Origin of the sequence: Butyricimonas faecihominis, from assembly GCF_033096445.1 — a bacterium.
Classification (GTDB): Bacteria; Bacteroidota; Bacteroidia; order Bacteroidales; family Marinifilaceae; genus Butyricimonas; species Butyricimonas faecihominis.
This window is the reverse complement of record NZ_AP028155.1, coordinates 1,924,976-2,040,318: the sequence shown is the minus strand read 5'-3', so window position 1 is coordinate 2,040,318 and position 115,343 is coordinate 1,924,976. Positions and strand designations below refer to the sequence as shown.

Annotated in this window: 90 protein-coding genes and 3 tRNA genes (2 of these 93 running past the window's edge); 60 read left to right on the top strand and 33 right to left on the bottom strand. The window is 43.4% G+C overall.

Going from position 1 to position 115,343, the window contains the following annotated elements:
- The 8 genes from R8806_RS08540 to R8806_RS08505 form a co-directional block, all read left to right on the top strand.
- Positions 1-320, top strand: the 3' portion of a protein-coding gene (locus tag R8806_RS08540) for an RNA polymerase sigma factor (protein WP_124315646.1). Its footprint begins 226 nt before the window's first position; 320 of the gene's 546 nt are visible here — the last part of the coding sequence; its start codon lies beyond the left edge, outside the window; the stop codon is at positions 318-320.
- 192 nt (positions 321-512) lie between these two features.
- Entirely contained in the window at positions 513-1,697 is a 1,185-nt protein-coding gene (locus R8806_RS08535) for a FecR family protein (RefSeq protein ID WP_124315647.1), read from the top strand.
- Between the two features lie 87 nt (positions 1,698-1,784).
- A complete protein-coding gene (locus tag R8806_RS08530) occupies positions 1,785-5,195 on the top strand; it encodes a SusC/RagA family TonB-linked outer membrane protein (protein WP_167513932.1) in 3,411 nt (1,136 codons plus the stop codon).
- An 11-nt stretch (positions 5,196-5,206) separates the two neighbouring features.
- A complete protein-coding gene (locus tag R8806_RS08525; RefSeq protein WP_124315649.1) occupies positions 5,207-6,703 on the top strand; it encodes a RagB/SusD family nutrient uptake outer membrane protein in 1,497 nt (498 codons plus the stop codon).
- 20 nt (positions 6,704-6,723) lie between these two features.
- The gene (locus R8806_RS08520) at positions 6,724-7,461 is read left to right on the top strand and encodes a DUF4843 domain-containing protein (RefSeq protein ID WP_164719534.1); all 738 of its coding nucleotides are present in this window, start codon (positions 6,724-6,726) and stop codon (positions 7,459-7,461) included.
- A gap of 45 nt (positions 7,462-7,506) precedes the next feature.
- Entirely contained in the window at positions 7,507-9,084 is a 1,578-nt protein-coding gene (locus R8806_RS08515; protein WP_164719535.1) for a PKD-like family lipoprotein, read from the top strand.
- Positions 9,085-9,096: 12 nt separating this feature from the next.
- Entirely contained in the window at positions 9,097-10,098 is a 1,002-nt protein-coding gene (locus R8806_RS08510) for a hypothetical protein (protein WP_124315652.1), read from the top strand.
- Between the two features lie 60 nt (positions 10,099-10,158).
- Positions 10,159-11,196, top strand: coding sequence for a TlpA disulfide reductase family protein (locus R8806_RS08505; protein WP_124315653.1), 1,038 nt, complete (start codon positions 10,159-10,161; stop codon positions 11,194-11,196).
- Between the two features lie 83 nt (positions 11,197-11,279).
- Here the strand turns inward: R8806_RS08505 and R8806_RS08500 are convergent, their stop codons facing one another.
- Positions 11,280-11,777 carry a hypothetical protein gene (locus R8806_RS08500; RefSeq protein ID WP_124315654.1) on the bottom strand — a complete coding sequence of 166 codons (498 nt, stop codon included), beginning with the start codon at positions 11,775-11,777 and terminating at the stop codon, positions 11,280-11,282.
- Positions 11,778-12,001: 224 nt separating this feature from the next.
- Between R8806_RS08500 and R8806_RS08495 the strand changes: the two genes are divergently transcribed.
- The 14 genes from R8806_RS08495 (at position 12,002) to R8806_RS08430 (ending at position 32,457) form a co-directional block, all read left to right on the top strand.
- Positions 12,002-12,559: an RNA polymerase sigma-70 factor gene (locus R8806_RS08495; protein ID WP_124315655.1), complete on the top strand. Its 558-nt coding sequence runs from the start codon at positions 12,002-12,004 to the stop codon at positions 12,557-12,559.
- A gap of 289 nt (positions 12,560-12,848) precedes the next feature.
- Positions 12,849-14,018 carry a FecR family protein gene (locus R8806_RS08490; protein ID WP_124315656.1) on the top strand — a complete coding sequence of 390 codons (1,170 nt, stop codon included), beginning with the start codon at positions 12,849-12,851 and terminating at the stop codon, positions 14,016-14,018.
- A gap of 98 nt (positions 14,019-14,116) precedes the next feature.
- Positions 14,117-17,440: a SusC/RagA family TonB-linked outer membrane protein gene (locus R8806_RS08485; RefSeq protein WP_124315657.1), complete on the top strand. Its 3,324-nt coding sequence runs from the start codon at positions 14,117-14,119 to the stop codon at positions 17,438-17,440.
- A gap of 20 nt (positions 17,441-17,460) precedes the next feature.
- Positions 17,461-18,858 (top strand): RagB/SusD family nutrient uptake outer membrane protein, encoded by a 1,398-nt coding sequence (locus R8806_RS08480; RefSeq protein ID WP_164719536.1) that lies wholly within the window; start codon positions 17,461-17,463, stop codon positions 18,856-18,858.
- Between the two features lie 119 nt (positions 18,859-18,977).
- Entirely contained in the window at positions 18,978-20,240 is a 1,263-nt protein-coding gene (locus R8806_RS08475; RefSeq protein WP_124315659.1) for an FG-GAP repeat domain-containing protein, read from the top strand.
- A gap of 7 nt (positions 20,241-20,247) precedes the next feature.
- Complete coding sequence (locus R8806_RS08470; protein ID WP_124315660.1) at positions 20,248-20,805, top strand: protein-disulfide reductase DsbD domain-containing protein; 558 nt, start codon at positions 20,248-20,250, stop codon at positions 20,803-20,805.
- A 17-nt stretch (positions 20,806-20,822) separates the two neighbouring features.
- Entirely contained in the window at positions 20,823-21,923 is a 1,101-nt protein-coding gene (locus R8806_RS08465) for a TlpA family protein disulfide reductase (RefSeq protein ID WP_124315661.1), read from the top strand.
- Positions 21,924-21,934: 11 nt separating this feature from the next.
- Positions 21,935-22,594: a DUF4369 domain-containing protein gene (locus R8806_RS08460; RefSeq protein WP_151412100.1), complete on the top strand. Its 660-nt coding sequence runs from the start codon at positions 21,935-21,937 to the stop codon at positions 22,592-22,594.
- A 204-nt stretch (positions 22,595-22,798) separates the two neighbouring features.
- Positions 22,799-23,362 (top strand): RNA polymerase sigma factor, encoded by a 564-nt coding sequence (locus tag R8806_RS08455; protein ID WP_124315663.1) that lies wholly within the window; start codon positions 22,799-22,801, stop codon positions 23,360-23,362.
- Between the two features lie 106 nt (positions 23,363-23,468).
- On the top strand, positions 23,469-24,650 hold the full coding sequence (locus R8806_RS08450; RefSeq protein WP_124315664.1) for a FecR family protein: 1,182 nt from the start codon (positions 23,469-23,471) through the stop codon (positions 24,648-24,650).
- 98 nt (positions 24,651-24,748) lie between these two features.
- The gene (locus R8806_RS08445; protein ID WP_124315665.1) at positions 24,749-28,441 is read left to right on the top strand and encodes a SusC/RagA family TonB-linked outer membrane protein; all 3,693 of its coding nucleotides are present in this window, start codon (positions 24,749-24,751) and stop codon (positions 28,439-28,441) included.
- Positions 28,442-28,473: 32 nt separating this feature from the next.
- The gene (locus R8806_RS08440) at positions 28,474-30,078 is read left to right on the top strand and encodes a RagB/SusD family nutrient uptake outer membrane protein (RefSeq protein ID WP_164719537.1); all 1,605 of its coding nucleotides are present in this window, start codon (positions 28,474-28,476) and stop codon (positions 30,076-30,078) included.
- 24 nt (positions 30,079-30,102) lie between these two features.
- Positions 30,103-31,275 (top strand): TlpA disulfide reductase family protein, encoded by a 1,173-nt coding sequence (locus tag R8806_RS08435; RefSeq protein ID WP_124315667.1) that lies wholly within the window; start codon positions 30,103-30,105, stop codon positions 31,273-31,275.
- Positions 31,276-31,296: 21 nt separating this feature from the next.
- Positions 31,297-32,457: a TlpA disulfide reductase family protein gene (locus R8806_RS08430; protein ID WP_124315668.1), complete on the top strand. Its 1,161-nt coding sequence runs from the start codon at positions 31,297-31,299 to the stop codon at positions 32,455-32,457.
- 131 nt (positions 32,458-32,588) lie between these two features.
- Here R8806_RS08430 and R8806_RS08425 read toward each other — a convergent pair whose 3' ends face one another.
- The 4 genes from R8806_RS08425 to R8806_RS08410 all read right to left on the bottom strand — a co-directional run bounded on the left by R8806_RS08425 (position 32,589) and on the right by R8806_RS08410 (position 37,483).
- Positions 32,589-34,067 (bottom strand): glycoside hydrolase family 10 protein, encoded by a 1,479-nt coding sequence (locus R8806_RS08425; RefSeq protein ID WP_124315669.1) that lies wholly within the window; start codon positions 34,065-34,067, stop codon positions 32,589-32,591.
- 133 nt (positions 34,068-34,200) lie between these two features.
- Positions 34,201-36,069, bottom strand: a complete 1,869-nt coding sequence (locus R8806_RS08420; protein WP_124315670.1) for a hypothetical protein — start codon at positions 36,067-36,069, stop codon at positions 34,201-34,203.
- A 111-nt stretch (positions 36,070-36,180) separates the two neighbouring features.
- Positions 36,181-37,239 carry a BF3164 family lipoprotein gene (locus R8806_RS08415; RefSeq protein WP_164719538.1) on the bottom strand — a complete coding sequence of 353 codons (1,059 nt, stop codon included), beginning with the start codon at positions 37,237-37,239 and terminating at the stop codon, positions 36,181-36,183.
- A 10-nt stretch (positions 37,240-37,249) separates the two neighbouring features.
- Positions 37,250-37,483 (bottom strand): hypothetical protein, encoded by a 234-nt coding sequence (locus tag R8806_RS08410; RefSeq protein WP_124315672.1) that lies wholly within the window; start codon positions 37,481-37,483, stop codon positions 37,250-37,252.
- 157 nt (positions 37,484-37,640) lie between these two features.
- Between R8806_RS08410 and R8806_RS08405 the strand changes: the two genes are divergently transcribed.
- The 3 genes from R8806_RS08405 to R8806_RS08395 all read left to right on the top strand — a co-directional run bounded on the left by R8806_RS08405 (position 37,641) and on the right by R8806_RS08395 (position 40,732).
- Positions 37,641-39,014 carry a sensor histidine kinase gene (locus tag R8806_RS08405; RefSeq protein WP_167513935.1) on the top strand — a complete coding sequence of 458 codons (1,374 nt, stop codon included), beginning with the start codon at positions 37,641-37,643 and terminating at the stop codon, positions 39,012-39,014.
- An 18-nt stretch (positions 39,015-39,032) separates the two neighbouring features.
- Positions 39,033-39,731 (top strand): response regulator transcription factor, encoded by a 699-nt coding sequence (locus R8806_RS08400; protein ID WP_124318146.1) that lies wholly within the window; start codon positions 39,033-39,035, stop codon positions 39,729-39,731.
- 71 nt (positions 39,732-39,802) lie between these two features.
- On the top strand, positions 39,803-40,732 hold the full coding sequence (locus R8806_RS08395) for an Rpn family recombination-promoting nuclease/putative transposase (protein ID WP_244980149.1): 930 nt from the start codon (positions 39,803-39,805) through the stop codon (positions 40,730-40,732).
- A gap of 19 nt (positions 40,733-40,751) precedes the next feature.
- Here R8806_RS08395 and R8806_RS08390 read toward each other — a convergent pair whose 3' ends face one another.
- A complete protein-coding gene (locus R8806_RS08390) occupies positions 40,752-41,726 on the bottom strand; it encodes an N-acetylmuramoyl-L-alanine amidase family protein (protein ID WP_087421217.1) in 975 nt (324 codons plus the stop codon).
- A 218-nt stretch (positions 41,727-41,944) separates the two neighbouring features.
- On the opposite strand from R8806_RS08390, the gene R8806_RS08385 reads away from it, so the two are divergent.
- Positions 41,945-42,199, top strand: coding sequence for a hypothetical protein (locus tag R8806_RS08385; RefSeq protein WP_317715803.1), 255 nt, complete (start codon positions 41,945-41,947; stop codon positions 42,197-42,199).
- Positions 42,196-42,810 carry a NigD1/NigD2 family lipoprotein gene (locus tag R8806_RS08380; protein ID WP_317715802.1) on the top strand — a complete coding sequence of 205 codons (615 nt, stop codon included), beginning with the start codon at positions 42,196-42,198 and terminating at the stop codon, positions 42,808-42,810. The genes R8806_RS08385 and R8806_RS08380 overlap by 4 nt, the downstream gene beginning before the upstream one ends.
- A 336-nt stretch (positions 42,811-43,146) precedes the next feature.
- Here the strand turns inward: R8806_RS08380 and R8806_RS08375 are convergent, their stop codons facing one another.
- The 3 genes from R8806_RS08375 to R8806_RS08365 all read right to left on the bottom strand — a co-directional run bounded on the left by R8806_RS08375 (position 43,147) and on the right by R8806_RS08365 (position 51,729).
- Positions 43,147-45,450, bottom strand: coding sequence for a TonB-dependent receptor (locus tag R8806_RS08375; protein ID WP_124318113.1), 2,304 nt, complete (start codon positions 45,448-45,450; stop codon positions 43,147-43,149).
- A 236-nt stretch (positions 45,451-45,686) separates the two neighbouring features.
- On the bottom strand, positions 45,687-46,049 hold the full coding sequence (locus R8806_RS08370) for a hypothetical protein (protein WP_124318112.1): 363 nt from the start codon (positions 46,047-46,049) through the stop codon (positions 45,687-45,689).
- Positions 46,050-46,263: 214 nt separating this feature from the next.
- The gene (locus tag R8806_RS08365; protein WP_229783023.1) at positions 46,264-51,729 is read right to left on the bottom strand and encodes an alpha-2-macroglobulin family protein; all 5,466 of its coding nucleotides are present in this window, start codon (positions 51,727-51,729) and stop codon (positions 46,264-46,266) included.
- Positions 51,730-51,862: 133 nt separating this feature from the next.
- On the opposite strand from R8806_RS08365, the gene R8806_RS08360 reads away from it, so the two are divergent.
- Positions 51,863-53,185, top strand: coding sequence for a UDP-glucose dehydrogenase family protein (locus R8806_RS08360; protein WP_124317962.1), 1,323 nt, complete (start codon positions 51,863-51,865; stop codon positions 53,183-53,185).
- 99 nt (positions 53,186-53,284) lie between these two features.
- Positions 53,285-54,193, top strand: coding sequence for a diacylglycerol/lipid kinase family protein (locus R8806_RS08355; protein WP_124317961.1), 909 nt, complete (start codon positions 53,285-53,287; stop codon positions 54,191-54,193).
- A 15-nt stretch (positions 54,194-54,208) separates the two neighbouring features.
- On the opposite strand, the gene R8806_RS08350 is transcribed toward R8806_RS08355, so the two are convergent.
- Both R8806_RS08350 and R8806_RS08345 read right to left on the bottom strand, forming a co-directional pair.
- Positions 54,209-54,685: an Lrp/AsnC family transcriptional regulator gene (locus R8806_RS08350; RefSeq protein ID WP_087421230.1), complete on the bottom strand. Its 477-nt coding sequence runs from the start codon at positions 54,683-54,685 to the stop codon at positions 54,209-54,211.
- Positions 54,686-54,695: 10 nt separating this feature from the next.
- Positions 54,696-55,319, bottom strand: coding sequence for a hypothetical protein (locus tag R8806_RS08345; protein WP_027202309.1), 624 nt, complete (start codon positions 55,317-55,319; stop codon positions 54,696-54,698).
- Between the two features lie 161 nt (positions 55,320-55,480).
- On the opposite strand from R8806_RS08345, the gene R8806_RS08340 reads away from it, so the two are divergent.
- Positions 55,481-57,049: an alkaline phosphatase family protein gene (locus tag R8806_RS08340; protein ID WP_229783024.1), complete on the top strand. Its 1,569-nt coding sequence runs from the start codon at positions 55,481-55,483 to the stop codon at positions 57,047-57,049.
- 219 nt (positions 57,050-57,268) lie between these two features.
- On the opposite strand, the gene R8806_RS08335 is transcribed toward R8806_RS08340, so the two are convergent.
- From R8806_RS08335 to R8806_RS08320, 4 genes are all read right to left on the bottom strand, one after another.
- Positions 57,269-58,105: an IS3 family transposase gene (locus R8806_RS08335; protein ID WP_164720063.1), complete on the bottom strand. Its 837-nt coding sequence runs from the start codon at positions 58,103-58,105 to the stop codon at positions 57,269-57,271.
- Positions 58,102-58,527 carry a hypothetical protein gene (locus tag R8806_RS08330; RefSeq protein ID WP_124318325.1) on the bottom strand — a complete coding sequence of 142 codons (426 nt, stop codon included), beginning with the start codon at positions 58,525-58,527 and terminating at the stop codon, positions 58,102-58,104. Before R8806_RS08330 ends, R8806_RS08335 begins: the two co-directional genes overlap by 4 nt.
- A 161-nt stretch (positions 58,528-58,688) precedes the next feature.
- Positions 58,689-60,026, bottom strand: a complete 1,338-nt coding sequence (gldE, locus tag R8806_RS08325) for a gliding motility-associated protein GldE (protein WP_124318324.1) — start codon at positions 60,024-60,026, stop codon at positions 58,689-58,691.
- A 158-nt stretch (positions 60,027-60,184) separates the two neighbouring features.
- Entirely contained in the window at positions 60,185-60,598 is a 414-nt protein-coding gene (locus tag R8806_RS08320; protein ID WP_027201489.1) for a single-stranded DNA-binding protein, read from the bottom strand.
- A 314-nt stretch (positions 60,599-60,912) separates the two neighbouring features.
- On the opposite strand from R8806_RS08320, the gene R8806_RS08315 reads away from it, so the two are divergent.
- The 3 genes from R8806_RS08315 to R8806_RS08305 all read left to right on the top strand — a co-directional run bounded on the left by R8806_RS08315 (position 60,913) and on the right by R8806_RS08305 (position 65,145).
- Positions 60,913-61,221: an HU family DNA-binding protein gene (locus R8806_RS08315; protein WP_158582627.1), complete on the top strand. Its 309-nt coding sequence runs from the start codon at positions 60,913-60,915 to the stop codon at positions 61,219-61,221.
- A 187-nt stretch (positions 61,222-61,408) separates the two neighbouring features.
- Positions 61,409-62,956 (top strand): Rne/Rng family ribonuclease, encoded by a 1,548-nt coding sequence (locus R8806_RS08310; RefSeq protein WP_087421328.1) that lies wholly within the window; start codon positions 61,409-61,411, stop codon positions 62,954-62,956.
- 161 nt (positions 62,957-63,117) lie between these two features.
- The gene (locus R8806_RS08305) at positions 63,118-65,145 is read left to right on the top strand and encodes a protein-disulfide reductase DsbD family protein (protein ID WP_118304776.1); all 2,028 of its coding nucleotides are present in this window, start codon (positions 63,118-63,120) and stop codon (positions 65,143-65,145) included.
- A 63-nt stretch (positions 65,146-65,208) separates the two neighbouring features.
- On the opposite strand, the gene R8806_RS08300 is transcribed toward R8806_RS08305, so the two are convergent.
- Complete coding sequence (locus tag R8806_RS08300; protein WP_124317865.1) at positions 65,209-66,444, bottom strand: MFS transporter; 1,236 nt, start codon at positions 66,442-66,444, stop codon at positions 65,209-65,211.
- A gap of 339 nt (positions 66,445-66,783) precedes the next feature.
- On the opposite strand from R8806_RS08300, the gene R8806_RS08295 reads away from it, so the two are divergent.
- The 8 genes from R8806_RS08295 to R8806_RS08260 all read left to right on the top strand — a co-directional run bounded on the left by R8806_RS08295 (position 66,784) and on the right by R8806_RS08260 (position 79,035).
- On the top strand, positions 66,784-68,910 hold the full coding sequence (locus R8806_RS08295; protein ID WP_124318320.1) for an HRDC domain-containing protein: 2,127 nt from the start codon (positions 66,784-66,786) through the stop codon (positions 68,908-68,910).
- An 88-nt stretch (positions 68,911-68,998) separates the two neighbouring features.
- Positions 68,999-69,559 carry a sigma-70 family RNA polymerase sigma factor gene (locus R8806_RS08290; protein ID WP_124318375.1) on the top strand — a complete coding sequence of 187 codons (561 nt, stop codon included), beginning with the start codon at positions 68,999-69,001 and terminating at the stop codon, positions 69,557-69,559.
- 70 nt (positions 69,560-69,629) lie between these two features.
- Positions 69,630-70,790, top strand: a complete 1,161-nt coding sequence (locus tag R8806_RS08285; protein ID WP_124318374.1) for a FecR family protein — start codon at positions 69,630-69,632, stop codon at positions 70,788-70,790.
- Between the two features lie 137 nt (positions 70,791-70,927).
- Positions 70,928-74,284, top strand: coding sequence for a SusC/RagA family TonB-linked outer membrane protein (locus R8806_RS08280; RefSeq protein ID WP_164719923.1), 3,357 nt, complete (start codon positions 70,928-70,930; stop codon positions 74,282-74,284).
- A gap of 32 nt (positions 74,285-74,316) precedes the next feature.
- Positions 74,317-75,753, top strand: coding sequence for a RagB/SusD family nutrient uptake outer membrane protein (locus R8806_RS08275; protein ID WP_124318010.1), 1,437 nt, complete (start codon positions 74,317-74,319; stop codon positions 75,751-75,753).
- Between the two features lie 26 nt (positions 75,754-75,779).
- Entirely contained in the window at positions 75,780-76,511 is a 732-nt protein-coding gene (locus R8806_RS08270; RefSeq protein ID WP_124318487.1) for a DUF4843 domain-containing protein, read from the top strand.
- A gap of 18 nt (positions 76,512-76,529) precedes the next feature.
- On the top strand, positions 76,530-78,041 hold the full coding sequence (locus R8806_RS08265) for a PKD-like family lipoprotein (protein ID WP_124318017.1): 1,512 nt from the start codon (positions 76,530-76,532) through the stop codon (positions 78,039-78,041).
- 115 nt (positions 78,042-78,156) lie between these two features.
- The gene (locus R8806_RS08260; protein WP_124318018.1) at positions 78,157-79,035 is read left to right on the top strand and encodes a carbohydrate kinase family protein; all 879 of its coding nucleotides are present in this window, start codon (positions 78,157-78,159) and stop codon (positions 79,033-79,035) included.
- Between the two features lie 5 nt (positions 79,036-79,040).
- Here the strand turns inward: R8806_RS08260 and R8806_RS08255 are convergent, their stop codons facing one another.
- Positions 79,041-79,970 carry a DUF1848 domain-containing protein gene (locus tag R8806_RS08255; protein WP_124318016.1) on the bottom strand — a complete coding sequence of 310 codons (930 nt, stop codon included), beginning with the start codon at positions 79,968-79,970 and terminating at the stop codon, positions 79,041-79,043.
- 139 nt (positions 79,971-80,109) lie between these two features.
- Here R8806_RS08255 and R8806_RS08250 point away from each other — a divergent pair, with 139 nt between their 5' ends.
- Positions 80,110-81,192, top strand: a complete 1,083-nt coding sequence (locus R8806_RS08250; protein ID WP_124318015.1) for a tyrosine-protein phosphatase — start codon at positions 80,110-80,112, stop codon at positions 81,190-81,192.
- A 177-nt stretch (positions 81,193-81,369) separates the two neighbouring features.
- Positions 81,370-82,287: an SH3 domain-containing protein gene (locus R8806_RS08245; protein ID WP_124316369.1), complete on the top strand. Its 918-nt coding sequence runs from the start codon at positions 81,370-81,372 to the stop codon at positions 82,285-82,287.
- 5 nt (positions 82,288-82,292) lie between these two features.
- Here the strand turns inward: R8806_RS08245 and R8806_RS08240 are convergent, their stop codons facing one another.
- From R8806_RS08240 to R8806_RS08225, 4 genes are all read right to left on the bottom strand, one after another.
- Positions 82,293-83,027, bottom strand: coding sequence for a class I SAM-dependent methyltransferase (locus tag R8806_RS08240; protein WP_124316368.1), 735 nt, complete (start codon positions 83,025-83,027; stop codon positions 82,293-82,295).
- A gap of 44 nt (positions 83,028-83,071) precedes the next feature.
- On the bottom strand, positions 83,072-83,707 hold the full coding sequence (locus tag R8806_RS08235; protein WP_124316367.1) for a flavodoxin family protein: 636 nt from the start codon (positions 83,705-83,707) through the stop codon (positions 83,072-83,074).
- Positions 83,708-83,766: 59 nt separating this feature from the next.
- A complete protein-coding gene (locus R8806_RS08230; RefSeq protein WP_124316366.1) occupies positions 83,767-84,660 on the bottom strand; it encodes a DUF4261 domain-containing protein in 894 nt (297 codons plus the stop codon).
- A 150-nt stretch (positions 84,661-84,810) separates the two neighbouring features.
- Entirely contained in the window at positions 84,811-85,032 is a 222-nt protein-coding gene (locus R8806_RS08225) for a sigma factor-like helix-turn-helix DNA-binding protein (protein ID WP_124316365.1), read from the bottom strand.
- A 150-nt stretch (positions 85,033-85,182) separates the two neighbouring features.
- On the opposite strand from R8806_RS08225, the gene R8806_RS08220 reads away from it, so the two are divergent.
- The 5 genes from R8806_RS08220 to R8806_RS08200 all read left to right on the top strand — a co-directional run bounded on the left by R8806_RS08220 (position 85,183) and on the right by R8806_RS08200 (position 90,242).
- Positions 85,183-86,448 carry a uracil-xanthine permease family protein gene (locus tag R8806_RS08220; RefSeq protein ID WP_124316364.1) on the top strand — a complete coding sequence of 422 codons (1,266 nt, stop codon included), beginning with the start codon at positions 85,183-85,185 and terminating at the stop codon, positions 86,446-86,448.
- Positions 86,449-86,494: 46 nt separating this feature from the next.
- Positions 86,495-87,217: an MBL fold metallo-hydrolase gene (locus tag R8806_RS08215; protein ID WP_124316363.1), complete on the top strand. Its 723-nt coding sequence runs from the start codon at positions 86,495-86,497 to the stop codon at positions 87,215-87,217.
- Between the two features lie 54 nt (positions 87,218-87,271).
- Positions 87,272-87,652: a VOC family protein gene (locus R8806_RS08210; RefSeq protein WP_124316362.1), complete on the top strand. Its 381-nt coding sequence runs from the start codon at positions 87,272-87,274 to the stop codon at positions 87,650-87,652.
- Positions 87,653-87,777: 125 nt separating this feature from the next.
- Positions 87,778-88,974, top strand: coding sequence for a DUF4272 domain-containing protein (locus tag R8806_RS08205; RefSeq protein ID WP_164719596.1), 1,197 nt, complete (start codon positions 87,778-87,780; stop codon positions 88,972-88,974).
- A 74-nt stretch (positions 88,975-89,048) separates the two neighbouring features.
- Complete coding sequence (locus tag R8806_RS08200) at positions 89,049-90,242, top strand: DUF4272 domain-containing protein (RefSeq protein ID WP_124316360.1); 1,194 nt, start codon at positions 89,049-89,051, stop codon at positions 90,240-90,242.
- A 15-nt stretch (positions 90,243-90,257) separates the two neighbouring features.
- Here R8806_RS08200 and R8806_RS08195 read toward each other — a convergent pair whose 3' ends face one another.
- From R8806_RS08195 to R8806_RS08185, 3 genes are all read right to left on the bottom strand, one after another.
- Entirely contained in the window at positions 90,258-91,025 is a 768-nt protein-coding gene (locus R8806_RS08195; RefSeq protein ID WP_124316359.1) for a TIGR03915 family putative DNA repair protein, read from the bottom strand.
- A gap of 64 nt (positions 91,026-91,089) precedes the next feature.
- Entirely contained in the window at positions 91,090-92,349 is a 1,260-nt protein-coding gene (locus tag R8806_RS08190; protein ID WP_124316358.1) for a putative DNA modification/repair radical SAM protein, read from the bottom strand.
- A 303-nt stretch (positions 92,350-92,652) separates the two neighbouring features.
- Positions 92,653-93,711: a class I fructose-bisphosphate aldolase gene (locus R8806_RS08185; RefSeq protein WP_124316357.1), complete on the bottom strand. Its 1,059-nt coding sequence runs from the start codon at positions 93,709-93,711 to the stop codon at positions 92,653-92,655.
- A 111-nt stretch (positions 93,712-93,822) separates the two neighbouring features.
- Here R8806_RS08185 and R8806_RS08180 point away from each other — a divergent pair, with 111 nt between their 5' ends.
- The 3 genes from R8806_RS08180 (at position 93,823) to R8806_RS08170 (ending at position 97,394) form a co-directional block, all read left to right on the top strand.
- Complete coding sequence (locus R8806_RS08180; RefSeq protein WP_229783033.1) at positions 93,823-95,268, top strand: alpha-L-fucosidase; 1,446 nt, start codon at positions 93,823-93,825, stop codon at positions 95,266-95,268.
- Positions 95,269-95,390: 122 nt separating this feature from the next.
- Positions 95,391-96,287 (top strand): DUF2156 domain-containing protein, encoded by an 897-nt coding sequence (locus R8806_RS08175; RefSeq protein WP_124316356.1) that lies wholly within the window; start codon positions 95,391-95,393, stop codon positions 96,285-96,287.
- 48 nt (positions 96,288-96,335) lie between these two features.
- Positions 96,336-97,394 carry a GNAT family N-acetyltransferase gene (locus R8806_RS08170; protein ID WP_124316355.1) on the top strand — a complete coding sequence of 353 codons (1,059 nt, stop codon included), beginning with the start codon at positions 96,336-96,338 and terminating at the stop codon, positions 97,392-97,394.
- On the opposite strand, the gene R8806_RS08165 is transcribed toward R8806_RS08170, so the two are convergent.
- Positions 97,391-98,167 (bottom strand): hypothetical protein, encoded by a 777-nt coding sequence (locus R8806_RS08165; RefSeq protein WP_124316354.1) that lies wholly within the window; start codon positions 98,165-98,167, stop codon positions 97,391-97,393. The two genes, R8806_RS08170 and R8806_RS08165, sit on opposite strands and share 4 nt — an antisense overlap.
- Positions 98,168-98,382: 215 nt before the next feature.
- Here R8806_RS08165 and feoB point away from each other — a divergent pair, with 215 nt between their 5' ends.
- Entirely contained in the window at positions 98,383-100,863 is a 2,481-nt protein-coding gene (feoB, locus tag R8806_RS08160) for a ferrous iron transport protein B (RefSeq protein WP_124316709.1), read from the top strand.
- A 41-nt stretch (positions 100,864-100,904) separates the two neighbouring features.
- A complete protein-coding gene (locus tag R8806_RS08155) occupies positions 100,905-101,066 on the top strand; it encodes a FeoB-associated Cys-rich membrane protein (protein ID WP_124316708.1) in 162 nt (53 codons plus the stop codon).
- Between the two features lie 17 nt (positions 101,067-101,083).
- Here the strand turns inward: R8806_RS08155 and rpmH are convergent, their stop codons facing one another.
- Positions 101,084-101,242 carry a 50S ribosomal protein L34 gene (rpmH, locus tag R8806_RS08150; RefSeq protein WP_071595963.1) on the bottom strand — a complete coding sequence of 53 codons (159 nt, stop codon included), beginning with the start codon at positions 101,240-101,242 and terminating at the stop codon, positions 101,084-101,086.
- A 287-nt stretch (positions 101,243-101,529) separates the two neighbouring features.
- Here rpmH and R8806_RS08145 point away from each other — a divergent pair, with 287 nt between their 5' ends.
- From R8806_RS08145 to pdxT, 3 genes are all read left to right on the top strand, one after another.
- Positions 101,530-102,399, top strand: coding sequence for a sigma-70 family RNA polymerase sigma factor (locus R8806_RS08145; protein ID WP_087421268.1), 870 nt, complete (start codon positions 101,530-101,532; stop codon positions 102,397-102,399).
- 407 nt (positions 102,400-102,806) lie between these two features.
- Complete coding sequence (gene pdxS, locus R8806_RS08140; RefSeq protein WP_118261140.1) at positions 102,807-103,676, top strand: pyridoxal 5'-phosphate synthase lyase subunit PdxS; 870 nt, start codon at positions 102,807-102,809, stop codon at positions 103,674-103,676.
- Positions 103,677-103,768: 92 nt separating this feature from the next.
- Positions 103,769-104,335: a pyridoxal 5'-phosphate synthase glutaminase subunit PdxT gene (gene pdxT, locus R8806_RS08135; RefSeq protein ID WP_164719626.1), complete on the top strand. Its 567-nt coding sequence runs from the start codon at positions 103,769-103,771 to the stop codon at positions 104,333-104,335.
- Positions 104,336-104,364: 29 nt separating this feature from the next.
- Here pdxT and rfaE1 read toward each other — a convergent pair whose 3' ends face one another.
- The 3 genes from rfaE1 to R8806_RS08120 all read right to left on the bottom strand — a co-directional run bounded on the left by rfaE1 (position 104,365) and on the right by R8806_RS08120 (position 109,759).
- Positions 104,365-105,306, bottom strand: coding sequence for a D-glycero-beta-D-manno-heptose-7-phosphate kinase (gene rfaE1, locus R8806_RS08130; RefSeq protein ID WP_124316707.1), 942 nt, complete (start codon positions 105,304-105,306; stop codon positions 104,365-104,367).
- 103 nt (positions 105,307-105,409) lie between these two features.
- Positions 105,410-106,502, bottom strand: a protein-coding gene (gene prfB / locus R8806_RS08125; protein ID WP_118304733.1) for a peptide chain release factor 2 whose coding sequence is annotated in 2 segments (ribosomal slippage) — positions 105,410-106,438 and positions 106,440-106,502 — 1,092 coding nt in all. Because the reading frame shifts where the segments join, the coding sequence is not laid out codon by codon here.
- A 68-nt stretch (positions 106,503-106,570) separates the two neighbouring features.
- On the bottom strand, positions 106,571-109,759 hold the full coding sequence (locus tag R8806_RS08120; protein ID WP_124316706.1) for a glycosyltransferase family 117 protein: 3,189 nt from the start codon (positions 109,757-109,759) through the stop codon (positions 106,571-106,573).
- Positions 109,760-109,947: 188 nt separating this feature from the next.
- Here R8806_RS08120 and R8806_RS08115 point away from each other — a divergent pair.
- The 3 genes from R8806_RS08115 (at position 109,948) to R8806_RS08105 (ending at position 111,177) form a co-directional block, all read left to right on the top strand.
- Positions 109,948-110,018, top strand: a tRNA-Gln gene (locus R8806_RS08115).
- A gap of 67 nt (positions 110,019-110,085) precedes the next feature.
- Positions 110,086-110,169, top strand: a tRNA-Leu gene (locus tag R8806_RS08110).
- A 102-nt stretch (positions 110,170-110,271) separates the two neighbouring features.
- Positions 110,272-111,177: a HEPN domain-containing protein gene (locus tag R8806_RS08105; protein WP_124316705.1), complete on the top strand. Its 906-nt coding sequence runs from the start codon at positions 110,272-110,274 to the stop codon at positions 111,175-111,177.
- 538 nt (positions 111,178-111,715) lie between these two features.
- Here R8806_RS08105 and R8806_RS08100 read toward each other — a convergent pair.
- Positions 111,716-112,570: an AraC family transcriptional regulator gene (locus tag R8806_RS08100; protein WP_124316704.1), complete on the bottom strand. Its 855-nt coding sequence runs from the start codon at positions 112,568-112,570 to the stop codon at positions 111,716-111,718.
- A gap of 127 nt (positions 112,571-112,697) precedes the next feature.
- On the opposite strand from R8806_RS08100, the gene R8806_RS08095 reads away from it, so the two are divergent.
- Positions 112,698-113,327, top strand: a complete 630-nt coding sequence (locus R8806_RS08095) for a nitroreductase family protein (RefSeq protein WP_124317742.1) — start codon at positions 112,698-112,700, stop codon at positions 113,325-113,327.
- 110 nt (positions 113,328-113,437) lie between these two features.
- On the opposite strand, the gene R8806_RS08090 is transcribed toward R8806_RS08095, so the two are convergent.
- The 3 genes from R8806_RS08090 to R8806_RS08080 all read right to left on the bottom strand — a co-directional run.
- Positions 113,438-113,522: transfer RNA gene (locus R8806_RS08090), tRNA-Ser, on the bottom strand.
- A gap of 35 nt (positions 113,523-113,557) precedes the next feature.
- A complete protein-coding gene (nhaA, locus tag R8806_RS08085) occupies positions 113,558-114,901 on the bottom strand; it encodes a Na+/H+ antiporter NhaA (RefSeq protein ID WP_124317741.1) in 1,344 nt (447 codons plus the stop codon).
- Between the two features lie 60 nt (positions 114,902-114,961).
- On the bottom strand, positions 114,962-115,343 hold the end of the coding sequence (locus tag R8806_RS08080) for an EFR1 family ferrodoxin (protein WP_124317740.1). The gene runs 440 nt beyond the window's last position; only the last 382 of its 822 coding nucleotides appear in the window; its start codon lies beyond the right edge, outside the window — the gene reads right to left on this strand; its stop codon occupies positions 114,962-114,964.

Genomic DNA, 115,343 nt, shown 5'->3' with positions numbered 1-115,343 from the left:
GTGTCCGGGAGAAACCCAAAAGCGTTGTGGATGTGGAAGTAATGACAGATCAACTGGTCTATTATTTTCAGCCGGAATCAGAAGATGATTCCAAGATTGATTTGTTGATGAAAGCCGTTAAAAATTTGCCTGTTAAGTGTCAGCAAGTACTTGTTGCGATCTGTTTCAATGAAAAAAAATACAAGGATGTGGCAGAGGAAATGCAAGTCTCTGTTAATACTGTTAAGACCCAACTGGCGAGGGCTTTGAAGTTGTTAAGGGAGAATTTGAACAGAGAGGATTTCGAGTTATTTCTTACTTTTTTTGTATTTTCTTACTAATTCTTTTCACCCATTTTTCGTTTTTTTCGTTGTATTAATAAACGATCCTTTAATAATAGCTAAAAATTAGCTATATAGAATACTGTTGTTTAACAATCCAAATATCTTTTCACGCTCGTAATCAATTAATTGTAAAAAAGTCTTTTTCCCTACGTTTCTTTCTCAATAATTGATCGTTTATTTAGATTTTATATGAACCAAAATTGGGAAGAAATTATATGGAGAGCCTTGCGGAACGAGTGTTCATCGGAAGAGCTGATGAAGTTACAGGAGTGGCGTAATGAGACTCCCGATAATGAACAGATGTACGAGGATATAAAGGGAATTGCAGGGATGGGAAACTTTTTGAAGGGGATTGATTCCTTGCACAAGGAAAATGCTTTGGAAAATATTCTGAAAAGAACGAGGCAGAGATCATTGGGGCATTCTCGACTTTTGAAATATGTGGCGGTATTTCTTTTACCTTTGTTGTTAGGTGGCACGTTATTTTATTTTCTCAAGTTTAAACAACAAGCTGGCGAAAAACTTCCTGTATCTGTAGCTAAACAGATCCTACCGGGAGGACCTAAGGCGATTCTTTACCTTTCAGATGGTCAAGTGATTGATTTGAACCGGACCATTGATTCGGTTATCGTTGATAAACATTCAGGACAGGAAATTACGTTATCAAAGGATATAAACGCCTTGAATTATAGTGGTGTGACAGGGAATACCACTCAACCAAAAGAGTTAGCATACAATCGAATCGAAGTTCCGAGGGGAGGCGAGTATATGTTGGTGTTATCTGACGGAACAAAAGTGTGGCTAAATTCAGAAACCCGCTTAGAGTACCCGCTTACATTCGGAGAGTATAGCCGGGATGTACGTTTAAGCGGAGAGGCTTATTTTGAGGTGACAAAGGATGAGGCAAGGCATTTTAACGTCATCATGGAGGGGGCGACAATCGAGGTTACGGGAACCTCTTTTAACGCATCTTGTTACCCGGGAGAAGGACAATGCAAGGCCGTGTTGGAAAGTGGTAAGATCAATTTAAGAACAGAGTATGGGGTGGCAGCCGTTGACGTGGGCGAGTGTGCCTCTTATGATATTGTTTCGGGTAAAGTGACCGTGGAGGCCGTTGACTTGAAATACTTCACCTCGTGGCGATACGGTACATTTTATTTTTACAACACGCCCTTATCCGAGATCGTTCAGAAGTTGGGACGCTGGTATGATGTGAATTTTAAATTTGCTGATGAATCCTTGCGAGACGTGTGTTTTTCCGGAGCTGCACTACGAAGTAAATCAATTGATTTTATGTTAGAATTGTTGGCGAGTACGCAATCATTGAACTTTGATATACAGGGTGATGGAACAATCATGATATATAAAAAATAAAAGAGGAAGAATTGGTCCTCTTCCCCTTTTCTATTTAGCTAAATCTCTCCGGCAAGAGAGAATTAATAATTAATGGTACACAAATCTATGAAAAAAAAATCAAAAGATGGCACATCCCGGTGCGGGAAAGTGACATGCAAATTTTGGAAAGTTATGCGATTGCAGCTATTAATGATTTTTGTGACACTATTTCAGTTACATGCTGAAAATAGTTACACGCAACAAAAGGTGAGTATCCTGTTTAAGGATGCCGCGATCGAGGAGGTAATCAAGGCGGTCGAGGCTCAATCCGGTTACGTGGTGGTGTATAACAATACACTGTTGAAGACTGTAAAACGGGTTACCGTGACTTTACGGGATGTGAATGCCGTGGAGGCTTTGAATGAGGCTTTAAAAGGAAGTGGTTTACATTGTAAGCTGGTAGAAAATTTCTTGGTAATCGCCAAGGATAACGTAAAAACGGCTCCGGAAGATGATAAGGGGAGAAGGATTGAGGGGAAGGTGACGGATAAGGATAAAATGCCACTTCCGGGTGTAACCGTGCTGGTAAAGGGTACGAAATTGGGTGTGGTGACTGATACGGCCGGAAAATTCCAGTTAACATTACCACTAGAGAAAGAGGTAACCTTACAATTCTCTTTTATTGGAATGAAGGCTCAAGAAGTGAAAATTAAGGATTATAAACCGCTTTCAATTGTGTTGGAAGAAGAGGCAACAGAGGTTGAGGAGGTCGTTGTGAATGGTATTTTTCAACGGAAAGCGGGAAGTTTTACCGGTTCAGCTTTGACGATGAAAGGGGAGGATTTGAAACGAGTAAGTAACTCGAACGTGTTTGCCAGTTTGAAAAATTTGGACCCGTCATTGATGATTTTTGATAATTTAGAATTTGGTTCTGACCCCAATAAGATGCCGACGATGGCTTTGCGAGGTAAAACTGCTTTTGATTTAGGATCGGATGATATTGATTTGAAGGGAAGTTATGCAAATGACCCGAACGCTCCTTTGTTTATATTGGACGGTTTCGAGGCCTCTGTTCAGAAAATTGCCGATTTGGATATGAATCGTGTGGAGTCGTTGACGATTTTGAAGGATGCCTCGGCAAAAGCTATTTATGGTTCCAAGGCGGCTAACGGTGTGATTGTAATCGAGACTAAAAAAAATACCGAATCTTCTTTGCGAATCTCGTATAGCGGAAGCGTGGAAATTCAGGCTCCCGATCTTTCTTCTTACAACCTGACGAATGCGGCGGAAAAGTTGGAGATAGAGAAAGATGCCGGATTGTATTACGATAAAAATCTTTCGACCTTGTTTAATTTGCAAAAGGATTATAATAAAAAACTGGCGGCAGTGGTTTCCGGGATTGATACGGATTGGTTATCAAAACCATTGCGTAATGGTGTCGGGACGAAACATGGTATTTCTTTCGAGATGGGAAATGAACGGTTGAATTTGATTGTCGGGTTTAGCTATAATAACGTTCAAGGAACAATGAAGGGTTCCGACCGTACGAATTACGAGGGTAGTGTGTCTATTTCATATCGTTACAAAGGACTGAATTTCCGAGATAATTTAACGATTACATCCAACGTGGCAAATGATTCACCTTACGGGGCTTTCAGCGAGTACGCGGTTTTGAATCCTTATCTTTCCCCGTATGATGAAAAGGGAAATTTGGTACAGAATGCCAGTATCATTCCCGGGGCGGATAATTTTGAGGCAAACCCCTTGTATAATGCCTCTTTGAATACGAAGTTAACAAGTAAGTATCTTGACGTGACGAATAATTTCAGCGTGGAGTGGATGATCGTGATGGGATGGAAAGTAACGGGACGTTTTGGAATTACGGAAAAAAGAGTGCGGGCAGATGAGTTCTATCCAGCGAACCATCTGAAGTTCAGAAGTTATTCGGGAGAAGATTTGTTCCGAAAAGGAAGTTACCAAATGAATGAAGGGGAAGAGAAACGGATGAGCGGTGACGTCAATATGCAGTTCTCGCAACAATTTGGAGATAAACATTACGTGTTTGCCAATGCCGGCTTTACTTTGTCGGAGGCTTATTACGAGGAGTTGATTTACAAGGCAGAAGGTTTCCCGCATGACCGGATGAACGATATGATGTTTGCCCGTCAATACGTGAAGGATACCAAACCGACGGGGCGGGAATCCACAATTCGGGATATTGCTGTGTTGTTTGCCGGTAACTATGCCTATGATGATCGGTTTCTTGTGGATGGTTCTTTCCGGACGAGTGCTTCCAGCCAATATGGAAAGAATAACCGTTGGGGACAATTTTGGAGTGTCGGTGTGGGGTGGAACATACATAATGAGGTGTGGTTGAAAGACTCTAAAATACAGCAATTGAAATTGAGAGGTTCTGTTGGATATACCGGAGCGCAAAGTAGCGAGGCCTACGCATCTTTGGCTACTTATGAATATGATTTGGAACGGGTGTACATGGGATTTCTGGGGTCGAAGTTGAAGGCGATGCGGAATGAAGATTTGAAGTGGAAGGAAAAGTTTGATTATAATGTGGGTTTGGATTTTAATATCGGACGTTTGTTTAGTATGAAGTTTGATTATTATATCGGAAAGACAAAAAATAATTTATTGGATTTTGACATTCCGACATACACGGGTTTTAAAACGGTAAAAGAAAATGTGGGTGACGTGGAGAATAAAGGATTTGACCTGCGGTTGAGTATAACTCCGTGGAATATGCCTCGGGAACGAGCCTATTTCACAATTACCACGGCTATTTCCCGAAACAAGAATAAGATAACGGGAGTATCGGCAGCTATGCAAAATTATAATGACAAGCAGGATGAGGTTGCAAGTAGTGTTTTCTATAACAAACCGGTGCAAAAGTATTATGACGGGGTTTCTTTGGATGCAATTTGGGCGGTTCGTTCTTTAGGGATAGACCCGACGAATGGGCAGGAGATTTATTTAGATAAGAAGGGGAACCGAACTTACACTTACCGGGTGTCCGATCAGGTCGTTTGTGGAGATAAGTTACCGGATTTCCAAGGAACAGCCGGGTTCATGTTTAGTTATAAGGGGATTGAATTGAATGCGACTTTCCGTTTCCAGTACGGGGCGCAAATGTATAACCAGACGTTGGTAGATAAGGTAGAGAATGCCTCGTTGAAAGGGAATGTGGATAAACGTGTGTACGACGGTCGTTGGCGTAATCCCGGTGACTTGAAACCGTATAAAACTTTGGGAAACCAATGGGTTGCAGAGGAGGGGGAGTACAAGGATGAAAAAACGCAGGCTACCTCCCGTTTCGTGCAGGATCGGAATGAATTGAGTCTCTCTTCTCTGAGGGTAGGGTATGATTTCTGGAAACATAATTTTATCAAAAAAGTCGCCATGGAGCGTTTGAGAGTAGAATTCTACATGAATGATGTATTTATGTTATCGTCGATTAAGACGGAAAGAGGTACGGCTTATCCTTTTGCAAGATCGTTCAATTTTGCTATACAAGCTACATTTTAACACTAGTGATTATGAAGAAAGTACGTGATATATTTTGTGTTTTACTGTTACTCTGCACGACAATGTCTTGCGAGAATTGGTTGGATGTGGACCCGAAGACAGAAATCAAATCCGAATTGATGTTTCAATCGGTGAGCGGGTTCAAGGATGCTTTGATGGGGGTTTACCTGACATTACGTGATCCGGAATTGTACGGAAAGGAAGCCACGTGGGGTTTTGTGGATGCTATTGGGCAACAAACGGATATTCAGGATCAGGCAGCCGCTTATTATAATGCGAGCCGTTATAATTATTCCCAGACTTCGGGAGTTTCAGATGCTCTTTGGGCCAAGGCTTTCAACGCTATTGTGAATCTGAATAATATGTTGGAAAATTTAGATAAACAACAGAATTTGTTTACCCCAGCAACTTATGGGGTGTTGAAAGGGGAAGCCTTGGGATTGAGGGCATTCTTGCATTTTGATTTGGTGCGCTTGTTCGGTTGGGGTAATTTGGCGAAGAAACCGGAAAATTTGGAGAAATTGTGTATGCCATACATGACAAAATATGATAAGGTTTTGACGAAACAATTGACTGTTGGTGAAGTTTTGGCTCATATTGAAGAGGATTTATTGGCATCGATAGAATTGCTGAATAATAGTGATCCTTACGGATTGGCACCTAAGCAGGATGATTATGATTTACCAAACGAAGATAAGTTTTTCGATAATCGTGAAAAGCGTTTTAATTATTGGGCGGCAGTTTGCACGTTGACCCGTGTATATATGTGGATGGGACGAAAAGGGGAAGCCTTGACGTTGGCAAAATCTTTTATTGACAAGGGCGGTCGGACTTCTTGGATTGATTCGTACACGATTGACGCTTACTACGAGAAAGATCGGGACCTGACCTTTTCCAGAGAACACGTGTTTGCCTTGGATATAGCAGAGCTTTTCGAGAGCGTTAAACATTATATTGATCCCAATGCAAACAAGCCTAACCGGAATGCCGATTTGTTATATCATTCGAGCGAGCGGGCTAATAAGTTATTCGAGGCTGTTAATGGTGTAAGCACGGATTATCGTTATAAACGGTGGTACAATAAGGTGAATGATTTTTTTGACGGCTGGGCTTTCTATAAGTACTGGGAGGTTGAGGAGTACTCGCATGGGAGCGTGTTACCTCTAATTCGGAAACCGGAGATGTATTACATGGCGGCGGAATGTCTGTTGGAAACGGGTAACGATGCCGATCGGATAAAAGCAATCGAGTATCTTAACACGGTGAGGGACAACCGGGGAATTGCAAAACTCGGTAATGACATGACGGCGGGAACCGTGCAAGACGAGATCACGAAGGAGTATCAGCGTGAATTTATAGGGGAAGGTCAGTTGTTTTATTACTATAAACGGTTGGGGTTCGAGAAGATTCCTTACTCGACCAAGCCGGGTAACGATGCGGTTTACGTGGTCCCGTTACCCTCTGGAGATGTCGGCTTGGGTGGAATGGAAGATTACAAGAAAAAATAACGGATTAAAAGAGTATGTGTATGAAACAGATGATAATTAGGTTAATGATAGCGGCATTGGCAATAAGTTTGTGGGTGTCGTGTGATCAGGAGAAGACCATAATGTACCGGCAAGAGGCCGGAGTGCGGTTTATGTATCAAGCTGAGGATGAATATAGTTTCGTGGATAATTATGGCGAGACGGTACATTTGTATTATATCACGGTTGCGACAACGGGAGATTCCGTTGATTATGAACGAAAGGTGTCGATTGCCGTGGTCGAAAATGATACGAATTACGTGAACACGGCTCGTCCGGAACAATATAAATTGTTGGAAGGTGTGGTTCCTGCCGGGTCTTTCTCTGGTGAGGTTCCGGTGGAAATTCATTGTACACCGGATATGAGTGACAGTAGTTTTGTGGTAAATATAAAATTGGTTCCCAATGAAGACTTCCCACTTGCCGGTTTTGACAATCGTTATTTCGAGCTGTCGATGACGAATCAGTTGGTTAAGCCCAAGAACTGGGGGAATCTTGCTTTTTATTTTGGTCAACAATTTTCTATAAGTTGGTACCGTTTTATTCTGAATGTGTTGAATGTATCATACATTCCTTATCCTTCAGCTCAAGAGGGGGATGAAAAGTGGAGTTATAATCAGTTATTGGCTAATGCCGGGAAGGTAAAGGCTGCATTGCTCCAGTATAACCGGGAACATCCGAATGATCCTTTGCGGCATGAAGATGGGGATTATGCGGGTGACGAGGTAAAAATGCCTTAACGGGATGTTTATAGAGTGATGTTTAATTCAGTAAAGAAGAAAACAATGAAAAGAATATCGATATTTTTATTATTATACATGGCTTTCGTGGCGATGTCTTGTTACGAGGATCATTCTGCCAAAGATTTTAAAATCATAAAGCCTATCGTGATCGAATTTGCCGGGGCGGAAACAGCCGTGAAGATTTTTCAATTTGATACGTTGGAGATTAACCCGATTATTTACAAGAACGGGGTGTCCGACGAGAATTTGACGTACGAATGGAAGATTCAGGGGAACGAGTATCCTGAGACCGTATTATCGAATAAAATGACTTTCCGTGAGCCTATTTCGGCTGCACCGAATAGTACTGCGTATGATCTTATTCTGACGGTTACGGATAAGACTACTGACATTCAGGAATTTTCCCGAATATCCGTGACAGTTGAAAGTTCTTTGGGTGAGGGACTGTTGGTTGCCGATACACGGGATGGGGAGACGGGAGATGTGTCATTGATTATGTCTATGAATTTTACTCGTGGTTTGTTGGAAAAGAATACTCGGTTTTATCGGAATGTTTATTCTTCCGTGAATCAACATAACCTGAACGGTTTGGTGAAAGATATGCAATCGTTCGTGAAATCTGATTCCCGGACACTGACGATCTTGACAGATAAGGATATTTACCGGGTTGATCCATTCGAGTTTGCGGATTGGGAAATGAATAACGACCTTTTCTTCGTGCCGATTGACGGTGATCTTCAGCCTAAGAATATGATGTTGTGGGATTATTGGGGAGTTGAATTCTTGAATGTGAATGGGAAGGTATATCCAAGAAATTCATCTTGGGGTAATTTGTATTACAATTTTTACATGTACACTCCTGATTTGGCTGACTATGATGTAAGCCAGATGATCGTCTGTGGGACATATTACTATGCTGTACCTTATGCTTTTGATGAAAACAAGAATCGATTCCTTCAAGTCAATAGTCGTTATGATGGCTTCCTGCAATTTAGGGAACAGAACCCGGGATTGTTGTTTGACGTGAACAACGTGGGTGCGTATGACGCTATATACATGGGTGAGGGTGAAAATGCCCAGTTAATGACTGTTTTCAAAGCTGAAAAAGGAAATGATTATTGGCTGGCTGCTATGCAGACCAAAGAGGAAGATACTGGAAGTAATTTACCGAAAGGACGTTATGTTTTGACGAACTGTCCCGGAATAAACGAAGCCGTGGGTTTTGCTGCATCTCCGATCTCGACAGATTTTTATTATGCAACAAAAGATCAGATATACACGATAGCCTTGGGTGATTCCCAGAATGTGACAGCGGAGAGCCGTTATATTGTGGATAGAGAAAGAGACGGGGAAATTACTTCTCTAACGATGTGGCGGGGGGAATATGGTCGGATGAATGTGAGTAGTGAGACGAGTTCTACCGGGATGACCACGCAAAATGCTCAATACCGGATGTTGATTATTACGACTTATAAAGAATCAACCGGAGAGGGGAAAGTACTAACAATTCCTATAGTCAAACTGACGAGTGGAACTCTGGAACCTAATCGTGAGATTCACGGAAGATATGAAGGATTTGGCCGGATTACGAAAGTGGCCTATAATAAAGTGGGTAACTAAAATAAGCGATTTATGAGAACAATATTAAGAAATATGATCTGCCTGTTATTACTGACAATGGGTTGGGTGGCTTGTAATGATGACGATGATAATATCGAGGTAGGGGTACGCCCGATTAATCCGGTTCGGGTGAGCGAAATTACCGGACATAACGATCATTGGGGGGATTACACGTTGAAAATTCAATACGTGAATGATAAGTTGGAAAATATGAGTCGTTATGATAAAAACGGTCGCCGAAAAGGAGGACTTTCAGTGACGAAAGAACAAGGTGTTATTACCTATGCCGTGAATGATTACGTGTATAACGTGGATGCCGATTCTATCGCTCGTTTGGATTTGTGGCTGAAAGAAAAATATGGGACGGGGAATTATTCTTTGGAAGATAGTATTCCCGTGATAGCAAGAACTTTGTACAAAGTGGATGTGACTCTTGATGAAGAGAGTATGGTTACACAGCAAGTATTTAGTTATTATATTCCTAAAACCGATTTCGGGTTGGGCGATGATTTTGATAATACCTATACACTGGATTATAAGGAGACTTTTATTTATGAGTATGGGGAAGGTACTTCAATTGTAAATGTCCGTTCATTTTATGATACATTTGTCCCGGATGATGCTAAAAATTATGAAACTCGTACGCTTTATAAATATGAATATGTGTATGATGGAAAGCGAATCGTGACGAATCGGATTTATCAGGTGAATAAGCACAGCGAGTTAAGTTGGGATTTAATAAATGAGCGTGGGTACACGTATTCCGGTGGTTCTTTGATCTCGGTGAAAGGTGACGGGTATTTGTTGGAAAAAAATTATAGTGACACCCGGACATTGTCGTTGAATTTGAATGGAGAAATGACTTCTTGTGCGTTGGATGAATATGGTTTCCTTGTTAAAAGTGATAATGGTAAGGGAGAGGTGATAAACGTAACTTATGAACCCGGAAACGGTAATTTTTATCATTTGTATCGTTTGGATCGGGAGCAGGAAGGATTTCCGGTTACAAAATAGTGATGAATGTAGTTTCGAGGAGTCGCTTGCGACTCCTTTTTTACTTGTAAATGAGAAAATATGACGAATTATTTGAAATGCCTGATATTGCTTTTGTTCGTGGGAAATCTGGCTATTGCGGGGGAGAAAAAGGTTCGTTGCGTGATTCATGGCGAGTTGATCGGTATGGAGGCAAAAGAAGTACTTTTAGTGGATGCCACGGTGGATTCCCGTTACCACGGGACGTACGTTCCGGTAGAGGATGGACGTTTTAAATACGTGTTGGAATTACCGCACGTGGAGGGTTACAAATTGATCTTTGTAACTAAGAATCCGAGAGTGTGGTACACTGTTCCGTTTATCGTCGAGAACGGAAAATTGCATATCACGGTGAATGCCGATAAAAGCTACGAGATACGGGGAGGGGTTTTTAATGATAGATACCGGAAATACCAAGAATTGCAACAACAGGAGATCGGCTGGAAACGTTTTTCTTTCATGCATAAATTCTGTGCGGGGCAATGGGATGAGTTGTACTATTTCCTTGTGGTGGATGAATTACAACGGCGTCAGGTGTATCAGGCGGAGCTGGACGATGAATTGGAAAATGCTTATCACGTGTTGGCAGAAAAATTCGCATCCAGTAAATATACCTGTTTGGGCAAGATGTTAATCGACGGTTTTCATTCCGTGAAACCGGGCGGGCATTACGTGGAATTTGAGGCTCCAGATTTGGAAGGGCGTGTGGTAAATGTTCCGGAGGTGATCAATGGGAAAATTGCGATCATTGATTTATGGGCCTCATGGTGTATGCCTTGCCGGGCAAAGGCGAAAATGATGATCCCGATTTACGAGAAGTATAAGGATAAAGGTTTCGAGATTGTCGGTGTTGCTAGGGAATTCAAGAATACCGAACGGATGAAGCAGGCTATTGCTCAGGATAAATACCCTTGGTTGCAACTGGTCGAGCTGGATGATGGGCAGAAATTGTGGACCCGTTATATGTTGGGAAATGCCGGGGGCGGTGTCTTTCTGGTCGATCGGGACGGGACGATTCTTGCCGTGAATCCGAAGCCGGAAGAAGTACAGAAGGTTTTAGAGCAGAAATTGGGGGAGTAGAGGATTTTTATTCATAAATGAAGCCGAATCATTTTCTCGTTAGCAGAAATGATTCGGCTTTATGATTTGATCGATATATAGGATTACTTGTGTTTGCCACAACCACCGCAACCGTTACATTCGTGGTCTTCATTTACAGTAGCAGGATCGCCATGGCCGCCTCTTTGTCCGCCACGTTTATCCATCATCTCTTTCCGGCGTTTTTCCATTTCTTGTTTTCTCTTTTCCAGATTAGTCAAGTAAGTTTTATATTGCTCTTCTGTCAAGATTTTCTTTAGGGAAAGGTTTTGCTGCTCTTCCATCTTTTTCATATTGACCATCACGGGATCCCGTTGGCCTTGATATTTTTTCATGAGCTCACCTCTCTGTTTGATGTTTTCGGTAAGCAAATCTTTTACCTGTTTTTCTTGTTGTTCGTTGAGTTTCAACTCGGTTTTCATTTGTTCAACCTGTTTTTTTACCATTTCTTCGGGGTTCATGTGACCTCTTTGCCCGCGATGTTGTGGGCCGTGTTGTTGTGCGCTTACTCCTAGTGCCATGAAAAGAAAAAGCGACGAGATAATTAGGGTTACTGTTTTCATACTTTCTTTTATTAACGTTTGTAATGGCATGGAATTTAGAATTTTAAGTGGCCGGTAAATTTCATGCGTTTTTAAAATGCATTTACATTTAAGACAAAACGAGGGAGAAAAGGTTTATCATCGAGTCTCTCTATTTTTATATTTCGTTCTGAAATAAAAGTTTTATCTTTGTAAACGGTAGGGAAAGGAAAAAGTTGAATTGTGTCGTTTTAAATAATATCAATTTGGGTGATAAAGAGCTAGATATTATCATTGATTTTTCTCAAGGGGACGAGAAGGCTTTCCGTGTCCTGTATGACAAGTATGCGGTTGCGTTACGTTATTTTGCCGCGAAGTACTTGAACGAGGATACGATGATTGATGATGTCGTGCAGGATGCTTTTGTCGATTTATGGGAGAAGAGGGCTGATTTCCGGGGGGAATATGCCGTGAAGGCCTATTTGTATAAAGCCGTGCGGAATGACTGTCTCAATTTGATGCGCCATCAGCAGGTGGAGGATAAATATGCTAGGCGGGTGGTAACAGAGGGGGAGGATTCCGAGTCATTTCTGGATCGGATTCTGGAATCGGAGATATTTCAAACCCTATCGGATGTCTTCAATGAATTACCCCCGGCGTGTAAAGAAGTTTACCAGATGAGCCTCGATGGAAAAAGTCATGAAGAGATCGCACAAACATTGAATATATCGGTCAACACGGTCAAAAAGCATAAGAATAATGCCAATCATTATATGAGGGAACGGTTGAAAAACGTTCTTTCTCTACTTACTTGGATTTCCTGAATACCTACTAATACTAGGGTTTTACTACTGTAATACTAGGGTTTAACTACCAAACGGGCGTTACAAGACCTATTCTTTAACCTTTCCTCGTCCTTCCTGAACGGCGATGAAAGGGTGATGAAAGGGAGATGGAAGGGCGATGGGGCATTATAATCTTGTGAAAAGGGTTACTTAACCCTTGAAATAGGGTATAATTAGAAAAATATTTTGATTCGAGTAAAAAATAATTGGTTTTTGTATTACACCAAATGAAAGTTTGCGTGCTTTAGTATAAAATGAATATCAGAATATGGAGATTCAGAATAATGACCGGATAAAACAATTGAGCGTTCGCTACGTGAAAGGAGAGTTAAGCGAGGGGGAGATGGATGAGTTAAAGCGTTGGAGAGACGAGCGAGCGGAACATGAAGAGTTGTTTCGTAATGTGGTTTCCATGGAACGATTGGAGAGTGGAATTCGTCGTTTCGTGAAGACCCCGGAACAGCAAGAACTGGAATGGAACCGGATTTTAAGCCGGACAGTACGGAAAAAACGACGTTCTCGGAAAATGGTATGGATGCGTTATGCCGCTCTGTTTATTTTGCCTTTGCTGGTAGGTGGGATCGTGTATTTTTCATGGGATACTGCACGGGAAACGGGGCCGGAGATGATTTCTCCCCGGATTGTTCCCGGTGTATCTATCGCCGAGTTGGTATTGCCTGACGGTACGAAAGTGATGTTGGATCGGGAAATGGACCGGGCTTTGGAAGAGGGGGTGAGGAATAGCGGTGATACGTTGAATTACACGGAGGTTGCTTCGGGTAGGGTGCAAGATTCCTGCGAGATATATCATACCTTGCGTGTTCCTCGCGGGGGTGAGTATACTTTGGTGTTGGCTGACGGAACGACGGTTTATCTGAATGCCGAATCGGAATTGAGATTCCCGAAACAATTTAGGGGAAAGAATCGGAAAGTGTACTTGACGGGAGAGGGATATTTTGACGTGCAGCGTAACGAGAAACAGCCTTTTATTGTCGAGGCACAACAGGTGGAGGTTCGGGTGTTGGGAACGTCGTTCGGGGTACGGGCTTATACGAAGGAGGAGAACGTGTTGACAACTTTGATACAGGGACGGGTAAACGTGGAGGCTGACGGGCAACAGGTGGAATTGAATCCCGGACAACAGGCTGATTTTAATCGGGGAAATGACAGGTTAACCGTGGCTGAGGTAGATGTAGAACAATATGTGGGGTGGAAGGATGGTCGTTTAGTGTTTGATAACAAGCCTTTGGAATTTATTCTGGAGGAATTGGGACGCTGGTATTCGTTTGACGTGTTTTACACGAACAAGGAGTTGAAAGAAATTCCTTATTCGTTGAACATCAAGAAACATGAGGATATTGCCCACGTGTTGAAATTTATCGAGCGAACCGGGAAAGTGAAGTTTGAAGTGAATAAAAACACGATTATTGTGAAATAAAAACAAAGAGCAGTGCTGCAAACACTGCCCCTTGTCAAACTCTTTCAATCCTGCTGCAAACAGGAATTGAATTATTGTCGAATCTTAATTACAAAGTTATGAAAAAAAATCTTTATGCCTGCATGGACAGGCATAGAAAAGTAATGAAGCTTATTTTAATGATGAAGGCGACGTTTATTTTATCGGTTTTGTTTGCGCTGCAAGTACACGCCGGGGTTTATTCCCAGCAGGTACGGTTGAGCATGACGTGGGAAGAAGCGTCAATCAAGCAAATTATTAGTGAGATTAAGAAAAATTCTGAATTCAGTTTCGTGTATAGCGATGCGGATATTGCTGGAGTAAAGTGCAAAAATGTTTCTTTTAAAGACGAGACGGTGGAGAGTATTCTGGCCATTTGTTTGAAAGGAACGGGATTGAATTTTGCCATTGAGGAGAAAACGATCGTGATTTGGAAAGGAAATCCCGTGAAGCAGATCGTGGAAAAAGAATGGGTGTTGAAAGGGTTGGTCGTTGATGAAAAAGGACAACCACTTCCCGGGGCAACGGTAATCCTGAAAGGTACGGCTTTAGGGGTTGTCACGGATACGGCCGGGATATTTAAAATTGCATTACCGGACGGAGACAAGCATGTACTGGTGGTTTCTTTCGTGGGGATGAAATCACGTGAGATCGTGGTGACTCCGGATGTTAAGTCTGTGAACGTGACGATGGAAGAGGACGTGGAAAGTTTGGATGACGTGGTGGTAACAGGATATATGAAACGTTCAAAATCTTCTTATGCCGGGGCCGTACAGACGATGAAATCCGATGATTTGGTTGCTACGGGTGCGACCAGTTTGATCGAGAGTTTAAAGGGATTGGTTCCGGGAGTGGAGGTTCGACAATCCGGGTTGATCGGACGAAATCCGACAATAAAAATTCGGGGATGTAATCGTTTGGAAGAGAGTACTATTACCGGAACTTCAGCACCATTATTCGTAATTGACGGTTTTATCATGAATGATATGTCCTGTTATAATATGTTGAACCCGAAAGATATCGAGACGATGACCGTGTTGAAGGATGCCGAGGCAATGGCATTGTACGGGTCACGTGGGGCGAACGGGGTAATCGTGATCGAGACGAAAAAGGGCAAGAGTGATCAGTTTCAAGTGAAGGTAGATGCTATGTATGGCGTGGTGGATTTAGGTAAACAACTTGATTTCATGTCTCCGCGGGAGACATTGGAATGGGAACGGTTGTTGTACGTGAATTATTACAACGAGTACTACGATGATAAGATTACAGTGGATGGAGAAAAGGCATTGAAATTCAGACCTGATAGTATGTTAGAGAATACAACAGATTGGTTTGATGAGGCTTTGGGAGGCAGTTCGACAACGGATATTAGCTTGTCAGCATCCGGGGGAAATGCACGAACAAAATTCTTTATTCAAGGATCATACACGCATCAGGCGGGAATAATTAAAAAGAATGATATGGATCGTTTCGGGTTGACGGCAAACCTGCAGCATCGGGCGAATGATCGAGTGAGTTTTTCATTTAACACGAGTGCCTACCGTACGGAGACCAAGAATACGAATGCTGCCGATCGTTTATACGAGGGAATTCAGAAAATGTCTCCTTTGACGGGCGCTTATGATCCGGAGACCGGGGAATTACTGGATGGCACGCAGGATCAGTTTGAAGAGAATGAAGGGAATCCTTTATTTGATTATTCCGTGAATCATGACGAGGATGTGAATTATCGTTTTTCGGGAGGCTTGACGGCAGATATACAATTATTGCCTTTTTTGAACTGGAACTCACAGTTGGGATATGAGGTGACGAATACATCCAGCACGTTCTTTGAAGATCCGAGAACGAAACATGACCAGTATTTTTCGCAATTAGGTTCATTGTCTGAAACCTCTTCCAAACGAAATAGTTTTTCTTGGAGAAGTATGTTGAGTGTGAACAAGTTTTGGGAAAATCATTCTTTGACAGGGTTCGCATCCGTGGAGTATCAATACGAGGATTACGATTACACGAATATTAGAGGAGAGTTTGAGGAGTCGTTGCTGATTGAAAATTTGGCATCAATTGATAAAGGGGAGCCGAAAAAAGATATGAGTAAATCTAATTTCATGGGAATTGTGTTCCAAGCGGAATACGGATATAAGGGGAAATATTATGTTTCCGGAAGTGTGCGTACGGATGGTTCTTCTCGTTTCGGGGGAAATAATAAATGGGGTACATTCGGTTCCGTGGGGTTAGCTTACAATATGAAGAACGAGTCTTTTATGGAGAACGTGGGGTGGTTGGATATTTTGAAATTGAGAGCTACTTACGGTAAGGTGGGAAATGCTAATTTCGGTAGTTCCTTCTCGCATTACACGGTATATAAAAATGGATCTTATAATTATGCGGATAAGTACCCGACTTATTCCATGGATCACTATAAAAACGAGGATTTGAAATGGGAAATGACCGACGTGTATAACGTGGGGGTGGATTTCGGATTCTTTGGAGACCGTTTGTCCGGAAATATTGATTACTATTACAAGAAAACGACCGGGTTGTTGGAAACGTTTTATTTACCTCTTTCCGCGGGGATAGATAGCCAGATGCAAAATACGGCAAGCGTGCAGAATCAAGGGTTGGAGGTTTTCGTGCAATCCCAGAATATCCGGAGAGCATTCCGTTGGTCCACGAATTTCAATATCAGTTTGAATCGGAACAAGGTGTTGAAGTTACGGAATGGGGTTGACGAGATCGAGGATTTCACGTTCTATGCTAAGGTGGGAAAGACGATGGAGTGCTATTTTATTCCGGAATGGGCCGGGGTGGATCCGGAGACGGGAGGTCCGTTATGGTACGACACAGGGGGGAACACGACAACGGATTATTATTCTGCTCAAAAGGTGTTTGTTTCCCGTGAAGACAAATATCGGGGAGGTTTGAACAATTTCTTCTCTTGGAATGGCATAAATCTGGGCGTGAATATTATATTCGCTAACACGACGATGATGGACAACTTGGCTCAGGGGTACACGGATTCTGACGGAGCTAATTTTGGTGGTGTTTATTTGAAAGATGCGGCGAAGGGATATTGGCAGAAACCGGGGGATGTGGTTTCCCGTCCGAAGCCGATGCGTTACGGGAATAATGATTCTAATCAGAGTTCCACGCGTTATATTATCAGTGGTTTCTTCGCCCGTATTCAATCCATGAACTTGTCTTATGATTTGCCGGAGAAGTGGATGGGCAAAATATTGAAGTCCGCGACCGTTTATTTCAGGGGGAATAATTTATGGTACATTTATTCCGATCATCCGAATTTGGACCCGGATGCAAAATCAGGAATGTTGTCTATTCTCTCGAATGGGGTGTCCGTGCCGGCAGGGAGGAATTACCAGTTTGGAATTAATTTAGTGTTTTAGGTTTGTAAAAATATATGTTTATGAAACGATTGATATATTACATGATGTTGCTGGCCTTAGGGGCGGGATGTGACATGACATTATTGCCGGAAACAGAGATCACGGAGGAAGATATTTTGAAGAATGTGATTGATGTACGAAAGACTTTTATAGCTGCTTACGAGTTGCATGATGCGATTAGTGCCAAAATTGATTGTGATCGGGGATTGGCTGATGATATAATTCCGGCTTACGAATCTGCAGATCAGGCCATTGATTTTTATGAGATGGATGCAAGTGGTATGTACAAGAATCAGAATGTGAGTTCACTGTATGGCGGTTTTTATGAATCTATTGCCATTTGTAATCAAACATTGAACTTGTTGGATAAATGTGTCATTACGGACACGGTGTTGTGGAGACAGGTACGGGGAGAGGCCTTAGCGTTAAGAGCGTTTGACCATTTTTCACTGGTAAATTATTTCGGTCGTCCGTATTACGATCAGCCGGAGACGAATCTGGGAATTGTGTTGAAAACAAAATTTGATTTGGGAGAGGCTGCCCGTACGAGCGTGAAGACCGTGTACGACACGATCGTGAGCGACTTGAACCGAGCTCGTGATTTGATGACGTTGGAGGAGGATGGACCGGCTCGTTTCACAGCAGATGGTGCCACGGCTCTTTTGAGCCGGGTGTACCTTTTTATGAATGATTGGGATATGGTGGTTGAAGAGGCTAGTAAACTGATTGGTAAATATGAATTCCCTTCAGATCCTGCTGGACAATTTGAGGAAATTAATGGTGAAGGAGAGATTTTTACGTTGGATTTCTCGTACTATTCATCCGGATTTTACTACCCTTACGGACAACCAGCCGGACAGTTTAAAGATATTTTCCATGATGGAGATTATCGTTTTGATAGTTATATTGTCGAAGATATTGATTTTGCCTTGGATGAAAATGGTGATTATATGTTTGATGATGAGGGGAATCTCGTATTAATAGAGATTTCTAAATTTGATAAGATCCGGTTGACCTATAAAGCATTACGAATTGCAGAAGTGTATCTGAACCGGGCGGAGGCCTATTGTGAGTTAGGAGAATATGATCTGGCACGGGCAGATTTGTTGGAAGTGGCTAGTCGTTCCGGGGCAGACGTGACCTATGTGAATACTCTTACCGGAGATGCTTTGTTAGAGGAAATTTTGATGGAACGCCATCGGGAATTGGCCGGAGAAGGGCATCGTGCTTCTGATTTACTGCGGAAAGGATTGCCTGTTGTCCGGTATTATACGGAAGAGGATACTTGGACGGAAGAGCCGGTTCAGACGATTGCGGCGGACAATTTTAGTCGGATTTTACCGATCCCTCATCAAGAATGTTATTTGAACACGAAAGTGCAACAAAATCCGGGGTACCCGAGGGACACGAAGTTGTGATAGTTTAAAATTTAAAGTAAAACAGATTTAGTGATTGCCGATTTAATGATTCATTGACTTGTTGGGTGGCGGGTGGAAATTATGGAGTCGGGAATCACTAGATCAAGAAATTGTATGTTATGAAGTATGTTTTAAGTTTAGTTGTACTGGTATGTATTGGGTGGCATTCCGGTTACGGGCAGGCGAAATACGAGAAGTATTTTTCCCGGTACGAGATATTACACATGTCAGATTCTTCCGTGTTGAAGATTAACACGGGAAGTTGTGGTGCCACGTTTTATGATATGAATGGGGATGGAAAGGATGATCTGGTTGTCGGGGAATTTGGAGAGGTTTTGTGTCCGGGACAAGATCCTAAGGAAAAGAAACCTTTCGTGCAGGGGCGTTGCCGGGTGTATTTGAATTACGGGACAAAAGAATGCCCTGTGTATAAGGATTTCAAATGGCTGGAGACGAACGGTCAACCGTTGTACGTGCCGATCACGTGTTGCGTACCCATGGTTCCGGCTTTTGCAGATATTGACGGGGATGGCGTGGATGAATTGTTTTCTGGATGTTATCCCGGGGATATTTATATGTGGAAAAAGGGTGCTAATGGCGAATATGTAGATCAGGTAATTATCAAGTTGGCGGATGGGAAACCAATTAATATCGGGAATGCCTCAACGGTGTTTCCGGGAGATGTGGATGGTGACGGGAAAATTGATTTATTGATTGCCGGTTTATACGATGGTTTATTTTGGGCTCGTAACACGGGAACGAAAGAAGTCTTTCGTTTTGAGAAGGTTGAACGGATGAATTGCAATTTAGGTGAAGAAAAGATTGGAGTGAATCATGCCGTGTTGTATGATTGGGATGGTGACGGGAAGTTGGATATCGTGTTCGGGGCCGGTTATGGCGGAAACGTGAGCTGGTGTCGAAATCTGGGTGACGGGACGTATGCAGAGCCGGAAATATTGGTTGAGCGTCCAGAAGAGGTGAGTGCTGGGCTGGAACCGGGCCAAGGGCATGGTGATAAGCCGAAGATTTGTATTTACGATTATGACGGTGATGGGAAGGAGGATTTGGTGTTGGCAACGGAAGTATGGGAGAACACTGGATGTGAGATGACTCCGGATTTGTTTGAAAAGTTGATAAAGGATGAGCGTTGGGTGAAACCGAGGAAAACGTTGGATGCGCTGGTGAAAAAGATGCGAAAGTACACGGATAATATTCCTGAAAATAGTTATACGGAACCGGATAGTCGAATCCCGAAGGATTTATACGAAAAGTGGCTGGCTGCGAATAACGAGTACGACGGTTTAATGCAACGGATCATGAATGAGTTGACCGGTGGAAGTACGAATTTGAATGGTATTATTTGGGTTTATTATAGGAAATAGGTGATATATGAAAAAATGGATTTGTTTGGCGGTATTATGCTTGATGGGTGTGGTGCTGCAAGCACAAGAACACGTGGCTTTGAATGCCAAGGAGGTGATGAAGATCATGAAATCAATGAATTATACCAATCACCAGCACGTGAGGATATATGCCTGTTCCGATTTGGAATCGGTGAAAGAGGGGGACGTGGTGAAAGTGGGGATTTATTTCAGTATTGAAGAGGGATGGAATATCTATGATAATAACCCGGAAGGACACGGGTATTTGCCCACGAGGGTGGAGTGGAACGTGCCGGAGGGATGTAAGGTTGAAAAAGTGGAATGGCAGAAACCGGTGAAGCTTTCCGAGGGTATGGATAAGATGGGGTATTTCCACGGTTGTTTCGTGGTGGTAACGATTCGGGTAGAGAAATTGCCGAAAACGGCTTTCGAGGTGGTGGCCGATTGCGAGTGGCAAATGTGTGACGATCGTCAATGTATTCACAAGAAGGGGACGGCTACCGTGAGAATTGCTAATGAAGGGACGAAAAAGACAGAGTTTTACGGGATATTGAAAAAATGGTGAAGGACAACGATTAAAAGATGATGATGATGAGATTACTGATAAGTTTGTTATTAATAGGGTTAATTGCGTGTGCGGAACAACCCAAAGGATTTACTTTTAAGTTGAGAGGGGATTTTATCAATGTAGATACGGCAACCGTGAACGTGCTTTCCCCGGAAGATGAAGTGTTGCTGTCAACAAGAATGAAAGACGGAAAATTTGTGTTACAAGGAACTCTTCCCGGCCCGGGATATTATGCTATCGATATGGGAAATCAACGGAAAGTGAAAGTCATGTTGGATGCACCGGATATGTATTGGCCGTCGGATTATAATATGGTAGATGCGAGATATGTAAAAAATTCTCCGGGAACGAAGAGTATGTTGGATATATTGGGGGTAGTTCGGGAGACGTACGAGATACCGACGAGGGCTCTTTATGATGAGTATTACGAAAAGGTTGGGAGCCGGAATTTATCTCCGGAGCAAGAGGCCGAGTTGGAAAAGCTTGCCGGACAGAAATTTATTGAACGTGGAGAGACGATTCTGGCTTACGTGAAAGAGCATGCAAATGATTTGTATATGCCTGTATTTATAGAAGATCAGTTGTCCGAGTACGATTACGATTGGGGGAAGAGAGGGTATGATTTGTTGAGCCCGGAGATACAGGCTAGCCAGCCGGGACGGTTACTGAAGGAAAAACTTGATAACTTATCACATACTGTCGTGGGTGCGACGTTTCCTACATTTGCCGTTCAGGATGCCAAAGGGAACATGGTGGACTTGAAATTTGGAGACGGGAAGGTGTACGTGATTGATTTCTGGGCTTCTTGGTGTGGTCCATGCCGTGCCATGATGCAACAGTTGAAAGAGCTGTACAAGACGTATGCCGGACAATCGGTTGATTTTATCAGTATCTCGTTGGATTACACGGAGAAGGCTTGGCTCCCGGCACACGAGGAAGAACAAATTCCTTGGGGAAGTTATTGGTTGAAAGAGAATTTTAAATCGATGATTGCCGAACAATTGGGGATTGAGGCGATTCCTTTTATTGTGGTGGTGGATCAGAAAGGCCGGATTGCCGGGAAGAATTTGAGAGATCAGAAGTTAATCGATAAGGTGAATGAATTGTTGAAATAAAGATACTGGTAATGAAACAAGTTGTATTATTTATATTATTGAGCATTATGGCACATGCCGCTTCGGCTCAGAAGTATTCTTTCACACTGAAAGGAGATATTATAAATGTGAAGGATGGCAAGGTTTGTTTGTATTCTCCAGTAGATAGTGTACGAGCGTTATTGACGACGGATATGAAGGACGGGTTATTCACGCTTGCGGGAGAGTTGGATGAGCCCGGACTTTATACGTTGGATGTGGCGGGAGCTCGATTTGCGATTGTGCTGGATGGCAGGGAGATGATGCTTTACGGTGATTATCTGGAACCGGATACCAAGTTATTGAAAGGCTCGGATGCCGTGAAAACTCGTTTGGCATTGGATCAATTGCACTACGAGAGTTTTGATATGGTGGTGAATGAGGGATTGGGGAAATATTATGAAATGATAGAAAACGAGCAAATCGAGGAGGCTGAGGGGTTCATTGGGCAGGTAATTCGGGATGCTAGTGCAAATTGGCGAACTCATCTTTTAGAGTTTGTGAAAACACATCCGGACGATTTGTATGTTCCCGTGCGGCTGATGGAGGAGGTGAAAAAAGCTTCTGAATGGGGGAAGAAAGCATATGAGGCCTTGACCCCAAAGATACAGGCTAGCCAGCCGGGAAGATTGTTGAAGGAAATGCTGAAATAAAAGCGTGTACAAAATGAACAGCGATAAATTTCACTATGGTGAAATTTATCGCTGTTTATTTTTATTCTTTTTGATTCAAGGTGAAGTTGGTCGATAGTAGTAATCACATAACGATATTATTTCGATAACAAATCAAAAACTTGTAGAAATTATCCGCTAAACAGAATATTTCAATAACTTTGTTTTCAGTAAACGTGTTAGTTCATGGATTCAAATGATGTGTTGCTGGTGAGACAATTGAAGGACAGGAAAGAAGAAGCTTATGTTTTCCTGTTTAGGCAATATTATAATCGTTTGTATCGTTTTGCTGCCCATTATTTATGTGATCCGGATGCAGCTCATGATATAGTGCAAGGGTTGTTTGCGGATATTTTCGAGAAGAGTGCGGAATTGAATATCACTACCTCGGTGAAGTCTTATCTTTTCATGGCAACTCGCAATCGTTGTCTGAGTTTTTTGAGAAGTTTGAATATCAAGGATTCGTATAATCAGAATTTGTTGGAGGCTCATCTTTATTCGGATACGGTGGATGCGATAGAGAATTCTTCGCTACTCGAAGAGTTGCAGGTCGTGGTGGATAGGATGCCTCCTAAGATGAAGGAAGTTTTTCGTTTGCGGGTGATTGAGGTTTATAAATTCAAAGAGATTGCCGAGGAATTGGGGATTACGGAGAATAATGCCAAGGTGCAGATGAATGGTGCGATTCGTATGATCCGTGAGAAATTGCCAGATCTGAAAAAGCGTTTGTTCTTTTTGATAATCTGGTAGTTGGTGTGTGATTGGAGAAATTATTTTAATTTTTTTGAAAATATTTGTATTTCGTTTTAACCTTTTGTTTTTCCCAAGCGTCTTAGGAATAAATTAAGGCAGAGCTATGGAAAAATCAAACGATGAATCTTTGGAATGGACGTTGATCAAACGCAGTTTGACAGAGGAATTGACCACGGAGGAAAGGTTACAATTAGAAACGTGGTTGAATGAGTCTTCCGCTCACCGGAGATATTATGATCGGATTGTCGGTTTTGATCCTTCAGAGGGCGTGTCCGGATTGTCAGGAGAGCAATGCGAGGAAGAGCTTGCCCAATATGTAACATTGATCCGGAAAGGAAAACGGGAGCAACAGAAAAAGCATTTCATCATTTTCACGAGATATGCGGCTGTGTTATTTGTTCTGTTGACCGTGGGGATTTATTTTTGGTATCAAGAAAGAGGTGTGTCGGAAACATCTCAGAAAACGATGGTGTTGGCTGTAAAGGGAAAGGTCCAACCGATTTTGGTGACGGAGGAAGGAACACGCATTGAGTTGGAGCAGCAGGGAGGTTTATTGCAGAAGATTTCAGACGGAAGGATTACTTCAGAGGAGAACGCGATTGTTTACAACCAGCCGACCGGGGGAAAAGGACAAGCTGTGGCAGGACTGCATACATTGATAATCCCGCGGGGGGGAGAATATCGAGTGACGCTGGCGGACGGGACGATCGTGTGGTTGAACGCTGAGACGGAGTTCAGTTATCCGGTAAGTTTCACGGATTCGCTTCGGGCGGTGAAGTTGAAAGGTGAGGCTTATTTTGAGGTGGCTAAAGATGCAAAACCTTTTGAAGTACAGGTGAATGACGTGTACGTGAGAGTTTACGGAACTCATTTTAATGTGAACGGGTACGATAATGAGCGGGTTCAAACGGTTTTGCTGAGTGGAAGCGTGGGGGTAAGTTCTTTAAAAAATCCGAGTGTGGAGCAGATGATTCGGCCGAATGAGATGGTGGAAGTAAATGTATCCACGGGAGTGTGTGAAGTGAAGACCGTGGATGCGGCCGCATATGTTGCTTGGAAAGAGGGGTATTTTTCTTTTGAGCAAGAGACTTTGGAACAGATTATGGCAAAGTTGAGTCGTTGGTACGATGTACAGGTGGTGTTTGAGAACGAGGAGGTTAGAACACAACGTTTCACCGGACGGGTGGATCGAAATGAAAACTTTCAGGGGGTGTTGAACTTGTTGCAACGAACTCTTTTGGTGAAATTCAAGGTTGAAGGAAATAGAATTATAGTTTCTAAATAGAAAAGACGGAAAGTGTTCGCGGCACTTTCCGTCCAATAAATTAATCGCCTAAACTCTGTCGTTTAGGTAATTTAAACATCTTAATAATCAACAAGAGTATGAAAAATTTGCGAGAAAAAAAAGCTTTTTCGGGAATTTATTGCAGAGTGTTTATGTTGTTGGCGGTGGGTTTGTGTTCGATAACAACACTTTGGGCATCTTCCAATTCGGGGTCCCCGCAACGGGTGACAATTAATCTTAAAGATGCGGAAATAAAGCAGGTATTTGCCGAAATTCGTAAACAAACGACTTACAATTTCGTGTATAGTGATGATCAGATGGATCAAATGAAGAAGGTGACGGTAAACGTGAAGGATGAAGTGGTGGAAAAGGTGTTGGATCTGATTTTATCCGGTACGCCATATACTTACACGATTGAAGGGAATGCGATTGCGATCGTGGCCAAAAGTGAGGCGGTGGAAAAAGTGAAAAAGATAACGGTTTCCGGTCGTGTGGTGGATAAGGCCGGGATACCTTTGCCGGGAGTTTCCGTGGTGATAAAGGGTACGACTCTGGGAGTTCCCACGGATATTGACGGTAAATTCTCGTTGTCATTTGCGGAGCAGTCGAATGTGGTATTTGTGTTTTCTTTCGTGGGAATGAAAAAGCAGGAGATTTCGGTGACCGATAAGGAATTTATTGAAGTTGTACTGGAAGAGGATAGAGAGGCATTGGCAGATGTGGTGGTGACTGGATACCAGACGATTGCCAAGGAGCGGGCAACGGGGGCTTATTCGATCGTGGATGAGGAGACGTTAAAGAAGAAACCGACGTCCAATCTTGCACAAGCGTTGGTTGGGTTGGTGCCGGGATTAACAGTAGTCAGCGCCCCCGTGGATGGGCAGGTGCGGTTTGCTATTCGGGGGCAGGGTACCATATCGCAAGTCTCTATGGGAAATGCTAATTTTAAGCCGGACAACGATCCATTGATCGTGGTGGACGGGTTCCCGATCAGTGGATATAGGCTTGATAGCGATCCATTTTCAACGATTAACCCGAATGATGTAGAATCGGTGACGGTGTTGAAAGATGCGGCGGCAACTTCTATCTACGGTGCACGTGCTGCCAACGGGGTGATCGTGATCACCACGAAAAAGGGACGAACGGGGAGTAAGTTGGAGATTGCGGCAGATGCGTACTGGTCTGTGAGTTCACGGACAGATTTGGACTATTTGTTCAATATGGCTTCGGCGGAGAATCAATTCCGTTTCGAGGAATTGATGCATAAATATAATCCGATTAATCTTGCAAGTAATGATCCTTACACGAAACTTTCCTCCCGGAGGCGATATATGTCGGCTCCATTCGGTATGCTGTACGAGCGGGATAATAAAAAGAATCTCTCAGCGGGAGATTATGAGGCTAAAAAACAGGAGCTTATCGAATTAGGAAACCGGGAGGTGTGGAAAGATGATTTGAACGAGTATATGTTCCAGCGGATGATGCGTCAGCAATATAACGTGTCGTTGCGGGGAGGTTCGGAGAAGTTGGATTACGCATTCTCGGCTTCTTATGATGATGAAGATAGTTACTTGCAAGAAAATGGCAAGCGACGTATGTTGTTGAACTTGGCGAGTAATGCCCGGTTGACGAAGAACTTGACGTTCGAGTTTGCGGTGAGTACTATGTTTGATCGGGATGAGAACAATGGGACGAGCATTGAAAGTATGCGGGGGTGGCTTAGTCCGTGGACGAGACTGACGGATGACGAGGGAAATTTCGTACACGTGGCAACCTCTCAGACGGTATATGAGCCTTTGTTGATGTCGGGGGAATATTATGCAGGAAAGACTCCGACGGACTGGACGTACAATCCTGCTGCCGACCGGAAATACACGGATAACTATTCGAAAACGATGAATTACAGGGTACAGGGAGGTTTTGAATACCGGACAAATTGGGGATTGAACATGAGTGCCAAGGGACAATATGAACAGCGAAGATATACCAAGCACGTGTCTTACGAGCCGGAATCGTTTTACGTGAGAAATTTGTATAACACGTATGCCGAGCCGTTAGAGTCCGGGAGGTACGTTTCTTATTTCCCGACCGGGGGCGTGTTTTCCAACGAGGGACACACGTATGAGGCTTATAATTTGCGCGGGCAGGTGGACTATACGATGATAAAAGATAAACATATGTTCAATGCCTTGGTGGGGACGGAGGTTATTTCCGCCACGACGGAGGTGGATCCGAAAGTGACACGCTACGGGTATAACAAATACACTAATTCCGTGTTGACAGAGTTGGATTACGTGACGAAACGGAATAATATTTTCGGGGTATCCGAGTATATGCCTTTCGAAAAATTGGGAAGTCTGTCAACATTGGAGGATCGTTTTTTCTCGGTGTACGCGAATGCGTCATACACTTATGACGATCGTTATTCGGTGACTGCCAGTTTCCGTACGGATGCGTCCAATTTTCAAGCGGAAGACGTGCGTGATAAATTCTCCCCGTTTTGGTCGATGGGAGCTAGTTGGTTGATTTCGAACGAGCGTTTCATGCAAAAGGTCTCTTGGGTGGATCAGTTGAAGTTGCGGGTATCATATGGTATTGCGGGTGTGGCAGCCGGTAAACAGGGAACGTCCAGTGTGACGACGGTGGCTGTATATCCGGGTAGCTTGGTTTATTCTGGTAACGAGTCTTTTAATACGATTGCGGCACGCGGAAACAACACGTTGACGTGGGAAAAGTCGAGGACACTGAATATCGGTGCGGACGTGGCGTTTTTCGGGCATAAGTTGAGCGGTAGCATAGAGTTTTATAACAAGTTTTCGTACGATGTACTGGCGAACACGACGGTGCCGGTGATTTCACAGGGAGAGACATCCATGTTGTTGAATAATGCAGAGATATTGAACAGGGGAATCGAGTTTACTATCGGTTCGGATCTTCCGGTAGCGGGGAATTTGAGTTGGAGCGGGATGTTGAATTATTCCTATAATCATAATGAGTTGAAAAAATTCGGTTACACGGGGCCTTATATGCCGGTGGGACCTTCATACGTGGTGGGACACCCGATCGGTTCTGTGGGAGTGCTGAAAGCGGTGGGGTACACGCAGGAAGGATACGTGTTGCTGGAAGGGAAAGACGGTACACGAGAGACTATCATGGATTATAATTCCTCGCACGTGATGGATTTCGTGATACCTCGGGAAGGAGAGACGTTTAATGATAGTAATTGGGCTTATTATTTGGGAACGTTGGCCCCGACGAGTTCATTGAGTTTTAGTAACCAGTTTAGCTGGAAAGGATTGACACTCTCTTTCATGATCACGGGGCAGTTTGGTTATTATGTCAGTACGACTTCTTTTGACAGTTTTTCGCCCGATAGTAGAAATTCGGCAGCCTATTCTAAACGCTTGAACCGGGCTTTGGAGGTATATGACGAAGGATATACCAATCAGACGTCTTATTCCGAGTTGCCGCTTTACACGGATAGTAACGTGGACGCATTCCGGAGTGGGGAAACATATTCGGCCACAATAGGGGCAGCGATGTATTTTAAGAGCAGTTTCGTGAAAGGTGATCATATTCGCTTGAATGAAGTGTTCTTGGGGTATGATCTACCGGAAAACCTGTTAGCGAAACAAGGGGTGTTCAGTAGGGTGAATATTTACGCACAAGCAAGTAATTTGGGGCTAATTTGGAGTGCTAACGGGAAGATGGATCCCGATTATCCTATTGGAAGTTTGAAACCAATACCCGTGTTCACATTTGGGTTGAGACTCGGTTTTAAAAGTTGGTAGAATGATTATGAATGGATAAAACAATAAGAAATATGAAAAAGATATATGTAATTATCGCCTTGTTGGGAACCATGATATTGGGGGCGTGTAGTGACTTTTTGGATGAGACAACGGACAAGTCGGGTAGTGCTTACATTTACCATATGGATCAGCTTTACGGGTTGATGGGAAGTATTGATCTTTATTTGTTTGAAAATATAGACTCGGATACGGGGGAAGGATCTTCTTCCGGGGCTTACTTGACGGAAGCGCTGCCACTGTCGGATGCGGTGGAGTTGTCGCCGGAGTTTTACGTGTACGGGTTGTTGTCGGGAGAGCCTACGACTTACGAGGCGTATTGTTGGCAAGGGGAGACGTTGATGACTTCGGACTGGATGTTATGGACTTGGACTCCGGTTTGGGAACGGATTTATCGTTTCAATACGGTGCTGGAGTATTTGGATGAGGTCGTGCAGACGACAGCGGCTGTACACGATCAAGTGGAGGGTGAGGCCCGTTTCGGTAGGGCGTATTACCACTTTATGTTGTTGACGCAATATTGTTTGTGGGATGAAGATAAACCGGGGATCGGTTATCGGGATAATGCCAAGGCGGGAGAGATTCCGGGACGGGAGACTGTTGGTTACACGTTGGAGCATATTTATGAAGATTTAAGGTTGGCGGAAGAAGCATTAACGAGAGCAGGACGTACGACGTTTGATCAGACACGTAATTTCCGTCCGACAGTACCGACCGTGCAAGCGTTCCGGGCGCGGGTTGCCTTGTACCGGGGGAATTACGAGTTGGCGTTGGCGAATGCGACCGAAGCATTGAAAGCCCATAATGTTCTAGTGGATTTCAAAAACGAACCGGAGTACGAGTTGGAAGAGTGGAGTTGGATTAGTGTGTTAGATGAAGAGGGAGAACCGGTGGATGAGATTGTTATAAGTTCTATGTTTGAGTTGGACGATATGGATGTGGAGGCGGTAGCCAAGTATGAAGAGTTGTACTTACCCAACGTGTCTTGGGAAGGGCTAGGGGGAACTTGTCCGATATCGGAGTCTTTTTATGAGCTTTGGGATCGGGAGAATGATGCCCGCTGGATTTATTTCTATAGTTCTTGTACGCCTCTTTTGATGGCTTATGCTAATCTTGTCGAATTGGATCCAGAGACATGGACCGAATATATCACTCATGAAAATTGGCAACGTTTGAAGCCTTGGAATTTGTATAGCTATTCACGTTTTGCCGGTAACTCGCTTATCGGGATGACCACGGCCGAGATGTATCTGATCAAGGCTGAGTGCGAGGCTCGGAGTGGCAATACGGGTGCGGCGGCAGAGACGTTGCGAACGTTGAGATACACTCGTTTCATGGATGAGGTGTCTGCCGAGGCCGGGGTAACCGGTAGTGTGCAGGACGTGCTGGATGAACGATTGCGGGAAATGGGTGCTTTTTGGCGGTTCTATGATGTCAAGCGTCTGAACGGGGCGGAGGATGCCGGTATTTATGTGCGCCGAGAGATTTTGACGGATCCTGCCGATTTGAGTACTCGTACCCAATTGGAAATAGCCCCGGATGATCCACGTTGGGCATTGCCTTTCTACTCTTTTGAAGCGGAAATGATGGGCTGGGAGCAAAATGAAGGTTGGAGATAATGTATAGATAGATTTCAAGGAAATATGAAAATAAATATAATTGTGCTGCTCGCAAGCCTGCTTATGACTTGCGGCACACGGGAGGGGTATGTTGTAAAAGGTAGTTTGAAAGGTGCTGGGGATGGGTATGTAGAGTTTTTGGTGCAGGATCACACGGGCAAGCTGGTCATTGCCGATACGGTTGATATGAAGGGGGGAACGTTCTGTTTTGAAGGTAAGACACCTTTCGTGGCAGTGTGTACTTTACGGGTGGTTCCGGAGAGGAAGGATGTTTTGAATATGATCATGGTACTGGAGAATAGTCAGATCGAGTTGCAAGGAGACTGGGCAAATCTTGACCGGGATGCGGGAGGTAACTTTTTTATTCGGGACATGACGACTAAAGGGGGTGAGAATACGGAGGTGAGCAACCTTTTGGATGAGATCTATGTGGCCATTCGGAAGTTACCGGAGTTCAAAGATTACGATCGTTTGGAGAAGTGGTTTGTTTCGCTGGATGAGAATGGAGAGTTGACTGAAGAGGATTATTTGAGGGCGGATACGTTGCAAGCGTTGCAGGAGCGCTATTTGGATTTGGTGTTCGAGGAACAATTGAAGATCATGGCTGCTCACCCGTCATTGGAAGCGGCGGCATTCTACCTGACGCCCATGATCGACGGGATGAATTTGGAAGAATTCGAGCGGGCTTTCGGATTGTTTGACGAGACCGTGAGGAATAGCGAGATGTTGACCGCTATACGCAAGGAGTTGGAGACTCGTCAACGTTTGGCACCGGGACGAGAGGCTCCTGCTTTCACGTTGGCACGGGCTGATGGACAGGAGATGTCGCTTGTTGACTTGCGGGGACAGGTGGTGTTGTTGGACTTTTGGGCAAGTTGGTGCGGGCCGTGTCGTGCTTCGTTTCCTTGGATGAGAGAGTTTTACCAAAAGTACCATGACAATGGAGTGGAAATTCTCGGAATTAGTGTGGATGATGATAAAAATGCTTGGGAAAAAGCCTTGGAGGCGGAAAAGTTACCGTGGCTTCACGTGAGGGACGAAAAACACTCTGGGGGAGAACGTACGGTAAGTGCCTTGTACGATGTGGAAGGTATTCCGCACTTCGTGTTGATCGATCAGGAGGGAAGGTTGGTTGCCTCCGGGTATTTTGTTCGGGAGAAATTGGAAGCGTTGGTTGATGAGTTATTGGATAAATAGAGAAAAATAAATTTTAATAGAATGAAAATGAAAAGTTTTTTGATGTTATTGGTAATTAGCGTGTTATTCTCTTGTAGTAGTCAAGCGGGATACGTGTTGAAAGGAGTGTTTAAAGGTGCGGGCAACGGTCGTGCTGTGTTGTCGGTGAATGGAGTGAACCAACAAATGATCAGCGATACAGTGGAAATGAAGGAGGGGACGTTCGTGTTCGAGGGGGAAGTACCGGAAGCCGTGTGGGCAACCGTGGTGGTGGAACCGGAGGGGGAGGAGACGGTGCGAATGATGTTGGCATTGGAAAATAGCCGGATCGAGATGCGGGGCGATTGGAAGAATTTAGGAATGGATGAAAACAAGGAGTTGGCTGTCCTTGGGATGCAAATTATCGGTTCGAAGAATCAAGACGTGTACGAACAAGTGGAGGGGCAGTATAAAGAGGTAGAGGGATTGCCGGAGTTTAAAAAATTTGCAGAGATGGTAAAAAAGGTGCTGGAAGTTCCGGAAATATTGGAAGATACTACTTTTTATTGGGAGTATAGAAAAGAGTTTGATGTATGGTTTGCACGTGTAAAGAAGGAGCAGTTGAAAATAATGGCGGCCAATCCGTCCGTGGAAATGGTAGCTTATGAATTGGGTTATATGAAGGATGATATGACATTGGAGCAACTGGAGCAGGTTTTCGGACAGTTCGACGTGGAAGTGCAGCAGAGCGAGTGGGGAAAAGCGATCAGGGAAAGTATCGAGTTGCGGCAACGGATTGAACCGGGACGCCCGGCTCCGGAGTTTACACTAACCCGGCGTGATGGTTCATTGGTGAGCCTTGCTGATTACCGGGGTAAAGTGGTGGTGCTTGATTTTTGGGCAAGTTGGTGTAGTCCGTGTCGGGCGTCTTTTCCTTGGGTGCGGGAATTTTATGAAGAGTATCGCGAGAAAGGGGTCGAGATTATTGGGGTGAGTATTGATGAGAATAAGGCCTCATGGGAGAAAGCATTGGATGAGGAGAGATTGCCGTGGCCGCAGGTGATAGATGAAATCGAGAAGGGGAGGTCTCGTGTGGGAGGTTTGTATCACGTGTTGGCTGTGCCGATGTTTGTGGTCGTGGACAAAGAGGGAAAGATCGTGGTGCGGGCCCACATGGAAAAAAAGGAGCTGTTGACAGTAGTGGAGAAGGTCTTGGGAAAGTAACAACAGGTTAATAATATCGCAGGTATGCATATAGCTAAATTGTAAGGAGCTTCTCAGGGAGGTTGTTGAAGGAAATGCTGAAATAAAGGTGAGTGCAAAATAAACAGCGGTAAATTTCACCACGGTGAAATTTACCGTATACCTTTTATCTTCTTTCCTTTCGATTCGTTGTGAAAGCGGTCAACAGCCGTGATCACGTAACGGCATTTGAATTTTTTCTTCGGGATGTAACATTCCGTGTAGCGGGTGACAGCGACGATGTGAGCCGGGTCGTTCAGGTTGATTTTCTGGCCGGGGAAGAAACGGTAGATGACGAAATACTGGGGATTACGGGGATCTTCCCGGTCACCGCGGGCGAACCATTTCACCGTGTAGCCTTTTTCCGTGCGTTCGGCTCGGGGAGAGGCTATTTTCTTGGGACGGCCGTTGTACATGTGGGTATAGGCGGGGATTAATGCGGGGTTACGGTGGTAATGTTCCCGGAGACTATCGGCAATCCCACCGTTATTCCAAAGAATCTCGTTTGCGGGCCAGAAACAATTGCCTTTCACGTGACGTAAGGAACGAGCGAGTTCCATCTTTGGGGTGAGATCATTGGCTTTCATCGTGCGGGCAACGTCCTGCCCGATGTATAGGTGAATATCATGAGCATTTTTGTCCCACCATTCAGTCAGCGTGATATAGTCTGCGGCCGGGTGGCCGATTTCCCAGTATATTTGGGGTATGTTGTAATCGATCCATTTCTTTTTGACCCATAAGGTTACGTCGGCATACAGGTTGTCATAGTTCTGCAACCCGTTGGTGTTGCTGCCGCTACCATCGGGAGTACTTTTTTTGTTTCGGTAGATACCGAAAGGACTGATCCCAAAGCGTACCCATTCTTTGGTTGCCACGATGGTGTGTTTCAGCTCGCGGATGAGTTTATTGACATTCTCCCGGCGCCACTCGTCCCGTTCTTCGGGTTTGTAGCCTTTCCCGTAGGTGCGGAAACTGTTGTCGTCCGGAAAGGGTATCCCGTTCACGGGATAGGGATAGAAGTAATCGTCCATGTGAATGGCGTCCACGTCATAGCGGCTCACGATGTCTTCCACGATCCGGCAAATGTACTTCCGGCAAGCGGGTATGCCCGGATCGAAAAGTAACTGTTTGTTGTAGGTAACGAACCATTCGGGATGTTCGTGGTACACGTGGGTTTCAGCCAGCGTGGAGGTGCCGGAAGTCCCGGCGCGAAAAGGATTAAGCCAAGCATGAAATTCCATGTTACGGCGGTGACATTCCTTGATCAGGAAAGCCATGGGATCGAACAGGGGATCGGGGGCAACGCCTTGTTTGCCCGTGCAAAAACGGCTCCAAGGTTCTATTTCCGATAAGTACCATGCATCGGCTTCCGGGCGGACTTGGAAAATGATGGCGTTGATCCCACATTCTTGCAATTGGTTGAGTTTACGAATAAAATCGGCTTTCATTTCGTCCGGTGTCATTTTAGCGTATTCACTCTGGAAAACGGTTTGAATCCATGCCCCGCGAAATTCTCGCTTAGGGGACTTTTGTGCCGATAAGGTGGTTATACCTAAGATCAAAAATAGAATGAGTAACCGGGTATGTTTCATGCGTGTTGATTTATGATGTCGCGAATATAGTTATTTGTCAGAATAAAAGAAAGGGAGACTATGATGTCTCCCCAAAGTGATGGATTTAGATGTACTATGGTGTGAATGGGATCCGGTCGATCCCTCGGCGGGATTAATCCAGTCGTTGGATTAATTGTTCCATTTGTGCTTTTATATATAGTGTTTCTTCTGATTCTTTTTTAGGTTTCAACGTGAGTATCTGACGGGCACATTCCAGTGTTTTGTCCCGCAGGCCCATTTCAAGGTACAATTGGGCCAGTAGGAAATTGGGATACACAAGGTTGGGGACCATGTGATGTGCTTTTTGAAAATACTGTTCTGCCAGTTGATATTCTCCCAGTGCTTGGTAGCTCTTGCCGATACGATTATAAATCTGCGGGTCAGGGAGAATTTGTGCCACTCGTTGAAGGATGGCGATACTCTCTTCATGTTGCCCGGTTTGTGACAAGGCGTACCCGTATTCCATGAAAAAATAGGGGTGACGTAGCGTGTTTGTTAGCGGGGTGTATATCTTAGCTGCCGTGGCATATATTTTCATTTTATAATAAAGGCGTCCATGGGCCCATTGTTTGTATGCTTTGAACATCGTGAACTGGGGGTAAACGATGGTGGTCGTGATCCCGATCAAAAGTAGCGAGGTCATGATCGGTATAACTTTGGGTATTCTTTTTCTTGCGGGCTGAATGTCTGAGGTCCCGAGAGCGATTAACAGTACCAACAAGATCGAGAGGGATAATGATTGAATAGGGGAATTGATGAATCCCGCGAGGATAAAAGCAATTAAGGCTCCCGTGATAGCCAGTTTCTCCGGGTGTTTATCCATGTTCCTGAATCCGGAGAACAGGACGGAAACGATGAGGCCGATAAACAATAATATTCCGATGATTCCCGTGCCGGTTGCCAGTTGAATGAAGTCGTTCTCCGGGCAGTTGGGATTTCCGGCAAGGGCTACTTCCTGTTCGGTTGGTTCTCCTTGTTCAAAATAGGTTGTTTGGGCATCCCCGAATGCTTTCCGGAAATTTCCGATCCCGACACCAGTGATCGGTTTTTCCTTCAGCACTTGCAGGGATATTTTCCAAGTTAACAGATGTTTGTTTATTTCATCCTTCCGTAATCGATAAAAACCGGTGGTAAGCAAGCCTATCACGAGTAAGAGCGTGATCCCGGATATGGTAGTTCTTTTGTGACTTCGGAGTATAGAGGTTTTTATAAAGGTGTGAAGGTCCAATTTAAAGTACAGAACAAATAGCCCGCTACATCCTGCAATAAACCATGCGGATGGGATTCCCGTAAGCGGTAGTATGGATAGAATCCCGATTAGCCCGAGGGCAGAAAGAAGGAATAAAAGAATGTCGTCAACAATTTCCAGTCTCACATGTTCTTCATCGGTTCCGGTAAGGAGACGAGAGTAACCGTATTTTAATTTTTGGAATAACGTGATGGTCCAGTAGAGGGCTATGGGTAGAGTGATGGCCAGAAACATGGCATAGGAGTTCGTGTGGGGTAGCGAACCTGTGAGCGTGAAGTCTTTTTGCATATCGGGGATATAGGCGTACAACTGGCAATATCCCCAGATTACCTCCAGTAGTGCGAAAGCGATCAGCACGAATTGGAATACCTTAGTGGCTTTTTTATAGTGGTGGAAAAAGATGTCGAAGAAGAAAAAGGAAATGATTACTAGCAAAAATATTTTCGCGTTCATCATTTCCATGTTAGAGTAGCGGGATATGTCAATAATCACTACAGTCAAAATCCCTATCATTATTGACTTGGTTATGTCGATACTCGCGACCGACATAGAGTAAAAAGCAAGACCGAATGTTATAACTCCCGTGAGTAATAACGTGGAGTAGAACCAGAAATATTTGGCAAGCGTTAGCCCGTTCATTCTGGTAGGATCAATTACCAGTATGGTCATAACCAGTAATATGAATCCGGCGAAAGCGATCGGGTATGCTATGTCTCGTATTTCTCTTGCCATGGTTTAATCTAACGATTTATTTCTCCGTGGTATTATTTGCCGTTTCCGGGTAAAGGTCCTTGGAAGGAAACCTATCGAGACATCCTTCCAAGGAGCGGTCTCACGCGGAAATTAATCCAATGTATATTTGATTAACACTGAATTCGGGTTGTTTGTCAAACCGTAAATTGCATTCTCTTCTTTGTTGAAAGAAATAGAGGTGAACGGATTTCTTAATAAATAAGTGTGGACGTGATTGCCCTCCCAGTCGAACACAACAATCCGTTCACCGTATACTATCTGGTCTTTATATTTGCGGTAACTTCTACCGGAATACAAGGCGTATATGTACTCGTCAGTAACTTCAATATCACAGAACCCGAAGAGATTGTCTGTGGAATAGGCAACGGGCGTTCTCCGCATATTTTTAACTGTGGCTTTCGGAGAATAAAGATTCAGCTCGGCAACGCGAGTGATATTGGTGCAAGGTATGAGAGAGCAGAAATCGATGATGCCACTCTGCATATTCGCACAGACAAATTTTGTTCCGTCGGGTTTTATCTTGATGATATTACTGGCAAATAAAGCACTTCTTAAAGTATCGTTTATGGTGCGATAACTCGGTATTTCCGGGTAACTTAAAAAGTATTCTTCGCTATTGTTGTTCATTAAACCGTATCTACCTTCGTCAAACATTCCGGTAGAGATAATTGTCGAGCCTGATTTTGCCACGCAAAGGTGTTTTTTATCCTTGGGCATATCAATAAATTTAGGTCCGAATTCAGGTTGTCCGAAGTGATTTAAATCGAATTCAACTAATCTGTCATTTCCAAAGTCATAGGCGGAAAGGATTCCTTTGTCGTCGAGGGTCATCGTGAGAATATAGAGTCCCCGATCCGCACCCATTCCCGTTGGCAGATAACTGCCTAGTAACTTCCCGTTTTCTTGGTATATGGAGATTTTATTAAGTCCGTTTAGATCCAATACGATAAGTAAGGAGTCTTTTTTGATAACTTTTGTCGGGTTGTAAATTCCAATTTTTTCCAAGTTAATCGTTTCACCCAGTTGATTCAAGGAGATAGCACGACTTGTACTGAATAATGGATTATCTTCTTTTGGCACTTCATGTTTCTCGTCGGAACAACCGAAGGCAAGCAATAAAGCTATAATTATAAATGCTGTCTTTTTCATAGTGAATTGTTTATGGGATAGATAAACCGGGGTGGAAAATAGGATACCCGTCACTGCCATATGTCATACATACTCCTCCGGGAGCTTTGCATGGATTATCATCTCCGTCTTCCTTGTCTCCAAATGCTTCGATATTTTGGATTTTTATATCTATATTCGTCGAATCTTTTCTTATATTTACATTTAGTAATGTAAATACTAGAACAATAGATATGAAAATAGTTATTAATATTATCTTTTTCATTTGTCTTGGTATTTAAATCAAGGCAAAAATAAGTGATCGGAATGACTTAAATTGTATCTAATTTGTATCGATTTTTTGTTAATTTATCTAAATGTTTTTGGATGACACGATAGAAAATAATTTCTATATCTTTGAATAGATTTATAACACTATGTTTATGAATAGAAAAATTCATGTGGTTTGGGGTGTTTCGATATTTGCGATACTGTGTTTGTTGATTTTTCAAGGTTTTTGGTTGAATCGATTGATTCAATTCAAGCAGGTTGAATATTTAAATACCGTAAATAATATTTTGTCTGGAGCAGTTGAATCTGGGTTCGAAGAATATTTGGTTGGTAATCGGGTTATTGTGCAAGAACCTCCAAGTGTTAGTGTGAATCCTGATGATAAAATCGTGAAATTTGTTTGGAAGGGAGATACTACAATCATTAACTATGATAAAGATGCCGGATATTTAGGTGTGTTTAGGAAAGTCTGTTATGATTTGGTGAAGGAACAGTCAGGGGAAAATATTAGTATGTTAGATAGTGTATGTAAGTCTATCTTTGAAAGTAATGGGATTGAGGATGAATATGTTTTAGAGCTTGTAAATACTAAAACTGGTGATATTATTGCTTCTACCGATACGGGGTTTTCAAAAATTAGAAGGCGGCTTGTGTCTAATATGGTAGAATTAGGTTTAAAAAGTCATCATGGTGTGATTGTTTATTTTGATATGCCCTATAAAACGTTTTTTACACAAATGACGGGAGTGTTGATTAGTTCTTTCGTCTTGTTCGTGTTATTGATTGTGTGTTTTATTTACCAGATCAAAACGATCCTCGTTCAGTACCAAATATCCAAGATTCGGGAAGAATTTATGAGTAGTATGGTTCACGAGTTGAAGCTTCCGTTATCTGCCGTGCAAAATGCTTTTTCCGGGATTATTTCGTACGGAACTGAAAATTTGAAGGATGCACAGAGAATATTGTTAAATGCGGCACATAAACGGGTGGATCAATTGAATAATTTCGTGTATAAATTATTAATTGTTTGGAAACAAGGGTTTAAAATATCGTGGAATAGATTAAATTTGCGAGAAACTATTGATTCACTGGTTGCATTGTTTGATCCGATGTTAATGGGAAAGAATGTCTCTATCAAGGTTGACTATCAGTTGAGCGTTGATGTAATTGAAGCGGATGATATTCATTTCCCGAATGCCATAAGTAATTTGATAGAGAATGCTATCAAGTATTCGGGTGATCCGGCAAAAGTAGAGATCGAGTGTAAAGAGGTGGACGGGATGGTCGTGATTGCCATTAAAGACAACGGGATTGGAATTCCGGAAAAGTTGAAAGAGAAGATATTCGAACGGTATTACAGGATTCACCGCGGGCGTTCGACTGATGTGCATGGTTTCGGGATCGGGTTAAGCTACGTGAAACAGGTAATCGAGGCGCATGAAGGCGTGATTCGGGTGGAAAGCGAGGTCGGTGTTGGCACGACTTTCACCGTGATGATCCCTTTGGTGAAAGATGAGAACGATTAACAGTTGACAAACGGGAAAATGATTAAGATTTTGTATGCCGAAGATGACGCCATGCAGGCGAAAACGTGTATTGATTATTTGAAAAGAGCCGGGTATAAGGTGGTTCATGCTGCCGATGGAGAACAGGCCTTGTGGTTGTACCGTAGGGAAACTCCTGATTTGATCTTGCTGGATGTGATTATGCCCAAGATGAGCGGGTTCGAGGTGGCCAAAAAGATTCGGGAAGAGGATTTTTCGACACCAATCCTGTTTATCAGTTCCTTGACACATTCTCAACACGCTATTGATGGTTTTGACCTCGGAGCGAATGACTACATACGTAAAGAGGTACTTCTGGATGAAGTGGTTGCTCGGGTGAATCGGTGGTTGAGGAACATGGGAATGTTGAAAGTCGAGACCGATTTCATGAAGATTTCAGGTGATGTTTCGTTTAACCCGATTCGTCGTTACTTGATTATAAAAGGGGAGACGAACCAGCTGACTCCCATGGAAACAAGAGTGTTGAAAACCTTGTGTTTGAAGAAAAATCAATACGTGAGTAAGGATGAACTGGTCAAAGAGGGATGGGGGAATGATTTTAAAGAGTCCTATCGTTACTTGGATAGAGTGATCGCTCGTTTGAGGAAGTTCTTCCCGAAAGGTGATCCGGTTGAGATTGCCACGTCGTGGGGGAAAGGGTTCGGGTTGATGGTTAAGAAAAAGACTTCTCTGCAATAGCAAAAGCGACTCTAAATGATGGATTTATCGAAATAATGCCTATCTTTGTAATAGGTATAAAAAGAATAGCCATGAGATCTAATTTAATACATTTCGATTGGGCGATGAAACGCTTGCTTAGGGACAAGAGTAATTATGTCGTTCTGGAAGGATTTTTGTCAACGTTGTTGCAGGAAGATATACATATTTGCCGGTTCTTGGAAAGCGAATCCAATCAATCGGATGCGAGCAACAAGTTCAATCGGGCAGATATTCTGGTGGAGGATACTAAAGGAGAATTAATGATTATTGAGATCCAAAATAACCGTGAATTGGATTACTTCCATCGGATGCTATACGGGGTGTCTAAAACGATCTCGGAATATATAGGGTTAGGTGATGCTTACAGTGAAGTGCGAAAAGTCTACTCAATAAATATTGTTTATTTCGATTTGGGACAGGGTAAGGATTACGTGTATCATGGGAAAACTTTGTTCCGGGGATTGCATGACCCGAACGACGAGTTGAAATTGTCTGTCCGGCAACGGGAATTATTCGTGGGTAAAGATGCTGGAGACGTGTTCCCGGAGTATTACGTGTTGCGAGTGAATGATTTCGATACAGTGGCTCGGACGCCTTTGGATGAATGGGTCAAATTTCTCAAGACCGGAGAGATTGACCGAACTGCCACGGCGAAGGGATTGCCTGAAGCGCGTGAACGTTTGCGGGTGGATGCCTTGCCGGAGCATGAAAAACGTGCTTATTACCGGGATATGGAAGCTTTACGTTATCAAAAAAGCGTCATTGAAACTGGTCGGATAGAAGGAAGAGCGGAAGGAAGAGCGGAAGGAAGGGAAGAAGGCAGGGAAGAAGGTAAGGCAGAAGGTAGGGCAGAAGGATTCGTGGAGGGAGAAAAGAGGAAACAACAGGAGATAGCCGGAAAAATGAAATCCTCGGGGATAGCTTTAGAGACGATAATTCAAATAACGGGTCTTTCTCGTGAGGAGATAGAACAATTGTGATGCATACAGATTTGATAAATTATTTATTCTTGTAGTTTTTATAATCTTCGATAAGTCCCTCGCACATCCAGTTTGCTAGAGCCTGTCGGTTATCGTCCAGTAGGAAACGTTGCTGGTCCCGGCTGTTCTGGATATTGCCAAGCTCGACGAAGACAGCAACGGGCAGGGATTGTTTGATTACAAACAAGTCACGTGGGGACACGGTGCCGGAAAAACCCCGGAGAGGTTGGTGCTTGTCGTATTTTCGGTTGAAAACATTTTGTAGCGTGTTTGCCAGATGTTTGCCCTTGGCACTTCCGTCGTAATGATAGAAAAACACGTCTATTTGCTTACTCTCGCTCCGGCTGTCGAGGTGAATAAAAAGAGCCCGGCGATAGTGTTCCTTGTCTTTCTTGAATAGTTCATTGATTTTGTCGCAACGTTGTTGCAGACGTTTGACTTGGTTCAAGGGAATGGCTTGTCCCATACAGGTTTCCCGGTCGCTGACGTCAAGGAATTTATCGTTGCGAATACCGTCTTTCGCGTCTTGGATAATGATGTGTACTTTGGCTCCTTTTGACATGAGGTTACGGGCCAGACGGAGCATGATGTCATAAGCGTACTCGTCTTCGTGTAACGGGTGGCCCCGTAATTCTCCGATGGCCCCGGGGTCCGGTCCCCCGTGTCCGCTCACGAGATAAAAGCAGGCCCCGTTTAACTCGTCGGAATCAATGGTGTATTTTGCCAGTTTCTCTCCGAATAGAGGTTCGTTGCCCTCGTTTTTCAAAGGGGGAAGGGTGTACGTGACACCGAGTTTTAGCCCGTTATTTTTGTCCAGCTTATCCCGGTTCAGTTCGACGAAACGGTCGAAATGAAATGATTTCGTGCGATTGAAACGTTTTAAAAATTGCAGAACTCCTTCTCCCTTGTTTGCCTTGGCCGTTTCCTGTGCCGTGGAGGAAAACGTGAAAATAATCAGAAATAAGAAAGAAAATATAACGAGAGAGTATTTCATAGGCATTATTTTGTTACAAAGATATAGATTTAGTTGTAGGTTGCAAGTTACAAGTTGTAGGTTTTGGCCTTGTTCCGGGGTGTTTTAATATTTAGTAACTTGTTGCTTTTGAGGGTCTGAATATTTTGAAATGAATTTTAAAAAAAGCAATAATATAGCCTGTTGACGCAACTTTTTAAAAATATAAGCATCTATTGGATGTATTAAAAAAAACAGCTATGAAAAATAAAACATGGAAATTTGCACTTATTTGTTCGTTGATCGTGATGGGTTTTACGGCTTGTGACGATGATGACGAATATTACTACGTGGGCGGAGGTAGCTCATGGCTTAGTTATGGTAACCTCGAAAAAATTGATAATGGGAGCCGTTCCAAGTTTGCCATTCGTCGGGACGATGGTAACCGGCTGATCGTGACGGAAGGGATGCCTATTAATTTTGACGGGGCGGAGGAAGATTTCGGGTGTACGTGAATTACTCTATCGTGGGTAGCGAACGTGACGAGACCGGGTTGGAAGGTAATATGAATTATTACATTCGTCTTTACGGGTTTGATGACGTGTTGACGAAGGTGCCGGTAAAACAGTCTTTCATTAATGAAGATAAGGAAGTACGGCAAGATAGTATCGGTAATGATCCGATCAACGTGCGGGAAGCGTGGTTCGGTGGAAGATACTTGAATGTCGAGTTCCGGATTCCAGTAAAAGACGGGTCTAAAGAGAAACACTTCATTAATTTGGTACAGGGTGACGTGGTGGCTCATAATGACACGGTTTACGTGACCTTGCGCCATAACGCTTACGGTGAAAGGCCTGACACGGGTAACGATCAAGGAAATTATTCATGGGGTCGGGGACGGGTTTCTTTCGACTTGACCTCTATCGTGCCTGAGGGACAGACGTCTGTACCGGTAAAACTACTCTGGACTGAATACGGGAAAAACACTTCAGAAACGGTTAACCGGGAAGATAGTGGTACCTATACCCTGAAAAATACCGGTGAAACGGGTGAAAACAAGGGTTTGAACCAGGATAAGAGTAAGATGGTGGCGACAGAAGAAGTTAGTGAATGTGTGATTGAATAACGGGAAAGATCAGATAACCAACATTTTATATTCAATAAAAGCCATGCCGAAAAGGTATGGCTTTTTTCATGTACTTTCGTTGGTATCTTGCCGTGGTTGAATAGGTGTTGTAGGTGTGTCTCGTTAGTAAGTCAATGGAAAGTCAACGGGAAGTTAACGGGAAGTGGATGGATGGCGGTGGTGTATTTTTATTTGATTTTATCTTGAAACGTGAAGGATATATTAACGAGTCACCAGTGAGATACCGAGGCAAGTACGCTTTAATACTAAAGAGGAAGAGCCGAACCTTGCGAGTTCGGCCCTTTGTCGATAAAGTGAAATCTTGATACTGTATTTTTAGAATATTCCGAATTTCAGGCCTGCAAAATAAGTTCTTGGCAAGCCCGGACCGTAAATGTAACCGGAATCCCGGAATTCCCCCTTGTCGAAATCGTTCTGGTAACTGTCGAACACGTTTTGCATCCCGATATTGAACTGAATTGTGTAACCCCTGCCAACCTTGATGTCGTATGCCAGTTTAATCGTGGCGTCGAAGAAGGAGTCCGTTTTTTCCAACACGTCTTTCTCGATGTACCCGGCCGAGTGACCCACGTACATGGAACCCGTGTAAGTCCCGGAGAGGGCTGCCGAGAAGTTTTTGAACGGGAGCAGGTTTAACGTTGCGTAACCGTATTGATCGGGTGAGCGCAACAGTTTGCGACAGGCTTCCACGTCGGGGTCTTTACTCCATGCAACGGGTTCATCGTATTTACTGTTTTGCAGGGTGGCCCCGAATTGTAGTTGTACGGATTTGTGCGGGGCGATCTTGCCTTCAAGGTTGAATCCTTTCACCACGGCGTCCGACCCGTTACGACGTTCCAGTATTTTGTTCTCGTCATCCGATTCGATCTCTTCCAGCACGAAGGGGTTGTGGAGGCTGGTGTAGAATCCTTCCAGTAGGAGGTTGATCTGTACGGGGCCCCAAGCGGTGTAGTAATCCACGGATGCACTGTAACTGCGGGAACGTTCGGTCTTCAAGTCCTTTGCCACTTGTATTAGGGTCACTTCCCCGCCGACGGCTGCCACGTGGAGGTCTTCATCGTAGGTCTGTGGAGCCCGGAATCCCTCGGAATAGCTTGCCCGCAGGCTTAAATCGGGGATCGGGTTATAACGAATGTTCAAGCGGGGACTGAATATCGGATCGTCGATTTCCGAGTTTTTATCCAGACGTCCGCCTAATAGAAAACTGAATCGTCCGGTTTTCCACTCGTTCTGAAGGTATGCGCTGTACACGGAAACTTCTTGATTGATTTCCCTGTGGTACCCCAACATGAGGTCGTTCAGCTTGTTGTAGGAGTACTCTACTCCCGCGGTGAGAGAAGAGGGCATGAACAGGAAGTTGTCGAAGTCGTAGGAGTACTGGGCTCCGCCCACAACCGTGAAGTCTTTGGTCTTCCCGTAAGCGTTCGTGTCTTGTCCGGCTCCATAGTAGGATTCACGTCCTATGTTCTGGAGGGAAGAGTACACGTTCAAGCGGTGTTTGTAGTCCTTTGATGAGAGTGTGTAGTTCAGGCTCCCGCCATGAATGTTGTGATCGGCTTGTTCTGCCACGTCGGCCTCGTGAGGTGGTCTGTCTAAATTGTTTCCTCCTCGACGGAATTCCTTGATATGATGGTATTCTAGGGTGAATTTACTGAAATGGGTCGGTTTGTAGTAAGTCTTGAAACCGAGTGTCGTGCTGTTTATTTTTCCCAGCTCGGAAAAACCATCATCGTCGTGGTCGTAAGCTTGGCGGTCACGCACCATTCCGAACAGGTAGATTCCGGCATCCCGTTGATCGTTGACGATGGCCCCGTTGAAGGAGGTCACGTTGTCAAAACTTTCCCCGTCAATGGCGGAAAGAGTGTGTCCAACCTGAAAAAAATTGTACAAGGGTTCTTTCGTGATGATGTTGATTGTTCCGGCGATGGCGTTTGACCCGAAGAGGGCGGAGCCTCCACCCCGTAGTACTTCTACTCGTTCGACCATATTGGCGGGAATTTGTTCTAAGCCGTACACTCCGGCAAGCGAGCTGCACATGGGACGACTGTCAATCAATATTTGGGAATAGGGGCCATCCAGCCCGTTGATGCGCACTTGCTGGAAACCGCAGTTTGGGCAGTTGTTTTCAACCCGTAGACCCGGCTGGAAGTTTAATCCTTGGGACAAACATACGGAGTTCGTATTCTCGAATACTTTGGGCGATAGTACGTTGACGATAACGGGGGCTTCCCTTCTATCCGTTTCATTCCGGTTAGCGGTGACCACAGCTCCATCAAGCATAACGGCATCCTCGCTGATTTCGAAGTTAACTTCTTGGGTTTTCCCTCTCACGATCACGATTTCTTTCTCTGCACTTTTATAACCAACCCCTTGTACGCGGAGTGTGTATTTTCCTTCCGGCAGGTTTTTCAAGAAAAAATGCCCGGTTTCGTCCGTGGCCGTGCCGATGTTGGTTCCCTTCAACAATATGGTCATGAAGGGGAGATGTTCACCGGTTTCTTTCAGGATAATGTGTCCGGTGATATGGGCGTCCGTGGTTTTCTTCACGGTGTTTTCTTCATCAGCCCAACCGTAAAGGGCTGGGAAAAGTAATATAACGAGTGTAAGTAAGTTTTTCATTTGTACGTAATTATTTTATACCTCATTCCTGTCTGGGAAAGAGGGGTGTTTTTTTCTAAGAATGAAAGCACATAATTTTGTGCATACTAGACTGATAACAAGAGGGATGTCCTAATATTGGGCCATAATTCTCCCTTCTTGGAAAAAGTATGGCTTGGCATGAGACGTACCCGCTTGGAGACAATTATAGTCCCTTGCATTTCTTTGAGAAATGCTTTTTAGTCTGGATGAAATAATTACGCGAGAATGGGAGGAGCCCGGAGTTGGCTTAAGGTGAAAATATGTTTGTCCGGTTCATCTGCCTGATTTCGGATATGGTAATGTCTCTGGGTTATAGAGAAAGAGATCAGTATGAGCAATGCGGCACTGATCAAGGTGATGAAAGTGGTTAAGTAGGCAATTAATGTCAGCTCCTTGGGGGAGTGCGTGTGATCGGCTTTCCCGTCGGTATCGGCGTGACCGCAAAAGAAATGGGAATGGACAATCGTGACCCCGTTAACCACGTGATAATGCGAGAAAAAGGTGATACTTCCGTAATAGCTCAAAAACAGAGCTAGCAGGAACAAGTGTATCAGTTTATTTACATTTTCTCGACGCATATCTAAATCGTTTGCTTGACAAATGTAGATTATTTCTAAATAATAAGCATGAATTTTTTCTTAAAAATGTATTAAATGTTGCCGAAGGCAAGTTACAGATTGGTTGGTTACAAGTTGCAGGTTATTAATTTAGATTTTAGATTGAAGAAACTGAAAACTGGTACACAAGGCCTTTGTTTATTCAGAAATCATTCAATCTAAAATTTAAAATTAATTACTCTCTGTTTATCGTGATCGTGTTCCCCGGAAGAGTGGCGGTAATCGAGTTATCGTACATCGCCGAGCAGGTGATGGCCGGAAGTAGGTAAGTTCCGGAGTACGCTGCGTTAAAGCGAAGTTTGAAAGTTTTCGATTGGCCTTGTGTTAACGAGAAATAGAGGTATGCCCGGTCATCCCGGATGTCCACGTTGTCGGTTCCTTGGAACGGGTTCACGCCTGTCGTGAGACGTTCATTGAGGAACTCGAAACCGGAGGGGAACATGAAAGTTAATGCCAATTCCTCGTATAAACCGATATTTCCGGTATTCTGGATCGTGATTTCGGCCACGATGTCTTCTCCTTGTTTATAATTGGGTTCGTTGTTCCGAGTGCCGTTGCGATAGTAGTTGACCGTCATTTTCAACCCGGACATTTCGCTTTGCGTGATCACTCCCAATGGCGTGGAGCTGTTGATGGTGCGCACGTGGAGCGTTCCCGAAGAGTTGTTTTTCACGGTCACTTCCGATTTGTTGTTCTTCACAGCCAACTCTTTTTGCAACACGGTTTTTGCCGTCTTGTAGTTGTCTTTCCCGATCTGGACATCAATACCGTTACCATCCTTGAAGTATCGTTCCACGTAGTTACCGATGGCACACAGGCCAAAGGCACTTTCTTGTGTACTTAACCATTCGTTGGATGCAAATTTGCGGGCCATTTTCTGCATGAGCTTGTATGCCTCGTTTTTCATATCCATGTTGATCATGCTTTGCATGATGATCGCGTTGTCACGGAGGTCGGAACCGTAACATCTGCCAAGCTGACGATATAGTTCAGCTTCTGCCGGAAGATTGGCGATCAGCGCTTTGGCAATCTTTTCGTGTTTGCCTAAGGCGTAGGCTCCCGCCAGTTGCCAGCGGGCAATCGGGTTTTTGTAGGTATCTTCCTTCATCCGGTTCATGGCTGCCATATTGGGTTTGCCGGCAAGTGCAAGCACGTAGAGGCGGTAGGATTGTTCGATTTCCGAGTAATAATCTCCCCGTCGCCAAGCATTTGTTTGTTTTGCTAGGTAATCAAGAGCGGAGTTTTTCATGGAAGTCGGGATTCGATAACCGACTTTCTCTGCTTGAATTAAGAAATCCGTGATGTAGGTGGAAACCCAGTCGGAAACGTAGCTGGAGTTCGACCAATAGCTGAACCCACCATTGCTTACTTGGTAGTTGCGCAAGCGGGTGATAACGTCTTTCACGTGCAATTCTGCGGTAACTTTTTGAGCCTCGCTGAGGTCCATAATTCGGTCGAGCATGAGCTGCGGGAACACGGCAGAGGTGATTTGCTCTCCGCATCCGTGCGGGTAACGAATCAAGTAGCCGAGACGTTGTTCCAGATTAAGCGCCGGGATGGAGGTGATTTCGAGGAACGAGGCGGGTTCCAAACCTTCCATCGTGTTGTTGAAGGTGATGGATTCTCCACTTGCCACTTCCCGCGCGTCTACCCGGGTTACTTTGGGATTCGGTATGCGGATGTCGACATCACAACTGAAATGGGCTTTCTCCGAGCCGCTTTGTGCCGTGAAGGTCAACGTGGATTTACCAATGTTTTCTTTGATTTTTACCTTGAAGAATATGATCTGTTCTCCCGTGCCGGAGAAGTGGGCTTCTTTGCTTGCGGGTTCAATGATTTCGATCTTATCGTCGGTTTTGATGTTTACGGTAACATTTTTGATGTTCTCTTTCATGGCAAATAGGGTTACCGGAATTTCGATCATGTCTCCCGGGGTGAACAAGCGAGGCATCGTGACGTTGAGCATCAACGGTTTGTTGACTTTCGTGCTTTGCGAGGCGGAACCATAACGTCCGTTGTCCTCGGCAACGACCATTGTGCGTACTTCCCCGATGTATTCCGGCATCCGGAAGGTGTGCATTTTCTTTTCCCCGTTCTTGATGGTGAACGGGCCTTTGAAGATTACCACGGGAGTAAAACGATTGCTTTTTCGGTTCTCTTCCGGTTCCAAGGATTCGTCACCTCCCACGGCAAATGCTTTTTCCAAACGTCCCCCGAATGCTCCGATGACATCATCGTAGAAGTCCCACGTCTTTACGCCGAGGGCCTCTCTGGCATAGAATGCGGGGAAGGGGTTCGGGGTTTTGAAGGAGGTCAGGGATAACAATCCTTCATCGACGATGGCAATGGAATAAGTCATCGGTTTTCCGTCCTTTTCGCTCACGGAAACCGTGAAATCCTGTGACGGGCGAAGTTCCTGTGCCATATCGATCTTTGGGGTCAGGCGTAAGTTAGGATCGTCAATATTGATGTTCAGTACTCCATACAGACGAATCGGCTTGTCATTGTTCCGGTTTTTGTGAGGTTGAATGAGGGAGACATTGACGTAGATATTGGGACACATTTCACTGGTCGCCTCGATCTCGAAAGAGGTGGAACCGGAAGATGTGGGTACACGGAATATGTCTTTCACGGTTTTCCCGTTTTCAACGCTCACGAGTGCCACGCTACCCTCGGAAGAAGGGAAGGTGATTTTTATTTTTTCCCCGGCACGGTAGGCTTTCTTATCGCTGGTCAAGGTGAGTAGGGTGGCCATACCCGGGATATTCATGTCATTCCGCCAAGAACTTACGTAGAAGGTCGTTCCACAGGAGTGGCCGGAGGATTTATCTCTTGCGATCACGTAATAGCGTCCCCATTGGTTGCAGGTAACGTCAATATTGAATTTACCATTTTGGCTTTTCACGGTTTTATTGAAGATCGGTTTCCGGTAGGAGCGGTTCACGTATGATCCGATATTGTCCCTTTCGGAATCCCACCACCAGCGCCATTCCAAGGTATAGACTTCAACTTCGATTTCCCTGTCAGATACCGGCTTCCCGTCGGCCGTAAGCACGGCTCCCGCGATGGGGATCGGTTTGCCGGCGGAGTACCAGTTATCCTCGGAGTCGGGAAGTTTCACGCCGACATATTCTTTATAAGGTGAATATTTGAATCCTGCTGTCGTGATGCTGAAGTCCCCGCCGGGTTCGAATACCCGCAGCGTGAGTAGTGCATTCAACATTCCCGGGGCGTTCTCCGTGCTGATTTCATCAGCCGATAGGGTAAAATTACCCTCCGCATCGGTGGTCCCTTCAAAGAAGGTTGTTGTGGTCGCGTTAAAATAACGAGATCGGTCATCAAAACTATATTCTTTGTATCCCGGGAACGTGGTGTTACTCTGGGATAATTTTAATTCGGTGTTGACCTTCAGCGAGCTGGTTTTAGCTCCATGCAACCAACGGGTCTGCACGGGAATGGAGTTATCCGGGATACCATTTCCCAGAATGTCATTCGGCAGGTTGGTCACGATACTGAGGCGATTCGGTTTGATACTTTCGATCCGGACGGTTTTCCAGAAGGAGACTCCCCCGATACGTACAACTGCCCGCCAGTAACCCGTGACGGCTTGCTCGTCTGTTTTGAAGGTGAAACAATAGAGGCCGTGTTCGTTACGTCCTTCCCGTTTCGTTTGCACCACGTTACCATTCGGGTCGTAGAGTTCGGCAATGATGGGGTGTCCCACGGGAATCACCTGCTCTTTGTCTTCCAGCATGAAAGAGAGATGTATTTCATTTCCCGGACGCCATACGCCCCGTTCTCCATAAATAAAACCTTTTATTCCTTGTTGCACGACTTCGCCACTGATGTCAAAGTTGCTGTATGATAGAGAATTTGCATCGCTTACTTTTAAATAGGCCTTGTCGTTTCCCTTGACGGCAAGCACGATGAACGGTTTCCCTTGTACTCGTGCGGTTGCGATTCCCGAATTGTTAGTTACGGCAGAATCAATCTTCTGGTTCTGGTAATTGAAGAAGAGTATCTTGCAACTTTCCACGGGAGCGGCCGTGAGCAGGTCGTTCACGGCTACCACGTATTTACCGTCACTTCCGGTTTTGGCGGTAAGGCCGAGAGAGGTGACAATCAAGTTTCTTCTGGGGAAACGATCAGACACGTAGTAATAAGAGTTGGAACAGGGATCGTCCCGTTCTTCCCATGAGTAGTCGGACGGGTAATTATAGTAGTAATCGTCGTCATCATAATCGTCATAATCAGACTGGGAATCCCAATGGTCTTCCGTGATTCCATCCAATCCCTCGTTAGCACAGGCTAGGGTCGTGTAGGATTTTTGGAATTTCAGTTGAACCCGGTAGATAACTCCTTTTTCCAATTGTATATGGTCTGCCAGATTTATCGTGTAGTCCTGCCATTTGTTGGCATTTATTGGGTGACCTTCTTTTTCAAGCGGGATTTTTTTATCCAAGATGATGCGTCCCACCCGGCGTAACTGGTAATCGCTACTATAATTGTAATTACCGTCTTGCAGGTAGAAGTTCATGTTTTGGTTGAATACCTTTACCACACGCAATTGCACGGCTTTCAGGGCTACCGCGGAGAAGGGGATCAGCACGTTTCCCTCGGCCGGGGTAAATGTTCCCTCACCAATAAAGGCAACAGCGGGTTTGGCGGAGGCGAAACTGACGTTGTAGGTGGCATCCGATTTCAATTTTTCACCGAATGAGTTTTTGATACCTTTATAGATATTTATTTGAACGACCCCTTGCATCTTGTCCCGTTCGTTGGAATATACTCGGATAATGTTACCCTGCACGTTGAAGTTTAGGCGATTCACTCCGTCTACGGTGATTAATCCTTGTAAATCCTGAGAGGCATCCACGTTGTCCGAGAGGATGATGTCTATGGTCTGGGAGTTTTCATCGCTTGCTTTGACTTCCAGTACGGAAAATATTTTTGAACCGGGGATCTCCACGATCAAATCGTTCCCGTTTTTCACCTTTTTGTTGAAACTTAACTCCAGTGATTGTGTTGCGTCTGTCCGGTTGATGTCCGGAACCGTGAAGTAGTGGATGTAGGGTGTGTGTTCCCATTCTAATTTGTGGGACAAGCCATTTATCATCGCTTTCACGAGTAGTTCTATTTCGGCGGGGGCCACGGCATCGGAATTCGTGATGGAGGCTCGGTAAGAAAATCTGTTGTTATCCGTGGGGTCGATATTCAAGCTGCCCTCTTGGAACGCAAACACGAGAGGGAGGACTTTCACGCTGAAACGGAAGGTTGACAAGTCGGAAGGGACTTTGCAGAGTTTGTCCAAGTAGAGACTGATGTCGTATGTTTGCCCGTTTTTTAGCGGCTTGGTGGGGGTAAACTCGATAATGTTACCGTCCCGTAGAGATACGGTTCCCTCTGCTTTCGGAGAGATCTTTAATAGTTTTTCGACCTGCGTGGGAAGACTGTCCCCTACTTGCAAAACATTATTTTCCAACCGAACATAGATCGGGTCGGAGGATTTTATCATTCCCTGTGTAAAGTCGGAAATGTATTTGCTATACTCTAGCTTGCTTTGTTCCTTGGTTTTATCTTTGCACGAAAAGATCGTGATCATCAAAAACAGTAAAGGAAAAAGAAGAATTCTTTTTTTCATGCTGGTAATGTTTGATTTATCATTAAGACAAAATTAAATAAAAAAACGGTATGGGAACTTATTGTTCGTTTTAAATTTATATTTTTGCGAAAATGAAAAATCAGACCCTAATTTGGGAGGTAAAATAGATAATATGAGAATAGCTGTTGTTGGAACCGGTTATGTCGGACTTGTGTCTGGAACATGTTTAGCCGAAACGGGAGTAACCGTAACGTGTGTCGATGTTAACAATGTCAAGATCGAGTTGTTGAATCATGGGGGTATGCCTATATATGAACCCGGACTGGCCGAGCTGGTGACCCGGAACCGGGAAGATGGACGCCTCTTTTTCACTACTTCGTTGAGAGAGGCATTGAAGGATGCTGATGCTGTTTTTATTGCCGTGGGAACCCCGCCTGATGAGGATGGGAGTGCCGACCTGCACTATGTGCTGGATGTGGCTCGTGAAATCGGGGAGATCATAAATGATTATATTGTCGTGGTGACGAAATCAACGGTGCCCGTGGGAACGAATTACAAGGTGAAAGGAGTAATTCAAGCAGCTTTGGAAAAACGAGGTGTCGAGGTGGCATTTGACGTGGCTTCTAATCCGGAATTCTTGAAGGAAGGGGATGCGGTGAACGATTTTATCTCTCCGGATCGCGTGGTGATCGGGGTGGAGAGTGATCGTGCCCGTCGGGTCATGGAACGTTTATACCATGCTTTTATATTGAATAATACACCGATCTATTTTATGGATATATTGTCGGCGGAAATGACTAAATACGCGGCAAACTCGATGCTGGCTACCCGTATTTCGTTTATGAATGACATCGCTAATTTGTGTGAGATTGTCGGGGCTGACGTGGAAGCCGTGAAGAAAGGTATCGGTAGTGATTCCCGTATCGGGAAGAAATTCTTGAATGCCGGGTGCGGTTATGGCGGTTCCTGTTTCCCGAAGGACGTGAAGGCGTTGATTCGCACGGGGGATGATCACGGGCATAGCTTGGAATTGTTGAAAGCCGTCGAGCGGGTGAACGAGAACCAGAAGAGCGTGTTGTTCCGAAAGATCACTTCACACTTCGGGCCGAATTTGACGGGAAAACGTTTTGCCATGTGGGGATTGTCGTTTAAACCGGGTACGGATGATTTGCGAGAAGCTCCTTCATTGGTGTTAATTGATAAATTAGTGGGGGCCGGAGCTGTGGTACGAGGATTTGATCCGGTGGCTATGGAAGAGTGTAAGAGACGGATTGGTGATCGTATCGAATACGCGGATAATATGTATGATGCGTTGACCGATGCCGATGCCTTGATCGTGGTGACGGAATGGGCTGAATTCAAGATTCCCAAGTTTACTTTTATCGAAAAAGCATTAAAGCACAAGATTATATTTGACGGAAGAAATATATACAGTCCGGAACAGATGAAAGAATTCGGTTATATGTATTACGGAATCGGACGGAAAGACAATTAGCAATTGAAAATGGGAGAGAGGTCATAAGATCTGTGTGGCGCTATGTTAGTGGCAGCTTAGGCTGCCAGAATCTAAAATCATTAAATCTAAAATTAACACGTGGTTCATTATCGAATATTGTTTATCGTGAATCCTATATCGGGATTCGGTTTGGGCTGGGAGATTCCTTACCGGATAAGGCATATTGCGGCGTACAAACACATCGAGTACAATATACGTTTCACGGAATATGCCGGACACGCAAAAGAGATCGTGGAGCAGGCCAAGCATCAGAATTACACGCATATCATTGCGGCAGGTGGGGATGGTACAGTAAATGAAATCGGTACTGCCCTGATAAATACGGGCATCGCTTTTGGCGTGATCTCTTTAGGGAGTGGTAACGGCTTTGCCCGTCATTTAGGTTTTTCCCAGATGATGAATAAAGCGTTGAAACAGATTTTGAAAAGTGAGACCACGGATATTGATGTCGTGGAAATTAATGGCCATTACTCGTTGAACGTGAGTGGTTTTGGCTTTGATGCCGAGGTGGCACACTTTTTTAGTACCATGAAGATCCGGGGAATATTTTCTTATATCTACTCGATCGTGCATATGTGGTTTCGTTACCCCGGTAAGCGTTACGTGTTTCATATAGATGGGAAAACGTGGGAGGAAGATTGTTTCGTTTTGAGTGTTGCCAATAGTTCCCAGTATGGAAATAATGCCTCGATAGCCCCCAAAGCCTCGTTACGGGACGGGCTGGTTGATATTTGCATTTTGAAGAGGCCTAAATATTATCAAATACCTCGTTTCCTCTATTGCTTTATGAATTCCAAGATCGCTCGACTTCCTTATTTTAGCGAAATCCAATGCAGGGAGGCGATTTTGGAAGGAGACTTGAATAAAGCTCATATTGATGGAGACCCGTATACTTTGGAGTCTCCGGTAAAGGTAAAAGTACTTCCTGGAGTATTGAAAGTAATTGCCCCAAAACTATCCAGGAAGAAGAAAAATATGACGGTTTGATTTAACTTAAAACGACTATTTGTCCTGTGGGGATAGGGCTATCTGTTTCTCGATAAGCTGATCCAAGGAGATGAATGTTTCGGTTTTAGCGATACCGGGGATGTTCTGTAACGTGTTGATCAGAATATCCATCAAATGTTGGTGATCATTACATCTTAATTTAATCAAAAAGGTAAAACCGCCCGTGATAAAGTGACATTCTGTAACTTCCGGGATGCTTTCAATCTCTTTCACGACAGTCTTGTAGGTGTGAGCGTGGTCAAGGATAACCCCGATAAAAGCGCATACACCAAAACCAAGCGCATCGGGTTTCACGATAAAACGGGAACCTTCGATAATACCGGAGTCTTCCATCTTTTTCACGCGTTGGTGGATGGCGGCTCCGGATATGCCACATTCCCGGGCTATTTCCAAAAAGGGGATTCTTGCATTTTTTACAAGATGAGACAAGATCTTGCGATCGATGTCATCAATTTGATATTTTGCACTCATTGTTTTCTTTTTACCTGTTAAAACTTAATACGCTGTACAGTTGTTTACGCTGTTTGTAATATTGCCATCCATCCTCGTTCGTGATGGTTTTGATTACCCCGTCAATCAAATTGTTGAAAATGGTAGCGAAATCAAAGACTTCGGGAGGGTAGATCTCTTGATTGTGAATATCGTTCAGTTTGGCAATATACATGCGGGCAACCATTTCACTTGATACGTCGTTTTTATACATACCTTGTTGCATTCCCTTCTCGATGTTAATTTTAATCTTCTCGTAGATAAAATTAGAACGTTCCAGCTTGTGCTGTTCGAATAGTTCCGGGAACGCCTCGGCTAATTTGTAGCTGACGGAAGGTGACACGTTAAAAAAGCGCTGGTGGATCTCGTTTCCAACCAGTAGTAGAATGTCAATCGCGTTCCATCCGTCGAAATCGTATTCTTTGAATATCTTTTCAAAAGCAATCCGCTCTTGCTCGAAGATACTCTTTGCGATGTCTTCCATGTCTGAGAAATTCTCGTTAATCTCCTCAAGAGAAGTTCCCATTTTCTTCAATTTATCGTCCGATAATTCAGTTCCGTAGCGATAAACATAGTTCCTCAGTTTTTCTGTCAACTGGCACTTTTTCTCAGTCATAATGGATATGGTTATTATAGATTCTTGCCGTAAAGATACGAAACAATTAAGAATTGAAAGAATTATAAGTTGTAAATTATCATATTCTGATTATTTTTGTGTCTATACTGAGGATTTGAAACTTGGGATCAGAAATACGAATTTATAAAATAGAAACGATCGTGAAAAAGTTGTTGTTATTAGCGAGTGTATTGGCTTGGGTATCTGGTGTTTTCGCGGAAGAAAAACCGAAATTGATAGTGGGAGTGGTAATCAGTCATTTTTATCCAGAATGGATGGATATGTATGCTAACGAATTGTCGGAGAATGGTTTGAAACGGATCATGAAACAAGGAGTCCGGGTGAATATGAATTATAACTATTTTTACACGCAAACCGGGGTGGATCACGCATCGATTTACACGGGTATGTTACCCACAGAACATGGGATCGTGTCGAGGGCGTGGTACGATCGTTTACGCCGGAAACGTCAGTATTCTACTCGATCCGATCGTTATACGGAAATCGGTGATCAACAGGCGGATAGTATAAAAAGTTTGTCTCCCGATTATTTGCAGACGATGAGCTTGGGGAGCGCCATGAAATGGAATAATCCCATGTCCCGGGTGTTCAGTATTGCCATGAATGGTGACGAAGCTGTTCTAAGTGGGGGAAGTAGTGCCGATATGGCCATCTGGTTCAGCGAGAAAACGGGTAAATGGGTGTCCTCTTCTTATTATCGTTCGGAATTACCCGAATGGTTGAGAATGTATAATACATGGGTCGAGAGCGATCATTTCGTGAATAAAGGATGGATGATGTTGTCTGACGAGGATAAGTCGGCTGCCCGTATTCGCCTGACGAATCATTTCTATTATGATATAGCCCGGGCAAAGAAGGAATATAATACTTACCGGGTTTTGAAAGCTACACCTTACGCGAATACATTGGTACGTGTGTTGGCCGAAAAATTGATTGACGAGGAAAGGTTGGGAGTGGATAATGATCCGGATTTGCTGGCCTTGAACTTTTCCTGTTTAGACTATATGTCCCGGGATTTCACGATAGATTCGAGCGAGGAGAAAGATATGTTGATCCGTTTGGATATGGATATTGCGGCATTGGTAAGTAAGTTGGATACCCGGGTCGGGAAAGGAAACTACACGCTGTTCGTGACCTTTTCCGAGATGCGGGAATTGATGCCGGAGGATTTGCGGAAGATTAAAGTGAACTCTGATTATTTTAGTATATTTAAATCTGTGGCCTTGTTGAAGTCTTACTTGGGTTTGGTTTACGGGCCGGGTGACTGGATTTCCGATTATGATCAGGGACAAATCTATTTGAACCGGGATCTGATCGAGCAGAAGAAGATAAATCTGAAAGAAATGCAGGATAAAGTGGCTGATTTTATGATCGAGTTCGAAGGGGTAGCCAAAGTCATGACAGCCTATTCATTAACGCACACTTCCTTCCCGGAAGGGGTAAATCGGTTGGTTCAGAATTCGTTTTCTCACAAACGTAGTGGGGATGTCTTTTTCTGTATCCATCCGACTTGGGTTTCGGAACTGAAAGAGTTGGAGGATACTTATTTTCGGCATACCAAGCGTCCGATTGTTCCCCTGTATTTATACGGTGCGGGAGTGAAGGCCGATTTGAAAGGGAACTACACGATGTCGGATTTATTACCTACTTTGTGTAAGATATTGGGAATAAATGTTCCTTACACGGCACATGGGAAGGCAATGTTTTAGTGGGAATTAAAAGTGTTCGATGAACGCCCCTTTGTCCGCCTTTGGGTATCTGTAGTTTCCTAAAATTGGTTTACTAGATTTGACATTCAATAAATTGTATAAAGCATTTTCAATTCTATTTTCTGTTACAAGTTTACTTCAAAAAACTGTAATTCCTGTAATAGTTTTACTTTTTTATTGGCATCCCGGGAATTCCCGGGATGCCAATAACACTTGGCGTCAATACATGACCCTGGCGAATAACTCTTTTTTATCGCGGTGTGCCTGGTCCGGAACTTTCAACCCGATAGCCATGTGTGGTCTTCTGGTGTTGTATATCCCGATGATTCTCTCCACTTGCATTCTCGCCTGGTCAATATCTCTCAAGACCATATCGTTTAACCATTCCCGTTTCAAAATCCCGTTCACTCTCTCGGCGATACCGTTATCGTAAGGGGAGCCATCTTGTGTCACGCTGACTTGAATACCGTGTTCTTTCAATATCCCGGTGTACAGCGAGGAGCAGTATTGCCCACCCCGATCCGAGTGATGAACAAGCTTATCGCTAAAGTTGGGAGGTAGCGTTGCCAACGCCCGGCACAACGCCTTCACGGGACCGGACGAGTCCAGGGTGGGGTGAACTTCCCACCCCGTGATCCGCCGGGAATAAGCGTCGGTTACCAGCGAGAGATACACGAAACCGGCACTCGTTGACAGGTACGTGATATCACTGACCCATACCTGGTTGGGGCGGGTAACTCGAAGCCCTTTCACCAGGTTCGGGTACTGGCGATGCCACGCCCGGGAATCCGTCGTGATGACCCGGTACTTCTTCTGTTTTATCATTAAATCGTGAAGGTGAAGTAAACGATAAAGCCAATCCCGACCGACGGGAAGCCCGTTAGACCCCAGCATGTTCCACAATTTATTAACCCCGAGGTTAGGCATGTCACGGCGAATATCCTGGACGATGGAAAGAACGTAACGCTCGCGTTCCTCGCCTCCACGATCGGCACGGAGGCTCTTGTAATAAGCCTGCTTGCTGTAGCCAAGGGAATTGCAAAGGTGTTCCGTCACGGCTTTACCTCCCCGCTCTTTTTGTCTCTCGACAATCCCGCTAATAGCATCTCCTCGTAGTTTTTTTTTACATCAACATGCAGGCGTTCCCTGGCTAACTCTAGCATTAACTCGTAAGCTTCCACTAGTATTTTCTGTTTCTCTACTTCCTGACGTAAAGACTCCAGCTCGGCGCGTTCTTGATCGGTCATCGGGTATAACATTTTGTAATTACGCGAAGATAAACGTTTGTGTTGTTCTTCCGATAAAACGCGAGATTTATACTTGTGTAGCCAAACGTGAAAAGTCGAGGGTTTGACCTCGTACTTGGCTAGAACTTCCGCGTAACCCATTTCATTGATTATTCGATCTCGTACCGCTGATAATTTCGTCTTCACGGCGTAATAACGACGACGAACAGGGGGAAAATTTAATTCTGACATTGGTTTACTAAGTTTACTGTAAACTTTTTTCAGGACAATACAATCCCTTCCCCCGCCGATAGTCTAGCTCATGGACATAGCATGAACATAGCATATACATACTATGAACATGAACCGGTGTTCATGGTATGTAAGGGGTGTATATTTGCAGAGTACTTGTCCTAGCTTATCGGCGGGGCAGTTATAGGCGAGAGAGGGACTTGCCCGGTCTTTTTGTATTGAATTTTCTTGATTCGCCTGTTGTCAACTTCGAGTACTTTGAATTGATGTTCTTTGTATGTAATCACCTCGTCCTTGTGAGGAAGTTCCCCCTTGATTTCAAGGATCAGTCCGGCCAAGGTGTCAGCATCTCCCTCCACTTCTTGAAATGAATCCTCCTCTATGTCCGTGATCTTGTAGAAATCGTTCAACAGCGTGGAGGCCTCGAAAATATATGCCCCATTCTTGTCCCGCGTGTAAACAATTTCCTGTTCGTCGTATTCATCATTAATGTCGCCCACGATCTCTTCGATAATATCTTCCATCGTGACGATTCCGGTGGTTCCCCCGTATTCATCAACAACAATCGCCAAGTGCACCTTTTTCGTTTGGAACTCTTCCAGCAGGTCGTTGATCTTTTTGGTTTCTGGGACAAAATAGGCCGGACGGATTAAGGTTTGCCAGTGAAAGTCCTCTTTTTCATCCAGATGTTGTAATAAATCCTTCACGTAGAGGATTCCCGTGATGTTATCCAAGTTTTCCTCGTACACGGGCATACGTGAGTAGCCATGTTCAGTGATGATCTCTTTCACTTGTTGGTAGCTTGAACTCCCGTCAATGGCGATCACGTTGATGCGGGGACGGATGATGTCAACCGCGTCAATATTACCAAAACGGACAATGCCTTCCAAAATGTCTTTTTCCTCGTTGATTGCCGTGTCCTTGGTTAATTCCAAGGCTTTGGATAATTGGTCGATGGATAAATTGTCCTTTTTATCCATGCGCTTGCTGATAATAGAGGTGGAACCGATCAACAGGGCGGATAGCGGACGGAACAGGCGTGATAAAAAGGTCAGTGGACCTGCCATGAAAATCACCATGTTCAACTGGGAACGATTGGCGTATAATTTAGGAATGATTTCTCCGGCCAGTAAGATCACGAACGTTACCACGATCACTTGGATAATGAAACCTAACGTGGGATAAGCCGAGAAATCAAATAATGAATTTACCAGATAGGTGGACAGCACGACAATGGCCACGTTCACGAAATTGTTGGATATTAAAATCGTGGCGAGTAGTCGGTTGGGTTTCTGTTGCAGGTTGCGGGCCTTCTCGTACCCGTTGTCTTCCAAGTATTTCAATTGCGAGGGAGAAAGTGAGAAATAGGCAACCTCCGAACCGGAAATTAATGCCGAGCATAATAATAAAAGCAATAGGATAATGACGAAAATTAAATCGATGAGGGTGAATGCACCTGTAAAAATCTGCCCGGCAAGGGGAATATAATCTGTGTCCAAAATTTATATAATTGGTTAAACTTAAATATCGCCGAAAGATACATAGAAAAACTAAAAGATAAAAGATAAAAACTAAAAACTAATCGTTTAAAGCCTGATTTCCTTGTTCGAAATCGTTTACTTCAAACTTTTAGTTTTTAATTCTTAGCTTTTATCTTTCAGAACGGGAGATCGTCACTGTCGTCACCACCGCTTAAATCGGGTGCTTGTGGCATGTGCGTGTCTTGAGGTTTATCCCCGTTATCCTGTTTCCGGGATAGCATCTGGAAATTATCCCCGTAAATTTCGGTCGTGTATCTTTTCACCCCGTTTTGGTCGTCCCATGAACGGGTTCTGATACGTCCCTCGATGTAAAGCATCATCCCCTTGCGAACGTATTTTTCGGCTATTTGAGCCAGATTCCGCCAGAGAACGATATTGTGCCATTCGGTTTGAGTTACACGTTCTCCGTTTTTATTATTGTACACCTCCGACGTGGCAAGGCTGAATCTTGCCACGGCAACACCTCCTTCGAGATATTTTACGTCCGGGTCAGCCCCGACATTACCGATAAGAATAACTTTGTTTACCATGTATAATGTATGGATTAAAATTTGTCACAAATTACGGAATAATTTCGGAGAAAAAAAATAATCCCGATGCCATCTTGTTATGATTCGTGATTTATTCCCGATTGCTGGATGTGATAACTTTGTTGTAACCAGTTTAAATAAATAGCGGGCAAGACAAAGGGATGTTGTAAAAAGCGGTGCGAGGATATGTCCGATGTTGACAATTAAAGATATAGAACACAAAAAATATTGACAAAAATGCGATAGTTTGTTTCATTGTTTGTGGAAAAGATATATATTTGCAGTCTGAAATCTAGAAGAAACGAAATATAATATTGAATATTAAATACTTAAAGAAAATGACAAAGGCGGACATCGTGAATGAAATTTCAAGAACCACTGGTATCGAGAAAGCTGCGGTACAAACTACAGTTGAAGCTTTTATGGAAGCAATCAAAGGTTCTGTGATTGATGGAAAAAATGTATATTTAAGAGGTTTTGGAAGTTTTGTAGTGAAAAAGAGAGCTGAGAAAACCGCTCGTAATATTTCTAAAAATGTAACGATCAAGATTCCTGAACACTTTATTCCTTCGTTCAAGCCTTCGAAGAGTTTCGTCAATCAGGTGAAAGATCAAGTAAAATAAGAAAGGAGTGAAATTATGCCAAGCGGAAAGAAAAGAAAGAGACATAAGATGGCCACTCACAAACGGAAAAAGAGACTGAGAAAGAACAGACACAAAAAGAAGTAGTCATCGTTTGTGAGTTAGAGATTATAAACCTAAGGGCTATGCCTTTAGGTTTATTTTGATTAATACATTAATTGATCAGGTAGTGAATACTGAGTTAGTCATAGATGTAAAAGCGGAAGAAGTAGTAATCGCCTTGTTAAAGGACAAGCGGTTGGTAGAGTTGACAACGGAGAAGACTAGCGTTAAATTTGCGGTAGGTGACATCTATTACGGGAAAGTGAAGAAAATCATGCCCGGTTTGAATGCCGCTTTCGTTAATGTCGGCTATGAAAAGGATGCCTTCCTGCATTACCTTGATCTCAGTCCCCAGTTTTATTCTTTGGATAGCTATATAAAGCAATGTATAGCCCGGAAGGGGATGCCTGTAGCCAAATTAAAACTGGAGCCGGAAATCAGTAAAAACGGGAAGATCGGGGACGTGCTTTCTGTCGGCCAATATGTGGCCGTGCAGGTCGCGAAAGAACCTATTTCCACCAAGGGTCCGCGCTTGACCTCCGAGTTGAGTATTGCCGGCCGCCACCTAGTTCTGATGCCTTTCTCGGAAAAGGTATCCGTGTCACAAAAGATAAAATCGGTCGAAGAACGGAAGCGTTTGAAAAGACTGATTGAAAGTATACGCCCCAAGAATTTCGGGGTGATCGTGAGAACTGTCGCCGAAGGCAAGAATGCCGAGCTATTTGACAGTGAATTAACAGAACTTGTTGAACGTTTCGAGACCGCGTTCAAACATCTTCGGGATATAGAGCCTCCCAAGCTGATTTTGGGAGAGATTGACCGAACCAGCGTTATTCTCCGGGATATATTGAATCCCTCGTTCGAGAACATTTATGTGAATGATTTAGCATTGAGTAAAGAAATTAAGCGTTATATCAGCACGATAGCTCCGGAGAAAGAAGGTATCGTTAAATTTGTGTCAACCGAGGTACCGATCTTCGATCATTTTGGGGTGGACAAGCAAATCAAGTCTTCGCTGGGACGTACCGTTTCGTTTAAAAACGGGGCATACCTCATTATAGAACACACGGAAGCTTTTCATGTGATAGACGTGAATAGCGGGAATCGTGTGAAATTGGGCGATGATCAGGAATCAAATGCCCTGGAAGTAAACTTGGCTGCTGCCGACGAGGTGGCTCGTCAGTTACAATTGCGAGACATGGGAGGTATTATCGTGATCGACTTTATTGATATGCAACAGGCGGAGAACCGCCAGAAGTTGTTCGATAAGATGCGTTCGGCAATGGAACTCGATCGTGCCAAGCATACCATACTCCCTCTGAGTAAATTCGGATTAATGCAAATCACGCGCCAGCGGGTACGTCCGGAAATGACCGTGACGACCACGGAGACTTGTCCCGTGTGTCATGGAACCGGTAAGGCCGATGCTGCTGTTTTAGTGATTGATAAGATTGAAGATCAGCTTGAGTTCTTGGTCGAAGAGAAGAAAATCAAGAATCTGGTATTGAAAGTACACCCCTTCGTGGAGGCGTATTTGAAAAAAGGTTTCTGGTCTTTGCGTAGGAAGTGGGCTTTCAAGCACCATATCCATTTAAAGGTGGTCGGAGTTCCCTCTTTTTATATTTACGAATATAAGTTTTTTAATCGTTTTAATAGAGAAATAGAACCCGAGTAGGTGTTTTTACTTACAGTTTCGTCATTCCATCTTAAAACGATGTTAAAATAGTACCATGAATTTGTGTGAGAACAAATTATATGGTACTTTTGCGTCCACTGTGTGATAATGCATACGATTTCGAGAAGCATGCAAATTGATGTTTTATTAAATAATTTTTTATGAAAAAGAGACTATTGACGTTGATCTTTACGTTGTTCGTGGGAACCTTTTCGGTTTTCGCTCAAATGTCTGACCCGACAAGTTGGACGTTTTCACAGAAGAAAACCGGGGATAACGAATACGCTTTAACCTTTAAAGCAACCATTCAACCCGGGTGGACGGTTTACTCCATGTCAACCCCGGCAGGTGGTCCCATGCCTACATCAATTACCATTGAGAAAGTGGGAGAGGGAATCGAATTAGTGGGTACGGCCGAGGAGAGTGAACCAAGTAAAAAGCATGATGATGTTTTCGGAGTCGATGTGTGGTATTATTCAAATAATTACACCATAACCCAAAAGATCAAAGTTACCGATCCTTCCATTACTACCGTGAAAGGAAGCGTTGAATTCCAGGCTTGTCAGGAAGGTGCTTGTGTGCCGGGAGAGAAGGACTTCGCGATTGAGTTGGGTAACAAAGGTGCAGATAAAGCTACTGTTGCTGCTGCCGATGAAACGAAGGATGCAACCGAGGATGATTCCTTGTGGTTGTTCTTCTGGGTGGCTTTTGGTAGTGGATTACTGGCAGTTGTGATGCCTTGCGTGTTCCCGATGATCCCGATGACGGTGTCATTCTTCATGCATGGGGATAGTAATAAAGCAAAAGCAAAGGCAAAAGCTATTTTCTTCGCCTTGTCTATCGTTGGTATCTATACCGCTTTAGGATTGATCATTTCGTTCTTGTTAGGACCGGGATTCATTAACTGGTTGAGTACGAACTGGCTGCCTAATATTTGTTTCTTCATTATATTTATGATCTTCGCTGCATCCTTCTTTGGTGCGTTCGAGATCGTGTTACCGTCTTGGTTGGTAAATAAATCGGATAAACAAGCTGATAAAGGTGGTTACATCGGAGCTTTCTTCATGGCATTCACGTTGGTATTGGTGTCATTCTCTTGTACCGCCCCGATCGTTGGAACCGTGTTGGTAGAGGCTGCACGCGGATCTGTATTACGTCCGATCATCGGTATGTTAGGATTCTCTATCGCCGTGGCATTGCCTTTCGGATTCTTCTCTTTCTTCCCTTCAAAATTAAGCAATCTACCGAAATCAGGAGGTTGGTTAAATGCGGTGAAAGTTGTATTAGGATTCGTGGAGGTTGCCCTTGGATTCAAGTTCTTGATGGTAGCAGACCAGACTTACCACTGGGGATTGTTAGACCGTGAGGTTTACATCGCTATCTGGGTAGCAGTGTTCACGTTACAAGCATTGTACTTGATGGGTAAAATCAAATTCGCTCACGATAGCGACTTGCCATATATCGGAGTACCTCGTTTGGTGATGATTATTATTACCATGTCATTCGTGATCTATTTGATCCCGGGTATGTTCGGGGCACCGTTGAAAGCTTTGGCCGGATATTTCCCGCCACAAGAAACGATAGACTTCGATATTAACCGTATTGTGCGTGACAACGCGAAAGAGATCATGAAGAGTGGCGTGCAGGTGGGTGGAACACAAGGTGCCGCTAGCGCCGCATCCAACGAACCTGTGAAATACTCTGATTTCTTGCACTTGCCCCACGGGTTGGATGGTTATTTCGATTACGATCAGGCATTGAAAGCCGCACAAGCTCAAGATAAACCCTTGTTTATTGACTTCACCGGTCACGGTTGTGTGAACTGTCGTGAGATGGAACAAAGCGTTTGGTCTGATCCTCGTGTGCTTGAAATGCTGAAGAATGATTATATCATCGTGGCTCTTTACGTGGACGATAAGACTAAATTACCAGCAGAAGAGGTTTATGTGTCAGAGTATGACGGAAAGAAGAAAAACACGCTTGGAAAGAAGAATACAGACTTCCAGATCAAGCAATTCGAGTCGAACGCTCAACCGAACTATATCTTGTTAGATAGCCGTAAAGGTAATGAGAAAGTATTGAAACCGCATGTATTACAACCCGCCAGAGGTTATAATAAAGATCGGGATGCTTTCGTGAAATTCTTGCAAGACGGTTTGAAAGAGTATAAAGCTCGTGCCGGAAAGTAATTTATCGAATTGATCAGATATTTGAAAGCCACCTTTTTCGAGGTGGCTTTCGATTTATATACTTTAGATATTGCGGGTTTTCCCGTTAACGGTCAATTTGCCCACTTGTAACAAGGACGGGAGGCAGAATGATATAACCCCGATAGCTAATATCACGAGTCCACCAATAACGAACGTGTTTGTAATCCCCACGTGATCGGCAATAAACCCGGTACTCATTAATCCGAGCATGGAGGGGAGCATACTAAGGCTCATGTATATGGAAAATACTCGTCCGAGTATTGCCGGGTTGATTTTCGTCTGGATAACGGCAGTGAACGAGGCAAAGTATAATGACCCGATCACGCCTTCAAATGCGGTAAACACGACGAACCAAACAAAGGCATTGGGAGATAGTAGGCCAGATGCCGTGAATCCGGCTCCCAAGAGGATATATGTCAGGTTGATCAGCGTGATTTTGTTGATCTTGTATTGTTTGATACTCAAGGCAACTCCCCCCAATAGGGCCCCGACTCCCCAAATGGCTTCAATCAGACTCATTTGGAAAGCATCTCCCGAAAAGTGATTTAGGGTCATTAAAGGGAAAAGTACGCTGACTGGCATGATAAAAAATGTGGCTATGATCGAGAGTATTAATAATAATGGCATTCCCCGGTGGCTGACTACCTCCCGTTGAGCCTCTTTTAAGTCTTGAAGGACATTGTTTTCTCCCGCGTGTTCACCGGGTGGTGGGTTCGGTATTTTGACGAAAGCCAGCGAGGTACAGGCGAGTATGGCTCCGATCACGTCGAGCATAAGCACGACAGGCATGGCCAGCGTGGTAATGGCTAGGGCGCCTAAAGCTGGTCCGGCTATATTACAGGCAGAATTGATCATCTGGTTGATCCCGGCGATTCGTAATAATTGAGATTCTGGAGCGAGTAACGGGATAGATGCTTGCATCGAAGGAGCATGGAAAGCCGAACCTATCGATCGGAGTGCCAACAATAGATAGATTTGCCAAACTTCCGCTTGTTCGAAATAAAATAAAAAGGCTAGAATAAGTGTGCAGAAAGCAATGAAACTGTCAGACAGGATCATGATTTTCTTCCTGCTCCACCGATCAATAAATACTCCGGAGAACATACCTAAGATGCCTTGCGGTAACATGGCGGCAATCGTGGCGAAAGCCAAAGTTTCTGCCGATTTAGTTTCAAAGGTTAGCCATAAAATAATGGCAAAATTAACGAGAGAACTGGTCAGTATGGAGAAAAACTGTCCTGTCCATATAATTGCGAATACCTTTTTCCAGTTATTCATGGTAATTTATTAAAAGTGAGAAAACAATACCTTGATACTTCCCGGTTAGGAGGAAAGTTTTAAAAAAGTCCGGAGGAATTTTTCCGGGATTAAATTAGGCACGAACCCGATACGGAATGCCCACGATGAAGTTTTGAAATCTCATAAATGGTATTGTATGTAATTTCTACAAATATATGAATCTGTAAAGAATAATCCTAAAAAATAATCGAAAATATCAAGAGGTTTACGTGATTGTGTGTCATTGCCGTGATACGAATAGATTATTTTTCTACCTTTGTACGAGTTGCGTGTCTGTGAAGGCCGAATAGAATGATAATTCGTGTAAAATCTTGATTCATGGAAAGTAATCCTCAACTGGAATTGGCGTATGACTTTTTGGAATATACGGGAGTGAACGTGTTTCTTACAGGAAAAGCGGGAACGGGAAAAACTACGTTTTTGCGGGAATTGAAACGGAGATCACCCAAAAGGATGATTGTGGTTGCTCCCACGGGAGTGGCGGCAATTAATGCGGGTGGGGTGACGATTCACTCTTTCTTCCAGTTGCCGTTCGGGCCATACGTGCCGGGAAGTACGGATACGGTGGAGCGAGGTGAAAAATTGCAATACACGCACAAGTTCAACCGGGAAAAGATCAATATTATCAAGACGATTGATTTGCTGGTGATTGACGAGATCAGTATGGTACGGGCAGATTTGCTGGATGCGGTGGATGATATGTTGCGTCGTTACCGCTCCAAGAGCGAGCCTTTCGGTGGGGTGCAGTTGTTGTTGATCGGTGATTTGCAGCAGTTGGCTCCCGTGGTGAAAGAGGACGAGTGGGCGTTGTTGAAACAACATTACGCATCGGCGTTCTTTTTCCATAGTAAGGCTTTGGCAGCAACCCGCTACGTGGCGATCGAGTTGAAACACGTTTACAGGCAACAGGATCGGGAATTCGTGGACCTGTTGAACCGGGTACGGGAGAACCGGGTGGATGCTGCGGTGTTGGGGATGTTGAACCGGAGGTATGTACCGGGCTTTAAGCCTTCGGATGACGAGGGGTATATCACGTTGACAACACATAACCACCAAGCACAAAGGATTAACGACGTGAAAATGGCAGAATTATCCACTAGGGCTTATTCGTTCAAGGCAGAAGTGAAGGATAATTTCCCCACTTATTCTTATCCCACGGAGGAGACGTTGGTGCTGAAACAAGGGGCGCAGGTGATGTTCGTGAAAAATGATTCATCACCGGAAAAGCGTTACTATAATGGGAAAATCGGTAAAATCACGGCTATTAATGACCGTTCCATCGAGGTGGTAGGAAAAGAGGATGGCCTGAAGATTCAGGTGACACCGGAGGAATGGACGAACACGAGATACACGCTGGACGAGGAGACTCGGGAGATCACGGAGACGGTGGAGGGAACGTTTAAGCAGTACCCGTTGAAAACGGCGTGGGCGATTACGATTCATAAAAGCCAAGGGTTGACGTTTGAACGGGCGATCGTGGATGCGAATGCGGCGTTTGCTCATGGGCAGGTGTACGTGGCGTTGAGCCGTTGCAAGACCTTCGAGGGACTTGTGTTGAGTTCCCCAGTAACCGTGCGTTCACTGGTGAGTGACGGGGCAATAGATGAATTCGTGCGGGAGGCGGAACAGAAGGAGCCGAATAAGGAGGAATTGCAACAGGCCCGGCAGTCTTATTTCAGGGAGTTGTTGCTGGAACAATTCGATTACGAGACGATTCGGTGGAGGTTACATTATTTGTACCGGGTGTTGGATGAGCAGTTGCGTCGGTTGTATCCCGATTGGGTGGAACGTTACCGGGTGGCGGGAGCCAAGTGTGCGGAGGAATTGTTGGCGGTGGCCGAACGGTTTCAGAACCAGTTGGAACGGTTGATGCCGGAAGAAGGGAATTACGAGGCGGACCCGGTGATCGCAGACCGGGTGAAGAAGGGGGCGGAATATTTCCGGGAACATACGATGTCTATTTTTGGAAAATTCTTGGAAGAGGCTATTCCGGAGATTGATAACAAGGAGGTGAGGAAGTTGGTGGAACAAAATATGGAACGTTTTCGGGGAGAGGTGAACTTGAAACTTGAAACGTTGAAAGTGATCGGGAACGGTTTTTCTGTAAAAGATTATTTACGGGCGAAGGCGAAGGCGTTAATTGATGCCCCGAAGGTGAAGATTAAGGCGAAACGTGCCGGAGCGGAGAAAGTGGAGATTTCTCCTGATATACTACATTCGAAGTTATATGAAACTCTTCGTGCTTGGAGGAACAAGGAGGCAGAACGATTGAAATTGCCCGTGTACACGGTATTGCAGCAGAAAGCTTTGTTGGGAATCAGTAACACGCTGCCCACGAATTCAAAGGAATTGCTGGCAGTTCCCGGAGTTGGGAAAAAGATCGTGGAACGTTATGGGGCTGTGTTACTGGATATGGTGGATGAGTTCCGCTTTCAACAGAAGTAAGGATATTTTTTGAGTGAATTTGTTTGTTTCTCGAATTTATATATATTTGTATCTAACTAGAATGTAGGGTGTTTGTTAATTAGATATAATGGATAGGGAGATTCAGAATTTTATTAATGGTGTAAACCGTAAGGATGCTAAGGCGTGGGAGAGAATTTATATGGATTATTATTCTCCTTTGTGCCATTATGCGATGAAAATTTTGAATAACCGAGAACAGGCCGAGGATTTGGTGCAAGGAGCAATTATTAAATTGTGGGAGTCTCCTTTATGTTTTGAGAATATTGCCGCTTTTAATGTTTATTTATACCGTACGGTGAACAATAATTGTTTGAAAGAAATACGGGATAAAGAGCGGGAAGACAAGCGCTTGAAAGAATGGGCTTTTTTTACGGATGAAATAGAATCCGAGTCATTGTCGGCTGTAATGTTTGAGGAGGTGATTAGGAAATTGCGGAAAGTGATTGAAGAAATGCCTCCTAAACGACGTGAAGTCATTCTATTGAGTATGAAAAGAATGACGAATGATGAGATCAGCTTGAAATTGAATATCTCCCAGAATACGGTGAAGAAGCACAAAAAGGAGGCTTATGCGGTTATTAAGGCTGCCGTGAAATCAGATTTGTTTATATTTTCAATCTTTTTTTGAAAAAAATGTATTTTTAGGGTACCCGTTTTTCTTTTTGGGGATTTATTAATAGAAATAAAGCCTCAATGAGATGATGGACGATTTAAAAATATACGAAAGGTTATCAGATTTACTCTATAAGGATTTACTTGGGATGACAAGTAAAGAGGAGAAACAGGAATTAGATTCTTTATGTGAGGAGTATGGAGTGAAAGAAATGGATCGTGATAAGATCGTGGCTCGTTTGCAAGGAACGGATGATTTTGATGGTAGAGAGGCATATCGGAAATTCAAAATATTAAAAAAGAACGCGAGAAAAACATTCCGGATCGGATGGTGGGTTTCTACGGCCGTTTCGATTGTCGTTTTGTGTATTATCGGATGGTGGATGAATAATAAACCAGAACAGATTAACAAGGTGGAACCAGTTGTTGCAGAAGTTATTTGTCCGGGGCAAAGTTGTGCGGTAATAACATTAGCAGACGGAAAACAGGTTTCTCTTGAAGAGAATATTCAAGAATTGGAGGAGAGTGATGGGACGATATTGCGTTCCGAATCCGGTACTTTGGTTTATAAGGCAAATCTGTATAATGAGACGGCAGAGGTCATGTATAACACCGTGACGATTCCTCGTGGTGGAGAGTATTGTTTGGAATTGGCAGATGGTACGAAAGTGTGGTTAAATGCAGAGACTGAATTGAGATTTCCTGTAAATTTTTCGGGTAAAACGAGGGATGTTTACTTGAAAGGAGAAGCTTATTTTCAGGTGAGTAAGGATGAGCTACATGCATTTCAAGTGCATACTTCAATGGGAACTGTGGCCGTTTTAGGTACAAGTTTTAATGTACGGGATTATGCCGATGAGCAAAAGGTTGTAACTACATTGGAGATGGGGAAAGTGATGTATGTCTCCGGAGAAAACAAAAAAGAGATTATCTTGACTCCGGGTTTTCAGGTGCAAGAGGAGAAAACCGGGGAAATTAAAATGAAGAAGGTGGATGTTATGCAGTATGTTGGTTGGCGGGAAGGAAAATACGTGTTTGAAAATACTGCGTTGGTGGATATTATGCGAACATTAGAAAGATGGTATGATATAGATGTCGTGTATGTTGATCCAGTGGTGAAAGATTATCATTTCACGGGTGATCTGGAACGTTACGAGAGTATAAATGTATTTTTGAATTTTATTGAAACGGGTGGAGATGTAAAATTTAAGACGGAAGGAAAAACGATTATAATCGGTAAAAAATAAATACGGGTGTTTGTTGGCACTAGACCCGTATTTATCAGGTGAACATTAATAAATTAATGAAACATTACAAAGGTATGAAAAAAAATTGTTTCTATGGGCGTGGTGTGCCCTTTCATTTGAAAAAATGCTTGTTAATCATGAGGCTATGTTTATTTTTTATGTTGGTGTTACAGATCGGGGTATCAGCTTCCGGTTATACTCAACAGCGGGTGTCTTTATCCATGCAGGATGTTACGCTTGAACACGTGCTGAAAGAGTTGAAGAAACAGACTGGCCTTCGCTTTTTTTACAGTGTAGAAAAAGTGAGGTCTGAGCAGAAAAAAGTGGTAAATATTGAGAATGATGTTCTTGAAAATGCATTGAGGTCGGTGTTGATGGGAACTGGTTTGACATTTACGATTATGAACGATGTAGTCGTGATTAAGGATGAGGTGGTTGCTACTGCAGATTCATTACAAAAAGGGCAACAATTACTGAAGGGAATTGTAAAGGATAAGGCAGGGGAACCTTTACCCGGAGTGACCATTTTGATAGAGGGGACTACAATCGGGTGTGCAACAGATATTGATGGTAAATATTCTCTTACATTGCCCGGTGAAGTGAAGGGCGTAGTCCTAGTATTTCGATTTGTAGGAATGGAAACGAAAAAAGTTTCTATGGATGAGGTGAAGGATAAAGAGATTTTGCAAGGGAAGAAAGAGTTAGTGGTCGTTTTAGAGGAACAGACGGAAAATTTAGATGATGTGGTGGTGACTGGTATTTTCCGTAGGAGCAAAGAGTTAGCGACAGGAGCTTCCGTAACAGTGACCGGTGAACAGCTGAAAATGGTAGGGAATCAGAATATTTTGCAAAGTCTTCGTACGCTAGATCCTTCGTTTAAAATCGTGGAGAATAATTTGAACGGTTCAGACCCGAATGCCTTACCGGAGATCGAGGTACGCGGTGCGAATGGAATACCGGATCTTGATGCAAATTATAAAGGAAATCCGAACCAGCCGTTATTTATTCTGGATGGTTTCGAAGTATCGTTACAGCGAGTTGTCGACTTGGATCCAAACCGGGTGGAAAGTATTTCAATATTGAAAGATGCTTCCGCAGCCGCACTTTATGGTTCTCGTTCTGCCAATGGTGTGATTGTTATCGAAACAAAAGCCCCTGAGATCGGAAGATTGAGATTGAGCTATAATGGAGATTACGCTGTGGTGATGCCTGACCTTACAGACTATGATTTGTTAAATGCGAGAGAGGCTCTTGAACTTCAAAAGGATGCGGGACATTTCGAGGGGCGTTCATTGAGTAATGATATTGAAATGAAAGAATATTACAACCGAATGCTGAAGAATGTAATGGAAGGAGTAGATACGTATTGGTTAAGTAAACCGTTGAGAACTGCTTTCGAACATCGTCATAATTTCGAGTTGAGTGGTGGGGATAAGGTGATACGTTATGGTATCAATTTTTCAGTACGGATGACACCGGGAGTGATGAAAGGATCAAGTCATAATAATTATATGGGAGGTGTTTTCTTGCAATATCGTAAAGGAGGTCTTCTTTTCAAGAATGATCTTCAAATTACAGCTAATGAATCGAAAAATTCTCCTTATGGGGAGTTTAGTCAATACGTGTCATTGAATCCTTATGTCCGTCCGTATGATGAACAAGGCCGTCCAGTGAAATTGTTTGATGATAAATATCCTGACTTTTTGGAAGGATCACAATTTAACAAGAATCCTCTTTATAATGCAACTCTTCATTCCGTGGATGAAGAAAAATATACTGATTTCACAAATAATTTTTCTATTGAATGGACGATTTCGGAGAATCTGACATTGATGGGACGTTTTAGTTTGACGAAACAATTTAATTCTTCAGATCTTTTTTATTCTGCATCACATACGATGTTTGAAGAATTGGGCGATCCGATAAATTCTCCAGATGAGTTTTTAAGAAGGGGAAAAGCTTCGTTTTCCAATGGAGAAAGTTTTAGTATCTTGGGAGACCTGAATTTGCGCTATGGACAATCTTTTGGCAAACATAATATTTATGCTGTAGTTGGTTTAAATGCTTCTCAAAGTAAAAATCATGATAAAACAGTAGATGTGGAAGGTTTTCCGAATGATAATATGAGTAGTATTGCTTTTGCGAAACAATATTATAAGGATTCAAGACCGGAAGCGACTTATGGTATTCAACGTCTGGCTGGAATTTTGGGGACATTCAACTACTCTTATGACCGACGTTATTTGTTTGATTTTTCGTTGAAAGTGGACGGATCATCTAATTTCGGTTCCAATAATCGGTTTGCTCCTATTTGGTCTTTGGGAGCGGGCTGGAATATCCATAATGAATCTTGGATGGAGAAAATGGCAGCAATAAGTATTTTGAAATTACGTTGTTCTTATGGTATTACCGCTTCCCAGAATTTTGCACCATTTCAAGCTACTTCAATGTATAGTTATGAGACCGGACGGCATTATGCAGGATTGATTCCTGCTTGGCTAAAAGGAATTGGAAATAAGGATCTAAAATGGCAGACAACTCATGTGTTGAATTTGGGGTTGGAATTAGGATTTGTGGATAGTCGTTACATGATAAACATCGATTATTATCAACGTCGCACGGATAATTTGTTGGCAGACGTTACTATTGCTACTTCAACGGGATTTTCAAGTTATAAGGAAAATATCGGGGAGACTGAAAATCGGGGATTTGAGGCAACCGTGAAGGCGATGTTTATTAAAAGACCTCAAGATCAGATTTACTGGAGTGTGAATGTTTCCGCTGCTCATAACCGGAATAAAATTACGAAAATCAGTAATTTCATGAAAAAGCGTAACGAGGAGGTGATTAAAAAAGCAGAGGAGGAAAACCAGTCTGCTCCTGTTATTCTTTATGAAGAAGGGCGTTCTTTAACAGATATTTATGCTGTTCGTTCTTTAGGTATTGATCCGGCTACGGGAAATGAACTTTACTTGACAAAACAGGGATTAACGACATTTACTTATAATTCGTTTGACCAGGTTGCTGTGGGAAATACCCGTCCGGATCTTGAGGGTATTATCGGAACTTCTCTAACCTATAAAAATTTAACGTTTAGTGCTAATTTCCGATATAAGATTGGTGGACAGATCTACAATTCTACCTTGGTGGATCGAGTAGAAAATGCTGATCTTTATGGGAATGTGGATCGTCGTATTTATGATGATCGTTGGCGGAAAGAAGGGGATCAATCGCTTTATAAAAGTATTTTTGATAAAACAACTACTCGCCCGACAAGCCGTTTCGTGCAAGATGAAAACGTGTTCACCTGTGAATCTGTGAGCCTGGGTTATGATATAAAGCATAAAGGTATTCTTCGTACGTTAGGAATGGAGCGATTGAGAGTAAATGCTTATATGAATGATATTATGCGACTTTCTACTGTTCGCCAAGAAAGGGGTATTAATTATCCGTTTGCCAATAGAATTGCGTTTTCTTTAAGCGCAACATTTTAGAGATGAGCAGTATAATATAAAAAGATATAGAGATGAAAAAAATAATGAAAACTGCCTACCTATTTGTATTGATCCTGGGTGCATTTATGTTCACCGGATGTGAGGATTGGTTTGATGTGTCATCTGATATAGATGCGAAAGAGGACGATTTGTATAAGACAGAGAACGGTTATTTTGACGCTTTAATTGGTGTTTATGCGAAGATGGCCGGAACGTCGTTGTATGGTGATCAAATGACTATCAGTACAATGGATTTATTAGCGTATAGTTATGTGTTGCGGGATGGTGCTCCTGAGATTTACACCTCTTTTGCAAATTTTGATTACAAGACAGCCGATACTGAAAAAGTAATTGCTTCTATTTGGGAAGGAATGTATAATGCGATAGCTAATGATAATAAATTGTTGGAACGTTTGGAAAATGCTGATCGAAAGATTTTTGACGATGACAATTATGATTTGATTAAAGGGGAAGCATTGGCGTTGAGAGCATATTTGCATTTTGATTTGTTGAGAATGTTTGGGCCATCGAAAGCGCTAGATAAGGGAGAGAAGTGTATACCTTACGTGACTACTTTTGGCCAGGGGAATACCGCATATAGTACATTTGATCAGGTTATTGAAAAGGTGCTGGCTGATATTGATGCTGCAATTCCATTGTTTGATAAAGACCCAATATGGACCCCCATGGAGACTCCTTCAAATGTTTATCTGGTAAATCGGAAAGTTCGTATGAATGCTTTTTCGGTGCGGGCGTTGAGGGCTAGAGTTATGTTGTATGCCGGAAAAACAGATTCAGAAGTATATGATTTTGTAAGTGAGCTTATGGATACACTCCAGACTAATATTAATTATCCTCGTTTAACAACTTCTCCTCAAGATATTGATAAGGATAAAATTATTTCAGGAGAGTTACTTTTTGGTCTTTACGTGGATAAGTTATCTAATGTGGCTTCGGGGTATTTCCCTTCTGTTACAACAAGTAAAGAGTTAGGAAGTACGAAAGAGAAATTAGATGTTATTTTTGAAGCGGATAAGTACAAAATGTCTGATGTTCGTTATGAGTTATTGTTCGTAACGGAAGAGGGGTTACCAAGAATGCGTAAATTTCGTCAAGAACAGACCGATAACCAGAGGTCTAGAAATCAAATGCCGATGTTACGCTTATCTGAGATGTATTATATTGCCGCAGAGACGGCTCCGGATGTGGAGACTGCCTTGGTTTATATCAATGCAATAAGAACGGCTCGTAGTTTACTGGGGGTGGAATTAAATACAAAAGAGGAGGTTATAAGTTATTTGGATACCGAGTATCGGCGGGAAATGCTTGCGGAGGGACAAATATTTTATCGGTATAAATATCGGAATTTAGAGAATATTCCGGATTGCGAAATAAAGATCGCCGATAAGTTATCAGAAGTTTATAGATTCCCGTTGCCACAACAAGAACAGGAGTGGGGACAGAAATAATAGTAACCTTGTAAATGACGAATATTATGAATAAGATATTAATACTTTTGTTCTGCTCGTTGATCTTTGCTTGTAGTCAAGGAGATGAGTTCGATTTTAAAGGAGGTAATAAGATTTATGTGGCTTCAGGAGATAGTACTACCTTTTCGTTTGCCGTAAAACCACAAGAATATATGGTTCACGAGATTAAGGTCCCCATTCGTGTAACGGGAGTTGCGACTTCGGCAGATCGTATTGTGACGGTAGAATTAGATAAAGAACGTACGTTATATGCAAAGGAGGGAACTCCTGAAAATGGAGGGCATTTTACGATAGAAGAATGTGTTCTTCAGAAGGATAGTGTGAATAGTGTGATTGTTATTAAACTTTATCGGGATCATATAAAGAGTACGTTAAAAGAGCTAGGAAAGGAAAATGAGGACATGACTGTTGGTATAAATATTGTTCCTACTGGTGATTTTTTAGGTGAAATGGGAGAAGATGAGTTGTGTTTTATCGTAACATTTAATGATCGTTTGACAATTCCTTCTAATTGGAATAGCTTGAAAACTTATTTCGGAGAACCTAGTTTGGTAAAATATCAATTTATTATTGATGTGCTTGGTATTTCGGAATTTCCGACCACGGGAGATAATAAGTATGAAGCAGGTGAGTTATATTATTTCCAAGATGAATTACGAGTAGCCCTCGTGAAATATAATAATGAGCATAAGGATAATCCATTAACAGATGAAAATGGAAATAGAGTTACGTTCTAACCAGATAATATACAGAAAATGAAAAAATATATGTTTTTGTTAGCTATCCTGTCGATATTGCAGGCTGGATGCTACGAGGATAAAGGAAATTACGATTACACAACGGTGGACGAAGTAACCATAGAAGGGGAGTACGAGCTTGTTTATCGTTTGAAGATGGGGGAACGGTTGTCGATCCCTATGACATTGGAACTAAATGGTTTTGACGAATCACAATTAGAGTTTAAGTGGGAGTTTGCGATCCAGAATAAATTGAATCCGGAGTATCATTTACTTTCAACAAGTAAGGATTTTGATGAAGAAATTACATTGGCTCCGGCAAATTATGATTTACGATATTCAATTATGAATACAGCGACTGGGCTTACAACTTATAAACGTTTTAATGTTGAGGTAACGGACGCAATCAGTAAGTACACTTATTTATTATTGTGTAAGGTTCCGGGTACGACGAATGAGTATGATCTTTCATCTGCGAATGAGTTTTCCCGAATAGGAGAACCCCTGTATAATCTTTATTCAAAGACGAATGGTAAGAATATTCAAAATGCTAAATCTTTATTTTATTTTGCCACCTCTTCCAGTCCTTATTATGATAATTGCTTGGTGTTGAAAAATGACGGAGCTGAAAAGTTGAGTCCTTTTGATTTGACATGGGTTGCCGATCAATCAGAGTTATTTTTTGAACCAAAGGCAAGTTGTGATATTGAGTTTTTACTCACGGATAAGAATTTTAGTCAGTATTTTATTGTAGCTGATGGAAAACTACACTTTTGTACAACTCGCTATACTCCGTATAAGTTTGGTGTGGAAAAGTCATTACCGGATAATTCTGATTATTATATTTCGAATTATGGTTATTTCTATGATTATTATGGTTCAAAATATGTATTTCTAGATCGTAAAGGTGGACGCTTCTTATTATGGGAGAATGGTGCGATGAATTTAAGTATCGTATCTAGTAACCAGTATTATACTATAGGAGAATTAAAAGATTTTTCCACGCTTTATATGGGACAAAGTTGTAAAAAGACTCTTTTTGCACTTATGAAAGATCAGGCGGGTAAAGTACATAAATATGACTTTGGGACTGATTATACAAGTGGTTATCCATATAAGTATGTTGTACTTGGACATTCGGTGATTCCGGATGAGGTTGAATTGGATAAAACTTCCGCTGTGTATCCGCATCCTAATAGCGAGAATATATTTTATGCCGTGAAAGATAAAATATGGTTGTTGAATACGGCTACGAATACCCGAATATTGTTCCATGATTTTAAAGATCCTGATGTTAATGTAGTAGAGATGCATATCAAGGATGCGTATGCTTACATGATGTTTATAGCATTGAATAAAGGGGATAAAGGGTATGTTTATCGTTTTTGGATCAGTTCTAATGGAATGCCTCAAGATCCAGCAGAGGGACTGTTCCCATTACCGAAGGAGGATGATATGATTGTACCTTATGAAGCTATGGGACCATACGATGAAATTGTTGATATGGAATATAAGAGTAAAACTTGGTAGTGGTTAATGATTATAAAAATCGGTATTTCTTAAAATATTTGTTTGGGGAAATACCGATTTTTCATATCAATTGCTTTCTTTTGTATATGCATTTTATGACTAAATACACGTGATGATGAATGATATTATCGTGGGAATCGGAGAGGTTCTTTGGGATGTGTTTCCGGAAGGAAAAAGGATTGGCGGTGCTCCTGCTAATTTTGCTTATCATATGTCGCAATTCGGTTTTGATAGCCGGGTGGTGAGTGCTGTGGGGGAAGATGTGTTGGGAGATGAGATTCTGGAAAATTTTAACGGGAAGGGGCTACGCTATTGGGTGGAACGAGTGCCTTTCCCGACGGGTATCGTTGAAGTTACGCTGGATGGAGAGGGGATTCCTTGTTACGAAATAAAACAGGGCGTGGCGTGGGATAACGTGCCGTACACCCCAGAACTTGATCGATTGGCTTGTCAGGTTCGTTGTGTTTGTTTTGGGTCTCTGGCGCAACGGAATGTGGTGACTCGTGCAACGTTGAACCGATTTTTGGAGGCTATGTCCGGGAGGGCGTATAAAGTTTTTGATATAAATCTTCGTCAGCATTTTTACACGGTAGAGGTTTTGAAAGATTCTTTGGCCCGATGTAATATATTGAAATTGAATGATGAAGAATTGGGTATTTTATCCGATTTATTAGAATTGTCGGAAGAATCGGTAGAAAAGAGGTGTAGGGAGATGATGGATCGGTTTGATCTGGAGGTGTTGATACTTACGTGTGGGGTGCAGGGAAGTTACGTGTTTGCGGGTGATATACGGTCATTTCTGGATACCCCTCATGTGAAGGTGGCAGACACGGTGGGAGCCGGGGATTCTTTCACGGCAGCATTTTGTGCTGCGGTTTTGAAAGGGAGATCAATGGTTGAGGCTCATCGTTTTGCCGTGGAGGTTTCCGCTTTTGTTTGTAGTCAGACGGGGGCAATGCCGATGTTGCCCGATGAGCTGAAAGGGTGGCTTTAATTCTGTCAGAATAACGTGGGATCACGTCTGAGGCTATACATGGCTCGATCTTTTATGATGTCGTCATCGTTTACCTGTCCAATGAGTTTCGGGGAGGCGGGATCATGCTTTTGTAGGTTACGGAACGGTTTGTGTTTGGCTGTGTTAGCATAACAATAGAGGCAGCCATTGAAACAGGTGTCGTAGGAGCCGATGTCTATACTTTCAATACAGCGACAAACGTCTCGTTGGTTTTTATCTTTCTGTGCGGAAATCGGGTAGCCTGTGAGTCTTTCTATTAATTCCCGGTCAATACACATTCCGGCAGGAATTCCCATATCGGAAAGGTCTACTTTCCGGGTACAGGTGTTTAGTTGAATTGGGGTCGAGGAGATGGACTGCCGGAAAGAATATGCCATTTCCCGAATCTCTTCCAGTGTAAGCGGGTGTATATTCTGGGAAGAGAGAGATGGACGGATATGTTTGTAATAGTCAATAAAGCTAATCATGCATTTTTCGGTGTGATCTTTGAGCTGTGTGGCAATTTTGAAGAAAGTAGTTTTGTGAAAATCCGTGTTATAGGTTTCGTTTGTCAAGATCGGGTCGTAACGCCAGATGACCTTTTCTTTCCCGATGAGGTCGGAGAGGCGTTTGAAGGTGTCTATTCTTTGTTCGAAAGAAGGTAGATTGGTTTCAATTTCTTTTCCGTAAGCGTTAAGTGTGAATTGAAAGTAATATTTGAACTCTTTTAGATGGTTAAGTTTATCAAGCATCGGAGTCGGATTTTTGGTCCAGAATACAATACAGTCCACCACGTCTGGCGTTAGTCTGACCCGGCTGATTTGTTTCGGGTTGAAGGGGTTCGGAACAAGAACGTGTTTCTCCCGAACACGGTTAAAAAACCATGTTGAGTAGAATGAAGGGATGTCTGTTCTTCTGCTTGCACTGATGATCATATGGTAAAATTACGTTATTCCGGGGTATAATACAAGGGAATGAGGATAAATAGTTGTAATTGTTCTTTCACAAGAATGTAATCGTTCGGTAATATTACAAGCTTTTCTTTGTGGCGTTAAATGAAAAGAAAAAAAGATTATGAAAGAGTATTTATTAAAAATGAGTAAGTGGTGTTTTGTTTTTGCCATGTTGGTTGGAGTGTTGGCTTGTTCAGATGATGATTCAATTAATACGAATTTGTATTCGGGGACGAATATAAGCTCTTATGCAACAATAAAGGCCGATAAAGAGTCTAAGAAAACCAGTATTGAAATATTAAAAGAGGGAGAGTGGAAAGTGTATGGCGGGGAAAATAGTAATTCTATTCTTTTTGATGAACCTTTGTTACAAGGAAATACGAAGGGAACGACAGAATTGAACACGGGAAAATATCAGCTCTATTGCTTGGAATGGGCCGGTGGAGCTAGAACGGCCTTGGGATTAAGACAATTGCCGATGGTGGGACAGTCTAATTTCCGGGATCTGGGAGGTTATAAAACGAAGGATGGACGCCGGGTGAAGTGGGGATTGGTGTTCCGTTCAGGAAAATGTAACAGTCTCACGGAAGATGATTTAGCGTATTTGGCAACGATCCCCTTAAAGACTGTGATCGATTTCCGTTCAAGTAGCGAACAAGAGGCAGAACCGGATAAGGTTCCCACGACAACTGTGAATTGTATTAATTATCCGATCGAACCCGGAAATTTGTCTTCCATTGATGTTTCGGATGTTATCAGAAGAGGGGGTGTGGAGGGGGCTAAACAATATCTGGTAGACGGGAACCGGGAGTTTGTAATCAGTTTTCAGGCAGAATACAAATCTTTCTTCAAGACGTTGATGGAGGCAGACAAGACTCCGTTAATGTTCCATTGCACGGCTGGAAAGGATCGGGCCGGATTTGCGGCAGCCTTGTTTTTGGCAGCTTTAGGTGTTGACCGAGAAACGATCATTGAAGACTATATGTTGACAAATGAGTTGACGGGTGTGACGATGGAGGCAATGAAAGCTCTATACGGGGATAATAAGATGGCAGAATGTATGTATTATATTAGTTCCGTGCAGAAAGAGTATATCGAAATGGCATTAACCACGATAGACGAGAATTATGGCGGAATGGATAAGTTTTTAGTGCAGCAGTTGGGGGTGGATGTGGAGAAACTTCGTAAGTTGTATCTGTATTAGAATTAGGTGTTTTCGTGTTGAGACAGGTTCAAATATGAACCTGTTTTTTATTCATTCTGTTTCATGCATCCCTCCTGATGTTTGTGATAAATTACGTTAGTAAAACACGAGATTCCGTTAAAAATTATATATTTGTAAATATTTACTTGGCGTTTAGTGAATAAATTGGGGATCATTATGAAATATTGTTTTTTATTACTCTGTATTTTTTTTTCATTAGTTGTGGATGCTCTAGATTACCGGGTGGTTTCACGTGGTTCTCTTCATGTTCGTTCCGGTGCGGGAAGCGAGTTTGATGTGATTGGAAAATTAGCTTCTAAAGATACGGTCCACGTGTTGAAAATGGAGGGAACATGGGCGCAAGTAGAGTTTGATGGAAAACAGGCTTATGTCAGTAAAAAGTATATTATGCCGCTTAGGGGAACGAAACAACAATCTGCTGACGACTTTTTTCGTGGATTATGGGGATTGTTTAAACAGGGACCGATTAGTTATTTGCCTTTACTGATTCTATTGACGTTATGCTTTACTTTGCTGGTTCGACGGATGTTTCGTGATTCTCTGGAAATAAAATGGATTGTGGGGGGCCTCGGACTTGTAGCTATCGGCGTCATGGAACTTATTTTTTTCTTCGGTTACAATGGTTTACCGTGGTTCTGCTTTCCTGATGAGGTCGGTTGGCTTTGGACGGTTGTCAACTTTTTTCTATATGGTTTTGTCTTGTTAAAGCAACTTCTATTAAATCTTCAAGTTATTCGTGAGATTTGCCATGAATCCGGGTATAATTTGAGTGTGGGTGTTTATTCCTATGTCGTTGCGGTCATTTTGGCGATTATTTTTTACTTGGCTGATGTGGATATGGGAGTGTATTTAATTTGTGGATTCTTGGTGGCTCGGTGCGTGCAAATTGTGATGAACTACTTTATAATCCGGAATTTCTGGAGAGCCTCGATTGTCTCTATTTTGTTTCTTTTGGGATCGGTTTCGCTCATCGCTTCTTCCATTTTTTTTATTGGCGTAGTTATTTTACTCGCTATCGGTTTGTTCATAGCGGGATCGGGAGATAGGCATTATTATGTTGTGTATCGTTATTAAGTTTATTATTTCTTGATTGAGGAGATGATTAACATCATGGGACGTCGTAACTCGTCACGCATACCCGGAATGGAATCCAAAAGAGTTTTATCTGGTTCAGGTTCCACGAGTCCGGTGATTTCGAAACCGTTTTGGATAAGCCCATTTACATAGGTGGTTAGTGTCTTGTGGAATTTGGTCACGTTTTCGCCCAAGAAAATGGCCTCTCGTTTTCCTTCCGAGAAATAGCGGTCTACCGGCCAGTGGAGGATGTTTCCTTGCTCGTCATAGTACCAGTCTTGACTGCCGTAAGCCGTGAACACGGGATGCTCGACGGAGAAAACAAAGGTGCCACCGGGAGTGAGGCATCGGCGTACCTTCTCGCAAATATCCGGGAATGATTCCAAATAATGAAAGGTTAGAGAACTGATGACGATGTCATAGCTCTCTAGCGTGTAATCGAAGTCTTCGATCGCCATACATTTGTATTCGATGCGAGGAGAGTTGTTTCGTTTGGTGGCCTCTTCCAACATTTTGTGTGAAAGATCAATTCCCAAGGCGTGGACTGCGCCATGTTCAATAGCATATTGACAATGCCACCCGAAACCACAGCCTAAATCCAGTACTCGTTTCCCTTGGAAGTCCGGGAGTATTTTTTGTAATGCGTGCCATTCTCCGGCTCCTTTTAGGCCATCCATGGAACGGGACATTTGACTATATTGATGGAAGAATTTCTCGTCATCGTATTTATTTTCTTTCATGATAAAGTATAATTTCTCTGCGAAAGAGATAGGTGTGTTTACATTTACCGGATAAAGTTTGTCATTATTTTGGTTTCAGTTTCCGGGGTTGCAAGTATATCTTTTGTTTGCTCTCTCATTTTCAGTAGCCATGCCATGTTTTTCCCAAGTACTCGCATGATTTGGTTTCCTTCTGCATCTTGAATGGCCTCTCCGGCTTTCAACCCGTGGATGATGTTCCAGTAATTAGATGAGGGAATAAGCATTTCAGAATACGTGAGATAATGATACAGCCCGTCAAGTGTGTGCGAACCTCCTGAACGACGAACAGCAACAATTGCTGCACCGACCTTGTGACGGAACCAGTTGCCATTAGCCCCGGAAACGTAGAATGCCCGGTCGAGAAAGCATTTCATGGTTCCGGCGATACCGGAAAAATGAACGGGTGAACCTAGGATAATGCCGTCAACGTCTTTGATCTTTTGTAGTAGTTCGTTGAATGAGTCGGTTGTGATTACGCATTTCTCGTTTTTGTTCCGGAAACACATATTGCATCCCATGCACCCGTGAATATTCTGGCTCCCGACTTGGAGTATTTCAAACTCTATGTTTTCTTTTTTTAATTCCTCACCAATGGTTTTTAAAGCATGGAAGGTGTTCCCCTGTGGGTGGGGACTTCCGTTGATTGCTATTACTTTCATGTGTTTTTTTGTTTTTGATTGCTGTTGTCTTGTACGTGTGTTTTTGATAAATGTTCGGATTATTCCCTTGCGCCTGCTGCGTATTGTCCGGGACAGATGTCCATGACTTCCCGGTCGGGTTGGATGAGGGATCGTTCGTATTGGCATTTCCATTGTATGCTGCGGTCAATACCTTGTTCCGAGATCCCGTCGATGGTTTCCCCGTCCTTGATAGAAGCGTCCGTGTCGAAAATGTATGCCGTGGCGTTGTAGGCATGGTTAACCACGGCGTTAGGATCCAAATCGTGGAAATGGTATTGGATGTCGGGTAAACCGATAGCGTATAGCCCGAGCGTGTCCACCATCATGTCGTTCGTGTTTTGTATGTTGAAAAGACGGATGTTCATCCCGAAATGAAGAAATCGTGTGGGAGCGGCCCACGGGTTGTTTAAAACCTGTTCACGGGTTAGCAGTTTGCCGCTTGAGGGAGTCCACACGGCAACACAGTCCGGAAATAGTTCGAGGGTAGTTTCCAGCCATTCCGTTAACATGGCACAACGTTCTTTATAAGGGAGACCGGAAGCCATGAAGTCGGAAAGCATGATTTTATATTTGCAATTGGCGAGAATCTCGTCTTTTTCCGGGCAATCCCATAGCTGGCTGCGTTGCATCAAGTCGATATTGTTTCCGTCGAAGTTTTCGAAGTCGGACATCAATACTTGTGCGGGCAGGCGTTGCTTATCCTTGTATTCCACGATGTATTTCCAGATAGCAAAAGTTGAGAGGGAATCCTTCACGTTGGCTACTATATCTACCTTTTCGAATTTGGATAATAATGCCTTTTGGATCTTCTTCCCGTCGGGGCGGGTACCTTTTTCGGTAAATAATAAATATATTTGGAATAGCGTCTGGAAACTTCCTTTTTCATCTAGGTTTTGGCGAAATACTTTCTGATCTTTTTGTTGATCGTCCATGTGCTTATATTGTTTAAATGGTTAGAAACTTTATTTACAAACATACGGATTTTTAGTGGAAGTTCTCGCTCCTTGTGTCTTGAAAATGTGATGAGGATAGAGCTTTTGATGACGGATGGTGATCGCTTGAGGGTTTCGGGTCGAAAGTACTTATTCATCAAGCAGTTCCTCGTGTAAATTGTAAAGTCTTTCCCGGAGATAGAGAATGGCGTATCGTTTCCGGGAAATAAGGGTGTTGACGGGAATGCCAGTACTTTCTGATATTTCCTTGAATGAAAAGTTCTGTAATTCATTCAATTCGAATACAACGCATTGTTCATCGGGAAGTTCTGCCAAAGCTTTGTCAAGTTCTTCCCAGACCAATGAGCGCATATATTTTTTTCCGGAGAATAGTCCACATCAAAGAGACATTCGGATACTTCTATTGTAGACGCATGAGAAATAATAATATTTTAAATGTTCTCGTTTTTTTTGAATAGAAATCTGTAAAGTGCTATTTTTACGTATTAAAATTCGAAGAATATGAAATACGAGTTGAATGATAAGCCGGGGATTTTACCCATGTTGATGTACGGGTTGCAGTGGTGGATTGTCTCTCTCCCTTGTGTGGTGATCATGGGAATTATTGTGTCGCAACTTCATTACACGGATGTGGCAGAACAGACATTTTATTTGCAAAAATTGTTCGGGATCATGGGGATAGCGATGATTGTACAGGTGTTGTGGGGACATCGGTTACCGCTGATCATTGGGCCGGCATCGGTGTTGCTAATTGGGATTTTGTCTACAGTGTCGTCGGGGATTCCGGCTGTTTACACGGGGATTATGGTGGGCGGTTTGGTTTTGACCGTGCTGGCATATAGCGGGTTATTGGGGAAGTTGCAATTCGTGTTTACGCCTCGTATCGTTACGGTGATCTTGATTTTGATCGCTTTCACGCTGACACCGGTGATCTTGAAACTGGTGTTGGGAGATGCGATACATGCCTTGTTTAATTTGTTTTTCACGCTGGTGATGGTGCTGGCTTTGGTGATCGGGAATAAATTATTACGGGGAATATGGAAGTCAACCACGGTGTTATGGGGAATTGTGGGGGGAGTGTTGGTGTATTACGGGGTGTTTGGATTCCCGACTCTGGTTTCAACGGGAGCTGGGATAATACCGGAACAAGCGACTGTTTTTAATTTCCCATTGAACTTCGAGGCGGGGACGATTCTGGCCTTCTTATTTTGTTATATAGCTTTGATTGTGAACGAGCTTGGTTCGATACAAGCCGTAGGACATATGTTACAGGCTGATCAAATGGATCAGCGTACCACACGAGGTGTCGGGATCGTAGGAGTGACGAACGTCCTGTCCGGTTTGTTCGGCGTGATAGGCCCGGTGGATTATTCCATGAGCCCGGGGGTGATTTCTGCCACGGGATGCGCTTCTCGCTATACCTTGTTACCTGCCGGGGCCGGGTTGATTTTGTGTGCTTTTTTCCCTTCTGTTGTGGGAATGCTGGTGACGATACCGGGCGTGGTGATGGGTGCGATTTTGCTCTACTTGATGGCAACGCAATTGGCCGCCGGGTTACAGATGTTGGTGAGGGAAAAGGCGATCACGGATTTTGATAGCGGGGTAGTCGTGGGGCTGCCGTTGATGGTTGCTTTGTTGTTGTCGTTTGCCCCGGAGGGAGTGTTGAATCTGATACCTTCTTTGTTCAAGCCGATCGTGGGGAATGGTTTCGTGATGGGGGTGATTACCGTGTTGATCATGGAACACTTGATCTTTAAGAAAAAATAACTTGTGACGGAAGTGTTTCGTATATAATAGAAAAATAGAAAATAGGATGAAATTAATTTATATATACCATAGTGGTTTTGCCTTGGTGGGAGAGAATTTTACGGTAATCATTGATTATTATAAAGACTCGGCATCGCAACTGTTGACGGGAGTTGTACATGATGAGTTGCTCGAACGACCCGGAAAATTGTACGTGCTGTCCTCTCATTCTCATGCTGATCACTTTAACCCGGAGGTGTTGGAGTGGAAGGTGATGCATCCGGACGTTCAGTATGTTTTTTCAACGGATATTCTTGAAAATGGGTTGGCTCGATTGAATGATGCTTGTTATTTATCAAAAGGCGAGACTTGGTTGGATGGGGTGTTGGAGGTAGAGGCCTTCGGATCAACGGATTTAGGTATTTCTTTCCTTTTACGGCTGGATGGGAAATTGATTTTTCATGCCGGGGATTTGAATAACTGGCATTGGAAGGAGGAATCGACAGAAGAGGAAGTTTGTGAGGCGGAAAATACTTACTTGGCAGAATTGGAGATACTTGCCCGGAGAACAGACCGGATGGATCTTGTGATGTTTCCCGTTGATCCCCGGTTAGGACTGGAATATATGTTGGGAGCCAAGCAATTCGTGGATCGTTTTCGTGTGGGGATGTTTGTTCCGATGCATTTCGATGAAGAGTATGTCCGTGCCAATGCTTTTCGAGAATATGCGGAAAGCCGGGGCGTGCGTTTCGTGGAATTGACTTACAGGGGAGAAGAGGTTAAAATTTAGAGCTTAGAATGGGTAAATTTCTTCAATCTAAAATTATAAATTAAAAATTAATATATGGAAGTAAAGGGTAGATTTGATCATTTCAATTTTAATGTACTTGATTTGGATAAGAGTATTCGCTTTTACGAGGAAGCGTTGGGATTAAAGGAGGTACGCCGGATGGAGGCTTCGGATGGTTCGTTTATTTTGGTGTATATGGGGGAAGAGAAGACGGGTTTTCTATTGGAATTAACTTGGTTGAGGGATCGCAAGGAACCCTATGATCTAGGAGAAGGGGAGTTTCATCTCTGTATGCGTGTTCCCGGAGACTATGATGCTGTCCGAGCCTATCATAAGCAGATGGATTGTGTGTGCTACGAGAACACGGACATGGGACTCTATTTTATCAGTGATCCGGATGGTTATTGGATAGAGATTTTGCCGGAGCAAAAATAATATGTTCGAGTACGAGAATATATAGAAAGGCATTTATTTGGCGAAAATTAAGCTGTATGGCTATTTGTTTGCATGATGAATCAAATTAATTACTATCTTTAATGAAATTTTAAATGTGCAAACTTATGGATAATGAATGCGTGTATTTTTATTGTGTGACTGGAGATTCAGGGCAAGTAGCCATTGAATTAAATCGAATGCTTGATTGTTTTATACATTCACGAGAATTTGATGGGAATCGTTGGAAATACGTGTTGAATGATCGAAGCGAGGTGAAGTGTCAATTGCTTGACAAAGAGCGTGAACCCGAGGAGGTGAGCAAACATACGTCTGAATTGGTGTCTTATTTTGAGCGTGTCCCGACTCAAAAAGAGGAGGTGAAAAGTTCTTTGCTTTTTCAAATCAAGGTGTTTACCACGGTATTGAAAGTTGAATATAAGCGTGGCGACAGGAATCGGGAGAACATGATGTGTGATGTATTATTCCATATGGCAGATAAATTACAAGGACTTTTGCTTTTCCCGGACATGAGTTTTTACTCGGGAAAACGGGAATTAGTATTTAATGACGAGGGGAAGAGCGACCTTGTCACGTATGGTCCTATGATTAATACAGATTTCTTTATGAAGAAATTTTTCATGACGGATGATAGCGAGAACAAAGAACGTCGGGTTCGTACGATGAAACGCTTGAAGGATGAGAAGGTGGCTTTTGAAAATTTAGAACCGATGGAAGTAGATTACACGCGATACGGAATTAGAATAGAAGAGAGCGTGATCGGTCGAATTATGGCCATTGTTTCAACCGGTTCTCATGCGTTCTGTGCATTGAATTTCGGTGAGGAAGGTGTGGAAACGTGGTGGAAGCAGATTCACGATATGGAAGAGGATGGATTCGAACCTCTTAAAAATTGTGTACAGGAGGAAAAGGATTATTTATTTTCGAAGAATAATGAGGAGAATGATCATCTACGTTTTTTTTGGCAATTTGAGGAATGTAATGTTTTCATGTGGAGTTTGGGATTGATCAAGAATATGTCATTTCCTTCCGAGCATTGCGAGGTGGTAAAAATGCTGGAAGTAATGGATCTGTTTTATGCGACTTCGTCTAAAATTGATTGGGAAACGGGTTTTCCTAACCGGAAGGGGCGAAGGGAGATCATGGATGAAGCTGATGTGACATTGCATTATCTTTTGGCGTGTGTAGAAGCTATGGATAAGAACAAGAAAATGCCTCGAAATATTGATACCGATATTGCAATGCACCGAAATCATGCTTTTAATTGGTTGTTAGGAATTCAACCAGAGTGGGACGTGATTTGATGTATGGATAACAACGAAAAATAGAGGGAGGGTTTGTATTTTGTCTATCTTTGCTCTAAATTAAAAAGGAATATATGGAAAAAGCAAATTTAACTCTTTACACGGTAATCGGGGATTTCAGTCGTGTTGCCGAATCTATGCGTGTGCGTTTTCAGGAAGTGACGAAGATGTTTACTCCCGAAGATGATCGCTGGATGATCTTGTTGCAGGATGATACGATGATCCGTTGCTCTATGATGGAGTCGGGAAGTCAAGCTGATCAAGTAGCTGAACACACGGAAGGTATGGTAAATTATTTTGTGCGGGTAGACACTCCCTTGACTGCCATTAAAGAGGAGGTGATTCGTCAGATACAGTGTTTTAATTGTATCGTGGGGATCGAGTTCGAACTGGATGATAACCGAGACCGGACGAGTTACATCATTAACACGTTTTATGACGTGGCGGGAGATGTGAATGGCTTTTTGCTTTATCCGAGTATGAGTCTTTTTGATAGCAAAGGGAAGTTGCTTTTTTCCGTTAAGGGCGAGAGTGAATACGAGACTTTCCGGCCGGTGGCGAATTCCGACTTGTTAGAGGTGGGACGTCCGGAGGAGCGAGACGTGGATCAAGCCCGTCGGGAACGTTCTTTCGTACGTTTGAAAGAGGCGGGAGTGCCTTATATGGAACATTTACCTTGCGAGGTATTGGATTGTGAGGCGATGATAAGAAAGCCGGAAGAAATAGCCCGTCGTGCGGCAGCCTTGTTTGCCGTAGCCTTGTATTCAGAGGTGATGTTATCGGAAAACCCGGATCGGGAAGAGGCTTTAGGGTTTGTGGCCCGGGTTGACGAGGGGTATCATATCATGGATGAATTTACTCCGTTAGAGAGGGCGTATCTTGATACTCCTTCGCCGGAACAGTATGATTGCATCCAGTTCTTGTGGCGTTACGAGTGCTGTGCCGTGTTATTATGGACTCTGGGAATCATTGATTTACCTTATCCTTCGGCGATCTGTGACGTTCCGTATATCGCTCGCTTATTTTTTGATCACAAGGAGAACGGGACGGTGTTGGGGTTAGGTGAAATTCGGGATCGGCAGGAGATTTTGGACGAGGCTGATCTGACGTTACGTTATGATTGGGCTTGCGTGGATGCCCGTGTAAAAGGCGAGGAGACCCCGGCGTCATTGGATGGTGGTGTTGTGATGGAACGGCATTATGCTTTCAATTGGTTGATCGGGGCAAGTGATGGGGCAGAATGGGATGAGATTCAGCCGACAACATGATAAGAAGGGATATTATTATCCCTTTTTCTCCGGCAAGTATTTCCAAAAGTGGGCAGGGAGATTTTGGCGATGTAGTTTAGGATTCAGGCGTTCTTTTATAGTAATTGCCTTGAAATAGGTTTGCCAGAGTTTTTGAAAAAGTTTTTCGTCTTGATCCATGATGCTTTCGTCGAGGAAACCGCTTTGAAGATGTCCTTCTTTTTGTTCAAAGTGTACCTCGGTGATGGTTGACTGGTCGTGATAATAACCGTATTCCCGCTTGAGGTCATAGAGTAACCATTTTTGATCGGCAAAACGATCTTGGAGATAGGGAATCACGAGCGAGATCACGTTGTATAGTGGTTTCAAAGCGGCGAAATAGGTTCCGTCGGCTGCTTTCTGAAAGCGCAGGAATTGCATGACCCGCAACCGTTCGTTGTTTACTTTTTTCCAGACTTTGGAGAGTTCCAACACGTCGGGGTCCCCGAAATTGAGTTCGATGGAGCGGGGTGCGTCGATGGCTTTGTGAATGTAACGGAATAGTACGAGGTCAATCTCCGGGAGTTCGGATAGCCAGCAGGTTGTAAGACTGGTAAGGGCCGAGGCAGATAGTTTCTTTTGAAGTCCTTTCCATACCCGGTTACTTCTTCCCTCATCCGTAATGACCGTAATGATTTCATCATAGAATAGAGGTGGTGTTTCTTCTTCTGCTAGCAATACATCGGGAAATCTTTTGATGCTATAAGCGTCAAAAATCGCTGTTAACAGTCCTTCAAAGGTTTTGTCGTACCGGAATATGAGCATATTAATTTTAGATTTGCGATTTTAGATTTACGATTTCAAGTGCCATGAAGTCGGACTAATTCAATTAATAAACGAAGGGGATGATCAGTTGACCATCGTCGACACGGGTTGCTCTTCTTTGTGTCAGAATCCGCCTTACATTTTCGGGTTTTATTTCGTTAACGGTTCGGGTAGGTAGTTCATTGCACGTGATGAAATACTGGGCTTTTTTGAGAACGACACCGATCTGTTTCAGATGGGATGTCCCCAAACGGGAATAGCGGCGGGCCGTGAGAATCATCTTGGCAGACTTCACTCCAAGCCCGGGAACACGCAATAACATTTCGTAATCCGCCCGGTTGATGTCCACGGGAAATGCTTCCGGATGGCGAAGAGCCCAAGCTAGTTTCGGGTCAATTTCCAAGTCTAAATCTGGATAAGAATCATCCACGATTTCGTCAACCTTGAAATTGTAAAACCGGAGTAGCCAATCGGCTTGATACAATCGGTTTTCTCTCACGAGAGGTGGTTGTTTTAGAGCCGGTAGGCGGTTGTCGTACCCGTTGACGGGGACGAATCCCGAATAATATACCCTTTTCATACTTGGACGTTTGTAGAGTGCAGAGGTTAGGTGTAAGATGTCCTTATCCGAATCGGAAGTGGCTCCCACGATCATCTGTGTACTTTGTCCCGCGGGGACAAAGTGGGGGGCATGGCGGTATTTCTTTCGTTCCTCGGCACTTTGTAACATTCCTTGCTGGATGTAGCGCATGGGGGTGAACACGCTTTGAAAGTCTTTTTCCGGGGCAAGAAGTTGCAGGCTTTGCTCGTTGGGGATTTCGATGTTTACACTCATGCGATCTGCGTATAAGCCGGCCTCGTTGACCAGTTCCTGACTGGCGCCGGGAATACTTTTCAAATGGATGTATCCGTTAAAGCGGTACACTTGTCGCAAGTCCTTTACCACTTTTACCAAACGTTCCATCGTGTAGTCTGGATTGCGTACTACTCCCGAGCTGAGGAAGAGGCCCTCGATGTAATTCCTGCGATAGAATTCTATCGTCAGGTTCACGAGTTCCGTGACGGAGAACGTGGCTCTCGGCAGGTCGTTGCTCCTGCGATTGATGCAATAGGCACAATCGTAGATACAGTTGTTCGTGAGCATGATTTTCAGTAGAGAGATACAGCGTCCGTCTTCTGCGAAACTATGACATATACCCCACCCTTCTGCGCTCCCGATCTGTCCTTTTTTGTGAGAACGGGAGGTTCCGCTAGAAGCACAGGATACATCGTATTTCGCTGATTCAGCGAGTATTTTTAGCTTATCGAGTACTCTTTCATCCATGGTGAACCGGGGTTATGTCTTCTTCACAAAGATAAGAATAAAAAACAGACGGTCGTGTATTTTACTCCTATATTGAAAGGGATTTTCAAGGGATATTCCAGTGTGTCTCGTAGGTAGGTTAACGATAGGTTAACGGTGTGACTGGTTAATTTGCTTTTAATTTTTTCTTGAAATTTGGTTCATGTATTAGCGAGAGTACGAAGAGATACCGAAGAGAGTAGTAAGAGATATTATACAAAGAGGGTGTGCCATTTTTAAGTGTGCCCCAAAAGTTGGACACACCCTCCTAGACTGCTATTCCTGTTAAGCTAACGTGATATTTTTGTCTAGGTAAACGTCTTGGATAGCATTTAGTAATTCTACACCTTGATTCATCGGTTTCTGGAAGGCTTTTCGTCCGCTGATAAGTCCCATTCCACCGGCTCGTTTGTTGATCACGGCTGTTATGACAGCTTCTTTTAAATCGGATGATCCTTTAGATTCACCCCCGGAGTTGATCAGGCCAATGCGTCCCATGTAGCTGTTGGCCACTTGGTAACGGCAGAGGTCTATCGGGTGGGAGGACGTAAGTTCGGTATAAACTTTCTCATTCGTTTTTCCGAATTTAAGTGTGGTAAATCCCCCGTTAACCGTTGGGAGTTTTTGTTTTACGATGTCAGCTTGGATCGTTGCCCCTAGGTGATTGGCTTGGCCTGTCAAATCTGCTGCCGAGTGGTAATCTATCCCGTCTTTTTTGAAACTTTCATTACGAAGGTAACACCAGAGGATGGTCGCCATACCCAGTTCATGTGCATGGGCAAATGCCTCTGATACTTCTAGTATTTGTCTGCGACTTTCCGGAGAGCCGAAATAAATTGTGGCACCTACCGCGGCGGCTCCCATATTCCATGCCTCTTCTACCGTACCGTATAGTGTTTGGTCGTATCGATTTGGGTAGGTCAATAATTCATTGTGATTGATTTTCACGATAAACGGGATTTTGTGAGCGTATTTACGAGCCACGGCCCCGAGTACTCCGAATGTCGATGCCACGGCGTTACACCCGCCCTCGATAGCAAGTTTTATGATGTTTTCCGGATCAAAATAGAGAGGATTCGGGGCGAAAGACGCTCCTGCCGAGTGTTCAACTCCTTGATCCACGGGGAGAATGGACACGTAGCCGCTATTTGCCAAACGACCGTGACTCAGGATGCTTTGCAGACTGTTCAGTGTACGGGTATTTCTATCGGATGACATCCAAATTTCATCAATAGTATTGGGTGACGGGATGTGAAGTAACGATTTATCAATGGTTTTACAGGTGTGGTTCAATAGAAAATCACTTTGATCTCCTAGGATTTCGATTATTTTGTTTGTACTCATATTAATTGATATTATATTATTTAGTTTTATACGTGAATAATTAGATTTTTGTTGTTTAAATGAGAAAAATTATTTATTTTTACATTTATTATAACAATAATTGTGCCTGCTGTGAGAATATGCTATATAATTTGGTGTTTTTTATGTGTGATTTCTTTGTCGGCCGAAGCTCAGAAGGGGAAATATTTTGAAAAAAATGTTCGTTTCCCGGAGAAGGTTACACTGGAGGAGAAAGTGGAGATGGCAGCAAGACTAGTCCCGACAAAGCAACAATTAGCTTGGCAACAGTTGGAATTGACAGCTTTCATCCATTTTGGAATAAACACGTTTACCGGGAAAGAACGAGGTGACGGTAAGGAATTTCCAGTGATGTTCAATCCGATAGCGCTGGATGCGGAGCAGTGGGTGAAGGCGTTAAAGGCGGGAGGACTCAAGTCCGTCGTGCTGACCGCCAAACATTATGATGGTTTTTGTTTGTGGCCGACAAAAACGACTCGTCATGCCGTCACGGCCTCTCCGTGGAAAAACGGGAAAGGCGATGTGGTTCGGGAATTAAAAAAAGCTTGTGACCGGAACGGGATGAAATTCGGGATCTATTTATCCCTTTTGGATCGGAACATTTCTTATTGCGGGGACTCTCCCCGGTACAACGAGTTTTTCGTGAAACAACTGACGGAATTATTGACCGAGTACGGGAAAATAGATGAAATTTGGTTGGATGGGACTAATGAGATAGGCATTGACGGGAAAAAACAGGAATATGACTGGGAATTGATATTGAAAACGATTCATAAGTTACAGCCTAATGCGGTTACGGCTTTTTATGGTGATGATATTCGTTGGAGCGGAAATGAAAGTGCGAGAGGGCGTGAGGCCGAATGGAGTTCCGTCGCATTGGTTCCGGGGTGTTATCCGGATGCGATCAAGCGTAATGAAGAGATGCGTTTAAGCGTGTTTTCCCGGGATCTTGGGGGAAAAGAGATTATTGATCGTGCGACGGAATTGTTCTGGTATCCTTCGGAGGTGTCAGTCTCTATTCGTCCTAGTTGGTTTTATCACGAGAGGGAAGATTCGAAAGTAAAATCTTTGTCGGAGTTGGTGAAGGTTTATTTCCAGTCCGTGGGATGTAATTCTTCTTTATTACTGAACGTGTCACCTGACAAGCGGGGTGTGCTTTGCGAGACCGATGTCACTCGGTTAAAAGAATTCGGAGAGTATCTGGAAAAGATGTACGCGAAAGATTTTGTTTCCCGGTGGGCCCGGGCGTGGACTGCCCGGAAGGGAGAAAGTAAAGAATATACCTTGGGGAAGGGATGTACGATAAACACGATTTTGTTGCAGGAAGATATTAGCCGGGGGCAGCGGGTGGAGTCGTTTACCGTGGAAGGGTTGGTGAACGGTGCTTGGCAGGTGTTGGGAAAAGGGGGGACGATTGGTTATAAACGTTTGTTGCGTATCCCGGATATAGCCGTGGAGACTATTCGTATCACGATTAATGACTGTCGTAAAGAGGCAAACATATCACGGGTGGGAGCGTTTCTGGCTCCTAAAATATAAACTTTTCTTTTTAGTTTTCGTTTTAGCCATAGAGAGTGTGTCCATCTGATTTTAGACATACGGAAGAAATTTTATAAATTGAGAAAGATTGTATCTTTGTGACGGAAATTAAAAGTAATGATATGATAGATTTTAAACCGATCAGAATAGAGGATAAAGAATTAATAACGACTTATTTTTTGGCATGTGGGAACCGGGATTGCAATCTTTCGTTTGTGAACTTGTACACGTGGCAGTTCTTGACCAATAGTCATTATGCTGTGGTTGATGATTGCCTCGTGGTGCGTTTTACATTGGATGAGGAGAGTGTCGTGTACACGATGCCCGTGGGAACCGGGGATGTGAAGAATGTGATCGAATTGTTGAAACAGCAAGCAAAGGCCGAAGGGCACGTTTTACGAGTACATGGAGTTTTTCCTGAGTTGGAGGAATGGTTCAACCGGGAGTTCCCGGGAAGTTTTGATTATCGGTTGGATCGGGATTATTTTGATTATATTTATTCCCGTCAGGAGCTGGCTGAATTGAAAGGTAAAAATTTTCAACCTAAACGGAATCACGTGAATAAGTTCAAACGCACCTATAATTACAAGTACACGCCATTAACCGTAGATTTGATCCCGCATTGTTTGGAACTAGAGGAAAAATGGTGTGAAGAGCATGATTGTGAGGAAGAGGAGAGTTTGATAAACGAGCGAAAAGCACTGAATATTGCGTTGCGAAATTTTGATGCTCTTGGTTTGGTTGGAGGAGCGCTCTGGGTGGATGATGAAATCGTCGGGTTCACGTATGGCGCTCCGGTGAATCATGATACCTTTGCCGTTCATATCGAGAAGGCCGATAGTCGTATTGACGGTTCGTATAATATTTTGAATCAGGAGTTCGCACGACATATCCCGGAACAATATGTTTACCTAAACCGGGAGGAAGATTTGGGAATACCGGGATTGAGGAAGGCGAAACTATCTTATCGTCCGGTGATATTATTGGAGAAAGGGTATGCCGAATTAATTGAAAGTTGAAAATGAGAAAATCTCTCATTTCAAAGGCTGTTTAATTTAAATACGAGTATGATGAAACGGGAAGTCATGGAGTTATGGAGGGTGTGTTTTGATGATACGGAAGAGTTCATTCAATTCTATTTTGACAAAAAATACAAAGAGGAGAATGCTCTGGTGTATTGGGATGAACAAGGTGCGGCTATTGCTGCTTTACAAACTCCTCTTTACCCTATGACTTTTGGCGTGACACAAATTGTAACAGGGTATATTTCGGGGGCTTGTACTCATCCGTTGGCCCGGGCCCGGGGTGTGATGACGAAGTTACTGCGGGAGGCTTTCTACGTGATGAGAGGAAGAAAGATTCCCGTGAGTACCCTAATTCCGGCCAGTGAATGGTTGTACGATTATTACGGAAAGATGGGGTACGCGACTGTTTTTGATTATACCCCGGAACATTACACGATTTTGGATAAACCGGTTGCGGATCATTTTCGGGTGGAAGCTATTCGGGAGGTGGGGTTGTTAACGGATGACTTGTTTAATTATTTTCAGTCAATGATGCGTTTACGTCCTTGTTGCGTGCTGCACGAACGGGAAGATTTTGAGGTGATCGTGGAAAGTTTGCGAATGGATGGAGGGGCATTGATTGTCGTGTATAGCGATAAAAATATTGTTGGGATAGCTTTTGCCGAACCGAGAGGAAATCATGCTTTGGTACTGGATGGAATGTATGACTCCGAGGATGTCAAACGGGTGGCTTTGTGGGGAGTGATGAAATATCTGGATGCGGCGGAGATATATTGCCGTGTACTTCCTTCCGGAAAGGCGGATGAGCACCGGGGAATGGCACGTGTGTTGGACGTGGAACAAATGCTCCGTTTGTATGCCGTGAATAATCCGGAGCAGGATCTCGTGCTGAAAGTAACGGATGACTGGATTCCGGAAAACACGGGAATATATGTAATCGGGAAAGGGGATTGTGTCTGTGATAATGCAAAGCAGGTAGAGGTGGAGGTGTCCGTGCAGGAACTGACGCAATTGCTTTTAGGCTACCACCCGGAACGTTTTCCCGAGTTGGAGCCTTATTTCAAAAAATGTAGTCCTTTCATAAGCTTGATGCTGGACTAGAATGGTCTTGATTTGTGCTTTGGAGGGGATTTAGTTTCCAAGAAATCCTCAATCTCTTTGGTGGAAAGTTTTTTCACGTTCGTGATGATGATGTTTTCGCTTAAAAAGTTCCCGTAAGTGTTACACTCGTCTATAATCGAATTGAAAATCTCTTTCAGGTTAGCCTCGATTGGTAACAGAAGGGTAAACGTGATGTATTTCTCGAATTGTTCGATTTGTTCAATCTCTCCTTGGCTTTTGTTAATGACCAATTCTGTCTCTTTTTGGGCAATATCCCACTGGAAAGGTTGTAGCGTGACCCCCTTGTTGGCAACATAGACACAAAAATAACGTAACAACGTGTCGTGACCACCCAGACCGGTGGATACGAACACGGTCGATTCGTCCAGCAGGTTGGATTGAATCAGCATCCGGGATTGTTGCAATGCTATGGTTGCCCACGGTTTGATCGGGGTATCTTGTTTCTGGAACGATTCAATGCTCCGGTATATAGAAATGTCGTCGACCATGGACAATAGGATTAACAAAGTTTTTTTCTTTTCGTCATCAACGGCCTCGTCAAATAGATCTTGGACGTGTACTATCGCGTCTTCTCTCAACGCTTTAAAGTCTCCACCTTTGATGAGATGCTCCAAAAGATCCATGTATTGATGTTGTACTTCTACATCAATTTCTTCTTCTAGGATATTTAAGCGCGAACCCGCCCGTGATAGCAATTGATTCACGCTTTTCCATTTTTGCTCGCCCTGGTTTTCTATATCTTCTGTTTTCATATTACAAAAGTAAACTATTTGTTGGTTATACGGAGTAAAAAAGAAAAGATTCGTTGTTTTTCTCTATAAATTTCGGGAGACACTTAGGCTGGAAAGTCTTTTATTAATAAATTTTATAATTATTAATGATGAAATTCTCGTTATTATTCTGTGTTTATTTAGAAAAAATAAAAATAAAGTTTTTACATTCGCGATACTAATTACAAGATGTTTATATGTTACTGTCAGAACTGAAAACCGGAGAAAGTGCCGTTATTACCAAGGTGAAAGGATATGGGGCCTTTCGGAAACGATTAAACGAGATGGGATTCGTGAGGGGAAAAGTGGTGAAGGCCGTGAAGAATGCTCCTTTGAATGATCCGATTGAATATGCAATTATGGGTTATGAAATCTCTTTAAGGAGACAAGAAGCAGCGTTTATTGAAATCGTATCTCTTGAGGAGGCTACTAATATTGTCGGGGTGTCCGGTAGCGCCCGTGATGCGGAAGAAGCTTTCGCCAAGCATTGGGAAGGTCGAGATAAACATATACATGTTGCTTTTGTCGGTAACCCCAATGCGGGGAAAACAACACTGTTCAACTACATGAGTGGTTCTCAGGAACACGTGGGAAATTACGGAGGTGTAACGGTGGATGCGAAGAGTGCTACGTTTCGATTTGAAGGTTACGAGTTTAACGTGGTCGATTTACCGGGAACGTATTCTATTTCTGCTTACTCGAATGAAGAAAAGTATGTGCGGGAATATATTATGAATAACGCACCCGATGTGGTGATTAACGTGGTAGATGCGTCTAATTTGGAACGTAATCTCTATTTGTCCACGCAGTTGATTGATATGGATGTGAAGGGTGTGATCGCTTTGAACATGTATGATGAGCTGGAACGTTCCGGGGCAACTTTCAATTATCAGGAGATGGGACAGATGATCGGGATGCCGATGATGCCCACGATCGGGTCAAAGGGGAAAGGAATTAAGGAGTTGTTACGGGAAGTTATCGAGGTGTACGAGGGAAGAAGTGAAACGGTACGCCATATCCATATAAACTACGGGAAAGAGATTGAGGACAGCATCGTGGCTATTCGAGCCGAGTTGAAAGATGAAAAAGATTTGATCTGTAATATGTCTCCCCGTTTCTTGTCTCTGATGTTATTGGAAGGGGATAAGGACGTGTTGGAATTCGTGCAACGGGATCATTCACGGGAGAAATTATTGAAGGTCGTAAAAGAGGGAGTTGAACGGATTGAAACAACCTATGGAGAGAAAGTCGAGTCGGTTATTACCGATACGAAGTACGGTTTTATTTCCGGGGCGTTAAAAGAAACATACAAGGAAAGTCCCGTGAATCGAAGACGTAAAACGGAGTATATTGATGCTATTGTCACGCATAAATTGTTCGGATTCCCGATCTTCTTGTTATTCTTGTTCGTGACATTCTTTGCCACGTTTAGCTTGGGAAGTTATCCGATGGAATGGATTGAGACCGGGGTCGGTGCTTTAGGTGAATTTGTCGATAACCAGATGAGTGCGGGACCTTTAAAGGATTTATTAGTGGATGGTATCATCGGTGGTGTGGGGAGCGTGATCGTGTTTTTACCGAATATATTGATATTATTCCTGTTTATTTCTTTCATGGAAGACACGGGATATATGGCTCGTGCGGCTTTTATCATGGATAAATTGATGCATAAGCTCGGCTTGCACGGGAAAAGTTTTATTCCGATGATCATGGGATTCGGGTGTAATGTGCCGGCGATCATGTCAACGCGTATGCTGGAGAACCGGAGTGACCGGATATTAACCATACTGATCAATCCTTTCATGTCTTGCAGTGCTCGTCTTCCGGTATATATCCTGTTGGTCGGGGCATTTTTTAAAGATTACGCGGCGTTAGTTCTTTTTGGAATATACTTGTTTGGAATTCTTGCTGCTATCGTGATGGCTAAGTTGTTTAAACGGGTACTTTTCCATAAACAGGAAGTGCCGTTCGTGATGGAGTTGCCCCCGTATCGAATGCCAACCTTGAGAACGACCGTACGGCATATGTGGAGTAAAGGCGAGCAATACCTGAAAAAAATGGGAGGTATTATCATGTTTGCCTCCATACTGATTTGGGCTTTGGGCTATTTTCCCGTGGATAAAGAGTTGGAAGCGCAGTATGATGAAAAGAAGGCCGAGGTGACGAGGGCTTACGAGGCAACGATTGCTTCTGGGATCGGGAATGTAGATATGCTGAAGGAAGAACAAGAAGCGAAATTGGAGAGCTTGCATCGACAAGAGGTGAGTGAACGTCAGGAAAATTCTTATATCAGTCGATTAGGGCGAACGATGGAGCCTATTTGGACACCACTTGGCTTTGATTGGAAAGCAGGTGTGAGCTTGTTGACCGGGGTTGCGGCAAAAGAAGTCGTGGTTAGCACGATGGCCGTTCTGTACCAAGGGGAAGAGGTTATGGAGGAAGATGACGGGTCGTCAAACGCGACGTTGGAAATGCGTTTGCGGGAACACGGGTTTACTCCGGTTACTGCCATTATATTTGTGATTTTCGTGTTACTTTATTCCCCTTGTTTCGCGGCCTTGATTGCCATCGGTAAAGAGATTGGAATGAAATGGGCGTTTTTCGTGATGGGATACACGACGGTACTGGCTTGGGGCGTATGTTTCGTGATAAAACAGGTATTGGACTTGATTATTTAGAACGTGTTCCCTATCATGAATTATTAATCTAAAATTAGAGAATGGAAATGCAACTAATATTGACGTATATAATTGTGGCGATAGCACTTGTTTTTGCGGGAAGAGGTGCTTATCGTTTGTTCCGGAATGCAAAGAAGGGGAAAGGATGCAGTTGTAATTGTGGTTGCGGGGGAAAAGGAACAAATAAAAAAAGCTGCTTGTAAAAGCAGCTTTTTTTATATTAATGCTTGTGTCTGCGCTCGTCAGAAACAGTCAATTTTTTTCTTCCTTTAGCTCTTCTTCTAGCTAGAACTGCTCTACCGTTAGCGGTAGACATTCTTTCTCTGAAACCATGTTTGTTTCTTCTCTTTCTGTTGGATGGTTGAAATGTACGTTTCATTGCAATATTTCTTATGTTATTATTTTCTCACTTCGGACTGCAAAAGTAGGTATTTTTTTTATTGTGCCAAAGATTTTTGCAAAATTATCTCGATTCAAATGGTGTTTTATCCTAATTATTCAAATGGTTTCTAAATTAATGGCGTATGTTTTAATTAAATGGGGTTTTCAGACAACAAAGTTAATATATCCTCGTATATTTCTTTAAGCAGATACGAAAAAAAGAACTCTAATATTTGTTTTACTGAAATAGATGATTAACTTTAAGCCAATTATACGAAGAGACCTATGAGACAGTTAAAAATTAGCAAACAAATCACTGGCAGGGATTCGTTCTCGATAGAGAAGTACTTGCAGGAGATTGGGAAAATCGACGTGTTGACGCCGGATGAGGAGGTTGCTTTAGCCAAGAAAATCCGATCGGGTGACCGAGCGGCACGGGAGTTGTTGGTGAAGAGTAACCTGCGTTTCGTGGTTTCCGTGGCCAAGCAATACCAGAATAACGGTTTGAGTTTGGGGGATTTGATCAACGAGGGTAATCTGGGATTAATAAAAGCTGCCGAATGCTTTGACGAAACGAAAGGATTCAAGTTTATTTCTTATGCCGTATGGTGGATCCGGCAATCGATTTTACAGGCAATCGCCGAGAACTCGCGGTTAGTTCGATTACCATTGAACAAAATCAGCAGTATCAACAAAGTGAATAAATTCTTTTTCCGACTGGAACAAGAGTTCCAACGGGAACCCACGGCAGAGGAAATTGCCTTGAAAATGGATGTTCCCGCGAAGGAGGTTAAAGATAGCTTGCGGATCGCCAATCGTCCGTTATCCATGGATGCGCCCTTGTCGGCAGACGAGGATTCCTCTAACTTGTATGACGTGATGATTACCGGGGATAATGCCATATCAGATGCCGAACGGGAGATGAATGCCGATTCATTGCGGACGGAAATCGATCGTTATTTGACGATTCTGGATGAACGCGATGCTTTAATCTTGCGGATGTATTACGGTTTGGGTGGTTATACAGCTATGTCGTTGGAAGAGATTGGCGATCGGGTAGGTCTGACAAGCGAACGAGTACGCCAAATTAAATCCAAGGCTATCAAGAGACTGAAAAACTCGTGCCGTAGTAAACGGTTGAAGACGTATTTATAAGAGGTCGGTAAATTTTCCTTTTTGTAGAAAGTACTTTACTCCACAAATTTCATATTTAATTTATGGAGGGATAGGGGTTGTTTGATAAATTTAGACTTTCTATCTTTTCTTCTGATGATGCATTTCATGTGAAATTTTTTGTGTTAGAGGGAATTGTGAGATGGGTAGTATTCTTTTAGATTGTTAGTGTCTGTATTCTATGTACTTACAGTCTGCAACTAAAATATGTTTATAAAGTTAGTTTTTTCAACTAAATTGCTATATTTGTTCCCCGTTTTAGAGGGGGTGTTTTGAGTGATCGGAAACGTTTGATAAACGGGTCTTTTCAGTCATAAGTATTTAACTCCTAGGAGCGTTAGAAGGAGAGGGGAATTATTATTATGAACACATTAATAAACGAGAACCTTATGGGAAACTATGAATTAAACAAAAATCTGGCACAAATGCTAAAAGGTGGGGTTATCATGGATGTAACCAATGTTGAACAGGCAAAGATCGCTGAAGCTGCCGGAGCATGTGCTGTAATGGCATTGGAAAGAGTGCCGTCAGATATTCGTAAAGATGGTGGCGTGGCTAGAATGTCTGATCCTCAGATGATCAAGGCTATAAAGAATGCCGTGTCTATTCCTGTAATGGCAAAAGTGAGAATCGGTCACTTCGTGGAAGCACAAATTTTGGAGGCTATTGGCATTGATTATATTGACGAAAGTGAAGTTTTAACGCCAGCAGATGATTTGTATCATGTTGACAAGACTGCGTTTAAAGTACCGTTCGTTTGCGGATGCCGTAACTTGGGTGAGGCTTTAAGACGTATTGGTGAAGGAGCTTCTATGATTCGTACGAAGGGAGAAGCTGGAACCGGAAACGTGGTAGAGGCTGTAAGACATATGCGTCAGTTGAACAATGATATTCATCAGGTACAAGCGGCTCCGGTTGAGGCTTTGATGACGATTGCCAAAGAGATGGGAGCCCCTTATGATTTAGTAAAATTCGTGCATGAGAATGGTAAATTGCCGGTAGTAAACTTTGCAGCCGGTGGTATTGCAACTCCAGCTGATGCAGCTTTAATGATGCAGTTGGGTTGCGAGGGTGTATTTGTGGGTTCTGGAATCTTCAAATCAGGTGATCCTGCCAAGAGAGCGAGAGCTATCGTTTTAGCTACGACTTATTATAACGATCCGGTTAAATTGGCTGAATTGTCAGAGAATTTGGGAGAGGCTATGTCCGGATTGGAAATTAGCAAATTGGAAAACAAATACGCTGAAAGAGGCTGGTAAGAATAGTTTATAAAGTTCGTAAGGTTTGTAAGGTTCATAAGGTAACTTGCTTTATAGATTTTATGAACTTTATGAACCTTATATTTTTTGTCATGAAGAAGATTGGAATTTTAGGTTTTCAGGGGGCGATTATTGAACATGAACGCCAGATTAAGGCTATTGGTCATGAACCCGTGATCGTGAAATATCCGGAGCAGTTGGAAGAGATTGATGGGATCATTCTACCAGGGGGGGAGAGTACCACTATGGGAAAGATTCTTAATCGGACCGGACTTATGGAGCCTTTACGCGGGAAAATCCAGAGTGGGCTGCCGGTATGGGGAACTTGTGCGGGAATGATCTTGCTGGCCAAAGAACTCGTGAACGATTCTGTGACTCATTTGGGCGTGATGGATATTGCCGTTCGGCGTAATGCTTACGGGAGCCAGATCGACAGTTTTGCCACGAAAAAAGTGATTCCGGCGGTAGATTCGAAAGAAATTGAGTTGGTGTTTATTCGTGCCCCTTATATCACGAGCGTGAAGGATGGGGTAAAAATTCTGTGTGAGCTTGATGGGCATATCGTTGCAGCGGAAGAAAAGAATATGTTGGTAACATCTTTCCATCCGGAACTTACAGATAATACGGCATTCTTGAAATACTTTGTATCTAAGATTTAAAAAGGCTGTTTTTTAAACAGCCTTTTTTCTTATAGATTTGTGTTTAATTCCTCTACGCTGAGAGTTGCAGTCCCGATTTTCTGAACAACAATTCCGGCTGCCACGTTCGCAATACGCATGGCTTCCGTGATATCCTGACCTTGGGTTAAGGCTAGTGAAAGGGCCGCCACAACCGTGTCTCCGGCTCCACTTACATCAAATACTTCTTGAGAATGTGTGGGGAGATGCAAAATATTTTGATCGGAAATCAAGCTCATCCCTTGTTCGCTCCGGGTGACAAGTAATGCCGATAAACCGTAGTGATGAACGATTTCCAAGGCTGCCATGGCAATATCTTGGTCGTTATTTTTCACCGGGTGGCCAATAATGTCACCTAATTCTTTTACATTAGGAGTAATCAAGTCTGCCCCTGCATATTTCTTCCAGTTTTGCCCTTTCGGGTCCACGATAACACGGGTTCCATGTGATTTTGCCGTTTTTATCAAAAACGAACATAATTCTTCCGAGATCATGCCTTTTCCATAATCAGAAATAACAAGGGTAGGGAACTCTTGGAAGAGCGAGGCAAGATGGGTTTGAATATCTTCTCTTGCTTTTTCAGAAAGTTCCAAATGTTGCTCGTAATCTATACGGACAATCTGTTGCCTTCCACCGATGATGCGCGCTTTCGTGATCGTGGGTTGCTCGGTTTTGACAAAATCGGTTTTGATCCCTTTCCGGTGAGCCATACGTTCAATCTCTTTCCCGAAAAAGTCATAGCCGATAGCCCCGCATAACGTGGCCTGCCCACCAAGACTTGTGATGTTGTTGGCCACGTTCGAGGCCCCGCCTAAACGGGATTCCTCGGTCACGATATTTACTATTGGAACTGGAGCTTCCGGGGAAATACGTTCCACCTTTCCGAAATAGTATTTGTCAAGCATCACGTCCCCGACGATCAATATCTTGCAACTATTAAAGTTTAAATCCATCTATTCATTTTAGATTTTAGATTTATGATTTTAGATTCCCTTCCACAAAGCAACGCTTTTTCTTTTCGTAAATCGTAATTCATAAATCATAAATTGATTGCTTTTATTCTTCTCCGCCACCGAACATCATCAAGTAGGCTTTAATGAACTCGTTGATCTCTCCGTCCATAACTGCCTGTACGTTTGATGTCTGGTAGTTGGTACGATGATCTTTCACCCGGCGGTCGTCGAATACATAACTGCGGATTTGTGACCCCCACTCGATCTTTTTTTTCGTTCCTTCCACTTTATCCCGTTCTTCCTGACGCTTTTGTAATTCCAGTTCGTACAATTGGGCTTTCAATAAACGCATGGCATTTTCACGGTTTTGCAACTGTGAACGTGATTCCGTGTTCTCGATCATGATTCCGGTAGGAGCGTGGCGTAACCGGACTCCGGTTTCCACCTTGTTCACGTTCTGACCACCCGCACCACCACTTCGGAAGGTGTCCCAACTGATGTCAGCGGGGTTGATCGTGATCTCGATCGTGTCATCCACGGCGGGATAAACGAACACGGATGCAAAAGATGTCATTCGTTTATTGGCCGCATTATATGGCGATAAACGAACCAATCGGTGAACACCGTTTTCTGATTTCAGATACCCGTAAGCGTAGTCTCCCTCGAATTCGAGAGTAGCTGATTTGATACCGGCCTCTTCACCTTCCTGGTAATCCACGTGTTTTACCTTGTAACCGTTTAATTCTCCCCAGCGGATATACATCCGGTACAGCATACTGGCCCAGTCCATACTTTCCGTACCTCCGGCTCCGGAATTGATTTTCATGATGGCTCCGAAGTGATCTTCTTCCCGGCGCAGCATGTTACGCATCTCGATGTCTTCCAGTACTCGTATGGTCTCTTGGTATTGGGCGTCCACTTCTTCCTCGGTTGCTTCTCCCTCTTTGGCGAAATCGAAAAGTACCTGTAAATCCCCCACGGCTGAGGTCACCTGTTCGTAACCCTCGATCCAAGATTTCAATTCCCGGACTTTCTTCATCAAGGCCTCTGCCTCCTTGGGATTATCCCATAGGGACGGGTTTTGTGTTCTTAACTCTTCTTCAGCGAGTTGTATCTTCTTGCCATCGATGTCAAAGATACCTCCTCAATGCTTCACCTCGCTCTGCCAATTCTTTGATATGGTCTATTGTGATCATTGTGTATTAAGTTTATAAATAAAATTCGTCCCTCCATACGAAGGGACGAATGATTCGTATATGTTATCTCACTTATCTTGACTAACCATCGGGAAGTTTTTGTTTACCCGCTTGCTGGTTACAGGCCGTCCGCTTAACGTGCTTTCCACCATGTCCTGAATTTCTTGGGCAAAGGCATTTTCCCCGTTTCTTCTGGCCATGTCGACGAGCATTTGTAACGCCTGCATACTTCTTCTCTCGTCATTTTCCAATGCTTTTCTGCGATTCTGAGAAAGTGATCCGATATATCTCAACATTTGAGCGTTATCAAGAGCCAGTGCCCATGCCAGATCGTTCCCCTTCTCTTTCTCGCCGGCAGCATAGTAGATCGAGATGTAATTTAACAAGAAGAAGTCAGCCGGAACTTGATATAACGGAATTTCTTCCAGAGATTTATCCAGCACTCTGACAGCCTCTTGAATTTTGCTCGAATCTGTGATTTCATTGATAATCGTGTCCCCGATAACCCGTGTTTCCGTGGCGGCCTCTTGCATTAATTGTTCTGCTAAACGCAAGAAGGTGTTCCGGTATTTCATCACGGCAATGGTGTTGTCATGGAAATGATCGATATTGACTTTCGGGTCCTTGATGTTTCCCCAAACGAATTTATTCATCAGGTTATCATACAGGATTTCCGTGTTGATTCGTCCGAAATCATAATAAGCCTCGTTGTTTTCCGACTTGATAGGTACAACCCGGTAAGCAGCTCCTTCTAGTTGGAAATACTTATCGAAGCCCATGTAACTGTCTTGTCCCATACCTACTCCGAAGTATACCGGACGTTCCCAGTTGTTGGTCGCTAATATATCCAGTACCATTAATTGTGATTTATTCAAAGAGCTACCTTTTAATTGAATTTCTACTCTGTCTACAATTAACGCGGAATCTTTGGGTTGTACGGTTCCGTTTGCCAGTACTTTTTTCTTATCCACGGGGATATACAGGCTGCGTGTCGGGATGAAGTCCACGGCACCTCCTTGGTAACGGTTGGATTTGGTTTCCGGTCTGTCGCTGGCAACAAATTCCATGACTTCTTTCATGCTGAAAGGTTGTTGCACTCGTTCTTCAATCGTGACAAAATCCCGTACTCCGGCATGGTATTGGTCTTTCGTGAAAGAAATGGGTACCCCGTCACTTTCGTAGGCTTTCCGTTTCATCTGATCAATGTACCAGTCTCCGGCAAGCAAACTTAGGTTCACGATACGTACATCCCGACGGAAACCTTCCACTTCCTGTGCGTACCATAGAGGGAACGTATCATTATCCCCGTAAGTGAACAGGATAGCGTTCGGGGCACACGTGCTTAGGTAGTTCTTGGCATGAGCAATGGTTGCATAACGTCCGTCACGATCATGATCATCCCAGTTTTGTGCTGCCATATTTACCGGAACGGCGAACAGGCAAACAGCGGTGACGATAATAGCTGCGTTGCGGGAATCCATCTTCTTCTGAAGTAAATCCCACAGGTAGAGAACCCCGAAACCGATCCAGATAGCAAAGGCATAGAACGATCCGGCATAGGCATAGTCACGTTCCCGCGGTTGATACGGATATTGGTTCAGGTAAAGCACGATGGCAATACCCGTGAAGAAGAAGAGTAGCATAACCACCCAGAAATCTTTTTTCCCTTGTTTTCCCCGTTGATATTGATAGAACATTCCCAGCAACCCGAGGATAAAGGGAAGCATGTAATATTTATTGTTTGCCTTGTCATGTTTCAACGTGTCCGGCATCACGCTCTGATCACCGACCAGAATATTATCTATAAAAGGAATACCCGAGATCCAGTTACCATAACGGAAATCTCCATGTCCTTGAATATCATTCTGACGCCCGGAGAAGTTCCACATGAAGTACCTGAAATACATGTGTCCGAGTTGGTAACGGAACATGAAACTTAGGTTTTGTCCGAAACTTGGTTTCTGAACAGGTTGTCCGTCCACCATGTACACGGGGCCTTTGGGTTGTCCCACCCACTCATAATATACCTGTGGTTCACGAGCTTGGCTATACATACGCGGGAGGATCGTGCAGAAACGAGGATCATATTTTACTTCTTTTTTATGATCCACAATATCATATTTACCCGTTTTTTCGTTTTGGTAATAAATAGGTCCGGCATCCTCTACGCCAATAACCGGGGCATTGAAGTAAGGGCCGTAAACCAATGGTTCTTGGCCGTATTGATCACGACTGATATAAGAAAGCAGTGCGAACACGTTGTCCGGGCTATTTTCGTCAATCGGGGGATTACTTACGGAACGGATAACGACCATCGCGTAGCAGGAGTACCCGATAAGCATGACCACGAAACAGGTTAAGATCGTGTTCACAACCGTGTGGTTGTGTTTTAACGTGTACCGGATTCCGAAAGTCAGTCCGGCGATTAAGAGTAACGCGTAGATGACAACACCCGTGTTAAAAGGCATTCCAAAGCCATTCACGAACAGCAATTCAAACCAGCCTGCAACGATAATCACGCCCGGGATAATACCCCACATGATCACGCCCAGTATGACGATAGAAAGGGCCGCTGATTTGATAATACCCCACTTGGTGGTTTCGTATTTTTTGAAATAATATATGAATACAATGGCAGGGATTACCAGCAAGTTCAACAAGTGAACGCCGATGGACAGTCCGACCATGTAGGCGATAAAGATTAACCAACGATTGGCATAAGGTTGAAAAGCAACATTTTCCCATTTCAAAATTGCCCAGAACACGACGGCCGTGATCAAGGACGACATGGCATAAACTTCACCCTCGACAGCTGAAAACCAAAACGTGTCTGTGAACGTGTAGGTTAATGCCCCAACAAGTCCGGCTCCCATGATCCCGCACAATTGTCCCATAGAACATTCTTCCCCTTCTTTTACCACGACTTTTTTAGCCAAATGCGTGATCGTCCAAAACAGGAACAAGATCGTGAACCCGGAACATAGAGCCGACATGATGTTGATCATGTAGGATTGGGTTTCGGGACTTGGTGCGAATATGGCGAATAGTCGTGAGATAATCATGAATAGAGGCGCTCCGGGAGGGTGTCCTACTTGCAGTCCGACTGAAGTTGTAATAAACTCACCACAGTCCCAAAGGCTGGCTGTTGGTTCGACCGTAAGAATGTAAGTAATACTGGCCACCACGAACGCCACCCATCCGGTGACATTATTGATCAACCTGTAGCTTAATGTTGGGTGATTTTTAATGTTGCACATGCTTCTCCTTAGTTTGAATTTATATTTCTTATTAATATTCAAGGCTATAACAAAAATGTCATTTTTCGACAGCACGAAAATAGCAATTTTCTTTTAATTTTTCTGCATTTTCTTTTGGTGAAATAAAAAAATGCTCTACATTTGCAGCGTCAAAATAACAACAGCGGTTGTTGAAGCGACATGAAGATTGTCCCATTGTGTAATGGTAGCACAGCAGATTTTGGTTCTGTCAGTCAAGGTTCGAATCCTTGTGGGACAACAAACATGAAGAGGGGCCTTGCAGCAGGGAAGTTGCAAGGTTTTTTCTTCTCGGTCTTTGAAATCATGCCCAGGTGGTGGAATCGGTAGACACGCTAGTTTCAGGGACTAGTGGCCGTACGGCTGTGCAGGTTCGAGTCCTGTTCTGGGTACAAATACCCCTCTTAATCGTATGATTTCGAGGGGTATTTTTTTTGTCTGGAGCTTTCTAGGAGAAAAAATGTTACATTTGCTCTTGTAATAAATAGCTATTTATGAAAAAGTCAATCGCTTTCCTGCCCAAGAAAAACCGGGAAGACTTGAAATATCTCGTTGAGTTGATTCTGGATAAAATCCCGGTGTGCGAGATGATTATCCTCTATGGAAGTTACGCCCGTGGTACTTACGTGAGTTATGACGAACGCGAGGAATTTGGCATACCTACTTCTTTCAAAAGTGATTATGATATATTGGTCATTAACAGTGCGTGGAGCTATGATAAAATTGAAAATAAGTTAGCAAGTGTCCGTAATATCTATGATAAACGGGGAGATCATCGTTACCGGGTCCCCGTGCAGTTTATCCATGACAGTATTAAGAAAGTAAACGAGGATTTGAAATACAGTCGTTATTTTTATACTGAATTGAAACGTGATGGGATAATGCTTTATAACCGTGGGAAAAATAAACTGGCGAGGCGAAAACCGTTGAAGTTTGGGGAAATAAAGAAACAAGGGGAAGAATATTTTGGAGAAAAATACGCTAAAGCCAGACTTTTTATGGAGCAAGCTGTTTTTATGTATGATAAGGAAGAATATGTCATGTCTTCTTTTAATTTACATCAAGCTTGTGAAAATTTGTTCAATGCGATTATGCTAACATTCACTCTCAAGAATGATAAGGAGCATAATTTGGAAGAGCTTTTCAAGGCTTCACGTGGATATGCTCCCGAACTGATTCGAGTTTTTCCTGTTGGGAATGAAGAAGAAGAACGATTATTTAAAATACTTGTGTGTTCTTACATCGAAGCTCGTTATAATCCGGAATTTAAAGTAAGCCGGGAAGATGTTGAAGACTTGATGGTGAAGGTTGAAAAGTTTGAAGAGGTTACCAAGCAAGTGTGTGAGCGGAGAATAAAAGAGTATGAAAAGTTGGCGAAGACGGAAAAGAAAAGGAAGTAAGAATTTATTGTAGAAGAGAAATATAGGTAATCCTGCCGAGAAGTGGGGGAGAAGTTACTTTTTTTTCATATTCTAACGTGAGTTCGATGTAATAAAGCATATTTGCCCCTTCCGTTAGGAAAAAGACCGGATAAAACTGGGAATATATCGGTGTTTTTTAATTTCTTGCACCAGATGATGTGTTTATTGTCAAGAAGTTGCGAAGAGATGGTTCCGGCGGGCTTGGAAGTACCGAAATAGGTGATGTATCCCTTATCCCAGCCGTTTACCGGGGATATAATGCCCCAAAATATTATTCTTGAACGTGAATAGCCTCGTTATTGGTTTGGTTGACGGGTTATTCGAGTATGTTATTTTTGTTTCCCATCTGTTAAAATGGCGGCGATGATCGGGCGACAATCGGGCGATGGCGCCTAACAGTCGCCCAATAGTCGCCCTGCCGGCATGTGACGGACATGGATAACCCCGGGGAAAGAGATACTAAACCCCGTTAATTTTAAATTTCCAGCTAAGTATCTCTCAAGGGAAATAGGCTTAATTAGGTGTTTCGTTTCCTGTATTCTTTGGGTGTTATTCCTTGTGATTCTTTAAAAACTCTATTGAAATGTGGGACGTCATTAAACCCTACTGCAAAACAGATCTCCGATACCTGTTTCTGCGAGTGTTTTAGAAGTTCGCAAGCTGTATTCAAACGGTATTGGGTAACAAATTGTGAGAATGTCATTCCTTTGCATCGCTTGAAGTAAGAGCAAAATGCAGAACGGTTCATTCCTATTTCGGCGGCAATTTCATCCAAAGTGATCGTATGAACATAATGAGCCATCACGTAGGTACAAATTTGTTGCATTCGCCTCACGTCACGTTCAATTTGCATGGGTTTACCTGCAAAAATATGATCGGGTGAATTGAAAATGACAGGTAATAAACGAAACATTCCACACAATCGTCCTAAATCATCCATGTCGTTCATTTGTGATAACATATTGCGAATAACACGAGAGCTTTCCGGGCCAAATTTTAATGCATTAACAGGGAATGTAAGGTTTATCAAGCGGTTTCGCAATTCAGGAAATACCTCCATGCATCTCACTACAAGAGAGTGGTTAAAAGCAACCATGAGGTAATGGATGCACCCGTCGCTGTCTGTCGATGCAGGATCGTATTTCCAATAGTGATGCATGGATGGTGGAATCAATGCCACATCGCCTGCCGAAAAAGCTTGTAACGTGTCACCAGCCATTCGGGTGCCATACCCGTGTATGACATAATATAGTTCCCATGCGTCGTGTTGATGCAATTTAGCTTCTAAGTGAGGAGTTATCCGTTGGTCTATAAAAAAGAATGAATGGTCCTTTATTTCAGGTAATTCGTAAGGGATGATCATTTCTTCCATAATGTATGTAAAATAGTGTAATGCAAATATACGACAAATATTCGAGATGATATGACAAATTTTCAACAATAAGGTGACGTAACTTTGTATCCGAAATCAGTAAGTTGAACTATTAAAATATATTGTTATGGATTTTTATCAAGTATTGGAGAAAAGAAGAACGATTCGTGACTTTTCCGATAAGGAAGTAACGGACGACGTGTTGGAAAAAGTGTTATCGGCAGCTTTTAAGGCCCCGACGAACGATCACCTGCGACAGTTTGAGTTCATCGTGGTGAGAGGGCAGGAAAACATTGCCCGACTTGTATCGCCGGTAGAAGAAAACACCAAAAACATTCAGCAAAGCGGGCTTGAAGCAGCCGCGAGCGTGATGGATAAGGATGAACATGCTATGTTTGTTGATGCGCTGCCCAAACAACAACGTATGCTTATGCAAAGCAATTGCCTTGTTTTGCCGTTTTTCCGGCAAAAGGATTATCCTCTGTGTCATCCGGTAGACCAAAGTTCTCTGAATTATTTTGCCTCGGCATGGGCAGCAGTGGAAAACATTCTACTGGCAGCAACCGCGGAGGGATTGGCGTGTGCGTTCCGTATTCCTATCGGTAACGAACCGGAATACGTGAAACACCTTGTCAACGTCCCCGAAGAATACGAATTCACTTGTTTTCTTGCTATCGGTTATGCGGCGGAGAATGCACATATTTGTAAACAGAAAGAAATTCGGGTTGAGGATAGAATACATTATAACGTCTGGTAATCTCTAATTTTGTATGTGAGCCGAGGGATGGGATGATTCGAATCCCCTTGAAATACAAAAGAGTTAGCTTTTATGTGCTAACTCTCTCTCATTATTTGATTGTTCTTTCGCGGAGAGGGAGGGATTCGAACCCCCGGTACCTCGCAGTACAACGGTTTTCAAGACCGCCGCAATCGACCACTCTGCCACCTCTCCAATGCGGATGCAAATATAAGGACTTTATTTGACTTTCAAAGCGATTTTTGAGTTTTTTTATTCAAGGCGTATTTCAAGTAGAAATAACCGCAAACTCCAGCAAACAGGGAGCCTCCGATGATACCGATTTTTGCCTGATTCAATAAAATGGCTCCTTCCGCGCCCATTCCCGTGTAGGAAAGAGTCGCGATAAACAGGGACACGGTGAATCCGATTCCTCCTAATAGAGATACTCCGAAAAGGGAGTGCATATCCATTTTGTCCGGCATAGTTAACCAGCCGCATTTTATAAAGACGTAGGTGAACGAGAAGATGCCGATGAGTTTTCCGAGTACAAGGGAAACAAAAATCGTTACCGATACGCCTTCTAAGGAGGCAAGCGTGAATCCTTCGAACGAGATGCTGGCGTTGGCGAATGCGAAAAGGGGCATTACCACGTAATTCACAAGGGTACGCAGGTCATCGTCCATGGCTTGCAGGGGACTAACTACCTTGTCTGAGGCTGACTCTATACTTTTCAATATAGAAAGTTCCGAGTTGCTTAATATGATGTCATTTGAATTCTCCGGTAGTCTTTTCAAACTTTCCCGGATGCTGTTCACGTACTTGTATATGTGTAGTTTCGGACGAGCCGGTACTGTAAATGCCACGATGACTCCCGCAATTGTGGGATGAATTCCGGCATTAATGAACAGACACCAAACAACGATACCGAAGGAGATGAAAAACAGTTTATTATGAATCCCCTGTCGTCCTCCGATGTACAAAAGGGCAACAATGATCATTGCAGCGATTAAATACTCCACGGTCAGGTGCGAGCTATAGAACAAGGCGATAACGATGATGCCACCGATATCATCCACGACGGCAAAGGCGGTGAGAAATATTTTCAGGCTCAAGGGGACTTTCTTGCCTAGGAGTGAGAGAACGCCTAGGGAAAAAGCGATGTCCGTTGCCATGGGTATGGCAGCTCCCCGCATGGCAGGACCGGATGGACTGATCAGCCAGAAAAACAGGACCGGGATGATCATGCCCCCGCAGGCTGCCACAACCGGAAGTAAGGCTTTCCGGGGAGAGGAGAGTTCCCCAACAAGTAGTTCCCGTTTGATCTCTAATCCTACCGAGAAGAAAAAGATAGCCATGAGGGCGTCGTTAATGAAATCCAGCAATGTCATCGGATTGCCATCATGACGATCAAAGAGATTGAAATTTCCGATCGTGAGTGTGATATTTTTAGAAAGTAAAATATTGTAATATTCCTGTAAAGGGGAATTAGCGATAAGCATGGCGGCAAGGGCCACGAATAAGAGAACTATCCCTCCATTTATTTTCGTTTGAATCAGTCTTCTAATGGAGAATTTAAATATTTCTTTGACCATTGTCCTGTTTGTTAGTTGACTATGTTGTGTGCTGCAAATTTAATAAAAGTTGTATAAATTTCAAATAAAAAGGGTGTTTTCTGCACGTCGGGTCAATCCTTCTTCCAATTCGTGCTGGTGATATAAATACCCCGCATCTTCGTAATATTTTGCCTGTTTGGGGCATTTTTTGATACACGCTCCGCATTTGATGCAGATACCTGTAAATTCTCTTACATTTTCATAGCTGATAGATCCCATGGGGCATACTTTTGCGCAACGCTTGCAGTCATTACAACGGTCGTTGGTAAGCGGTTTCACTTTACGGATGTCTACCGGGGTGCCTTGTCGGTCGCGAGGTGTGTAATATCCCCGGTAGGGGTAGGGGGTTCCGGAAACCGGAATGGGGTGTGATAGCGTGTCTGTCTTGTACTTTTCACTGATTTTGCGAACGAATTCATCC

What these genes read in the sequence shown, in the direction of transcription:
- R8806_RS08535 (WP_124315647.1), top strand. Translation starts at nt 513, where the DNA reads ATGAACCAAAATTGGGAAGAAATTATATGGAGAGCCTTGCGGAACGAG.
- R8806_RS08530 (WP_167513932.1), top strand. Translation starts at nt 1,785, where the DNA reads ATGAAAAAAAAATCAAAAGATGGCACATCCCGGTGCGGGAAAGTGACA.
- R8806_RS08525 (WP_124315649.1), top strand. Translation starts at nt 5,207, where the DNA reads ATGAAGAAAGTACGTGATATATTTTGTGTTTTACTGTTACTCTGCACG.
- R8806_RS08520 (WP_164719534.1), top strand. Translation starts at nt 6,724, where the DNA reads ATGAAACAGATGATAATTAGGTTAATGATAGCGGCATTGGCAATAAGT.
- R8806_RS08515 (WP_164719535.1), top strand. Translation starts at nt 7,507, where the DNA reads ATGAAAAGAATATCGATATTTTTATTATTATACATGGCTTTCGTGGCG.
- R8806_RS08510 (WP_124315652.1), top strand. Translation starts at nt 9,097, where the DNA reads ATGAGAACAATATTAAGAAATATGATCTGCCTGTTATTACTGACAATG.
- R8806_RS08505 (WP_124315653.1), top strand. Translation starts at nt 10,159, where the DNA reads ATGACGAATTATTTGAAATGCCTGATATTGCTTTTGTTCGTGGGAAAT.
- R8806_RS08500 (WP_124315654.1), bottom strand. Translation starts at nt 11,777, where the DNA reads ATGAAAACAGTAACCCTAATTATCTCGTCGCTTTTTCTTTTCATGGCA.
- R8806_RS08490 (WP_124315656.1), top strand. Translation starts at nt 12,849, where the DNA reads ATGGAGATTCAGAATAATGACCGGATAAAACAATTGAGCGTTCGCTAC.
- R8806_RS08485 (WP_124315657.1), top strand. Translation starts at nt 14,117, where the DNA reads ATGAAAAAAAATCTTTATGCCTGCATGGACAGGCATAGAAAAGTAATG.
- R8806_RS08480 (WP_164719536.1), top strand. Translation starts at nt 17,461, where the DNA reads ATGAAACGATTGATATATTACATGATGTTGCTGGCCTTAGGGGCGGGA.
- R8806_RS08475 (WP_124315659.1), top strand. Translation starts at nt 18,978, where the DNA reads ATGAAGTATGTTTTAAGTTTAGTTGTACTGGTATGTATTGGGTGGCAT.
- R8806_RS08470 (WP_124315660.1), top strand. Translation starts at nt 20,248, where the DNA reads ATGAAAAAATGGATTTGTTTGGCGGTATTATGCTTGATGGGTGTGGTG.
- R8806_RS08465 (WP_124315661.1), top strand. Translation starts at nt 20,823, where the DNA reads ATGATGATGATGAGATTACTGATAAGTTTGTTATTAATAGGGTTAATT.
- R8806_RS08460 (WP_151412100.1), top strand. Translation starts at nt 21,935, where the DNA reads ATGAAACAAGTTGTATTATTTATATTATTGAGCATTATGGCACATGCC.
- R8806_RS08455 (WP_124315663.1), top strand. Translation starts at nt 22,799, where the DNA reads ATGGATTCAAATGATGTGTTGCTGGTGAGACAATTGAAGGACAGGAAA.
- R8806_RS08450 (WP_124315664.1), top strand. Translation starts at nt 23,469, where the DNA reads ATGGAAAAATCAAACGATGAATCTTTGGAATGGACGTTGATCAAACGC.
- R8806_RS08445 (WP_124315665.1), top strand. Translation starts at nt 24,749, where the DNA reads ATGAAAAATTTGCGAGAAAAAAAAGCTTTTTCGGGAATTTATTGCAGA.
- R8806_RS08440 (WP_164719537.1), top strand. Translation starts at nt 28,474, where the DNA reads ATGAAAAAGATATATGTAATTATCGCCTTGTTGGGAACCATGATATTG.
- R8806_RS08435 (WP_124315667.1), top strand. Translation starts at nt 30,103, where the DNA reads ATGAAAATAAATATAATTGTGCTGCTCGCAAGCCTGCTTATGACTTGC.
- R8806_RS08430 (WP_124315668.1), top strand. Translation starts at nt 31,297, where the DNA reads ATGAAAATGAAAAGTTTTTTGATGTTATTGGTAATTAGCGTGTTATTC.
- R8806_RS08425 (WP_124315669.1), bottom strand. Translation starts at nt 34,067, where the DNA reads ATGAAACATACCCGGTTACTCATTCTATTTTTGATCTTAGGTATAACC.
- R8806_RS08420 (WP_124315670.1), bottom strand. Translation starts at nt 36,069, where the DNA reads ATGGCAAGAGAAATACGAGACATAGCATACCCGATCGCTTTCGCCGGA.
- R8806_RS08415 (WP_164719538.1), bottom strand. Translation starts at nt 37,239, where the DNA reads ATGAAAAAGACAGCATTTATAATTATAGCTTTATTGCTTGCCTTCGGT.
- R8806_RS08410 (WP_124315672.1), bottom strand. Translation starts at nt 37,483, where the DNA reads ATGAAAAAGATAATATTAATAACTATTTTCATATCTATTGTTCTAGTA.
- R8806_RS08405 (WP_167513935.1), top strand. Translation starts at nt 37,641, where the DNA reads ATGAATAGAAAAATTCATGTGGTTTGGGGTGTTTCGATATTTGCGATA.
- R8806_RS08400 (WP_124318146.1), top strand. Translation starts at nt 39,033, where the DNA reads ATGATTAAGATTTTGTATGCCGAAGATGACGCCATGCAGGCGAAAACG.
- R8806_RS08395 (WP_244980149.1), top strand. Translation starts at nt 39,803, where the DNA reads ATGAGATCTAATTTAATACATTTCGATTGGGCGATGAAACGCTTGCTT.
- R8806_RS08390 (WP_087421217.1), bottom strand. Translation starts at nt 41,726, where the DNA reads ATGAAATACTCTCTCGTTATATTTTCTTTCTTATTTCTGATTATTTTC.
- R8806_RS08385 (WP_317715803.1), top strand. Translation starts at nt 41,945, where the DNA reads ATGAAAAATAAAACATGGAAATTTGCACTTATTTGTTCGTTGATCGTG.
- R8806_RS08375 (WP_124318113.1), bottom strand. Translation starts at nt 45,450, where the DNA reads ATGAAAAACTTACTTACACTCGTTATATTACTTTTCCCAGCCCTTTAC.
- R8806_RS08370 (WP_124318112.1), bottom strand. Translation starts at nt 46,049, where the DNA reads ATGCGTCGAGAAAATGTAAATAAACTGATACACTTGTTCCTGCTAGCT.
- R8806_RS08365 (WP_229783023.1), bottom strand. Translation starts at nt 51,729, where the DNA reads ATGAAAAAAAGAATTCTTCTTTTTCCTTTACTGTTTTTGATGATCACG.
- R8806_RS08360 (WP_124317962.1), top strand. Translation starts at nt 51,863, where the DNA reads ATGAGAATAGCTGTTGTTGGAACCGGTTATGTCGGACTTGTGTCTGGA.
- R8806_RS08350 (WP_087421230.1), bottom strand. Translation starts at nt 54,685, where the DNA reads ATGAGTGCAAAATATCAAATTGATGACATCGATCGCAAGATCTTGTCT.
- R8806_RS08345 (WP_027202309.1), bottom strand. Translation starts at nt 55,319, where the DNA reads ATGACTGAGAAAAAGTGCCAGTTGACAGAAAAACTGAGGAACTATGTT.
- R8806_RS08330 (WP_124318325.1), bottom strand. Translation starts at nt 58,527, where the DNA reads ATGTCAGAATTAAATTTTCCCCCTGTTCGTCGTCGTTATTACGCCGTG.
- R8806_RS08320 (WP_027201489.1), bottom strand. Translation starts at nt 60,598, where the DNA reads ATGGTAAACAAAGTTATTCTTATCGGTAATGTCGGGGCTGACCCGGAC.
- R8806_RS08305 (WP_118304776.1), top strand. Translation starts at nt 63,118, where the DNA reads ATGAAAAAGAGACTATTGACGTTGATCTTTACGTTGTTCGTGGGAACC.
- R8806_RS08300 (WP_124317865.1), bottom strand. Translation starts at nt 66,444, where the DNA reads ATGAATAACTGGAAAAAGGTATTCGCAATTATATGGACAGGACAGTTT.
- R8806_RS08295 (WP_124318320.1), top strand. Translation starts at nt 66,784, where the DNA reads ATGGAAAGTAATCCTCAACTGGAATTGGCGTATGACTTTTTGGAATAT.
- R8806_RS08290 (WP_124318375.1), top strand. Translation starts at nt 68,999, where the DNA reads ATGGATAGGGAGATTCAGAATTTTATTAATGGTGTAAACCGTAAGGAT.
- R8806_RS08285 (WP_124318374.1), top strand. Translation starts at nt 69,630, where the DNA reads ATGATGGACGATTTAAAAATATACGAAAGGTTATCAGATTTACTCTAT.
- R8806_RS08280 (WP_164719923.1), top strand. Translation starts at nt 70,928, where the DNA reads ATGAGGCTATGTTTATTTTTTATGTTGGTGTTACAGATCGGGGTATCA.
- R8806_RS08275 (WP_124318010.1), top strand. Translation starts at nt 74,317, where the DNA reads ATGAAAAAAATAATGAAAACTGCCTACCTATTTGTATTGATCCTGGGT.
- R8806_RS08270 (WP_124318487.1), top strand. Translation starts at nt 75,780, where the DNA reads ATGAATAAGATATTAATACTTTTGTTCTGCTCGTTGATCTTTGCTTGT.
- R8806_RS08265 (WP_124318017.1), top strand. Translation starts at nt 76,530, where the DNA reads ATGAAAAAATATATGTTTTTGTTAGCTATCCTGTCGATATTGCAGGCT.
- R8806_RS08260 (WP_124318018.1), top strand. Translation starts at nt 78,157, where the DNA reads ATGAATGATATTATCGTGGGAATCGGAGAGGTTCTTTGGGATGTGTTT.
- R8806_RS08255 (WP_124318016.1), bottom strand. Translation starts at nt 79,970, where the DNA reads ATGATCATCAGTGCAAGCAGAAGAACAGACATCCCTTCATTCTACTCA.
- R8806_RS08250 (WP_124318015.1), top strand. Translation starts at nt 80,110, where the DNA reads ATGAAAGAGTATTTATTAAAAATGAGTAAGTGGTGTTTTGTTTTTGCC.
- R8806_RS08245 (WP_124316369.1), top strand. Translation starts at nt 81,370, where the DNA reads ATGAAATATTGTTTTTTATTACTCTGTATTTTTTTTTCATTAGTTGTG.
- R8806_RS08240 (WP_124316368.1), bottom strand. Translation starts at nt 83,027, where the DNA reads ATGAAAGAAAATAAATACGATGACGAGAAATTCTTCCATCAATATAGT.
- R8806_RS08235 (WP_124316367.1), bottom strand. Translation starts at nt 83,707, where the DNA reads ATGAAAGTAATAGCAATCAACGGAAGTCCCCACCCACAGGGGAACACC.
- R8806_RS08230 (WP_124316366.1), bottom strand. Translation starts at nt 84,660, where the DNA reads ATGGACGATCAACAAAAAGATCAGAAAGTATTTCGCCAAAACCTAGAT.
- R8806_RS08225 (WP_124316365.1), bottom strand. Translation starts at nt 85,032, where the DNA reads ATGCGCTCATTGGTCTGGGAAGAACTTGACAAAGCTTTGGCAGAACTT.
- R8806_RS08220 (WP_124316364.1), top strand. Translation starts at nt 85,183, where the DNA reads ATGAAATACGAGTTGAATGATAAGCCGGGGATTTTACCCATGTTGATG.
- R8806_RS08215 (WP_124316363.1), top strand. Translation starts at nt 86,495, where the DNA reads ATGAAATTAATTTATATATACCATAGTGGTTTTGCCTTGGTGGGAGAG.
- R8806_RS08210 (WP_124316362.1), top strand. Translation starts at nt 87,272, where the DNA reads ATGGAAGTAAAGGGTAGATTTGATCATTTCAATTTTAATGTACTTGAT.
- R8806_RS08205 (WP_164719596.1), top strand. Translation starts at nt 87,778, where the DNA reads ATGGATAATGAATGCGTGTATTTTTATTGTGTGACTGGAGATTCAGGG.
- R8806_RS08200 (WP_124316360.1), top strand. Translation starts at nt 89,049, where the DNA reads ATGGAAAAAGCAAATTTAACTCTTTACACGGTAATCGGGGATTTCAGT.
- R8806_RS08195 (WP_124316359.1), bottom strand. Translation starts at nt 91,025, where the DNA reads ATGCTCATATTCCGGTACGACAAAACCTTTGAAGGACTGTTAACAGCG.
- R8806_RS08190 (WP_124316358.1), bottom strand. Translation starts at nt 92,349, where the DNA reads ATGGATGAAAGAGTACTCGATAAGCTAAAAATACTCGCTGAATCAGCG.
- R8806_RS08185 (WP_124316357.1), bottom strand. Translation starts at nt 93,711, where the DNA reads ATGAGTACAAACAAAATAATCGAAATCCTAGGAGATCAAAGTGATTTT.
- R8806_RS08175 (WP_124316356.1), top strand. Translation starts at nt 95,391, where the DNA reads ATGATAGATTTTAAACCGATCAGAATAGAGGATAAAGAATTAATAACG.
- R8806_RS08170 (WP_124316355.1), top strand. Translation starts at nt 96,336, where the DNA reads ATGATGAAACGGGAAGTCATGGAGTTATGGAGGGTGTGTTTTGATGAT.
- R8806_RS08165 (WP_124316354.1), bottom strand. Translation starts at nt 98,167, where the DNA reads ATGAAAACAGAAGATATAGAAAACCAGGGCGAGCAAAAATGGAAAAGC.
- feoB (WP_124316709.1), top strand. Translation starts at nt 98,383, where the DNA reads ATGTTACTGTCAGAACTGAAAACCGGAGAAAGTGCCGTTATTACCAAG.
- R8806_RS08155 (WP_124316708.1), top strand. Translation starts at nt 100,905, where the DNA reads ATGGAAATGCAACTAATATTGACGTATATAATTGTGGCGATAGCACTT.
- rpmH (WP_071595963.1), bottom strand. Translation starts at nt 101,242, where the DNA reads ATGAAACGTACATTTCAACCATCCAACAGAAAGAGAAGAAACAAACAT.
- R8806_RS08145 (WP_087421268.1), top strand. Translation starts at nt 101,530, where the DNA reads ATGAGACAGTTAAAAATTAGCAAACAAATCACTGGCAGGGATTCGTTC.
- pdxS (WP_118261140.1), top strand. Translation starts at nt 102,807, where the DNA reads ATGGGAAACTATGAATTAAACAAAAATCTGGCACAAATGCTAAAAGGT.
- pdxT (WP_164719626.1), top strand. Translation starts at nt 103,769, where the DNA reads ATGAAGAAGATTGGAATTTTAGGTTTTCAGGGGGCGATTATTGAACAT.
- rfaE1 (WP_124316707.1), bottom strand. Translation starts at nt 105,306, where the DNA reads ATGGATTTAAACTTTAATAGTTGCAAGATATTGATCGTCGGGGACGTG.
- R8806_RS08120 (WP_124316706.1), bottom strand. Translation starts at nt 109,759, where the DNA reads ATGTGCAACATTAAAAATCACCCAACATTAAGCTACAGGTTGATCAAT.
- R8806_RS08105 (WP_124316705.1), top strand. Translation starts at nt 110,272, where the DNA reads ATGAAAAAGTCAATCGCTTTCCTGCCCAAGAAAAACCGGGAAGACTTG.
- R8806_RS08100 (WP_124316704.1), bottom strand. Translation starts at nt 112,570, where the DNA reads ATGGAAGAAATGATCATCCCTTACGAATTACCTGAAATAAAGGACCAT.
- R8806_RS08095 (WP_124317742.1), top strand. Translation starts at nt 112,698, where the DNA reads ATGGATTTTTATCAAGTATTGGAGAAAAGAAGAACGATTCGTGACTTT.
- nhaA (WP_124317741.1), bottom strand. Translation starts at nt 114,901, where the DNA reads ATGGTCAAAGAAATATTTAAATTCTCCATTAGAAGACTGATTCAAACG.